The 115,343-nt window shown below is 37.4% G+C and carries 103 protein-coding genes and 1 pseudogene (2 of these 104 cut by a window edge); 65 read left to right on the top strand and 39 right to left on the bottom strand.

The features are described from left to right. Positions 1-94, bottom strand: partial view of a tRNA dihydrouridine synthase DusB gene (gene dusB, locus F0365_RS04675; RefSeq protein WP_169932630.1) — the start only. Its footprint begins 899 nt before the window's first position; only the first 94 of its 993 coding nucleotides appear in the window; it begins with the start codon at positions 92-94; its stop codon lies beyond the left edge, outside the window. A 65-nt stretch (positions 95-159) separates the two neighbouring features. Next, positions 160-1,209: a rhodanese-related sulfurtransferase gene (locus F0365_RS04670; RefSeq protein WP_169932629.1), complete on the bottom strand. Its 1,050-nt coding sequence runs from the start codon at positions 1,207-1,209 to the stop codon at positions 160-162. Positions 1,210-1,396: 187 nt separating this feature from the next. Between F0365_RS04670 and F0365_RS04665 the strand changes: the two genes are divergently transcribed. From F0365_RS04665 to F0365_RS04640, 6 genes are all read left to right on the top strand, one after another. Then, on the top strand, positions 1,397-2,824 hold the full coding sequence (locus tag F0365_RS04665) for a fibronectin type III domain-containing protein (protein WP_169932628.1): 1,428 nt from the start codon (positions 1,397-1,399) through the stop codon (positions 2,822-2,824). After that, a complete protein-coding gene (locus tag F0365_RS04660; protein ID WP_169932627.1) occupies positions 2,821-3,537 on the top strand; it encodes a T9SS type A sorting domain-containing protein in 717 nt (238 codons plus the stop codon). The genes F0365_RS04665 and F0365_RS04660 overlap by 4 nt, the downstream gene beginning before the upstream one ends. A gap of 186 nt (positions 3,538-3,723) precedes the next feature. Then, the gene (gene recA / locus F0365_RS04655) at positions 3,724-4,737 is read left to right on the top strand and encodes a recombinase RecA (protein WP_169932626.1); all 1,014 of its coding nucleotides are present in this window, start codon (positions 3,724-3,726) and stop codon (positions 4,735-4,737) included. A gap of 120 nt (positions 4,738-4,857) precedes the next feature. Then, the gene (locus F0365_RS04650) at positions 4,858-5,271 is read left to right on the top strand and encodes a hypothetical protein (RefSeq protein WP_169932625.1); all 414 of its coding nucleotides are present in this window, start codon (positions 4,858-4,860) and stop codon (positions 5,269-5,271) included. Positions 5,272-5,288: 17 nt separating this feature from the next. After that, complete coding sequence (locus tag F0365_RS04645) at positions 5,289-5,834, top strand: RNA polymerase sigma factor (protein ID WP_317169841.1); 546 nt, start codon at positions 5,289-5,291, stop codon at positions 5,832-5,834. Between the two features lie 2 nt (positions 5,835-5,836). Beyond that, positions 5,837-7,435 (top strand): outer membrane beta-barrel protein, encoded by a 1,599-nt coding sequence (locus F0365_RS04640; protein ID WP_169932623.1) that lies wholly within the window; start codon positions 5,837-5,839, stop codon positions 7,433-7,435. A gap of 146 nt (positions 7,436-7,581) precedes the next feature. Here F0365_RS04640 and F0365_RS04635 read toward each other — a convergent pair whose 3' ends face one another. Next, on the bottom strand, positions 7,582-8,316 hold the full coding sequence (locus F0365_RS04635) for a lysophospholipid acyltransferase family protein (protein WP_240961899.1): 735 nt from the start codon (positions 8,314-8,316) through the stop codon (positions 7,582-7,584). Between the two features lie 164 nt (positions 8,317-8,480). On the opposite strand from F0365_RS04635, the gene trpS reads away from it, so the two are divergent. After that, positions 8,481-9,449 carry a tryptophan--tRNA ligase gene (gene trpS / locus F0365_RS04630; RefSeq protein ID WP_169932622.1) on the top strand — a complete coding sequence of 323 codons (969 nt, stop codon included), beginning with the start codon at positions 8,481-8,483 and terminating at the stop codon, positions 9,447-9,449. A 380-nt stretch (positions 9,450-9,829) separates the two neighbouring features. Here trpS and F0365_RS04625 read toward each other — a convergent pair whose 3' ends face one another. The 4 genes from F0365_RS04625 to F0365_RS04610 all read right to left on the bottom strand — a co-directional run bounded on the left by F0365_RS04625 (position 9,830) and on the right by F0365_RS04610 (position 13,647). Further along, a complete protein-coding gene (locus tag F0365_RS04625) occupies positions 9,830-10,447 on the bottom strand; it encodes a deoxynucleoside kinase (protein ID WP_169932621.1) in 618 nt (205 codons plus the stop codon). A 2-nt stretch (positions 10,448-10,449) separates the two neighbouring features. After that, a complete protein-coding gene (locus F0365_RS04620) occupies positions 10,450-11,235 on the bottom strand; it encodes a hypothetical protein (RefSeq protein WP_169932620.1) in 786 nt (261 codons plus the stop codon). Positions 11,236-11,459: 224 nt separating this feature from the next. After that, positions 11,460-12,146, bottom strand: coding sequence for a response regulator transcription factor (locus F0365_RS04615; protein WP_169932619.1), 687 nt, complete (start codon positions 12,144-12,146; stop codon positions 11,460-11,462). After that, on the bottom strand, positions 12,139-13,647 hold the full coding sequence (locus F0365_RS04610; RefSeq protein ID WP_169932618.1) for a sensor histidine kinase: 1,509 nt from the start codon (positions 13,645-13,647) through the stop codon (positions 12,139-12,141). Before F0365_RS04610 ends, F0365_RS04615 begins: the two co-directional genes overlap by 8 nt. Before the next feature lie 118 nt (positions 13,648-13,765). Between F0365_RS04610 and F0365_RS04605 the strand changes: the two genes are divergently transcribed. The 5 genes from F0365_RS04605 (at position 13,766) to F0365_RS04585 (ending at position 22,785) form a co-directional block, all read left to right on the top strand. Beyond that, the gene (locus tag F0365_RS04605) at positions 13,766-14,632 is read left to right on the top strand and encodes a GLPGLI family protein (protein ID WP_169932617.1); all 867 of its coding nucleotides are present in this window, start codon (positions 13,766-13,768) and stop codon (positions 14,630-14,632) included. A 99-nt stretch (positions 14,633-14,731) separates the two neighbouring features. Beyond that, the gene (locus tag F0365_RS04600; protein ID WP_169932616.1) at positions 14,732-15,595 is read left to right on the top strand and encodes a GLPGLI family protein; all 864 of its coding nucleotides are present in this window, start codon (positions 14,732-14,734) and stop codon (positions 15,593-15,595) included. Between the two features lie 77 nt (positions 15,596-15,672). After that, entirely contained in the window at positions 15,673-18,378 is a 2,706-nt protein-coding gene (locus tag F0365_RS04595) for a carboxypeptidase-like regulatory domain-containing protein (protein WP_169932615.1), read from the top strand. 226 nt (positions 18,379-18,604) lie between these two features. After that, positions 18,605-21,517, top strand: a complete 2,913-nt coding sequence (locus tag F0365_RS04590) for a PEP/pyruvate-binding domain-containing protein (RefSeq protein ID WP_169932614.1) — start codon at positions 18,605-18,607, stop codon at positions 21,515-21,517. Beyond that, a complete protein-coding gene (locus F0365_RS04585; protein WP_240961893.1) occupies positions 21,514-22,785 on the top strand; it encodes a serine hydrolase in 1,272 nt (423 codons plus the stop codon). Before F0365_RS04590 ends, F0365_RS04585 begins: the two co-directional genes overlap by 4 nt. A gap of 54 nt (positions 22,786-22,839) precedes the next feature. Here F0365_RS04585 and F0365_RS04580 read toward each other — a convergent pair whose 3' ends face one another. Further along, the gene (locus F0365_RS04580; protein ID WP_169932613.1) at positions 22,840-25,659 is read right to left on the bottom strand and encodes an Npt1/Npt2 family nucleotide transporter; all 2,820 of its coding nucleotides are present in this window, start codon (positions 25,657-25,659) and stop codon (positions 22,840-22,842) included. After that, a complete protein-coding gene (locus F0365_RS04575; protein ID WP_169932612.1) occupies positions 25,631-26,581 on the bottom strand; it encodes a serine hydrolase in 951 nt (316 codons plus the stop codon). The genes F0365_RS04580 and F0365_RS04575 overlap by 29 nt, the downstream gene beginning before the upstream one ends. A gap of 172 nt (positions 26,582-26,753) precedes the next feature. On the opposite strand from F0365_RS04575, the gene hemW reads away from it, so the two are divergent. Both hemW and F0365_RS04565 read left to right on the top strand, forming a co-directional pair. Then, a complete protein-coding gene (gene hemW, locus F0365_RS04570; RefSeq protein ID WP_169932611.1) occupies positions 26,754-27,887 on the top strand; it encodes a radical SAM family heme chaperone HemW in 1,134 nt (377 codons plus the stop codon). A 120-nt stretch (positions 27,888-28,007) separates the two neighbouring features. Beyond that, positions 28,008-28,820: a DUF6624 domain-containing protein gene (locus tag F0365_RS04565; RefSeq protein ID WP_240961892.1), complete on the top strand. Its 813-nt coding sequence runs from the start codon at positions 28,008-28,010 to the stop codon at positions 28,818-28,820. 241 nt (positions 28,821-29,061) lie between these two features. Here F0365_RS04565 and F0365_RS04560 read toward each other — a convergent pair whose 3' ends face one another. The 3 genes from F0365_RS04560 to F0365_RS04550 are packed head-to-tail and all read right to left on the bottom strand — an operon-like array spanning position 29,062 to position 33,385. Continuing rightward, positions 29,062-30,528, bottom strand: coding sequence for an MBOAT family O-acyltransferase (locus F0365_RS04560; RefSeq protein ID WP_169932610.1), 1,467 nt, complete (start codon positions 30,526-30,528; stop codon positions 29,062-29,064). Then, entirely contained in the window at positions 30,525-31,901 is a 1,377-nt protein-coding gene (locus tag F0365_RS04555; RefSeq protein WP_169932609.1) for a LysM peptidoglycan-binding domain-containing protein, read from the bottom strand. Before F0365_RS04555 ends, F0365_RS04560 begins: the two co-directional genes overlap by 4 nt. After that, the gene (locus F0365_RS04550; protein WP_169932608.1) at positions 31,898-33,385 is read right to left on the bottom strand and encodes a hypothetical protein; all 1,488 of its coding nucleotides are present in this window, start codon (positions 33,383-33,385) and stop codon (positions 31,898-31,900) included. Before F0365_RS04550 ends, F0365_RS04555 begins: the two co-directional genes overlap by 4 nt. A 923-nt stretch (positions 33,386-34,308) precedes the next feature. Between F0365_RS04550 and F0365_RS04545 the strand changes: the two genes are divergently transcribed. The 17 genes from F0365_RS04545 (at position 34,309) to F0365_RS04465 (ending at position 56,076) form a co-directional block, all read left to right on the top strand. After that, positions 34,309-37,335, top strand: coding sequence for a SusC/RagA family TonB-linked outer membrane protein (locus F0365_RS04545; protein WP_169932607.1), 3,027 nt, complete (start codon positions 34,309-34,311; stop codon positions 37,333-37,335). A 12-nt stretch (positions 37,336-37,347) separates the two neighbouring features. After that, complete coding sequence (locus tag F0365_RS04540) at positions 37,348-38,805, top strand: RagB/SusD family nutrient uptake outer membrane protein (RefSeq protein ID WP_169932606.1); 1,458 nt, start codon at positions 37,348-37,350, stop codon at positions 38,803-38,805. Between the two features lie 11 nt (positions 38,806-38,816). After that, the gene (locus F0365_RS04535; RefSeq protein WP_169932605.1) at positions 38,817-40,373 is read left to right on the top strand and encodes a hypothetical protein; all 1,557 of its coding nucleotides are present in this window, start codon (positions 38,817-38,819) and stop codon (positions 40,371-40,373) included. 10 nt (positions 40,374-40,383) lie between these two features. Continuing rightward, on the top strand, positions 40,384-41,367 hold the full coding sequence (locus F0365_RS04530; RefSeq protein ID WP_169932604.1) for a PKD domain-containing protein: 984 nt from the start codon (positions 40,384-40,386) through the stop codon (positions 41,365-41,367). 363 nt (positions 41,368-41,730) lie between these two features. After that, on the top strand, positions 41,731-42,396 hold the full coding sequence (locus tag F0365_RS04525; RefSeq protein ID WP_169932603.1) for a succinate dehydrogenase cytochrome b subunit: 666 nt from the start codon (positions 41,731-41,733) through the stop codon (positions 42,394-42,396). A gap of 10 nt (positions 42,397-42,406) precedes the next feature. Next, a complete protein-coding gene (locus F0365_RS04520; RefSeq protein WP_169932602.1) occupies positions 42,407-44,410 on the top strand; it encodes a fumarate reductase/succinate dehydrogenase flavoprotein subunit in 2,004 nt (667 codons plus the stop codon). Between the two features lie 88 nt (positions 44,411-44,498). Beyond that, entirely contained in the window at positions 44,499-44,636 is a 138-nt protein-coding gene (locus F0365_RS16640) for a four helix bundle protein (protein WP_262889023.1), read from the top strand. A 191-nt stretch (positions 44,637-44,827) separates the two neighbouring features. Next, positions 44,828-45,574 carry a succinate dehydrogenase/fumarate reductase iron-sulfur subunit gene (locus tag F0365_RS04510; protein ID WP_169932601.1) on the top strand — a complete coding sequence of 249 codons (747 nt, stop codon included), beginning with the start codon at positions 44,828-44,830 and terminating at the stop codon, positions 45,572-45,574. A 116-nt stretch (positions 45,575-45,690) separates the two neighbouring features. Next, a complete protein-coding gene (locus F0365_RS04505) occupies positions 45,691-46,824 on the top strand; it encodes a methionine aminotransferase (RefSeq protein ID WP_169932600.1) in 1,134 nt (377 codons plus the stop codon). A 623-nt stretch (positions 46,825-47,447) separates the two neighbouring features. Next, entirely contained in the window at positions 47,448-47,942 is a 495-nt protein-coding gene (locus F0365_RS04500; RefSeq protein WP_169932599.1) for a hypothetical protein, read from the top strand. A 338-nt stretch (positions 47,943-48,280) separates the two neighbouring features. Beyond that, positions 48,281-49,747, top strand: a complete 1,467-nt coding sequence (locus F0365_RS04495) for a lipopolysaccharide biosynthesis protein (protein ID WP_169932598.1) — start codon at positions 48,281-48,283, stop codon at positions 49,745-49,747. Next, positions 49,744-50,178 carry a dUTP diphosphatase gene (dut, locus tag F0365_RS04490; RefSeq protein ID WP_169932597.1) on the top strand — a complete coding sequence of 145 codons (435 nt, stop codon included), beginning with the start codon at positions 49,744-49,746 and terminating at the stop codon, positions 50,176-50,178. Before F0365_RS04495 ends, dut begins: the two co-directional genes overlap by 4 nt. A 315-nt stretch (positions 50,179-50,493) precedes the next feature. After that, positions 50,494-51,651, top strand: a complete 1,158-nt coding sequence (locus F0365_RS04485; protein ID WP_169932596.1) for a tetratricopeptide repeat protein — start codon at positions 50,494-50,496, stop codon at positions 51,649-51,651. Between the two features lie 13 nt (positions 51,652-51,664). Further along, positions 51,665-52,681 (top strand): sugar phosphate nucleotidyltransferase, encoded by a 1,017-nt coding sequence (locus F0365_RS04480; protein ID WP_169932595.1) that lies wholly within the window; start codon positions 51,665-51,667, stop codon positions 52,679-52,681. A gap of 60 nt (positions 52,682-52,741) precedes the next feature. Beyond that, positions 52,742-54,115 (top strand): tetratricopeptide repeat protein, encoded by a 1,374-nt coding sequence (locus tag F0365_RS04475; RefSeq protein WP_169932594.1) that lies wholly within the window; start codon positions 52,742-52,744, stop codon positions 54,113-54,115. Beyond that, positions 54,115-54,870 (top strand): DUF4292 domain-containing protein, encoded by a 756-nt coding sequence (locus F0365_RS04470; RefSeq protein ID WP_169932593.1) that lies wholly within the window; start codon positions 54,115-54,117, stop codon positions 54,868-54,870. The genes F0365_RS04475 and F0365_RS04470 overlap by 1 nt, the downstream gene beginning before the upstream one ends. Continuing rightward, complete coding sequence (locus tag F0365_RS04465) at positions 54,871-56,076, top strand: murein hydrolase activator EnvC family protein (RefSeq protein WP_169932592.1); 1,206 nt, start codon at positions 54,871-54,873, stop codon at positions 56,074-56,076. Positions 56,077-56,516: 440 nt separating this feature from the next. On the opposite strand, the gene F0365_RS04460 is transcribed toward F0365_RS04465, so the two are convergent. Further along, entirely contained in the window at positions 56,517-57,026 is a 510-nt protein-coding gene (locus F0365_RS04460) for an acyl-CoA thioesterase (RefSeq protein WP_169932591.1), read from the bottom strand. 209 nt (positions 57,027-57,235) lie between these two features. On the opposite strand from F0365_RS04460, the gene F0365_RS04455 reads away from it, so the two are divergent. Next, the gene (locus tag F0365_RS04455; RefSeq protein WP_169932590.1) at positions 57,236-57,937 is read left to right on the top strand and encodes a hypothetical protein; all 702 of its coding nucleotides are present in this window, start codon (positions 57,236-57,238) and stop codon (positions 57,935-57,937) included. Positions 57,938-58,169: 232 nt separating this feature from the next. Here F0365_RS04455 and F0365_RS04450 read toward each other — a convergent pair whose 3' ends face one another. Both F0365_RS04450 and F0365_RS04445 read right to left on the bottom strand, forming a co-directional pair. Further along, entirely contained in the window at positions 58,170-59,711 is a 1,542-nt protein-coding gene (locus tag F0365_RS04450) for a ribonuclease E/G (RefSeq protein WP_169932589.1), read from the bottom strand. Between the two features lie 268 nt (positions 59,712-59,979). After that, positions 59,980-60,270 carry an HU family DNA-binding protein gene (locus tag F0365_RS04445; protein ID WP_169932588.1) on the bottom strand — a complete coding sequence of 97 codons (291 nt, stop codon included), beginning with the start codon at positions 60,268-60,270 and terminating at the stop codon, positions 59,980-59,982. Positions 60,271-60,401: 131 nt separating this feature from the next. Here F0365_RS04445 and mutY point away from each other — a divergent pair, with 131 nt between their 5' ends. From mutY to F0365_RS04415, 6 genes are all read left to right on the top strand, one after another. Continuing rightward, complete coding sequence (gene mutY, locus F0365_RS04440; protein ID WP_169932587.1) at positions 60,402-61,445, top strand: A/G-specific adenine glycosylase; 1,044 nt, start codon at positions 60,402-60,404, stop codon at positions 61,443-61,445. Between the two features lie 119 nt (positions 61,446-61,564). Next, positions 61,565-62,071, top strand: a complete 507-nt coding sequence (locus tag F0365_RS04435) for a single-stranded DNA-binding protein (protein ID WP_169932586.1) — start codon at positions 61,565-61,567, stop codon at positions 62,069-62,071. Positions 62,072-62,132: 61 nt separating this feature from the next. Further along, positions 62,133-63,434, top strand: coding sequence for a gliding motility-associated protein GldE (locus F0365_RS04430; RefSeq protein ID WP_169932585.1), 1,302 nt, complete (start codon positions 62,133-62,135; stop codon positions 63,432-63,434). Further along, positions 63,419-63,988 carry a gliding motility lipoprotein GldD gene (gene gldD / locus F0365_RS04425; protein WP_169932584.1) on the top strand — a complete coding sequence of 190 codons (570 nt, stop codon included), beginning with the start codon at positions 63,419-63,421 and terminating at the stop codon, positions 63,986-63,988. The genes F0365_RS04430 and gldD overlap by 16 nt, the downstream gene beginning before the upstream one ends. Positions 63,989-64,055: 67 nt before the next feature. After that, the gene (locus F0365_RS04420) at positions 64,056-64,595 is read left to right on the top strand and encodes a hypothetical protein (protein ID WP_169932583.1); all 540 of its coding nucleotides are present in this window, start codon (positions 64,056-64,058) and stop codon (positions 64,593-64,595) included. 86 nt (positions 64,596-64,681) lie between these two features. Continuing rightward, positions 64,682-65,581: a DMT family transporter gene (locus F0365_RS04415; RefSeq protein ID WP_169932582.1), complete on the top strand. Its 900-nt coding sequence runs from the start codon at positions 64,682-64,684 to the stop codon at positions 65,579-65,581. Here the strand turns inward: F0365_RS04415 and F0365_RS04410 are convergent. Next, positions 65,578-65,934 carry a hypothetical protein gene (locus F0365_RS04410; RefSeq protein ID WP_169932581.1) on the bottom strand — a complete coding sequence of 119 codons (357 nt, stop codon included), beginning with the start codon at positions 65,932-65,934 and terminating at the stop codon, positions 65,578-65,580. The two genes, F0365_RS04415 and F0365_RS04410, sit on opposite strands and share 4 nt — an antisense overlap. Before the next feature lie 343 nt (positions 65,935-66,277). Here F0365_RS04410 and rsmI point away from each other — a divergent pair, with 343 nt between their 5' ends. After that, on the top strand, positions 66,278-66,946 hold the full coding sequence (rsmI, locus tag F0365_RS04405; RefSeq protein ID WP_169932580.1) for a 16S rRNA (cytidine(1402)-2'-O)-methyltransferase: 669 nt from the start codon (positions 66,278-66,280) through the stop codon (positions 66,944-66,946). 473 nt (positions 66,947-67,419) lie between these two features. On the opposite strand, the gene F0365_RS04400 is transcribed toward rsmI, so the two are convergent. The 9 genes from F0365_RS04400 to F0365_RS04360 form a co-directional block, all read right to left on the bottom strand. Next, positions 67,420-68,181, bottom strand: coding sequence for an exodeoxyribonuclease III (locus F0365_RS04400; protein ID WP_169932579.1), 762 nt, complete (start codon positions 68,179-68,181; stop codon positions 67,420-67,422). A 156-nt stretch (positions 68,182-68,337) separates the two neighbouring features. Continuing rightward, on the bottom strand, positions 68,338-69,420 hold the full coding sequence (locus F0365_RS04395; protein ID WP_169932578.1) for an isoaspartyl peptidase/L-asparaginase family protein: 1,083 nt from the start codon (positions 69,418-69,420) through the stop codon (positions 68,338-68,340). A gap of 49 nt (positions 69,421-69,469) precedes the next feature. Next, positions 69,470-69,871 (bottom strand): alternative ribosome rescue aminoacyl-tRNA hydrolase ArfB, encoded by a 402-nt coding sequence (gene arfB, locus F0365_RS04390; RefSeq protein WP_169932577.1) that lies wholly within the window; start codon positions 69,869-69,871, stop codon positions 69,470-69,472. Then, positions 69,871-71,424, bottom strand: a complete 1,554-nt coding sequence (locus tag F0365_RS04385; RefSeq protein WP_169932576.1) for a DUF4301 family protein — start codon at positions 71,422-71,424, stop codon at positions 69,871-69,873. The genes arfB and F0365_RS04385 overlap by 1 nt, the downstream gene beginning before the upstream one ends. After that, on the bottom strand, positions 71,421-71,981 hold the full coding sequence (locus F0365_RS04380; protein WP_169932575.1) for an AAA family ATPase: 561 nt from the start codon (positions 71,979-71,981) through the stop codon (positions 71,421-71,423). Before F0365_RS04380 ends, F0365_RS04385 begins: the two co-directional genes overlap by 4 nt. Beyond that, positions 71,942-72,571: a nicotinamide riboside transporter PnuC gene (gene pnuC, locus F0365_RS04375; RefSeq protein WP_169932574.1), complete on the bottom strand. Its 630-nt coding sequence runs from the start codon at positions 72,569-72,571 to the stop codon at positions 71,942-71,944. Before pnuC ends, F0365_RS04380 begins: the two co-directional genes overlap by 40 nt. Then, positions 72,571-72,831, bottom strand: coding sequence for a hypothetical protein (locus F0365_RS04370; protein ID WP_169932573.1), 261 nt, complete (start codon positions 72,829-72,831; stop codon positions 72,571-72,573). Before F0365_RS04370 ends, pnuC begins: the two co-directional genes overlap by 1 nt. A 31-nt stretch (positions 72,832-72,862) precedes the next feature. After that, positions 72,863-73,594 carry a geranylgeranylglyceryl/heptaprenylglyceryl phosphate synthase gene (locus F0365_RS04365; RefSeq protein ID WP_169932572.1) on the bottom strand — a complete coding sequence of 244 codons (732 nt, stop codon included), beginning with the start codon at positions 73,592-73,594 and terminating at the stop codon, positions 72,863-72,865. After that, on the bottom strand, positions 73,587-74,222 hold the full coding sequence (locus F0365_RS04360) for a 4'-phosphopantetheinyl transferase family protein (protein ID WP_169932571.1): 636 nt from the start codon (positions 74,220-74,222) through the stop codon (positions 73,587-73,589). The genes F0365_RS04365 and F0365_RS04360 overlap by 8 nt, the downstream gene beginning before the upstream one ends. Positions 74,223-74,335: 113 nt before the next feature. Here F0365_RS04360 and ahcY point away from each other — a divergent pair, with 113 nt between their 5' ends. The 3 genes from ahcY (at position 74,336) to F0365_RS04345 (ending at position 76,497) form a co-directional block, all read left to right on the top strand. Next, on the top strand, positions 74,336-75,652 hold the full coding sequence (ahcY, locus tag F0365_RS04355) for an adenosylhomocysteinase (RefSeq protein WP_169932570.1): 1,317 nt from the start codon (positions 74,336-74,338) through the stop codon (positions 75,650-75,652). Between the two features lie 116 nt (positions 75,653-75,768). Continuing rightward, complete coding sequence (locus F0365_RS04350) at positions 75,769-75,987, top strand: hypothetical protein (RefSeq protein ID WP_169932569.1); 219 nt, start codon at positions 75,769-75,771, stop codon at positions 75,985-75,987. A gap of 153 nt (positions 75,988-76,140) precedes the next feature. Then, positions 76,141-76,497: a hypothetical protein gene (locus tag F0365_RS04345; protein ID WP_169932568.1), complete on the top strand. Its 357-nt coding sequence runs from the start codon at positions 76,141-76,143 to the stop codon at positions 76,495-76,497. Between the two features lie 196 nt (positions 76,498-76,693). Here the strand turns inward: F0365_RS04345 and rpmA are convergent, their stop codons facing one another. The 3 genes from rpmA to F0365_RS04330 all read right to left on the bottom strand — a co-directional run bounded on the left by rpmA (position 76,694) and on the right by F0365_RS04330 (position 78,304). Beyond that, the gene (gene rpmA / locus F0365_RS04340; protein WP_101012644.1) at positions 76,694-76,957 is read right to left on the bottom strand and encodes a 50S ribosomal protein L27; all 264 of its coding nucleotides are present in this window, start codon (positions 76,955-76,957) and stop codon (positions 76,694-76,696) included. Between the two features lie 49 nt (positions 76,958-77,006). Next, positions 77,007-77,738 carry a 50S ribosomal protein L21 gene (gene rplU / locus F0365_RS04335; RefSeq protein WP_169932567.1) on the bottom strand — a complete coding sequence of 244 codons (732 nt, stop codon included), beginning with the start codon at positions 77,736-77,738 and terminating at the stop codon, positions 77,007-77,009. A 95-nt stretch (positions 77,739-77,833) separates the two neighbouring features. Beyond that, positions 77,834-78,304, bottom strand: coding sequence for a DUF4199 domain-containing protein (locus F0365_RS04330; protein WP_240961890.1), 471 nt, complete (start codon positions 78,302-78,304; stop codon positions 77,834-77,836). Between the two features lie 172 nt (positions 78,305-78,476). On the opposite strand from F0365_RS04330, the gene F0365_RS04325 reads away from it, so the two are divergent. Together F0365_RS04325 and F0365_RS04320 are read left to right on the top strand one after the other, a co-directional pair. Further along, the gene (locus F0365_RS04325) at positions 78,477-80,198 is read left to right on the top strand and encodes an insulinase family protein (RefSeq protein ID WP_169932566.1); all 1,722 of its coding nucleotides are present in this window, start codon (positions 78,477-78,479) and stop codon (positions 80,196-80,198) included. Between the two features lie 8 nt (positions 80,199-80,206). Beyond that, positions 80,207-82,270 carry a M16 family metallopeptidase gene (locus F0365_RS04320; protein WP_169932565.1) on the top strand — a complete coding sequence of 688 codons (2,064 nt, stop codon included), beginning with the start codon at positions 80,207-80,209 and terminating at the stop codon, positions 82,268-82,270. A 113-nt stretch (positions 82,271-82,383) separates the two neighbouring features. Here F0365_RS04320 and F0365_RS04315 read toward each other — a convergent pair whose 3' ends face one another. The 4 genes from F0365_RS04315 to F0365_RS04300 all read right to left on the bottom strand — a co-directional run bounded on the left by F0365_RS04315 (position 82,384) and on the right by F0365_RS04300 (position 85,098). After that, on the bottom strand, positions 82,384-82,899 hold the full coding sequence (locus F0365_RS04315; protein WP_169932564.1) for a DinB family protein: 516 nt from the start codon (positions 82,897-82,899) through the stop codon (positions 82,384-82,386). A 70-nt stretch (positions 82,900-82,969) separates the two neighbouring features. Then, on the bottom strand, positions 82,970-83,779 hold the full coding sequence (locus F0365_RS04310; protein WP_169932563.1) for an undecaprenyl-diphosphate phosphatase: 810 nt from the start codon (positions 83,777-83,779) through the stop codon (positions 82,970-82,972). Next, on the bottom strand, positions 83,780-84,088 hold the full coding sequence (locus F0365_RS04305; protein ID WP_169932562.1) for a DUF3098 domain-containing protein: 309 nt from the start codon (positions 84,086-84,088) through the stop codon (positions 83,780-83,782). It lies immediately after the preceding gene. Positions 84,089-84,219: 131 nt separating this feature from the next. Beyond that, on the bottom strand, positions 84,220-85,098 hold the full coding sequence (locus F0365_RS04300) for a cell division protein FtsX (protein ID WP_169932561.1): 879 nt from the start codon (positions 85,096-85,098) through the stop codon (positions 84,220-84,222). 329 nt (positions 85,099-85,427) lie between these two features. Between F0365_RS04300 and F0365_RS16505 the strand changes: the two genes are divergently transcribed. The 16 genes from F0365_RS16505 (at position 85,428) to tsaB (ending at position 102,480) form a co-directional block, all read left to right on the top strand. Further along, entirely contained in the window at positions 85,428-89,060 is a 3,633-nt protein-coding gene (locus tag F0365_RS16505) for a leucine--tRNA ligase (protein ID WP_240961887.1), read from the top strand. Between the two features lie 328 nt (positions 89,061-89,388). Continuing rightward, entirely contained in the window at positions 89,389-90,282 is an 894-nt protein-coding gene (cyoE, locus tag F0365_RS04285; protein ID WP_169932560.1) for a heme o synthase, read from the top strand. A 2-nt stretch (positions 90,283-90,284) separates the two neighbouring features. Then, positions 90,285-90,875 carry a heme-copper oxidase subunit III gene (locus F0365_RS04280; RefSeq protein WP_240961885.1) on the top strand — a complete coding sequence of 197 codons (591 nt, stop codon included), beginning with the start codon at positions 90,285-90,287 and terminating at the stop codon, positions 90,873-90,875. A 36-nt stretch (positions 90,876-90,911) separates the two neighbouring features. Beyond that, on the top strand, positions 90,912-91,913 hold the full coding sequence (locus tag F0365_RS04275; RefSeq protein WP_169932559.1) for a cytochrome c oxidase subunit 3: 1,002 nt from the start codon (positions 90,912-90,914) through the stop codon (positions 91,911-91,913). A gap of 17 nt (positions 91,914-91,930) precedes the next feature. Further along, entirely contained in the window at positions 91,931-92,338 is a 408-nt protein-coding gene (locus F0365_RS04270) for a cytochrome C oxidase subunit IV family protein (RefSeq protein WP_169932558.1), read from the top strand. A gap of 84 nt (positions 92,339-92,422) precedes the next feature. After that, positions 92,423-93,121 carry a membrane or secreted protein gene (locus F0365_RS04265; protein WP_169932557.1) on the top strand — a complete coding sequence of 233 codons (699 nt, stop codon included), beginning with the start codon at positions 92,423-92,425 and terminating at the stop codon, positions 93,119-93,121. Further along, positions 93,114-93,824, top strand: coding sequence for an SCO family protein (locus F0365_RS04260; RefSeq protein WP_169932556.1), 711 nt, complete (start codon positions 93,114-93,116; stop codon positions 93,822-93,824). The genes F0365_RS04265 and F0365_RS04260 overlap by 8 nt, the downstream gene beginning before the upstream one ends. Positions 93,825-93,827: 3 nt before the next feature. Further along, positions 93,828-94,349 carry a DUF420 domain-containing protein gene (locus tag F0365_RS04255; protein WP_169932555.1) on the top strand — a complete coding sequence of 174 codons (522 nt, stop codon included), beginning with the start codon at positions 93,828-93,830 and terminating at the stop codon, positions 94,347-94,349. A gap of 9 nt (positions 94,350-94,358) precedes the next feature. Continuing rightward, a complete protein-coding gene (locus tag F0365_RS04250) occupies positions 94,359-94,589 on the top strand; it encodes a hypothetical protein (protein WP_169932554.1) in 231 nt (76 codons plus the stop codon). A 143-nt stretch (positions 94,590-94,732) separates the two neighbouring features. Next, positions 94,733-95,434 carry an ABC transporter ATP-binding protein gene (locus F0365_RS04245; protein ID WP_169932553.1) on the top strand — a complete coding sequence of 234 codons (702 nt, stop codon included), beginning with the start codon at positions 94,733-94,735 and terminating at the stop codon, positions 95,432-95,434. Continuing rightward, on the top strand, positions 95,427-96,674 hold the full coding sequence (locus F0365_RS04240; protein ID WP_169932552.1) for an ABC transporter permease: 1,248 nt from the start codon (positions 95,427-95,429) through the stop codon (positions 96,672-96,674). The genes F0365_RS04245 and F0365_RS04240 overlap by 8 nt, the downstream gene beginning before the upstream one ends. Position 96,675: 1 nt before the next feature. Beyond that, the gene (locus tag F0365_RS04235; protein ID WP_169932551.1) at positions 96,676-97,935 is read left to right on the top strand and encodes an ABC transporter permease; all 1,260 of its coding nucleotides are present in this window, start codon (positions 96,676-96,678) and stop codon (positions 97,933-97,935) included. 16 nt (positions 97,936-97,951) lie between these two features. Then, entirely contained in the window at positions 97,952-99,121 is a 1,170-nt protein-coding gene (locus F0365_RS04230) for an efflux RND transporter periplasmic adaptor subunit (protein WP_169932550.1), read from the top strand. Positions 99,122-99,173: 52 nt separating this feature from the next. Continuing rightward, on the top strand, positions 99,174-100,499 hold the full coding sequence (locus F0365_RS04225; RefSeq protein WP_169932549.1) for a TolC family protein: 1,326 nt from the start codon (positions 99,174-99,176) through the stop codon (positions 100,497-100,499). Positions 100,500-100,510: 11 nt separating this feature from the next. Next, complete coding sequence (locus F0365_RS04220; protein WP_169932548.1) at positions 100,511-101,797, top strand: efflux RND transporter periplasmic adaptor subunit; 1,287 nt, start codon at positions 100,511-100,513, stop codon at positions 101,795-101,797. Between the two features lie 2 nt (positions 101,798-101,799). After that, positions 101,800-102,480: a tRNA (adenosine(37)-N6)-threonylcarbamoyltransferase complex dimerization subunit type 1 TsaB gene (gene tsaB, locus F0365_RS04215; protein ID WP_169932547.1), complete on the top strand. Its 681-nt coding sequence runs from the start codon at positions 101,800-101,802 to the stop codon at positions 102,478-102,480. A gap of 8 nt (positions 102,481-102,488) precedes the next feature. Here the strand turns inward: tsaB and F0365_RS04210 are convergent, their stop codons facing one another. From F0365_RS04210 to F0365_RS04200, 3 genes are read right to left on the bottom strand one after another with little or no spacing between them, the layout of a single operon-like run. Beyond that, positions 102,489-103,184 (bottom strand): hypothetical protein, encoded by a 696-nt coding sequence (locus F0365_RS04210; RefSeq protein WP_169932546.1) that lies wholly within the window; start codon positions 103,182-103,184, stop codon positions 102,489-102,491. A 54-nt stretch (positions 103,185-103,238) separates the two neighbouring features. Continuing rightward, positions 103,239-103,439, bottom strand: coding sequence for a dodecin family protein (locus F0365_RS04205; RefSeq protein WP_169932545.1), 201 nt, complete (start codon positions 103,437-103,439; stop codon positions 103,239-103,241). 41 nt (positions 103,440-103,480) lie between these two features. Next, the gene (locus F0365_RS04200) at positions 103,481-104,392 is read right to left on the bottom strand and encodes a NifU family protein (RefSeq protein ID WP_169932544.1); all 912 of its coding nucleotides are present in this window, start codon (positions 104,390-104,392) and stop codon (positions 103,481-103,483) included. A gap of 353 nt (positions 104,393-104,745) precedes the next feature. On the opposite strand from F0365_RS04200, the gene F0365_RS04195 reads away from it, so the two are divergent. The 5 genes and pseudogenes from F0365_RS04195 (at position 104,746) to F0365_RS04175 (ending at position 111,860) form a co-directional block, all read left to right on the top strand. Further along, positions 104,746-105,747: a type IX secretion system membrane protein PorP/SprF gene (locus F0365_RS04195; RefSeq protein ID WP_169932543.1), complete on the top strand. Its 1,002-nt coding sequence runs from the start codon at positions 104,746-104,748 to the stop codon at positions 105,745-105,747. Between the two features lie 412 nt (positions 105,748-106,159). Next, on the top strand, positions 106,160-109,465 hold the full coding sequence (locus tag F0365_RS04190; protein WP_169932542.1) for a T9SS type B sorting domain-containing protein: 3,306 nt from the start codon (positions 106,160-106,162) through the stop codon (positions 109,463-109,465). 129 nt (positions 109,466-109,594) lie between these two features. Then, a complete protein-coding gene (locus tag F0365_RS04185) occupies positions 109,595-110,134 on the top strand; it encodes an RNA methyltransferase (protein ID WP_169932541.1) in 540 nt (179 codons plus the stop codon). A 137-nt stretch (positions 110,135-110,271) separates the two neighbouring features. Beyond that, positions 110,272-111,159 (top strand): annotated as a pseudogene (locus tag F0365_RS04180) (IS1595 family transposase). 101 nt (positions 111,160-111,260) lie between these two features. After that, positions 111,261-111,860 carry a T9SS type A sorting domain-containing protein gene (locus F0365_RS04175; protein WP_169932540.1) on the top strand — a complete coding sequence of 200 codons (600 nt, stop codon included), beginning with the start codon at positions 111,261-111,263 and terminating at the stop codon, positions 111,858-111,860. Positions 111,861-111,964: 104 nt separating this feature from the next. On the opposite strand, the gene F0365_RS04170 is transcribed toward F0365_RS04175, so the two are convergent. From F0365_RS04170 to F0365_RS04155, 4 genes are all read right to left on the bottom strand, one after another. Beyond that, positions 111,965-113,743 carry a MutS-related protein gene (locus F0365_RS04170; RefSeq protein WP_169932539.1) on the bottom strand — a complete coding sequence of 593 codons (1,779 nt, stop codon included), beginning with the start codon at positions 113,741-113,743 and terminating at the stop codon, positions 111,965-111,967. Positions 113,744-113,879: 136 nt separating this feature from the next. Then, positions 113,880-114,248, bottom strand: coding sequence for an MmcQ/YjbR family DNA-binding protein (locus F0365_RS04165; protein ID WP_169932538.1), 369 nt, complete (start codon positions 114,246-114,248; stop codon positions 113,880-113,882). Further along, entirely contained in the window at positions 114,248-114,868 is a 621-nt protein-coding gene (locus tag F0365_RS04160; protein WP_169932537.1) for a DUF4230 domain-containing protein, read from the bottom strand. The genes F0365_RS04165 and F0365_RS04160 overlap by 1 nt, the downstream gene beginning before the upstream one ends. 9 nt (positions 114,869-114,877) lie before the next feature. Next, a protein-coding gene (locus F0365_RS04155) for a cyclase family protein (RefSeq protein ID WP_169932536.1) crosses the window boundary here: on the bottom strand, positions 114,878-115,343 show its 3' portion. It continues 359 nt past the right edge of the window; only the last 466 of its 825 coding nucleotides appear in the window; its start codon lies beyond the right edge, outside the window; the stop codon is at positions 114,878-114,880.

Raw genomic sequence — 115,343 nt, 5'->3', positions numbered from 1 at the left:
TACACAACGCACGAAAAGGAGGATCACTTACATCTTCCATAGGAGCTAAGAGTAGTGGGAAATCGGGTAATTCTATGTTGCCTATTTTAACCATGTTGCAAAGGTAAGGGTGTTTTTGGTAAATGAATCGCGTATCTCGATTACGCTATAAATAAACTCTTATTCAGCTTTTGTGGAACGTCTTTTAAAATCCAACTTTTCAGAACGGCCTTTTTTAAATATATGATTGCTGTTATAGTGTCCAGCTCTTAAAGCTTTTTGCTCTTCAAAAGGCAGTTGTATAATATCGTTACATTCTTGACTACAGCAATTTTCAAACGCCTCTTTACAAGAGTCACATTGAATAAATAGCAAGTGGCAGCCATCATTAGAACAATTGGTATGGGCGTCACAAGATGCTCCACATTGATGACAGTTGGCGATGACTTCATCCCCTATTTTCTCAGCAAGACGTTGGTCAAAAACAAAGTTTTTACCTTTGAATTTGTTCTCTAGTTTTTGCTCGGTCACCTGTCTGTCGTATTCAATAATCCCACCTTCTAATTGATAAACATCTTTAAAGCCTTTGTGTTTGTAATAGGCACTGGCTTTTTCACAACGTATACCACCGGTACAATACATAACTAGTTTTTTACCTTCTTTATGATCTTTAAGTTGTTCTTCTATATAATCTAGACTGTCTCTAAAGGTATCTACATCTGGTGTCCAAGCGTTTTTAAAATGACCTATTTCAGATTCATAATGATTGCGCATATCAACTAAGACCGTATTTGGATCTTCAATGAGTTTATTAAATGCGCTAGCATCTACGTGTGTACCTATATCAGTCACATCAAATGAATCGTCTTCTAGACCGTCAGCAACGATTTTGTCGCGCACTTTTACTTTGAGTTTTAAGAAGCTTTCATTGTCTTGTTCTCGTGCAATATTGATGCGTACGTTTTTTAGAAAATCAATTCCGTCTAAGAAGGTTTTAAATTCTTCAAAGCGATCTCCAGGGATAGACAGTTGTGCATTGATTCCTTCTTGTGCAATATAAATTCTACCTAAGACATCCATAGGGTGCCAGTGAAGAAATAAATGATCTCTAAAAATTTGTTGATGATATATTTGATGGTACTGATAGAAAGAAATGGTGAGGCGTTCTTTTCCAGCCTGACGTATTAGAGCTCTTCTTTCTTCAGCACTTAATTTGTTGTACAGTTGCATGCTATAAACAGTTTATGTGTGGAACATTTTTACAAAGGTAGTGAGATTACTTATACCACAAGTACCTCTTTTGATCTGTTTAAAGTGCTGTTTAATCTATTATTTGATTACAAAATGAGAATATCTTTAGAATATTCTTATCTTTTTAGCCTGATATAAAATCAGTATTTAATCCAAAACTTTATTTATGAAACTAAAACTACTCTTAATCACTTTATTTACTTTTTCTATTGGTGTCTTTTCCAGTGGACAGTCTACTATTAACATTACTACCACCGGAGGTAGTTTTACATCAGAAAAATGGGTCAATATTACTGATATGGCTGACGGCGCTGGAACTCAAATTTGGGGTCAAGGCGACGGTACTTACGGTAATGCGCAAGGACTCATTAATCAAGATATCATGCTTGCACCCGGAACCTATTGGGTGAATTGCTATGACAGATTTGCTGATGGTTGGGACGGCACTACTATAGATGTTACTGCTTATGGAGCATCCATAGGTAATAATGGAGGTGTTTCCCCTGATGACGGTACAGATAACGATGCTGGTTCTGGTTGGGAAACTCCAGCAGATGAATTAGAAGCCTCTTTTATGATAGTAGTTCCTAGCCCACCTGCATGTCAAGTTGCTACTGGAATAACATCAAGCAATATTTTAGATACTTCTGCAGATTTTTCTTGGACAGCTTCTGCATCTGAAACAGGTGGCTATAATTGGGAGGTTGTTCCACAAGGAGATGCTCAAGGAGTAAATGTTGTTACAAGCGGTACAACTATATCTGGCGCTTCTACGGTATCAATTACAGGATTATCCTCAGGTACCTCTTATGATTTTTATATACAAACAGATTGTGGTACATCAGGAATGAGCACTTGGGCTGGACCAATTGTATTTAATACGGCAGTAGTAGCTTGTGGAAGTACTGTGTATGATACAGGTGGAGCCGCTGGTGACTATTCAAATAATGAATCTTATACAATTACTTACTTACCGGATACTGCTGCAAACGTAGTAACCTTAGACTTTACATTAGTTGACTTAGAGAATTGTTGTGACACATTAACTATATACGACGGTCTTGATAACACTGCTCCAATTTTAGAAGCAGATTTAGAAAGCATAGGAAGTTTTACGGCGATCAACACAGATGGTGCCATCACGATAGAATTCACTTCAGATGGATCTGTGGGTGGTGCTGGATGGGAAGCAAACTATACGTGTACACCTAGACCATCTTGTGTAAATGTTTCTGGAATAACAGTTGATTCTTCTACATCAGATACTGTGACGGTAAGTTGGACAGAGAATAATATTCCAGCAGGAACAGACTGGGAAGTTGTTGCAGTTGCAGCAGGTGATCCTGTTCCAGCAATAGGAACAAGTAATGCCACTGCTAGTCCATTTACAATTCCTTCTCTAATGGCAAATACTTCTTACGATGTATATGTAAGAGCAGATTGTAGCACCGCTTTTGTTGGACTTATGAGTGTTACAACAGATTGTGCTGTGGTTACTACTTATCCGTACACGACAGACTTTACTACAAATGTTCCTAACGCTTGTTGGGAGGAAGCAGGATCGGATCTGGAGAGATTGTTGACGGGCCTATGACAGTAGGTTCTTCAAATTGGAGGGCTGGTACTTCTTATGAGAACCTTGCAGGGACAGTAATTCCTAGTAATGCTGTGAACCTTTATACCAATTCTTTTCGGGAATGGTTAATTTCTGACGAGTACGATATGACAGGGACGGCAAATGATGTACTTTCTATAGAAGTTGCAGTAACTAATTGGAATTCTGCTACAGTGCCAGATGTCATGGGAAGCGATGATCAGGTAGATTTACTGATAACAACTGATGGTGGTACTACATGGACTTCCTTGATGACATGGACGGCAGCAAATCAGCCTGTTGTAACTGGTACAAGAGAGTTTATTGATTTAAGCTCCTATACGGGAACGGTACAATTTGCATTCTTTGCTAGTGATGGTACTGTAGATGACGGTGAAGATTATGACTTTCATGTAGGGATGTTTACCATTGACGGTACTGCTGGAAATGAAGATAACTTTGTAAGTTCTTTAAGTCTTTATCCCAATCCAGTAAGTGGAGACCAGGTAACTATAAGTACTGATGGTTCAAGCGCTTCTTCTATTGAAGTTGCCGTATTCAATACTTTAGGACAGCAAGTAATGACCAGGTCTTATGATCAAGTGAACCGCACGATCAATATTAATAATATCTCAAGTTTATCTAACGGGATGTATTTTGTGAAGATTTCTAGTGGCACTCAACAAGCCACATTGAAATTTATAAAGGAGTAAGTAAACTCCATTAGCATTATAGAAAAGGGAATCTCGTTAGGAGATTCCCTTTTTTTTATGTTCTGTAGTTAGATAATTGTTTCGCTTTCGCGAAAGCGAAACAAAAAATCAACATAGTTAATAATCTAAGCGGCATACTATTGTTTCTACTTTGACTAGATCGTATTTTTACGTAAAATAATTACAATGGCAGACGATAAAGAGAAAGAAGCAAAATTAAAAGCCCTTAAACTTACCCTTGACAAGCTAGACAAGGCATATGGTAAAGGAACAGTAATGAAATTGGGCGATAAGCAAGTGGTTGAGGTAGAGTCTATTTCTACTGGTTCACTCGCATTAAATGCGGCTCTAGGTGTAGGTGGGTATCCTCGTGGAAGAGTTGTTGAAATATACGGTCCTGAATCTTCAGGTAAAACTACCTTGACCTTACACGCCATTGCTGAAGCACAAAAAACGGGTGGGATTGCTGCATTTATTGATGCAGAGCATGCATTTGATCGTTTTTATGCTGAAAAACTAGGTGTCGATTTAGAAAACTTAATTATTTCTCAACCAGATAACGGAGAACAAGCATTAGAAATAGCAGATAATTTGATACGCTCTGGCGCAATAGATATCATTGTAATTGACTCGGTTGCAGCATTAACTCCTAAAAGCGAAATTGAAGGAGAAATGGGAGATAGTAAAATGGGGCTTCATGCTCGTTTAATGTCTCAAGCATGTAGAAAATTAACCAGTTCTATTTCTAAAACAAATTGTACGGTTATTTTTATCAACCAATTGCGTGAAAAGATAGGAGTGATGTTCGGTAATCCAGAGACAACTACTGGTGGTAATGCCTTAAAATTCTATGCATCGGTTAGGCTTGATATTAGAAGATCTACACAAATTAAAGATAGCGCAGGTGCCGTTTTAGGTAACAAAACTCGTGTTAAAGTTGTTAAGAATAAAGTAGCACCCCCTTTTAGAATGGCTGAGTTTGATATCATGTACGGTGAAGGGGTTTCTAAACTAGGAGAGATAATTGATTTAGGGGTGAACTATGAAATAATAAACAAAGCCGGTTCTTGGTTCTCTTATGAAGATACTAAATTAGGTCAAGGGCGAGATTCTGTTAAAACAATTCTTAAAGATAATCCAGACCTCGTAGAGGAGTTGGAAGCTAAAATCATGGCAGCCATAAAAGCAGTAAACGCTTAAATTTTACTGACTACTAACTTTTAAAACCGCTACCGTCTAACGCTAGCGGTTTTATTTTTTAATACATACGCAACCTTTTGCAAAAAGCTGCATCTTAAAGATATAATACTAAAAAAGAATATGAAATTTAAAATATTAATGATTTTTACTATTGTAGCGGTTATGCTAAACGGCTGTAGTATCGATGATGGAGATGCGCCAGTTGTTAACTACGAAGTAATTCCGGTGGTTAGCGTAGAATTACCACAAGCATTCACTTTTGGACAGATACATACGATTCCTGTACTGTTTGATTTTACAAATGACTGTCAACAGTTTGCAGGTTTTGAGGTGAGCTCTAATCTGAATGAGAGGGTTATTACTGTAGTAGCTTCTGCTACCAACCGTGATTGTGAAGAAGGATTAGTAAGAACACAAAGAGATCTAAGGTTTCTAGCAGCGAGTAATGGCACCTATGTATTTAAGTTTTTCAACGGTTTAGATGTAAATAATGAAGCAACTTATTTAGAATACACCATACCTGTTGAAGAATGATTGAACTTTAAATTGTGGTGTATAAAAGGATAATTACATTATGTCAAAAAAATGATCGTAAGGCTCAAAAGGAACTGTATCAAACAATTTCACCTAAGCTTTATGGTTCCTGTTTGCGCTATGCTCCTAATGAAGCAGAAGCTCAAGACATATTGCAAGACACTTTTATCATCATATTTAAAAAGATAGATCAGTTTAAATTTAAAGGTTCTTTTGAAGGATGGTGCAAGAGAATAGCTGTAAATACTGCATTGCAGCGGTATAGAGGTGTAAAAGTATACGATCTGGTAAATGAAGACCAATTAGAAGATTTAGAAGCGGTGGAGGTAGAAGAATCTGATGACGTGCCGCTTAAAAAATTATTATCCATGGTGCAAGAGTTACCAGAAAGGTATAGACTCGTATTTACTATGTATGTTATTGATGGATACAGTCACAATGAAATAGCAGAGATGATGAAAATTACGACAGGCACATCAAAATCTAATCTTGCACGAGCAAGAAAGCACCTGCAATTAATGGTTAAAACATGGCGAGAATCTCACAATTCCAATGCCAGCTAATTATGAGTAAAAAGAAAAACATAGACAGACTTTTTCAAGAAGAATTCAAAGACTTTGAGGTGCAACCGCCAGATATGGTTTGGGATGCTATTGAAAAAGATCTTGATAAAAACAAGGCAGGTAGAATTATTCCATTATGGTGGACAATAGGAGGGATTGCTGCGGGACTCGCGATCTTATTGACATCTTTGTACTTAGGTATAGATAATGAGATAACTAACACACAACAACCCTTTGTTAATTCTGAAAAGTCTAGAGTCACAAAGACAAATTCACAAAATTCTTTAAAAAACAATGAAGAGCATTCTAATGAAGGCGTAGGACCATATTTGAATGGAAGAACTAATGATACACAGTTAGCAGCTGAAGATTCAAAAATTCACTCCGAATCCTTGAATAATTTAAATGCGAATTCTAGTGCGAACACTGGAGCAAATCCTCTTTTAAAGGAGAGCGATTTGGCAACTTCTGCTGATGGATCTTCAGATGCTCCATATAATGCTAAGGAAAAACCAAAGCAGCTTTATACAAATTCACAGGGAACAAATAAAAAGCCTCTAGGAGTTAGTGCTTCAAAAGATGATTTTATTACAGCACCGATCAAAGAACAACAAGCTGGCATAGCCAACTCAAAGGATAGAACAAAGCCTTCTATAAAAGACCTTATGCCGGTGACTCATGACCCTAGAAAAGAGACTGTCTTAAATAATACATCTATGGATCTTGGTCCAGATAATGGTGTTGAGGATCATGTGATCGATAATGCCATTACAGCTGTAGATTCCACTAAAAAGAATTTACCAACTTTAGAAGATATTGCTGCTCAACAGAAAAAAGAAGACAGCATCAAGGAGAATGTTTTTAAAGGGAGATGGGCTGCCACTACCCAGGCAGGGCCAGTTTACTCTAACAGTTTAAGCGGTAGTTCGGTCAATAATGAGGTTAGTGATAATAGCAAAAACGCGGGTGTTCATCTAAGTTATGGGATTGGTTTAAGTTATGAAATATCACCTCGTTTAAGCCTTAGAACCGGAGTCAACCAGATCAATATGACTTATAATACACAAGACATCAATTATCAGGTTAATGTAAGTATAGCCTCTCGTGGTGAGCAGTTAGATCAAGTTTATAACGCTAGCTCTGTAAGTGACGCTTCACCTGGTAATAGCCCTGTGTTCAACGATACCTTTGGGACCGGTTTTGCCGCACAAGAATTGGTAAGCAATCAGTTTCAAGGAATCAAAGGAGAGATTTCTCAGCAACTAGGTTATATAGAAGTACCATTAGAATTACAGTACAATCTTATGAATAGAAAATTTAAAATAAGTGTTTTAGGTGGGGTCAGTGCTCTTTTCTTGACAGATAATGTGGTAGCCGTTCAAAATTCCAGTCAGCGATTAGAGTTAGGTGAGGATCGCAATTTTAATGACTTTAATCAGAGTGCTAATTTCGGATTTGGATTTGGATATGATTTTACAAGTCAATTAGGAGCTTTTATAGAGCCTACATTTAAATACCAGTTGAGTACATTAAGAACTAACGTTGCAGGCTTTAGACCCTATGCCATGGGTATTCAAAGCGGTGTTACGTACAGATTTTAAATTGCTGACTATTCATTGTACGTCAGTTAAGACTTCTCGTGAAAAAGGAAAAGTAGAATATTGAGGTTGGTTATTTTAAACTCAATTATTTGCAATGATGATGAAAAGCCGTTCCTGTGCCATGGAGCGGTTTTTCTGTTTTAAAGCTATAAGGGCCCTTTTTCTAAGGAGTGAAGAATGATGTTTCTAACGCTTTCGCGAAAGCGTGTCTTATCTCCAGCAACACTCATCCCTTTAGTTTCTATAGCCTTATGCGTCTGTGCTCTCATGATTCCGGGACTTCCTTTAAAAAAATGAAAAGGAAAACGCTTTTTATTATCAAACAAGGTGACTGGAAGAACTGGGATTTGATGCTCTATAGCGAGTCTAAAGGCACCATCCTTAAAGCTATCCAAAACTATATCGAGATCGTCAGAAACGCCACCTTCTGGAAAGATGCATATACTTACACCATCCTGCATACGCTTCCTGGCGCGCTCAAAAACCTCTTTACGACTTTTAGGATTGCTTCTATCGACAAGGATACAGGTGCGTTTATAGAAAAAACCAAAAACCGGAATTTTAGTCAGCTCTTTTTTTCCTACAAAAACAAAAGGATTCTTTGAGATCAACAACATCATCATAATATCACTCATGCTAGTATGGTTTGCTACTAGCATATAACTTTGATCCTTTATCATAGGTTCGGCACGTTTAATAGAAGGCCAAAATCCCATTCCATATAGAATGATAGCAGCCCAAAACCGAGCAACTTTAAAAAATAGGAGATAGGTTTTTTCTGAAATGGTTAGAACCAAAAGTAGCGGAAACAAAATAACAATAGGAATACCCATCAGTATGTAAAACCATACACGGTATAAAGACATTAATATGTTGCGCATCCATTTCAAGTTGTCAAAAATAGATGAATTTATCACTTAATAGACCGCTTATTTTAACGATCTCACTAAAAACGAAAGACTTCCAGACTTTTAAACGGGATTAATAGTCATTCCTTTGTTGAGAAGACAGATTACTAATTATCTTTGATCCTCAATTAAAAATAATGGCAAGAATACTTACTGGCGTTCAATCTACAGGTACACCTCACTTAGGAAATCTTCTAGGGGCTATTTTACCAGCGATAGAAATGTCCTCAGATGAAAAGAACGATTCCTTTCTTTTTATCGCAGACATGCATTCTCTAACACAAATTAAAGATGGAGAATTATTAAGAGAAAACACTTATTCTACGGCAGCCGCTTGGCTGGCATGTGGTCTAGATATCAGTAAAACAGTATTTTACAGACAGAGCGATATTCCGCAAGTAACAGAATTGAACTGGTACCTAGCTTGTTTTTATCCTTATCAAAGACTTACTCTTGCCCATAGTTTTAAAGATAAAGCAGACCGACTTGAAGATGTAAATGCAGGTCTATTCACCTATCCTATGTTGATGGCTGCAGATATTTTACTTTATGACGCAGAGATCGTTCCAGTGGGTAAGGATCAATTGCAACACGTAGAAATAACACGTGATGTTGCTGGGAGATTCAATAATAAAATGGGTACTACTTTTATAGAGCCTGAGGCCAAAATTCAAAAAGACGGACTTCTTGTTCCTGGAACCGATGGCGGCAAAATGAGCAAGTCTAGAGGAAACATCATTGATATTTTTCAATCAGATAAAAAGTTGCGCAAGCAGTGCATGTCTATAGAAACGGATAGTACACCTCTTGAAGAGCCTAAAAATACAGAAACCTGTAATGTCTTTGCACTCTACAAATTAATCGCACCAGAGCAAAAAATTCAGGAAATGCGCAATAACTACGCGGCTGGAAATTATGGTTACGGTCATGCAAAGCAGGCTCTATTTGAAGCGCTTTGTGAACGCTTTAGAGAGGCTAGAGAACGTTATGACTACTTAATGGACAACAGGCACGAATTAGATATGGCACTTGAAGAAGGAGCTTTTAAAGCGCGTCATATTGCAAAAGATGTGCTGAAACGGGTACGCTCCAAAGTTGGGTATTAAAAAGACATTTTAAATCACTGAATGGAGGAAACCCAGTAGCATCGCATCAAACCCTTTAGGTCAGCATCAATTTACTAGCTTGTTTTCCCTTCTTGTATTTGACGATATCGGCTATACGGAGAGAGAAGTACTATTTAATAGGTATACGAGTTAAATAAGGGTTTGCGGGTTTAAAAATTTGCACGATTTTATAAATAACAAAGCCTGTTCTAATCGTTTAGAACAGGCTTTGTTATGATGTAATTTTCAAAAGAGTTGATAAATCAAAAATCGCAATCTTTCAGGTATAGTGATTTCTTGCCTGTTATAAAATAAGAATGATTTCCCCAATGGAGAAATGTCTTACTTGTACTGAGGCTCTCGAAGTAAGCACAGTGGGGTTAAGCAAAAAGCCCTGTCATCTCTGCATCTATCTTATTGATAATCTCTCCTAAATCTTCAGGATTATTTACAAAATCAATATCGTCTACATCAATGATCAATAGGTTTCCCTTATTATAGCCATGAACCCAGCCTTCATAACGCTCGTTCAAACGGCTTAGGTAATCTATAGAAATGCTGTTTTCATAATCGCGACCTCGTTTGTGAATCTGGTTCACTAGGTTAGGAATAGAACTGCGCAAGTAGATCAACAAATCTGGAGCAGCAACTACTTTTTCCATAAGGTCAAAGAGCGAGCTGTAATTATCAAAATCACGCTGGGATAACAATCCCATCGCATGAAGGTTAGGAGCAAAAATGCTTGCGTCTTCATATATAGTTCGGTCTTGAATGATTTTTTTACCGCTTTCACGTATTTCTAAAATCTGACGGAAACGGCTGTTTAAGAAATAAACCTGAAGATTAAACGACCAGCGTTCCATATCTTGATAGAAATCTTCTAAATAAGGGTTCTCTAGAACATCCTCAAATTGAGGTGTCCATTTGTAATGTTTGGCAAGTAATTTAGTAAGCGTGGTTTTACCTGCGCCTATATTTCCAGCAACGGCTATATGCATGTTTAATTCTTAATGAGGTTGATGGTATAGACGTCTACACGTTTACCGGTCCAAATATAAAGTTTTCCATTCTTTAGATAAAGAGAATTCACTTCCTTTTCTGATATGCTTATGGTGGTAATCTCGCTTTCGCGAAAGCGGTACTCCTTATCCATCCTCATCACATTAACTTGATGATCCTTTAGAAGGACAAGCTTTTCAAAATCATAATCAAGCAATGAGCCATTTATAAAAGGTATAGTGGATGTCTTACTACCATAAGAATTATAGGTCTCTATGTGATTTTTACTCACCACATGGCAAAAATTGTAATCACTCAACAATTGAGAAACGTTATCTTTTAAAACAGCTGTACTAATAAGTGTCCTGTTATTGATGTAATCATAAAGTTCCAGCCTATTTTGATCCAGATCGTGAAGCCAGAGCCTTCGTTCGCCAGCAAGTCTGGCATGTTCAAAAATCCGAGAAGGAGTGAGTTCGTTTAATGAAATACGCTGTTTTTCATTTAGTCGATTGTCCAGTAATACAACCGTTTGAGTATCCTTATAAAATAACAATATGCTCAAAGGATTGATTAAATCCACTTCGGTAAGATCCCCTAGCTGTACATCATAAAACTGTTGCGTTTCTTTTCCTTTCTTCTTAATAAAAGCATCGTTTGTACCGTAATAAATCGCTTCAAAGTCGTCAACTCCATAAAAAGAGTCTGCAGTGAGGTCAAAGTCTTGATCGGTTTTTTGACCTTGTGCCATCAAGCAAATAAAAAATAAGAAAAACGTCCACTTCATAAATAGCAAATTACAACTATGTGATGGATATTTCTAGCAATTCATTTAAATGCATAGAACCGAGAATCAAGCAGTAGGTGTTAAAGGAAGTTTTTACTCGGATTACCATGGGTCATGAAAAAACAGCAATCATTTACTCCTTAGGGGATAGCTTATCTAAAAATACAGGCCGTCCTTGTGATAGCGTATAGATTTTGTATCAAGAACTGAAAACTGCATATGGTTTAAGGCGTTATTAATTTATAGCCGTAACCGCGTACATTAACTATTTCTAGTTGATCATCTAGTGCGAGTTTCTTCCGCAATTTTGTGATAAATACATCCATACTGCGGCCAGAGAAAAAGTCGTCATTACCCCATAATTTTTTAAGAATAAAGGTGCGGTCCAGCACTTTGTTTTTCTTTAAAACTAAATGGTAGAGTAAATGTGCCTCTCTATGAGTGAGTTTTGTCACCTCTTCTTTATATATAAGATGCTGCTTGGGGAAATTAAAGGAATAATCGCCCAACTCATAAATAGCAGCTGTTTTTTGAACTGTTTGCCTGCTGAGTAAACTCTCGATGCGCACAATGAGCTCTTCCATGGAAAAAGGCTTTTTAAGGTAGTCGTTACCACCTACGTGAAAACCTTCTAACACGTCTTCTGTTTGTGATTTTGCGGTTAGAAAAATGATGGGAATTTCCTCGTTTTCTACGCGTATTTTTTTAGCCAATTCAAAACCATCTAATTTTGGCATCATCACATCTAGGATAAGAATATCGGGTTGTTTTTCATGAAAAGCGTCGAGTGCAAGAGCGCCATTTACTTCATGTCGTACTTTAAAACCTCTGGTCTCTAGACTTTCTTTTACGATCATACCTAACGCAGGTTCATCTTCGGCAAGTATGATGTTTATGGTATCTTTATTCATAAGGCAAAGTGATTTTAAAAGAGGTTTGTGGTTGGACAGTTGCAGTAACGGTACCCTTGTGTTTTTCAATGATGGATTTTGTATAGAATAAACCTATACCAAATCCTTTTACATCATGACGGTTCCCTTTTCCTACTCGGTAGAATTTGTCAAAAATAAGCCGTACATCTTTAGAACTCAAGTTTCCCCCATCATCAGTAACTGTTATACTTAAGGAGCCTGATTGATCATGTAGCTTGACTTCGATCTGATCACCGCCGTATTTTATAGCGTTATCAATAAGATTGTTAATGGCATTTTCTAGATGAAAAGCATCGGCATTGATCAGCACTCCTTTGCTTTCTTCTGTAAAAGAGATTTTTTTAGAAGTTTGATTTTGGTGTTTCTGAATAATTATTTCAATCAATTCATTGATCTCTACACCGCTTTTTTGCAGCATTAATTCGTCACTGTCTAAAGTAGCTGCTTCAAGAATGCGTTCTACCATACCATTGAGTTTTACGAGTTGGTCGCGGCCCATACTTAAATAACGGTCTGTTTTATCGAGATCCCCACTAGCTGTGAAGTTTTGAACCCCTTCCAGAGCAGCACTAGCTGTTGCTATAGGTGTCTTGAACTCATGCGTAATGTTAGAAATAAGATCGTTTTTCATCTCTCCCAAGGCCTTTTGTTTTCTTATAATTTCTAATAAATAAAATAAGGAAAGTATCACAGTAGCAATTAATAAGGCACTGAGAATAATACCAGTTAAGTTGATTCTGTAAATAGTAGGAGAAAGATTAGAATAGGTAAGTAACAGCGCATCACCTTTTTGAATCAACTCAGAATTTGCTCTAAGAACATTGTTGTTTACTTCATCAACGAGAATATTATTCCGGTCAGCTGCTACAATGTCAAGTTCATATTTTAAATCAAGACCTTGTTTTTTAAGATTAGCAGAGACAAGACTATCCATGCGATTTAAATCCATTTTCTTCTCTCGGATACTTCTTACTACTTTAGCGGTAAGTGTTAACAAGGTTCGTTGTAAGTTCATTTGATCAGCAAAAAAACTTTCTACTTCAATAAAGTTGCCATCAGGTTTTTGAATTTCATAATTTGGGAAACTCCACAAATTTTTCATAGGCTCTAAAGCATTCAACGTTTCCATAGTAGCTCCTTGTGCAATTAATATTTCACTCATTTCACTAGGAACAATATTATCTAAATTAAATCCACGCTGGCCAGCGGCACGCCTCATACTATCAGTAGTTCTGAAAATTTTATCAAATTCTTGTGCGCGATTTGTTGTTTTTTTAATAATAATACCAACATTATTATCCTTGACTAGTAAGTCAAAGTAAATATCCACACTTTGATCCAGATTCATTTGTAAATCAGAAACCAGTTCTCTTTTGGACTCTTGGAAATTGTTGTAATTCCAATACAGCTGTATGGCTAAAGTAGCGGCGATGACCATACTTATCAGGACTAGAATAAAGTGATATTTTCTATCATTCATAATTCAAAGGTGCGCTATTCCCTCTTCAGTAGGAAGTCGGTTAACAAATATTAACGCAGCTTAATTTGTATAACTATAAAAATAGTTCATATTTGAGCGTTCTTAAAAACTATTTGACATGAAAAACTTTAATCTTAGTATGCTTCTTTTTGTTGTTCTCGCTTTTGCGAAAACGTATACCCTACAAGCGCAACAAGACTTCACTGGAATCGCTCATTATCAAAGTAAAATGACACTAGAAAAGCCAAAAGACAGTTCGAGCATGTCCAAAATGGATCCAGCTATGCGGGAAATGTTAAATGAAGCGATGAAAAAAGCTGGGGAGGCAGAATTCACTTTAAAGTTTTCTCGCACAGAGTCGCTTTATGAAAAAGTCCAAGAATTAGCAGCCCCTAAAAAACCTGCAAATGGCATGAGTATAGAAGTTTCATTCTCTGGAAACGGAGATACTTATGGAACCACATATAAAGATCTTAACGCACAAACCTTTTTAAGAGAAGATCAAATTCAAGGAAAGGAATTTCTTGTTACAGATAAAATTGAACCCTTAGCATGGAAAGTGACAGGTGAAACGAAAATGATAGGAAAGTACAATGTTATGAAAGCAACTTATACCTATCCTAAAAAAGAAAAAACCGAAAAGGAGAAGAAAGAAGAGGAAGAAAAAGAAACGGGTTTACTCGATATGGTTAAGGATAAAGATAAAGTAGTTACGGCCTGGTTTACGATGGATATTCCAATAAGTAATGGACCTGGAATCTATCAAGGTTTACCTGGTTTGATTCTGGAATTAAATGAAGGGAAAATCACTATTCTCTGTAATAAGATTGAGATGAATCCAGAGGAATTTGAAATTGAGAAGCCTAAAAAGGGTAAGGAAATTTCTTCAAAGGATTTTGATGACTTGCAAGAGAAAAAAAGTAAGGAGATGCAAGAGCGTTTTAAAAATAGCAGTAGTGGTGGCATTTTTTATCAAGGCAATTAGCCGTTTTGTTAAAATTATCACAACTTGAAACTATTCCAGTTTTACTCAGTCTTATCCAAGGGCTTGCTAATTGGAGTCTTCTTTAAAATCAAATCAAAGATGAAAAAATTAATTTTATTAACGCTTGCTATAGTTTTTACCGGCATTTTAAATGCTCAAGAATTTTATGGTGAGGCGACTTATATGTCTAAGACTAAAACAGATATGAGCTGGATGCCAGAAGGCCGTGAGATGTCTCCACAACAAAAAAAGCAGATTGAGGAGCGTATGAAGAAAATGGGTGAGAAGACTTATGTGTTGAAGTTCAACCGCAATGAATCTACTTACAAAGAAGAAAAACAACTTTCTGCACCTGGGCAAGGTGGTGGTTGGGGAAACTTTATGGGAACTTCTATGGGTGGAGAGAAATATAAAAACCTTAAAGAAGGCCAGTGGATCGAGCAACGCGATATGATGGGGAAAATGTTTTTAATAAAAGACAGCATTCCAAAATTAGAATGGAAAATCACAGGGGAAACTAGAATGATAGGTCAGTATCAAGCGATTAAGGCGGTAGCAAATAAAAAGAACAATGAACTGGACTGGTCTTCATTTAGAAGACGTAGAGGTGAAAGTGCAGAAGAGAAGAAAAAGGACAGCCTAGCACTTGCAAATGGTAATATAGAAGAGGTTTATGAACAAGATCCACAAGTAGAGATTATCGCTTGGTTCACACCTCAAATTCCCGTGCAACACGGCCCTGCAGAGTATTCAGGTCTTCCAGGATTAATTCTTGAAGTAAGTGCTGGAAATACCACATTGCTTTGTAGTAAGATCGTGGTCAACCCTGAAGATAAGGAGGAAATCAAACCTGCTACTAAAGGAAAAGAAACTACCGAAGAAGAATACAATACCCTATTCAAAGAGAAAATGAGAGAAATGTCAGAGCGATGGAGCCGCGGAAGAGGCGGTCGTGGAGAGTAATAGATTCTATTAAATAATAATGATATGCGAGAGTATGCTAACCACTGTTCTCGCATTTTTTAATCAAAAAAACTAAAATGAAAAAAATCGTACTTTTAACACTACTGGCTTGTTTTGCATTTTCCCTAGCTGGCGCCCAATCTGTTAAAATATCAGGTATTGTCGTAGATAGTACAGGGACACCTCTTCAAATGGCTAATGTGATTGCTTATCAAAAGGATAAGAATCTGGGGGCTTTTGGTATTACTAATGATGCTGGAAAATACCAATTACTCAATCTTAAAAAAGACAGTACTTACGTTCTTAAAGTATCTTTTCTAGGACTTAAAACCATAGTAGACACGGTGAAAAATATTCAAAATGACTTAATGAAAAATTATGTCATGTTAGAAGATGAAAACATGCTAGATGCAGTCAATATTGTCTACGATATGCCCGTATCTATTAAAGGTGATACTATTGTTTATAATGCAGATAGTTTTACAAACGGTACAGAAAGAAAGTTGGGAGATGTTCTGAGTAAACTTCCAGGAGTTGAGGTAAATGAAGATGGAGACATTCAGGTAGAAGGAAAAACAGTGGAAAGAGTCATGGTGGACGGAAAAGAATTCTTTGAAGGAGACTCCAGACTGGCCACAAAAAATATTCCTGCAGATGCTGTAGGTAAAATCGAGGTTTTAAAGAACTATAATAATGTAGGTCAGTTAAAAGGTCTTGGTAATGATGAAGATCGGATTGCGATTAACATTAGGTTAAAAGAAGGAAAGAAGAACTTCTGGTTTGGAGAAGTGACAGGTGCGATAGGTCAAGGAGATGATGCGGTAAGGTATCAGGCAAAACCTAAAGCCTTCTTTTATAGTCCAGATGTATCGATCAATATCCTGACCGATTTTAATAACCTAGGAATACAATCTTTTACATTTGCAGATTACCGCCGTTTTGTAGGTTTTAACAGAGGTAATACTCGTAGTAGCGGTTCTTCTATAGATATAGGAACAGGAGCTGGTGGGTTATTAAATTTACAAGCAAATCGCGCTAAGGAATTAGAAAGCAAATTTGGAGCATTTAATGGAGCTTGGACGGTTAGTAAGAAGTTAAGTCTTGACGGTTTTGCGATTTTCTCCAGTGTTGATACTGATCAAGAAACAATAGCTAGTAGAACATTTATAGAAACTGGTGTTTTAGAAAATACGGTAGACCGTTCCTTCCAGCGCAACCAGATAGGGATTTTTAAATTAGGTGCAGATTTCAAACCTAATGCAAATTTTTCTTTAGAATACAACGGACAGGTGAATTTAAGTGATGTGAGTCAAGTGAATGACTTTACGTCTTCACGAAGTGGATTTGTGGAAGACATCGATCAAAATGAATCTCAAAAACCAATTACCATAGACCAGTCGGTTAACGCGTATTATACACAAAGCGAGAAAAATATCTTTGCCTTTGAAGGCAGGTATGTAGATGCAGAAGAAGACCCTTTTTACAACGCCATTAGGGATAGAAGAGGTGTCACAGATCCAGAACCTTTTGATGGTGATTTAGGACTAACTACGGCAGACCCATATAACATCAACCAGCAAAAACTAGTCGAAAGCACAAAACTAGATGCCAAAGCGGACTACTGGCGCGTACTTAATAAAAAAAGCAACATCAACTTTACAGTAGGAACCTCTATAGTAAATCAAGATTACAACACTAACATCTTCCAGATTCTTAATGATGGCTCTCGCAACGACCTTACAGATCCAGCTCTAGGAAATGATGTAAATTATAAGTTTAGAGATCTTTATGGCGCGGTACATTATAAGTTTATTACAGGTAAGTTTACGATAACTCCAGGGGTTACCGCTCATTCTTATAAAGTGGAAGACCAGCAATTAGGAGCTACCAATGAGTTGAATTTTGAAGAAATTCTTCCAGATTTAAATGTGCGTTTTGCATTGAGATCTAGTGAAAACATTAATTTTGATTACCGTAGAACCGTTAGTTTTACAGATGTAGAAAACTATGCATTAGGAACTGTTTTTAACAATTACAACTCCTTGTTTGATGGTAATAACCAGCTGTCTGGCTCTACAAATGACCAGTACAGTTTGAACTATTTCAACTTCAATATGTTCAATTATACCAACATCAATGCAGGTCTTGTTTATACGAGACAGACAGATGCTATTCAAAGTAATATAAATATCGAAGACATCAACCAGCAAAGCAACTTGATCAACTCACCATTTGCAAACGAATCGGCCACAGGTTTTGGACGTTTTTCTAGAGAATTTGGTAAAATTAGAGCTAGTGTAAATGCAAATCTGAGTTGGAGTACTTTTAACAACATAATTAACGGTAATGCCAGAGAATCACAAAACATCAATCATGGTTATGGTGTAAGTGCAAGAAGTAATTATAAAGACGGAGTCAACTTTGATGTAGGTTATAATGTGGATTTTAATAATTCAGATAACGGTGGACTAATTAACGATGCAACCACACAAACTATTACTTTAAATTCCGACTGGCAAATCAATAAAGCCTGGTTCTTAGATATAAATTATGATTTGAATCTATTTAGAGCCTCAGGAGATGTCAGCAATAATTACGATTTCTTAGAAACGGCACTGTTTTATAATAAACCAGATTCTAAATGGGAATATAAAGTGGCCGCGACGAACCTTTTAAACACAGAAGCCTTGAACAGAAACAGCTTTGGCCAGATTGCAACCACCACTAGTTTTTATACCGTGCAACCTAGATATGTATATTTGCAAGTGAGGTATGATCTGTAAGGTATAAATTCCATTATCAAAAAAGCAGCTCTTGATTCAAGAGCTGCTTTTTTGTTGGAGCAAGCTGGGTCATAAAGCTTCTCTGTATGCTGGTAGACAAGGCATAAAAATAAAATACCCATACCCGTATTACAACTGGCGATAAGCTATAAACCCTATACGTAGTTCAGTTAATCCACTCTTAATAATAGAGTTAATTAATTTAAATTAATATACTTTTGATAGTATGTATAGAATATTGTTGTTTCTTGTTTTACTAACTAGCGCTACTAACGTAGCACAAGAATTTACTGATGCTCGGGTTAAAGAAATGATCCAGCAGTATCGAGAATTGGATCGTGGTCCCTACAAAAGTATCAACTGGTTTTGTCCAGACGGTACGGTTAGAGATTCAAAAGACCCATGCCCTGAGTCCATAGGAGAAGGAATGCAGCATGCCAGTTATAAATTTGAGGTAAAAGAACTTGCAAAACAACGCCATATCTTTTTTGGCGAAATTCTAGCCTCTAATGATGTATGGGATTTTTGGGACGGTACTAATAATCACAGTCGTTTAAAACAATATCAATTAGGTAAGTATTTAGAATCTGTCGATAACGGTTGGATTCAAGAGCGTTCTAGATTTTATCGTGGCGCAAGGCAAATTGAAGACGAAGAAGAGTGGGGTCGCAAATTCTATTACACCATCCTAGCAGATAATGATCTTATCGAAAGAGACTTCTTCTTGATTAGAGAAAGCCTGCGTGACCTGCCTCACGATGGAGATACCAATCTTGCACAAGATATACGCAGTTTGAGTAAAGTACTCGCAGAGCGTCATACTAAGTTTATGGATCTACGTATCAAGATACATGGAAATCCACAGGCGCAGGATGTGGAGTCGGTGAAGGAGTGGCTCGATAAAAATGAAGCAAAAATATCAGACACTTCTAAGAAGGATTTTAATAAACTCATGAGTGATATGCAGGAGTTTTTCCAACCAGTTTCTGTGAGTGATTTGCATAAAATGGTTGCAGACTGGAATAAAAACGATTATATAAGAACACAAGCAGAATGGTTTTCTAAGTTTTATGCAAATGAAAATGATCCTGCTATTATCGTTCCTGCAGCAGCAAATTTGATGTGTGATATAAGAACTAATATTAAAGATGACAAAAGAGGCACACGCCGCACCAATGCCTTAGAGTTGAGTTTAAGATTGGAAGAGTTGATTTTTCAACAAGCTGGAAGTTGGGAGCCCGTGGACCTTCAAGAACACCTCGATAAGATTTATTCTTTGAGTGAGGCATTAGCAAGCGCAGGATATGTAGAAATGTGGGAATGGAATGCGATCGAGCAAGAGTTATTTATTCCTAAAGGGAAAATTATAAAAGCCCATGAACTTTTAGATTTTATAAATACAGGTCGCAGTCAAGTAGAATGGGGTACAGGAATGGTACATTCCATCTACGGTGATGTGGTAGAAGAATACAGCAAATTTGAGCCTAAAGCTTACGGTTTTTATGACGACCGTATAAGAAGCTCCCTATTGTTACCATTAGGCGACGCTATAGGGAATTTAGGTGGTTTAGTTTCTAGACAAATAGGGCTTACCAGCGAGATTGCAGGAGTAGATAACGTCAGCTCTATCAGAGGTTTGAATCCTGGTTATACTAAAGGAAAGCTGGTCGTTGTGGCTGGAAATGCTGAAGGCATGCAGGTAGATCCTAACAAAATTTATATTTTTGATCACCCACCTAGTGATTTGAAACCCGTGTCCGGAATCGCAACAGTTTCTGAAGGGAATTTGGTTTCTCATGTGCAATTGTTAGCTCGCAATTTGGCAATTCCCAATGCGGCTATTTCTAGTGATAATTTGAATGACCTTAAAGACCTTGACGGTCAGGAGATTTTCTATGCAGTAAGTAATCAAGGTACCGTAGTTCTAAAGCCTGCATCAAATATGTCTGCTATAGAGAACGCGTTATTTAATAAGGCAAACAAGAAGGAAAAGAAAACCATTAGAATTCCCGAAGGAAAGTTAAAATTGGAGGGGAAGTTACCATTGGATATGGCCGCTGTAGGAAGTGCTGACAGTGGAATTCTTTGTGGTCCTAAAGCTGCAAATCTCGGTCAGTTGAAGCAACTATTTCCTGATAAGGTGGTGAATGGTATAGTGATTCCATTTGGGGTTTTTAAAGATCATATGAATCAACAAATGCCAGAAACTAGTTGCAGTTACTGGGATTTTTTGATGTCCGCTTTCGCGAAAGCGAAACAGCTAAAGGAAGAAGGAAAATCAGAACAAGAAATAGTAGATTACCAGCTGGAAGAATTAAAAACCTTAAGAGCAGCTATTGCGATAATGCCCTTTAAGAAGAGTTTTATCAGTGCGTTAGAAGACGATTTTAAAAGCATATTAGGCGATCAATTAGGTAATGTTCCTGTCTTTTTACGCAGTGATACCAATATGGAAGACTTGGAAGAGTTTACAGGGGCAGGACTTAACCTTACTGTTTTTAATGCGTTAGAAAGAGAAAAGGTCATCAATGGAATACGGGAGGTATGGGCAAGCCCATATACAGAACGCAGTTTTAAATGGAGACAGGTATACCTAGAAAATCCAGAAAATGTATACCCGTCTATTTTGATCATTCCTACTGTAGATGTGGATTACAGCGGTGTTTTGATTACTAAAGACTTTATCAAAAACGACCCTAACTCTATTACCGTAGCCATGAGTCGTGGTGCTGGTGGAGCCGTAGATGGTCAAAATGCAGAAACCTATCTCGTCGATCGAGAAGGCAATGGCTTATTGATGTCTCCAGCTCGTGAGAACAAACAACGCAAGCTTCCTAAAACTGGTGGGTCTGTAATGGAACAGGTAGATTTTAACAAGCCTATTCTATCTCAGGATGATCTAAAAACCATAAGAGAATTTGCCAAAACTGTTCATGAGGTAATGCCAGGTTCTAAGGACGGAAGTTATACAGGTGCTTGGGACATTGAATTAGGATTTAAAGACGGGAAACTATACTTATTTCAGATACGTCCTTTTGTAGAAAACAATCAGGCTGTAAATTCGGAATACCTGAATTCTATAGATGCAAATGTAAACGTCAACACTGAATTACTACTTCATAAACCCATTGCAAAGTGAAACATATAACTACTATAATAACGGTGCTGTTTACGGCCCTGTTCCTTATGGCATTTTATCCTATTGATGGGTATAATAAAACAGGAATCAAAAGATTAAAGAGGCTTGAAAAAACCTTGGATAGTACTATTACAGAGTATTATCTCAGAAAAGGCTCTTTCAAGAAGTATGACGAAATCAACCTATGGATGTGTGAAAAAACCATTCCTGTTGATAGCATAATGACCGTAGATAAAGAATTCCAACAAGAGATGTTGCGCCTTTTCCCTAGTCGTTCTGGTTATGGGATTACTGTTTTAGATATGACTGATATTGATCATATGCGATATGCAGCAATGAATGAAAACAGCGGTTTCCAGCCTGGAAGCGTAGGGAAAATTGTTGTAGCAACGGCCTTCTTTACAGAGTTGAGAAACCTATGTCCAGGAGACTTTAATGTGCGTACAGAGTTGATGAAAAATAAGGTGGTTAAATCTGGAAGATGGGGACTTTACGATCATCATACCATTCCTATTTATAATATAGAAAAAGACAGCTTTATTAAACGCACCGTAATTGCGAGCGATGAATTTACCCTATATGAATGGGTAGATCATATGTTAAGTGTAAGTAATAACGGAGCCGCAAGTATTGTTTGGAGAGAAGCTTTATTGATGCGCATCTTTGGAGATAAATATTTTACCCTAACACAAGATGAAGCAGACGCTTATTTGGAAAAGGCCAATAGAAGTGAGCTTACCAATATAGCTATAGATTTAGTCAACCAGCCATTAAGAGATTTAGGTATTACTCAAGACGAGTGGCGATTGGGTAGTTTTTTCACTAACGGTCCTGATAAGTACGTGGGTAGTAAAGGAGGCTCTATAGCAACGCCAAAAGGCTTGATGAAATACTTTATCAACTTAGAACAAGGCCTTGTTATAGATCAAGAATCAAGCTTAGAAATTAAGAGATTGCTCTACATGACAGATCGCAGGATACGTTATGGTGCGAGTCCGCAATTGAATGATGCTGCCCTTTATTTTAAATCAGGTAGTTTGTACAGTAATAATAAAGCTTTAGGGACTCCTTATGGAGAATACAAGGGGAACGTTTATAATTACATGAACAGCGTTTGTATTGTAGAACATCCTAATGGCACCAACTACATTGTTTGTTTAGAGAGTAATGTATTAAGCACTAACAGCGCTGGCGCGCACATGTACCTCGCCAGTGCTATAGATAAACAGATTAGAAAGAAATACGAGCTCACTGAAAAGAAGAAGTAATTTTAATACAATTTACACTTCAGAAGTGCCGCTGTTTAAATTGGGGTGGAATCACTAGGCACTTTTCTGTTGGTTATTTTTAAATTTTAAAGCCTCTAGTGCTGCTTCATTTATTTTATGAGAAGTCATATCAGAGGCTTCTATAAGCAGTTGATAGGAGTAATCTTCTTCAATCAATTTAAGCAATGCAATTGTTTTCAATTGGGTAGTTTGATCCTCTATATAAAGTAATGTCTTAAGACAGTCCTCTTGATTAAATAGCGCGATGTGTTTGTGATAATCACTCATTTCTTGCTGAGGTGAGCTAAAACCAGTCTCGAGAAGAGGCAGTAGTTGTGTTTTTAGATTCCTTCCTAATAGACCATCGAGGTATTCCATAGCTTGTAGTTGAGACTCCTTAGTCTCACTTAGAAGCCCTTTATAGGCTACAAAAACATCATCTGGATTGTAATATAGCGCCAGTAGGTGAAAGACTCTTTTTAGATTGAGTTCTAGGCATGCCTTTAGTTGCTGTATTAAGTGAGATCGTTCTGTTTTTTCAGCTAATGAGATGACTTTTTCTGGCTGCAATTTAGATCGCTCTATAATGCGCATGGAAAAATAACAACCCAATAAAGCTCGATATAACTTACATTCGTTGTAAACCATGATATGCAGCGTGCGTTGATTAATAGTATAATCTACTCCTTCTCTGCGCCAGCTGTAGAGCAGGCCAGCTGCTTTTGTTCTTATTTTAAAATTACCTCTTTGACTCATTTTAAACAGTGTGCGGTAGGCTTTTTCTGAATGTATTTTACTGACGATGACAGGTATCTGAGATCTTTGTTGATGGCTTAAGTTCTTATCGAGATACCTTTTGTACAAAGTCGGGATAATGGCATTTCCAAAACTAGAGATGGCTTTAATACAGTTTTCGCGATAAGCGATATGCTCTAATTCTTCATAAAGCACAGGTAAAAACTTTTCTCTAGCAGTCTCTCCAGCAGCAAGAAGCGCTGCGTTTTTAAGAATGGGGTTGGGATGTGTGAGGTAGCGTTCTATAATGCTGTGAAAGCGAGTCCTTTTTATATAACCCAATGTCTCAATCACCCGAGCAATTTCTGATATACTTAAATCGCTTTCCCGATTTTCAAGCTCATCTATAAACAACTGTATCCTAAGATGGAGGTTGTATTTAGAAGCTAAAGTAGGGTTGTCTTCAGATTCTCTTGCTAGGCACAATAATGCTGCTGTAGAAATAAACTCTTCATCATAATTCAAATACTGTTCAAAGAACTGATGTGAAACTTTATCTTGAGACAATAAATACCTCATGGTACTTACGATAAGATCATCATCTTTTAAATAGATAAAATCTTGTACTTTAATTTGAGGTTCTTTGGTAATGTAATTGAGGTTATCTATTACTGCGGCCTTCACCTTATTACTGGGGTGATCCAGTAAGTTAAGAACATCTTTTTTGATGGATTTATGGGCCACTTCTGGAAGTCTTTTAAGCATTTCAAGAATATCTTTTTCAGAGCCAGATTCAAAGATAATTTTCATGTTTTGACGTATGCGAGCTGACGATTTTTTAGAGCTCCCCAGGTTTTCACGTATCATAATACTCTCCTTAAAGGTTCCTAGATACGCATCTCTTACTTTAAAAGCGACGAATATCCATAAGAGCACAACGGCAATAGTAATTCCCGTGATATAAGTGTCAGATAGTTCTAGACCTTTGATCACAAAAATGAGCAGAAAACCAGCGATCCCAGTCGCAAGGCTATCCACTACCACATCAATAAAGGTTTTAGTTTTGTTCTTAATATGAGGTGGAATAGGTAAGGAAAGTAATTCTACAGCACTTTTATGAAGCGATTGTTTCAAACTTCCATCTAGACCTTTGATAATAATCACGATCCATAATTCTGGAAAAAATAACAAGCCTACACAAAGTAAAACGATTCCAGCGGGCAATGCGATAAGGCTAACACTGATATCTGTGTTTTCAAGTATCTTATTAGTCAGGAACAACTGTATCAATAAAGAAACAATATTAAACGTACTGAACCAAAACCCAAAAAAAGAAGCCAGTTCTTTTGGGTCTGTTATTTGAGCAGCTGCAATGTAACTGAACTGGTAATCCACCAACTTAGCAACCAGTACACCTAGACCTATTACGGCAGCGAGATAGGTGAGGTGTTTGGACTGATAGATGAGTTTTATAGAAGACTCTGAAGAAACAGTGGCTCTTTCTTTCCTTTTAAATTTACTTAAAGTCTGTACACGCGTTTTCCAGATGCGTTGAAAAACTATAGTACTCAGTGCAATAAGCAATCCAGCGATCATCATTAAAACTCCATTTCCTAGAAATCCGACAAGAACGGAAGTGAGGTACCCACCTATGATTCCACCAGCAATTCCACCAGCTCCTATAAAGCCAAAAAGCCTTTTTGCCTCTCTAACATTGAAAACCACATTTGCCATCACCCAAAATTGAGAAGTGGCTAATAAAGCAAACATTGCTACCATGGTGTAGAACAAATAGGCAAAGAATGGAGTAACCCAATTAAAGGCCACAATAAACCCCATGATTATAAAACCTAAAGAAAACAAGCCTAGGGTTGATCTTATAATATAGCGCAGTGGAAATCTCTCTAAAGACTTATTGTAGAGAAATGAGACCACCACAGCAGTAACTGCAATTATTATAAATGCAACAGATAAATTTTCAGCTCCTAATTGATATAAAAAAAGCGCATTTACTGTAGGTTTAACTATCAGTAATGCGCATATAATTAAAAATATATACAGCTGCATCATAAGGGAAATGGACTCTTCTCCATCCCTTATGTCAAAAAAATTATGAATCTGTTGTAATAGTGATTTCATTTTCTTCTAAATCAGGAGCTAAGGTAGCGCTTTGATCTAGTGCAATCTCTGCGGGCTTTACTAAATCTCTTATAATTTGCTCGCCTGCTGAATCTTCTACCATTGCTACGAGAATGTATTTTTTACCTCTTGCTTCATCCACTACCATTATAGAATCACAATGCCAGTTTTTCCAAGAGCCACTTTTACGGTAAAGTGTCGCCTCAGGGGCAATAACATCTAAGGTGTTGACAAATTTATGATGTAAACCAGGGTTTTTTAAGTACTTCAACATTTGTGCACTGCGCTTTTTATTGATGAGTTGTCCAGTGGCCAGTTGGTAGTAGAATTTTGCCACGGCATCAGTAGTAGCTGCATGGCTTAGTCCTCTAATAGGCTCTGGATTGCGCTTTCCTTGCGCGGCATATCTTTTTCCTACCCATAAGCCGCCACTTCCTTCTTTATCGTAAAAAGGGTTTTCTGGATTACACATCAAATCTTCAATACGTTGAAAGCCCACACGATCAATCATTCTAGTGGATGCAGCGTTATTTGATTTATTAATCATTAACCACATGTCATTTTGAACCTTTTTAGTAAGTCTAAGGTCTCCTTCTTCGATAGCATCAATCGCTGCATAAAGCACAGCAATTTTTGGCATACTGGCAGCATACATCATGTTATCACCGTTGATATTGGCGTATTTAATATTGTTTTCATCAGTCATGTCTACCAAGCTGACGGACATCCTTTTTTGCTGGATAAGATTTTTCCACTGAGCGTTTGCGTTGATTTGATCTTGAAGTGCGAGTTGTAAACCAGCATCTTGATAATTCACGACCTCAGGCTGAGGATTTGTAGTGTTTATTAACGGAGTTTTCTCGGTCGCAAAAGACACGCCTAGCGTCACAAAAGCAAGAAAAACTACTAGTTTAGTATACATAAATTTTATTAGGTTTTAAATTAATACGATGTCTACACGAACGGTGCCGAATATAGATTTATTGTATCATTTAACATCTTAAAAACCAACATTTAACACTTTCACCCTAAAAAAGAACATTTTATCGGAAGGGCCTTATTTTGCTAGTGTTTTAAGACTTACTTTTGCTGTAATGAGCGGTATTTATATACATATTCCATTTTGCAAACAGGCTTGTCATTATTGCGACTTCCATTTTAGCACTAATTTGAAGCACAAGACCAATATAATTGACGCTATTTGTGATGAGTTAAGCTTTCGCGAAAGCGAGTTTAAAAACACCACCGTGCAAACGATTTATTTTGGTGGTGGAACTCCTAGCGTGCTGGAAGTTAAAGAGATAGAAAAGATCATTCAAACTGTTTTTGATCACTATACCGTCGCAGCACATCCAGAAATTACCTTGGAGGCAAATCCTGATGATTTGACCGAAGAAAAACTCATTTCTTTTTCAAAAACACGCGTTAACCGTCTCTCTTTAGGAGTCCAAAGTTTTTTTGAAGAAGATCTCCAACTGATGAATCGTGCTCACAATGCTACAGAAGCTCACAAATGCATCGAGCAAGCAGTGACTTATTTCCCTAATATTTCTATAGATCTTATTTATGGAATTCCAGGTATGAGCAAGGAAAGATGGCGCGAGAATTTAAACAAAGCCATAGCTTTAAAAGTGCCGCATATTTCTAGTTATGCACTTACCGTAGAAGAAAATACAGTGCTTAAATCCTTTATAGAAAAAGGAATTGTAGCTCAAGTAGAAGATGAGGTGGCACAACAACATTTTGAGATACTGCTGGACGTCATGGAATTGAATCATTTTAAAAATTATGAATTCTCAAATTTTGGTAAGGAAGGTTTCTTCTCCCAAAACAACACTGCTTACTGGACCGGTAAAAGCTATATTGGGATAGGGCCAAGTGCACATAGCTTTGACGGTAAAAGACGTGGCTGGAATATCAATAATAATGTAAAGTACATGAAGTCCATTCAGGCAGGAGAGTTGCCTATGGAAACAGAAGAGTTGACTGTAGTAGACCAGTATAATGAATACATTATGACTGGTTTGCGAACTATTTACGGTGTTTCCCTCTTAAAAGTAAAAACAGATTACGGACTAAACTTTAAAGAATATCTTTTAAAACAAGCCGCAGGTTATTTAAAAGACCATTTGCTCTACCTAGATGGCGATACTTTGCTGGTTACCAGAAAAGGCAAGTTTCTCAGCGATGGGATTGCAAGCGAATTGTTTATGTTGAATTTGAGTTAGGTAGTTGTGAGCTATGCGCCTCGATATGTCTGTAGTCCTTTTTGTATTAGGATTTTCAATTTAATGCATACTTAGATACGTGCCAACCAACTAACTTTGTAAGAAATTAATTCACCTATCATGAGTAAATACATCATCCTACTCGCATCCATTTTCTTATTCCTATCCTGCAAGCAAAAAGAAAACCTCACACGCATCAACTATGAAGAGATGACAGATCTAGTGATGGCAAATGATTTTATTATGCCAGACGCTGTGCAGTATTACGACTTGCAAGGAAACCTTTTAAGTAAGGAGGAAAAAGAAGCGCTATCAAATGACTTGCCTTATGCTAATTGGTTCATCAATGATCAAAATGTGCTCATAAAAGTAGAGTTTCAAGATCCAGAAATTGCCCGTTTGGCACTTGCAAAGGAACCAGTTTTTAAAGACATTAATAAAGTCGATTGTAATAATTTGAATAGAATTCTGGAAAGAATATACGCTAGAGATCAAGATAATAGAGGAAATAACTTGATGGATGAAGAGTTGGATCTAAGCAATCTAGCCTCTGTAGAACAAATTGTGGAAAAATGTGGTATGCCCAGTAGAGCTGCAGCTGGAGAAAAAGGTATGAGTGCTATATGGTTAGTGATTCAACATGCGAGCGCAGAAAAAAGATCACAATACTTTCCGCAATTATTAGAAGCTTCAAAAAAAGGAGATTTAGAACGTCAGGATATTGCTTTGATGCAAGATAGAATGTTGATGGATGCGGGTAATCCGCAATTGTACGGTTCTCAAATCATGATGAATGAAGATGGATCTTATGATTTATACGAACTAAAAGATACCGCAACGGTAGATGCTAGAAGAGCTGTTATGGGAATGGGACCACTTTCAGAATATGTGAGCTATTGGGATTTGACCTTTGATGTGGTACAAGAGAAGTAAATTCTAGCTAGCATTTTACAAAACACACACACTCCTAGGGGCAGACTTAAGTACGTAACTATAAATGTTTAATACAGAAATAAAATCCATTTCCTAGATGCTGCACTTTGTATTAAGAGTCTATAAAATGGTATAAGTGCACAGATGAGTCCCTGCTGTGCGGAGCGTTTTAAAGTGAGTGTCAGCGTTTTTTAGTTTTTTAATCGCTAGATACCAACGAAGATTTTATTGGGGCTCAAGCCTAAAACTGAAAATAAATAAAAGGTTGCACCTCACTACTCGCCGTAGCGCTTATTACCCAGATGATAACAGCAAACAAAACCATTTTACCAACTAGCGGAATTTTATGAAATAATTCCAGTTGCTTGTCTTGTACTTTTTGAGGTATAAAATGCCACAGAAAACCTATCAATAAAACGATAGCTACATTTTGATAGCCAGTTAAAACCATCCACCACATTTGCGGACTCCATTCTATGGCACCTATATTAGATATCACGTTCATGGCATTGCTAAAGTCTGATGCTCTGAAGAAAATCCAACAAAAAGCTACAAAGTGAAACGTCAGTATTCCTGCGATAAGTTTTAAAGGAAAACTCCTGCTGGTTAATTTTGGGATGTTGAAGGCCTTTTCTACAGTAAGAACGCTTCCATGCATCGCTCCCCAAAGAATAAATTTCCAAGAGGCACCATGCCATAACCCACCTAGTAACATGGTCATAAAAAGGTTGAAATATGTGCGCATTTTACCCTTGCGATTACCGCCCATAGATATATAGAGGTAATCTCTTAACCAGCTCGAAAGAGAAATATGCCACCTGCGCCAGAATTCGGTAATGCTGGTACTTTTATAGGGTGTTCTAAAGTTGGGAGGTAATTTAAAACCCATCAAAAGTGCAAGACCTATAGCAATGTCGGAATAACCCGAGAAATCACAATAAATTTGTAGGGTATAGCCATAAACAGCCAGCAAGTTTTCAAAAGCGGAGTAATTATCTGGGAATTCAAAAACACGATCCACAAAGTTGACGCTGATGTAATCAGAGATGACTGCTTTTTTGAGTAGCCCACCCATAATAAGGAAAAGGGCATAGCTCAATTCTTTTTTAGAAAGTTGTAGCTTTTCATAAATCTGAGGTATAAAATCTTTTGCTCTTACAATAGGTCCCGCAACTAATTGTGGGAAAAAGGAAACAAAAAACATAAAATCCCATACGTTTCTAGCCGGTTCTAATTCTCTTCTATAAATGTCTATCGTATAGGACATGGTTTGAAAAGTGTAAAATGAGATACCTATAGGTAGAAAGATATTCCCAAAACTCAAATCGCCTGAAAACAGTGCGTTAAAGTTATCGGCAAGGAAGCCGGTGTATTTAAAGTAAGCGAGCAGGCCTAAGTTGATGATACAGGAAAGGATAAGCAGCCATTTTCTCTGGTCTTTATGATTGCTTTTGTAAATAAGCTCAGAGATGTAATAATCTACAAACGAAGAAAATATCAGCAATATAAAGTAGATCCCGCTACATTTATAATAGAAAAACAGGGAAAAGGCTATAACATACAAGATGCGCATTCTACGTGCATCAGTCATAAAAATATACAACAGATAAAAACCTAAAAACAGGTATAAAAACGCCTCACTATTGAATAGTAAGGGTCTTTGTGGATCATAACTTAACCAGTTCCATATGTCATTCCATTCCATCATTTTTTATAATCGGAATAGGAGTTAAAGAGGGACTCCACAAGCATTGAGGCTTGTAGCTGGTAGCCTTTTTCTAAGAAATGAATTTTATCACTCGAGGTTAAGTTGGCATCGTACCAATAAGGCATCGCGCTACTAGTTTTAGAAACCGAATGTAAGTCGTAGAATGCCCAAGAATTCAAGTTTGCAAAGACGCCCATTTCATAGGCATATGCTGTTGCGGTAGAATTGATTTGTTTGCGATTCTTCATTGATGGTGGAGGGCTGGTTAACAAAACACTTCCCGTCATGCCGCGTTGGATCATTTCGCGGTTGAATACGTCCATAGCAGATTTCAGTTTCTCTTCTGTATAGGTATCGTAAAAACTCTCGTTAGTTCCTAAAGAGATGATGATCAAGTCAGGATTTAATGCCGCTAGCTGATCAAAAAACCTAGGGAACTTATTAAAATCACTAAATTTTGAGCCATTGATGCCTATGCCGTGAAAGCTGATACCGCTCTTTTTAGTGCTTAACAATAGCCCATCAAGAACGTATTTTAATTTCTTTTGAGCAGGTCTTAAATAGAGCTGGTTCACTCCTGCAGGAATTTGGTAGACGATCCCATCCATAGAGGTAAGATCGCTAAAACTCGCAACAGACGCTATTTGATTTTGTGAGGTTCCCGTTGGTATTTGAAGGGTCTGTCCAGCGCGTAAATTCACGTTTTTCATTCCGTTTACTTGTTGTATTTTTTGAACAGAAGTATGGAATTGAGCTGCGATTTTACCTAGATAATCCCCAGAGGCTACTTTATAGGTTTTGTTTGTGTTGACTTGTTGGAGAAGGTCGCTCTTATCAGCAAGGCTCAGTTTAAAACGTTCGGGATGTGGTGAAACGATTTTGATTTCAGTTAAGCCCTCTAAGGATTCACTCAGATTGATTTGCATAAGAAAATCATTGTTTTTGGTCTCCAGGTTAATACCGCTCAGTCCTATATCATCACTACCATTACTTTTCACATTGCGCACTGCCTTCCAGTTGCCGTTTGCTTTAAATTTCACATCTACCGCGCCATTAGTACCAGCAACTCTATAAGGGAATACAAAACCTCGACCTGCATTACCGAATTTGCTTTGTAAGCCTTGTCTTATATATTGTGGAAAGTAAGGTCCTTGAACATGAGAGTCCCCTATTTGAACCACGGTTATTTGATTTCTATTCCCGTTTTCTAGCTCTTGGAGTTTTTGAAAAAAATCATTCAGCACTAAGGGATTCTTTAACTCCTGAAAACTGCGATCTATTAATAAGGGATTGATTTGTAAATCATCAATTTGTTGCCCTTGCGATGTTAACGTCAATAGACCGATCCATAAAAAAATATAAGCTTTGATCATGGTCTCCGTAGGTTTGTAATGCTGTCGTTTACAGTTTTTATCGCTAAGCTATCTGCCTTTTGTAGCAGGGCATTTTGTTGTGTTCTCGCTTTCGCGAAAGCGGAATAACCATCCATTAATTCTCCATAAATCATACGGCTGACTTTACGTGATCCTTGAGGGCTAAAATGAGTAAAATCTTTATTTGCCAGCTTTTTATCACTCCAAACAGGCATCGTATTCACGCCTCCCATCAAATGGAAAAGACTTATAAAACCGGTCTCCGTTTTTAAAGCATACTGTTGCTGGGAACGCAATAATTTCACGACACTGCTATCTGTTTTTACGATACCCTCATACTTTGTTCCTTTATCTGCAGTTCCTAAAATCAAAATATCAGCTTCTGGAAAAGCCTGTTTTAAATGATTCACTACTGTAGTCATGCGGCTGTAATACCAATTGTAATTCTTAGATTTTCTAGTGAGGACATTAGCGCCAAACTGAAGGATGATCAAGTCATAACTTAAGGTTTTATCAAACTTCTGCATTTGAGAAATATCCAATAAACTCAATGGCAATCCAGAATTACCACGATTAGAAAAACCGTCTACAGCTATTCCTGTAGGGTTTGAAAAATCGACACCATATATAGGAGTGTTCTGCGCATTGGAAAAATCCAATTCGATTTTGCGGAGGTTACTAGTGGATATAGATACTGAATTAAAGCTACTTGAACCGTTTAAAGGAATGAAAGTAGCACTACTGTCTTTTTCTTCGGTAACTTTAAGGATGGCATTTTCATTACCAGCTCCATAAAAAAGACGCGGCCTGTTGAGTCGGTAAGCATTTTTAATACCACTGGCGAGGTAGGTTACTTGTGCGGTGGAGTCTACTGGGAAGAAAACGGCACCATTTATTCCATAGGGAATGCTGTCTGCTCTTCCCTTCATAAAGTTTTCTTGCCTCCAGTTACCTTTTCCATGATGCTTTACAGAGTAACGGGATCGAGCACTTTCTGATTGTATAGGAACATAACCTACACCACGACCACCAAAGCGACTTTGCAAAGCACTTCTAAAATCTTGCACAATCAAATCGCCATCTATCATAGAGTCACCGTAATAAGCTATACGTACTTTAGCATTTTTAGATTGCTCTAGCTCGTAGAGCTTTTCAAAAAAACGAGTTAAGTGATTTATACCCGAATAACTCTTTAAAGGAATAGTTGTAGGAGTAGTAACGACGCCCGAAGAGTCTGCAGGATGCTCTAGGTTGAAATCGAAATCGGTTGTACTTATAAGACTAAGATAGGAGGTGTTTTTCACTGGCTTTACAATAGGCTGCTCTGAAATAGGATTTGTGGAGTTTACCGTCTTTAATATAGGTCTCACTATTCGATTAGAATCCTGAATGTTTATTGTAGGTTCCATAGCATTATCCAAGTCGTCCATTGCTTTGATCATAAGACTATCAACGACAATAGTAGTAGAGTTAGAATGTTCCACAAAAATTTTACTCGGTAAATAAGGTTTTGCGAAATAGAACAGAAGTCCACCAAGAGCGATGATGAAAAAAGCGAAGTAAAATTGTTTTTGTTCCTTAAAGTGCATTTAATACCAAATCTTAAATCAAATCTGTAGGAGAAATGAACGCTTTTGATAGGCGTTTTATTGGACGCAATTTAAGTGAATCCCTGAAAACTAAATAGTAAAGCACCTATAGTTTACGTGTTTCCCTTTATTATTACAGCATTATTTATTCAGTTTTGTGATTTGTGCTTTCGTACGATCAACTTCTGTTCTTAAATTTCAGATAGTGAATACTACAACGGTTCCTTAGAATTGTTTCCCCTTTGGTTCCGTTAAAAGAGTTCTTATAGTTGCAAAGAACGGTGTGAAAACATCAATTAGTTAGCAGCAGGTATAAGTTTAAACGATGTATTAGGAATGACTAGCTGGTCTTCTGTAAACTTGCAGCTGCTTAGATATAGGGTTATAGTAAAGAACACAAAATTATTCACTAAATTATTTCGCAGTATAATTGGTCTCCAATCAACTCATGAATGGGGGCAGTATTTGCATTTTAAGATTTACAGTCTTTATCCTTTTTAAAGCAAATGTTATGGAGAACCTCCGTTTAGACCTTTCTATCTATTCACATATAATAAAATAAAAATCTACTTTATGATTAGATCTCGCTATACATTACCACATCATATGATCAATTTCTATCAAATTTATGATATCAACATATGTTTAACCTACATTAAATGAAGAGATTAGAGTAATTATGTTAAAGTAGTACTATTGAAGTAGCGAATTTAATCACAAACTCGCTAATCTTTTTTACATTTGGTGTCTAACTTTAAGAGGACATTAACCTATAACGTTTTAGAACCTCTTTTAAATTATGAAATAAATAAATTTTCATGAATAAATTTACACTTTTACTATTTTACCTTGTCGCAGCTATCAGTTTTGCGCAAGAAGGTATCATCTCAGGAAAGGTTCTTGAACAATCCACAGGAGATGCTTTATTAGGAGCTACGGTTCAAAACCTAAACACCAATAAAGCCACCACTACAGATTTTGATGGCCTTTATACCATAGCTGCTTCGCCGGGTGATGTTCTTAAATTTTCTTATATAGGTACAGTAGCTCAAAAAATTACAGTCGCTAATAGTGGTACTATAAACGTAAGCTTACAGGAAGATATAGCTGCTCTTGAAGAAGTTGTAGTAATTGGATACGGTACTCAAGCAGTTAGAGAAGTCACAGGTGCAGTAAGTATTGTGGACAGTAAGGTTATCGAAAATCTTAAGCCTACTAGAGTTGAGCAAGCACTTCAAGGACAAGTTGCTGGAGTTAATGTTACCTCTTCATCAGGATCTCCTGGTGCAGGCTTAAATATTAGAATACGTGGTATTTCCACTAATGGTGATAACCGACCTTTAATATTAGTAGATGGAAACATTATTGAAGACTTGAGTGTTATCAATCCTGGTGACATTGAAAGCTTGTCTGTATTGAAAGATGCTACAGCTGGAATATATGGGGTTCGAGCTGCAAATGGGGTAATTATTATTACTACTAAGGGAGGTCGCAAAAATCAACCGTTAACTGTTGAATACAACTCTTGGGGTGGTTTTCAAGAAACTTCTAGAAGGCTTCCTACATTGAATTCACAACAATATGCATTGATTAAAAATGAAGCTTTTGCTAATAATGGTGAGGCTTTGCCTTTTACTGATATAACCAACCTTACGAACACCAATTATCAGGATGCTGTTTTTGATGATGCATTGATCTTAAATAATGATATTTCGATACGAGGAGGTACCGAAAAATCTACTTATGCTTTTGGAGTAGCGGTTTTAAGTCAGGATGGTATCGTAGGTAGCGATAAATCCGATTTTGACCGTTTTACTATGCGTGGTAACTTTGATCATAAATGGACTAAAAACCTCGAAATGAAAACAGGTTTCTTATATTCTTATACGAGTAATAAGAACATCAATGATGGTGGGCTAGGGTCTGTTCTTTTTAACGCGTTAAACATGGGTCCTAATATTCCTGTATTCGATCAAAGCGGTGAATTCTCACTAGCTGAAGGATTGGGTAATGAAGTTATTAATCCAGAAGCCCAATTGGCAAACACATTTAATAAAAATAAAGTAGGTAAAATCAGTGGGAACTTTGGATTGACCTATTCCTTTTTAGATCACTTTGAAGCTACAGCTCGTATACAGGCTAACTACTCTGAGGCTTACGGGAATAATTTTAATCCTAGAGCATTTTATGGTTCAGGAAAAGTATTCAACTTGACTGAAAATGTGTTTAGTACGTATGAGAACTTTTTCAGTGATTATACGTATGATGCGTTTGTAAAATATGACAATACATTTGCTGAGAAACACAATGTAGAGGTAATGCTAGGTATGAGTGCCTTTAGAACACGTGGTGACTTTAATGACTTGACTGGTTTTGGTAATGTAAGTAATGAGTATAATGAAGTAAGTATTGATGGAGCTGAGCGTGTTATCGATGGAGATCTTAATGGAGCTCGTCGTTTTGACCAGCGTTTACTTTCTCACTTTATAAGGGTTCAATATGATTATGAGGGTAAGTATTTGCTTTCAGCGGTTGTTAGACGTGATGGAAGTACCACATTTGGCCCTGAAAATAGGTTTGGTATTTTTCCGACGGGAAGTGTAGGTTGGATAGCTTCTGATGAAGATTTTTTAAAAGATAGTAAAACAATCGATTTCCTTAAAGTAAGGGCATCTGCTGGAATTATTGGAAATGACCGTATTCCTGCATTTGGATTCGTATCTCTACTTAACGGTGAAGGACAGTACGTTTTTAATGGACAAATTGCCAACGGAACCGCTATTGGAGCTTTGAGCAATCCAGAAATTAAGTGGGAAGAGCAGTTTACGACTAATGTAGGATTAGACATGAAATTCTTATCCTCTAAATTAAATGTGACCCTTGATTATTACAACCGAGAGACTAATGATTTATTGATTGCACCCGCAGTATCTGGAATATTAGGTTCTGGAGCACCTGGGTCTAGCGCACCATTTATAAATGGAGGTGATATACGCAATCGTGGTCTTGAATTCTCCATAGGTTATTCAGATCAGGTTACAGATGACTTTAGTTATAATGTGAGTTATAACGTGGCGACTCTTGAAAATGAAGTTCTTTCTGTAAACAATGAAAATGGATTTATTGAGGCCGGAGGTTTTGGCGTAGGACAGCCACCTATTACTAGGTTTCAAGAAGGATTTACCATTGGATATTTTTATGGTTATCAAACGGACGGAATATTTCAAAATGCTGCGGAAGTTGCAGCACATCCATCTCAAATCGCTTTAGGTGCTAATGCACAACCTGGTGATTTTAGATATAGAGATTTAAATAATGATGGTGTTATAGATACTGATGACCGTACAGAATTAGGTGATGCTTTGCCAGACTTCACTATGGGGATGAATTTGAGTTTCAATTATAAAAACTGGGATGTACAAACCTATTTATACGCTTCTATAGGTAATGAAATGGTACGTAATTATGAACGTAACCAGCCTTTAACTAACTTAACGACTAATGCATTAGGCCGTTGGACAGGTGAGGGATCAACCAATTCTGTGCCGCGAGTGACCACAGGAGCCACTGCAAATCAAGTGTTTTCAGACTTTTTTGTAGAAGACGCTTCCTTTTTAAGAGCTCAAAATATGCAGATTGGGTACACGTTAAACGATTCGGCCCTTGACAACTTCAAATTGAGTAAGCTAAGAGTTTATGCATCTGTAAATAATGCGTTCACTCTTACCAAGTATAGAGGTTATGATCCTAGTGCAAGTTCAGGAGATCCTTTATCAAGTGGTATAGATAATGGCTTTTATCCAGTGGCGAGGACCTTTTTAGTTGGAATAAACGCAAAATTTTAAAAAATAATCAAGATGAAAATTTATAAGATATATATGCTATTATTCGTCGCAGCCATAGGCTTTAATGCGTGTAGCGAGGATTATATAGACGTTACTAGTGAAGATGCTAATTCAGAAAATTTTTTTAACACGCAAGCCGATTATGAAAACGCATTAATTGCGGCTTATGACCTGCTACAGTCCAGTTATATTAATGTCATGTTGGGTGAGATAGCCTCAGATAATACTCTGGCTGGTGGCGAGAGCGCTACTGATGTTATAGGTATCCAACAAATAGACGATATGATTCACACGCCTGTAAATGCGCAATTAACAGATTTATGGAGGTGGATGTTTGCGGGTGTGAATAGAGCAAATTACATCATGGAATTTAAAGATAAAACGGACTTTCCCGATAAGCCAAGAGTACTAGGGGAAACACGTTTTCTTAGAGCTTACTATTATTTTGAATTGGTCAAATTTTTTGGGGATGTACCGTTAGTGGTAGATCAACGATTTTTATTTGGAGATCAGTTCGAAGTAGATCGCACTCCTAAAGCAGCTGTTTATGAACAGATTGAACGAGATTTGATGTTTGCAGTTGATAACTTAGAATACACTACTCCAGATGTAGGTCGTGCTACTAAAGGTAGTGCACAAGCCTTGTTAGGAAAGGTATACTTGTTTCAAGAGAAATATATAGAGGCTGCTGATGTGCTCGATGACCTAATCGGTTTTGGACCTTATAGCCTAGTTACCGATTATTCAACAATTTTTGAAAATGACAATGAAAACAATTCAGAGTCGGTTTTTGAAATTCAGTATTCAGATGCTGAGGGTGCTGGTTTTGGTTGTTTACAATGTAGTGAAGGAAATGTTGCAGTAGGATTTAATGGTATTAGAAATTATAACGGCCCTACTTTTGACTCCGGATTCAGTTTTAATGTCCCTACTCAAGAGGTGGTAGATCTATTTGATGCCGCTGATCCACGTAAAGACACGGCAATTTTAGATATAGACGCTTTCGCGGCAGCTAACAACGCTACATTTAGTGTAGGTTTTGAACATACAGGTTATTACAATAGAAAATATATTGCTCGACAAGGGGATTTGAATACTGGAGATGCTAATCTTACCAACCCTAATAACTACCGGGCCATAAGACTCGCAGATGTTTATTTGATGGCAGCAGAGGCTTATAACAGCGGAGGTCTAGGAGATGGACAGGCACAAACGTATCTCAACGAGGTACGAACTAGAGTTGGATTACCTGATGTGCTAACTTCAGGCACGGCCTTAACAGACGCTATATTTCTAGAACGCAGACTAGAGCTAGTTGGTGAAGGACACCATTTCTTTGATTTAGTAAGAACTGGTCGTGCAGCGGCAGAAATAGACGGTTTTGTAGCCGGCAAACATGAAATTTTCCCCATCCCACTAGAAGAGATTTTACTTGCTGGGAATCGATGGGAACAAAATCCTAATTATTAATACGATTTGAAATGAAAAACATTAAATTTTTATTAGTTGCTCTAATAGTTGCCAGTACGGCTCTGTGGAGTTGTGATAGTGATGACAGCAGAGATTTAAGTCTGGCACTAGAGGCTCCTAAGGACTTGGGTCTAATTTTTAACATTACTCAAGACAATTCTGGCCTTGTGACCATTTCACCTTCTGGTGTTGATGTGACAAGCTTTGAGGTCTTCTATGCAGACGGTACTGGTGAGTCCACGGTTTTGCCATTAGGAGAAAACGCACAACGCAATTATGCTGAAGGTACTTATCCTGTAAGAGTGGTTGCCACTAATTTAAGTGGTAAAACTACAGAGTTTACTAAAAACCTCGATGTATCCTTTAGAGCTCCAGAGAATCTGGTTGTTACTGTTACAGAAAGTGCAACATCTAACTTTGGTGTTTCAGTTAACGCTACAGCAGACTTTGAGACCGCTTTTGAAGTTACTTTTGGCGAGGATCCAGCATTAGCGGCTGTTGTTTTTATGGAAGGTGAGGAAGTTATTTACGATTATTCAAGTACTGGAACATATACCGTAACCGTTACTGCTTTGAGTGGTGGTGCTGCTATTACTGCAGTAACTGAAGTGGTTATGATTGAAGACCCGGTGATGTTACCATTGGACTTTGAGTCGTCTACTTTAAATTACAATTTAATCAACTTTGAATCTAACGTTGCTATCATCAATAATCCTGACGTTAGCGTAGATAATAATAGTACTAAAGTAGTCAGCATAGTAAAGACCGGGGCACAGACCTATGGAGGTGTTGTTGTGCCACTAGGCGGGCCTATAGACTTTTCAGGACCACAGAGCCTGAGAATGAAAACATGGTCACCAATGCCTATAGGAACAAAGGTTACCATTAAAATGGAAAATTCAGATGGTAGTATTGCATCGGTAGATTATGAAGCATTTACAACTAAGCTTGGTGAATGGGAAACGCTTTTCTTTGATACCACAGGTTTAGATACAACCCAGCCTTTTAGTCGTTTTGTAGTGTTTTTTGATTTAGGAGGTGCGCCTACTGCTGATGTGAATTACTTTGATGATATTGAGCTAGCTGATGGTCCTCCGATACTATTGCCTTTAACTTTTGAAGATGCTAACAGGATATATAATATAGGTACGAATAATGGAGCATTCTCCATAATTCCTAATCCTGTGCCAGATATGGTAAATAGTTCTGGTACGGTGATGCAGTTTGATCGACCTGCTACTGGGCCCAATAACTTTTCTTTGGTTGCCATAGTTATTGATCAACCGGTTGCATTTAGTGCAACAACTTCTTTCACTTTAAAAGTGTATTCTCCTAGAGCAGGTTTGCCGGTATGGTTAAAAATCGAAAGAGTAGGTAACGGTGGTTTATTTCAAGAAGTGACAAGTGTTACCACTACGGTTGCTAATGGTTGGGAAGAACTAACCTTCAACTCCTTTAGCGGCAGTACTACAGCCGACTTAAGGAATGTTGTGATATTCTTTGATCCGCTAGCGGCAACTGCTGCCCCAGAGACGATCTATATTGATGACTTAATAAAAACTAATTAAAAATATAGCAATGAAATATTATTATAAACTTTTAATAGTCTTGATTTTGGGAGTCCTATTCCAATCATGTCAAGATGACGACACCGAATTTGGTGCTGTGATTGCGCCTAGTAATTTGGTATTAAATTTTGATATTCAAGGTGAAACTGTAGCTGACCCTAACGGAGATGGAACTGGAATAGTAGTCTTTAATGCAATGTCAGATAATGCTCTTAATTATACTTATGACTTTGGTGATGGGCGCAATGGTTCTTCTTTTGATGGAACTATAGAGCACCGTTTTGTAGAATTGGGTGTGATAAGTTACAATGTTACGGTAACCGCTACTGGGACAGGCGGAGCTGCAACAACACAAACTGTCATAATAGATGTGTTAAGCACCTTTGATGATGCAGAGGCAAAAGACTTCTTAACAGGAGGAACTTCTAAAACATGGTATTGGTCAGTAACTGAAAATGGTCATTGGGGAGTAGGACCTACAAATTTGATAGGAGGACAGTCTCCGGATGCTTATTATACTCCAGCATTTTTCCCGGTTCCTGCATTTGGAAGGTATTGTAATGAGTTAACAGAATGTTTTTACGAGGATGAAATGACGTTTACAAAAGCCGGAAATAATGTTATTTATGAGTTGAATAATTTTGGAGGCACTTATTTTCACAATTCCTATCTAACTCAATTTGGTGGTCCATCGGCTCTTAATACGGCCAATGCCGATGAATGCTTGCCATTTACAGCTCCTGCTCCTGGTGTGGTTACTTTTCTTCCTACACTTGATACAGATGCTCCAGTGGATCAATCTAGAAAAACCACTATGTTATTAGCAAACGACAGTTTTATTAGCTGGTACGTAGGAAGTAGTGAGTATGAAATCTTAGAAATTACTGCAAATAGAATGGTACTGCGCACGGTACAAGCAAATGATCCAGCACTCGCCTGGTATCATACGCTTACGACGGATGTTCCAGTGAACCCCAACCCTAGTTGTATTTAGAATAGCAATAGTTAAACGATTATTAAGCCACTCTTATAAGGAGTGGCTTTTTTATGCTCGCTTTCGCGAAAACGATATATAATTATTGGTCCTCATAAGTCAGTAGCTCTTTAAGTATTCAAAGGCAGGTATGATTAGGAACGCATATTCTTCTCGATATAAAGGGTAAGCAAACAAAACAACAACATTTTCTTAACTCTTTTCTTGAAAGTAAAAGAGGTGATATGCTACTTAATAGAGGACTGTATGCATAAAAATTATTAAGACTGAATCCAAATAAGGCAAAGTAATAGGGCTTTTAACTATTACGATTGATATTGAGACGGCTGAAACTTATCTTTGCAGCAAATTAAAAAATTATACATGAGCGCATTAGTAAAATCATCGCTTGCTAGAAAGTGGGTAATGGCACTTTCAGGATTATTCTTAGTTATATTCTTAACACAGCATTTTGTAATTAACATTACTTCTGTTATTGCACCAGACACTTTTAATGAATGGTCTCATTTTATGGGATACAACGTATTAGTGCAATATATTGCTCAACCTATATTAATAGGGGGGTTGATAGTACACTTTATCATGGGTATCGTCTTAGATTATCAAAACAGAAAAGCACGTCCCATAAAATATGCTAAATTTTCGGGTAATTCAAACTCTACTTGGGTGTCTCGTAACATGATCATTACTGGTCTTGTGGTGCTTGCCTTTTTAGGATTACACATGTATGACTTTTGGGTTCACGAGATGGCTTACAAATATATTGAAAGTAATCCTGAAGATCCAACACGTTACCTGCCAGAGTTGAAAGAAAAATTTGAGCCGTTTTGGAGAACTGTCATATACGTTATCTCTTTTATTCTCTTGTCCATGCACTTATGGCACGGGTTTAACAGCTCTTTCCAGTCTATGGGAGCCAAAGCAGTTAATAAAGGTGATGGATTGAGAAAAGCAACTTACGCATGGTCAGTATTGATCCCTGCTGGGTTTATTTTCATCGCGTTGTACCACCATTTTACTCACTCATAATATATAAATTATGTCAGTATTAGATTCTAAAGTACCTAAAGGGCCCCTCGAAGAAAAGTGGGTCAATCATAAAAATCACATTAATCTGGTCAACCCAGCAAACAAACGTAACATAGATGTTATAGTTGTTGGAACTGGTTTGGCAGGTGGCTCTGCTGCAGCAACTCTTGCTGAACTAGGTTACAATGTAAAGACATTTTGTTATAATGATTCTCCGCGTCGCGCGCATTCCATTGCTGCACAAGGGGGAATTAATGCCGCTAAAAACTATCAAGGAGATGGAGATTCTAACTACCGTCTGTTTTATGATACCATAAAAGGTGGTGACTATAGATCTCGTGAAGCAAACGTTCACAGACTTGCTGAAGTCTCTTCTAACATTATTGACCAGTGCGTAGCACAAGGAGTTCCTTTTGCTCGTGAGTATGGAGGTTTGTTAGATAACCGTTCTTTTGGTGGTGTATTAGTTTCAAGAACTTTTTACGCTGCAGGTCAAACGGGACAGCAGTTATTGTTAGGAGCTTATTCGGCATTGAACAGACAGATCAACCGTGGTAAAGTAACTCCATTCAACCGTCATGAGATGTTAGATCTTGTAAAGGTGGACGGTAAAGCACGTGGTATTATTGCTCGTAACTTAGTTACAGGAGAGATAGAAAGACATGGAGCACATGCTGTAGTAATTGCTTCTGGTGGTTATGGAAATGTATTTTTCCTTTCTACAAACGCTATGGGTAGTAATGTAATGGCAGCATGGAGAGCACACCGACGTGGTGCTTATTTTGCAAACCCATGTTATACACAAATTCACCCAACTTGTATTCCAGTTAGTGGTGATCACCAATCTAAACTGACATTGATGTCAGAATCTTTGCGTAATGATGGACGTATTTGGGTTCCTAAAAACTTAGAAGACGCAAAAGCAATACGTGAAGGGAAGTTGAAAGGTGTCAACCTTAAAGAAGAAGATAGAGATTATTACCTAGAAAGAAGGTATCCAGCTTTTGGTAACTTGGTGCCACGCGATGTAGCATCCCGTGCTGCAAAAGAGCGTTGTGATGCCGGTTATGGTGTTAATAAAACAGGTAATGCTGTTTATCTAGATTTTGAAGCTTCCTTCTTCAGATATGGAAAAGTAGAAGCTTTAACAAGTGGTCATAAAGATGCTAGTAAAGAAGAGATGATTGCTTTAGGTAAAAAAGTTATAGAAAAAAAATACGGTAACTTATTTGACATGTACCGCAATATCGCAGACGAGAATCCATACGAAGTACCGATGAAGATTTTCCCTGCGGTCCATTACACCATGGGTGGATTATGGGTAGATTATAATTTACAAACCACAGTGCCTGGATGTTTTGCTGCTGGTGAAGCAAACTTCTCTGATCATGGTGCTAACCGTTTAGGAGCAAGTGCTTTGATGCAAGGTCTAGCTGATGGATATTTCGTTTTACCATACACCATTGGTGATTACCTGGCAGACGAAATCAGAACAGGTGCTATTTCTACAGAAACAGCCGAGTTTGATCAAGCAGAAAAAGACACTCGTGCGCGCATCGAGAAATTGATGAATGGTACAGGAACTCATTCTGTTGATTACTATCATAAGAAATTAGGTTTGATCATGTGGAACAAATGTGGGATGTCTCGTAATGCGACAGACCTACAAGCAGCCATGGATGAAATCGCTGAGTTGAGAGCAGATTTCTGGAAGAATGTAAAAGTTCCAGGAACGGCAGATACTAAAAACCAAGAGCTAGAGAAAGCTGGGCGTGTTGCCGATTTCCTTGAATTAGGGGAGTTGTTTGCAAAAGATGCATTAGATAGAAACGAAAGTTGTGGTGGTCATTTCCGTGAGGAATATCAAACTGCAGATGGTGAAGCATTGCGTGATGATGAAAACTATGCATACGTTAGTGCTTGGGAATACAATGAGAATCCGCGTGATGCTAAATTGCACAAAGAAGACTTGGTCTTTGAAAATGTGGAATTGAAGACTCGTAGTTATAAATAGAAATTAGTTAACTGATAATTGTTTGTATTTCGCTTTCGCGAAAGCGAAATACAATAAATAAACGAGTGAGATAAGAAGCTTTAAAGACTTGAATTGCTGGAAAAAAGGCAAAGAGATTAGAAATAAAGTTTCTGAATTACTTAAAACTTTTCCTAAACACGAAAGGTTTGATTTAGTTTCTCAAATGAGAAGGGCATCAAGATCAGATACATTGTGCACTTGTTGAAAAGTATATAAATAGTGATGTCGCAGATGTTTTAGAAAAAGATATTTACGACAATATAAAAATTTGAACGGCTATATTAAGTATTTAAAAAAAGCCAAAAGTTAATAACCGGTTGTTATGAGCTAGTCAGGGAACTTTTCACAGTTGACCATTAACTAACAATTAATAACCATTAACAAATTAATAAAAGTATGAAACTTACTTTAAAAATATGGAGACAGGCTGGTCCTGAAGCCAAAGGAAAAATGGTTACTTATCCTATTGATGGTATTGAAGGCGATATGTCTTTCCTTGAGATGATGGATATCTTAAACGAAGATTTGATCAATAAAGGAGAGGTTCCTGTAGAATTTGATCACGACTGTCGTGAAGGAATCTGTGGATCTTGTAACATGATGATTAATGGACAACCTCATGGGCCGCAAAAATTGACAACTACTTGTCAATTGCACATGAGAAAGTTTAATGATGGAGATAGCATCACTATTGAGCCATGGAGAGCAGCCGCTTTTCCAGTGATCAAAGATTTAATTGTCGATCGTTCTTCTTTTGATAGAATCCAGCAGTCTGGTGCTTATGTATCGGTTAACACTTCAGGTAATACTCAAGACGCAAACTCTATTCCGATTGAGAAAGCTAAAGCAGATGAAGCATTTCACTCAGCAACTTGTATAGGTTGTGGAGCTTGTGTTGCAGCTTGTAAAAACGCTAGTGCTATGTTATTTACCAGCGCAAAGGTTTCTCAATACGCTTTGTTACCACAAGGCGAAATTGAGGCTACTGACCGCGTGATGAACATGGTACGTCAAATGGATATTGAAGGTTTTGGTAACTGTACCAATACTGGGGCTTGTATGATCGAGTGTCCTAAAGGAATTAAATTAGAAAATATTGCACGTATGAATCGCGAGTATTTAAAAGCAGAAACTATAGGATAGTTTCTTAAAATAGAATTATAAGTATCCCACTTTAGTTGTACTGAAGTGGGATTTTTTATGCTGGAAAAGGTGCTTTTTCTTTCTTTTTATAAAAAATGATTTCGTAATTTACAAGTATGATTTCAAAGCTTCCCAAGGTCACAGAATCCATCTTTACTACTATGAGCAGGCTCTCGCACGAGCAAAACGCTCTTAATCTCTCTCAAGGATTTCCTAATTTCCCAGCAGATCCTATTTTAAAAGAGTTGTTAGTAAAGGCGATTCAAGACGATAAAAATCAATACGCTCCTATGGCAGGACTGATGTCAATACGCGCAGCGATTTCTAACATGACGCAACAACAACACAATGCTTTTTACCATCCAGAAAATGAAATTTGCTTGACTGCCGGGGCGACTCAAGGGATTTTCTCTGCGATACAAGCAATGGTGCATTCTGGCGATGAGGTAATGCTATTCACCCCAGCATATGATTGCTATGAACCGGCGATTCAACTCGCTGGCGGAAAAGCAATTCCTATAGCAATGACGCTGCCAGAATTTAGTATAGACTGGGAAGAAGTGCGTGATAAAATCACTTATAAAACCAAGATGATTCTAATCAATACGCCTCACAATCCCAGCGGTAATATGCTGACACATGAGGATATGCATGAGCTACAGCAAATAGTAGTGAATAATAACCTGTTGTTATTAAGCGATGAGGTCTATGAACATATTTCTTTTGACGGAAGAGCACACCTTAGTGCTGCGAGATACGATGGCCTGCGTGATCGCAGTTTTATAATGGGTAGTTTCGGAAAAACCTTTCATGTTACCGGATGGAAAATGGGGTTTTGTCTCGCTCCTAAACATTTAATGGAAGAATTTTATAAAGTACATCAGTACGTAGTGTATTGTGTAAATCATCCCGTACAAGATGCGATAGCTAATTATATTCAAGAACCTTATAGATATCGAGAATTAGGTGCTTTTTATCAGCGCAAACGCGATCTTTTCTTAAACCTTATAAAGGACAGCCGGTTTTCTTTTACACCTGCTCACGGTTCTTATTTTCAGTTGTTGGATTATAGTGCGATTACCGATGAACCTGATGTAGATTTTGCCAGAAGACTCACTATCGAACATAAAATAGCCAGTATACCAATTTCTGTTTTTATGAATGGAAAAGATCCTAAAATGTTGCGGTTTTGCTTTGCAAAGAAGGATGAAGAGATTATCGCCGCGGCTAAGATTTTGAATAGTTTGTAATGGTGTTTTCTAAAATATTCTCCCGAAGCTATCCTCTCTATCTACGGAGTCAATAAAAAGGGAGGTTTCAATTTCAGCATTCGATATTCCTTAATCGGTGTTCGATTTTCAAATTAGCTCTGCAACCTTTTCCCATGCCATATCTTCTATCGGCTCAGCTGAGATCGTCGGAGGTAATAAAAAGGGGAGGTTTCTCAACAGAACTTGAGCTTATCGAACTTGAAAAACAATCTTTAATGTATATCAAAATCAAAAAAAGAGAGCTTATGTTTCTGCACCTTTCAAGCTTGGGGAACAGAAATCCACATCATGTTTCTGCACCCTTTAGGCTTGAGGAACAGAAACCAATTTCTTGTTTCTGCACCCTTTAGGCTTGAGAAACAGAAACCTACACGATGTTTCTGCACCCTTTAAGCTTGGGTAAAGGAAAAATAAGTTAGATTTTTTTGCACACTAAGGCGCTGGAAAGAGTTTGTCGATGTTGTTGGTGAAAGCAAACCTGACAAAGAGTATCCCAAAACGCTATCTTCTCACCACTCTTTCAGTCCAGCGTTCTTGTTTCTTTAATAAGTACTACTTTTATCATTCGGCACAATCATTGAATTCATCAAACAAAATACCTTATGAAATACTTCACTCTATTTATAGCGATTATTTTAAGTTCTTGTAGTTCTCAAAAAATCTCCAAAACCTTGTCCAGTACCGATTTTAAAGTCGGCGAGCAGCCTTATTATGAAGAATGGACTGGTGGTGCGCCAGGTTCTGGAAGTGGCGTGACGCTGTATTTTCCCGCCTCGATAATAGAAGGACATCAGTTAGAATCGGTTTATTTCCGTGGTATGGAGAATAATGTAGCTAGCTTTACTTCAAATGACAAGCAAATGTTAGTCACCCGCTTTAGTTTTCCTAATACAGATAGGGACATGAGTTTGGATCCTAAAAATGAATACGGTAACGAAGCACCTCAAATGGAAGGATTGCCTATTAAATTACTCAAAGACGAAGCGGTAATTGCATTTGAAGTAGACGGAAAAACAAAACTCGTAAAGTTGGAAGGTATAACGCAAAAAGAAAGCATCGCTTTTCCTGGAGCACCACCACAAGGCGATGGTAATTAAATTTTGATAGAACTGATAAACAGATCATCTGATTGCTATCAAGAACACATGCTTTGGACTAGGTGAGGATTTCTCGCTCGATGATCACCACCTAGCTAACATGCTGTGGATTTTATGAAATTTACAACAGGGTGATGGCTCGTTTTCTAGAGCCTGAATACGATGATATCGGCTCATCCTAAAGTCGGAAAGTTAGATGAGATGCTGGTTGAAAACCAAAGAACTTTAATCATCTCGAAATTTAATTAAACCCTTACTTATTTCATTTTCCTAAAGTTAGAATTAATTCTAGCCTTAGGAAAATAATCCTACCTTTGAAATTCAAATAAGCCATCTTTTTGAGTTCCATAAAAAACCTTTTTAAAAACACCTTTATCTACGGTCTGGCGACTGTTTTGCCACGATTGCTTACGGTTTTATTAACTAAACTACTCACGGAGTACTTACCTGGAAAAGTAGAATTTGGAGAGGTTTCTATCATCTTTTCTTATATCATTTTTGCAAACGTCATCCTTACTTATGGTATGGAAACGGCTTTTTTTAGGTTTTATAACGATGCTTCTACTAAAGCCAAGACGTTAGGAACAGCACTTGTTTCCTTGCTGGCAACTACCCTTGTTTTTGGTTTGGCAGCCTATTTATTTATAGATCAAATAGAAGCGGCAACAGGCTTGTCTGCTCAATATTGGAAATGGGTCATTGCCGTAATCGTCTTTGATACTTTAATGGTCATTCCGTTTGCTTATATGCGAGCGCAAGGAAAATCGACTAAATATGCACTGATCAAATTGTTCAATGTGTTGATCACAGTAGGTATGACCTTATTGTTTTTTACGGTTTTACAAGATTTTCCTTCTATGGAAAGAGTACTTCCAGCAGATAGAATTGAGCTCTTTTTTATTGCTTTTCTCTCGGCAAGTTTTATCACGTTTTTAATAGTCATAAAACCCTATTTCACCAAATGGGAATTTGATGCAACACTTTGGAAAACCATGTTTTCCTACGGCTGGCCCATTCTTTTGGCTGGTTTTGCATTTGCGATTAATGAAACTGTAGACAAAATATTGCTTCAAAAATTGCTTCCGGTTGGGGAAGAAGAGGCAGAAGGAATTGTAGGCGTTTACACCGCAGGCTATCGACTTGCCGTAGGAATGACTTTGTACGCACAAGCCTTCAGACTAGGAGTAGAACCCTTCTTTTTTAGTCAGTCAGGAGATAAAAATGCTACACAACAATATGCATTGATTACTAAAGCCTTTGTCGCTTTTGGATCTGTGGCGTTGATGGCCTATGTGGTTTTGGTAGATTTCATAAAACCTTATATTGTTAAAGAGGGCTTCGAAACCGCTATGGAAGTCGTGCCACTTATTTTGATCGCTTATTTCTTCTCAGGGATTTATCAAACGCTTTCTGTATGGTATAAAATCCAGGATAAGACTCGGTATGGCGCCTACATTTCCATTACAGCAGCAGTACTTACCATTTTCGTGAATGTACTATTGATTCCGCATATAGGTTATATGGCGAGTGCTTATGCGACTTGTGCCGCTTATGCTTTGATGATGGTAGTTTCTTATCTCATTGGTAGAAAACATCTTGCCGTACCGTATGATCTTACAAATATTTTACTTTACTTGATCTTATCTATAAGTTTCTCATTGGTGTTTTTCTATTTTGTAAGAGAAGAATTAGGTATAGAAAGCTGGCAAACCTATCTTGTAGGAGCTTTAATGACGCTTGCAATGATAGCAGTAGTTAGCTTACGCGAAAGAGAAATAATTAACAAAATCCTCAAAAGAAAATGACCATTAAAATCATAAATAAATCGGCACACGCATTACCTCATTACGAAACCCAGGCAAGTGCAGGAATGGATTTACGAGCAAGTCTTAAAGCAGCCGTAACTTTACAACCGCTAGAACGAGCGATTATAAAAACAGGATTATTTATAGAACTTCCTATAGGAACAGAAGCTCAGGTAAGACCTAGAAGCGGTCTGGCTGCCAAAAAAGGGGTAACCGTCCTCAATGCACCCGGAACTATAGATGCAGATTACCGAGGAGAAATAGGAGTGATATTAGTAAACTTATCAAACGAGGCCTTTACCGTAGAAGATGGAGAACGCATCGCGCAGTTAGTCATCTCAAAACACGAGCGTGCAGACTGGCATAAAGTAGAAGAATTGAGCAGTACAGAAAGAGGAGCAGGTGGTTTTGGAAGTACAGGAGTGAAGTGAAATCGAACTTGAACTTAAAAAAGAATCAAGGGAAAAGAGATCTGTTGGGACACAGAACAAATTTCTGTCAAGCTTGGTCGCGACCTTTTTACTTATGAAAAAAGCTTGTTTTACATACCGTATTTCCGTAAATAAGACCAAAAAATGTCTGATCGAGTCTAACTCTAATACATAAAGCCCCAACAAAAAAGAAAGCTAATAACGATCATCAATTCTCAACTAAACTTGATTTGTGAAGAGACAATCGATAGTGTTGAAAACACTAATAAATTTAAATAGATAAAATAGAATGACTTGATTATAAAGATAATAACTATGAAAAACCTGCTAATTATTATACTATTGCTTTTATCTCTAGGCAGCTTTGCACAGGTAGAAGCTAAAAATAAAGTCATGTCTGCTGTGATCTGTGAATGTTTAGAAAATACGGAAGCAGCGTCCTTAAAAGAAAACTTTCAGGAAACCTATAAAGAATGTCTTAAGGGAGCAGTGCTAGCGGGAATGCTATCCCAAATCAATACTCAAAGGGATACCACTATTACCATAAATCCGGAGGCGGGTATAGAACGTATCGATCAGTCCGATATGGAAGCTACTATGTTATTGCTTCAAAAAAACTGTGATATCTATAATACGTATACAACAGCAATACTACCTTTAGACAGCCTAGTCCCAGATGTATCTAGCGAAGCATGTGAATGTGTAGGGAGAATCTCCACCAGTATTTCTCTAGAAGAAAAGAACCTGTTAATTAAGGAGTGCACTACAAATGCAATCGTTACGAGTATCTCTTCTAAGAAAGCAAATCTGAGCACGGTAGAACAAATGAAATCCTTTTATAAAATGGTTTCAGACCACCTGGTAGAAAATTGTGCTGCGATTGAAAAAGTGACTTTTTCTAATGATGAAGAGAAATTAAACTCGTATTCTACCAATGAGAAGGCTATGGAATTCTATTTAAAGGGAATTGACTTTATGGAAGCTAAGGACTACAAAAAAGCCATTAAACTCTATGAAAAGGCGGTGGATATAGATTCTAAATTTGTGTTTGCTTGGGATAATCTAGGAAGATCCTACAGATTGATCAATAAGTACGACAAGGCTATAGAGGCTTATAAAAAATCTTATGCAGTAGACTCTTTAAATCCTACTTCCTTAATGAATATGGCAGTAGCTTATAACTACAAGAAAGATTTTGAAAGCGCTATATTTTGGTATCAAAAACTCCTAGAAATTAATCCTAAGGATCCAGAAGGTCACTATGGACTGGCTTTGATCTTTATGAATCAAAAAAGGATAGAAGAATCATTGCAAAAAGCCATCGACGCAAGAGCACTTTATATAGAATCAGGTTCTCCTTATACAGCAGATGCAGAAAAGCTAATGCGGTATTTATACGATATGTTTGCAGAAGAAAATAAACAAGAACGTTTCAAAAAGATTTGTTCGGACAATAATATTAACTTAGACTAAGTAATATAAAAAGATGAAAATAATAGTACCTATGGCAGGTCGTGGTTCACGATTACGCCCACACTCACTTACCGTTCCTAAACCATTAATTCCTATTGCAAATCAGCCTATCGTTCACCGATTGGTAAAAGATATTGCGCGTATTCTTTCAGAACCACTAGAAGAAATTGCCTTTATACTGGGAGATCCAGCATTTTTTGGAGGTGATGTCGTAAAAAGTTTAGAAGAATTGGCAAATGGTCTAGGTGCAAAAGCCAGTATTTACAGACAGCTCCAACCATTAGGGACTGGTCACGCGATCATGTGTGCCGAGCCATCTCTTTCAGGACCAGCAGTAGTTGCGTATGCAGACACTCTAATCAGAGCTAGCTTTGACCTGGACCCAGCAGCAGATGCGGTGATCTGGACCAAACAAGTGGACCAACCCGAAGCTTATGGGGTTGTAAAACTAAACGACAAAGATGAAATAGTGGAACTGGTAGAAAAGCCAAAGCAATTTGTAAGCGATCAGGCCGTTATTGGGATCTATTATTTTAAAGAAATTGCAGACCTCAAAAAGGAACTACAGTTTGTGATCGATAACGAGATCATCAATGGTGGAGAATACCAGATCAATGATGGTATCAAAAGAATGATGGCCTCTGGAAACATTTTTAAAACGGGAACCGTGGACGAGTGGATGGATTGTGGCAACAAAAATGTTGCGATAGAGACCAACCAACGCATTATGACTTTTATGGAAAAGGATGGAAGTGAAGAAATCAACTCACAACCTACTTTACAGGATTCTAAAATCATTCAGCCTTGTGTGATTGATAGCAGCGTGGTGCTCAAAAACAGTACCGTAGGACCTCATGTATCTATAGGCGCAGGAACACGTATTGAAAACTGTACGATAACCAACTCTTTGATCCAGAAGAATTCCACCATTAAAAATGCTACCTTAGACGAGGCCATGATAGGCAGCCACGTAAAGTATGATGGAAAGTTTACTAAAATTAGTATAGGAGACTATTCTACTTTGGAATAACACCTCATTTAATGGGTCATTTTGAGACCTATTTGGTATAACTTTTGAAAAGAACGACACATGAACAGGTTATTTAAAACATACTCATTTATCGCGATGATTTTCTTGGGCAATTTGGTTTTTGCTCAGGAAGAAGTCTTTTCTGATGAAGTAAATGTGGATGACTTAGGAGATGTTTCTGACGATTTCAAAGATAATTTTTTCAATGCCCTCGCTGCAAAAGCCATAGGCAATCACGATAAGGCGATTCAATATTTGGAGGCCTGCGAGAAAATGGAACCAGAATCTGGAGCGGTGCAATTTGAATTGGGTAAAAACTATTTGATGAGTGATGCTTTCGCGAAAGCGGAACAGAAAATAACTCGTGCCATAGAAATAGCAGGTGAAACAGAATGGCTGTTGGAAACCTTATACGATGTCTACGACAAGCAAAAAGAGTACGATAAATCCTTAAATGTTTTAGAAAAGCTCGTAAAAATCAATGAGAATTACGAAGAGTTATTGCCCTATCAGTATGCGAGAGCGAGCAAAAATCAAGAAGCACTGGCCATCATAAATAAGCTCGATACGCGTCTAGGGGAAGAAGAACGACGCACTCAGTTAAAAGTACAGATACAAGAGCGCTTAGATACAAATGAAGCCAGAGACGGCAATATTGAAGATTTAGAAGCAGCGATTGCTTCAAATCCTAAACAAGAGAAAGCTTATATCAACCTGATCTACCTGTATAGCAAAAAAAATAATCCGGAGAAAGTTCAAGAGGTTGCAGAGGCACTGGAAAAAAACCTGCCCGAAAGTGATAAAGCACAATTGGCGCTTTACAAGATTTACTTGGAAAATGGTAAAACATCTAAAGGAATCAAAAGCATGCAAAAAGTCTTTGAGTCGGTGCAGTTTGACACAGAGACTAAAATCAATGTGCTCAACGATTACATACAGTCTGGTGGAGCAGATCTAGAGGATCAAGAGATTCAAAACGCCATAAACGACTTTGCAAATCAAGTAGAAGATGTAGCTGCTTTTAGTGCTTTGGGAGATTATTATTTGAGGAGAAAAGATGCTGTAAGAGCGGTATCCTTCTATGAAAAAGGACTGGAACTGGACGATAAGAACTACGATTTAGTTAAAAAAGTAGCGCTTTTAAGTATCGATATTAAAGATTATAACAAGGCTGTAGAAGTTATAGATCAAGCTTTGGAAGTTTTTCCCGCACAAGCCTTACTTTATTTATTAAGTGGCGTAGCACATAACCATCTTAATGAGCCAGATATAGCTATTAGTCAGCTGGAAACTGGATTGAGCTTTTTACTCGATGAGCCCAAGCTAGAAAGCGATATGTACCAGCAACTCGCATGGAGTTACGATCAAAAAAACGATACAACTAAAGCGGCAAAAATGCGTTCTAAAGTTAAAATGCTGTCTAAAAAAACCTAATGAAATACTTGAAGTTCCTTCCCATAGCCTTGTTATTATTGCTTGCAGGTTGCGCTAGTACACAACGAGCCGCAAATAATGCAACAGCAACGGCCAAAAAATCTAAGGTGGTAAAAGCCCATGAAGCGGCACGTACCGATTTTAAAACGATGAATTCGCGACTTTCTGTGAGTTATGACAATTCTAAAACTACCCGATCCTTCACGGTAAATTTACGTATGGAAAAGGGCAAACAAATATGGATGAGCGCTGGACTTTTTGGCATTACGGCCGCAAAGGTGTACATCACTCCAGATCGAGTTCAGTTGTACGAAAAGCTGAATAAAAGAGCTTTTGACGGCGACTTTAGTTTAATAAGCGACTTTTTAGGTGAAGAAATTACCTTTGAGCAGTTAGAAGATTTACTACTGGGACAGGCGGTGGAACCCTTAGAAAACAAGAATTTTACCATTGTAAACAATGAATATCAGTTTCAGCAGGTTGCAGTGATGACCAAGATGTTTAATTTGCGCCCTACAGATTTTAAAGTCTCTGAACAATCTATTTCTAAGCCTTCTGAAGGTAGTTTTTTAAAGGTGAATTATCCGGAGTATCAAATTGTGGATGGAAGGGTCATTCCCTCAGAAATCAAAATTGATGCCCATCAAGGCGACCGGATTTCTAAAGTAGAAATGGAATTAAAAAGTGTGGACTTTGATCAAGAGATGACTTTTCCGTTTAACATGCCGTCAGGCTATAGCCCATTCAAATTCTAGATGAAAAAGCATATTTATTTATTGCTGTTGTTTTTGTTGTGTTTTGCATTCGCGAAAGCGCAATCAGAAAAAGCCGTTCTAGAAGAACGCAAAGCCGAAATCCAAAGAGAGATCAATCAGTTCGATAGGTTATTGAAGAACGTCCGGAAAGAAGAAAAAACCATGGTATTACTCGTGGAAACTATTGATAAAAAAATCTCTCGTACGCAAGAGATCATTAATATTACCAATAAACAGGCTAACACGCTTACCAGGAATATCAAATCTAATGTGGTTCAAATCAAGAAACTGGAAGTGGAGATTAAAGCATTGAAAGCAGAATATGCCGAAATGATTGTAAAAGCCTATAAATCTAAAAACGATCAAAGTCGCTTGATGTTTTTACTGAGTTCTGAAGATTTTTTACAAGCTTATAAAAGAGTTCAATACCTTCAAACTTATGCTAATTATCGTAAAAAACAAGCCGATGAGATTTCGTTGAAGTCAACAGGGCTTGCTGATAAGAATAAAGAATTGGAAAGTGAGAAAGAGGAAAAAAGCCGTGTGTTGGCGCTCAATCAAAGACAGCGAGTAGCTCTTAAAACAGATAAAGTAGAGCAAGTAGACTTACTGGCCGTTGTTCAGGCAAATGAAAAGAAATACGCAGCTGACATCAAGGAGAAATCAAGAGAACGCAATAAAATAGATCTAGAATTAAGAGCTTTAATCGCTGCAGATATCAAAGCTTCTAATAAGGGGAAAACAGGAACTGTGGAAAACAAATTCTTCTTAACTCCAGAAGCTAAAATCCTAGCTAATAATTTTAAAAGCAACAAAGGAAAGTTGCCATGGCCAGTGGAAGAAGGATTTGTATCCAGACGTTATGGTAAACAGCCACATCCAGTAGTGAAGTCGCTCACCATAGACTCAAACGGGTTGAGGATGCAAAGTCCAGGCGGTGCCAAAGTGCGCGCTATTTTTGAAGGCGAAGTCATCCGTATTACTAAGAGTAAATACGGTATTCTAGCGGTTCACATACGACACGGTAATTACACTTCTATCTATGACAATTTGAAATTAGTAAGCGTAGAAAAAGGTGATACCGTCAACACTAAGGATATCATAGGAGAAATATTCACCTCCAACTCTGGAGAGACAGAACTGAAATTTGTCTTAATGCAGGACACAGAAACAATAGATCCAGCACAATGGATAGCAAGAAAGTAAGGATTAAGGATGGGAGATCAACGATTTCAGATTTGCTTACTATTGCGTAAATGAAAGAGTCCCGATGCTTGGTGGAGTTATAGTACAAGCCTTTTTATAATTATCGAGAGTCTATTCTCCTTTCCACTTTTTTGCATAGACACAAGAGCAAACAGCTCTCTGTTTAGACTTGCATTAGATGAGTTTTTTAGGAGAGGAATGCATCCTACAGATTTCATCGCAGCCTGAGCTAGGATAAAAGCAGGAGTCGTGGATACGGAGTCGACTCAATTAGGGTACCCTTGTTTCTTAAAAAGCAAAGCTCTGTAATGTCAGTTCGAGCTATAGTCGAGAATTTCTGCGCGGGAATGGGGTGCTACCAACTTTGATAAATTCAGTAAAACCTTATTCTTTGTCGGAGTACCCTAAAGGAGTTATAGGATTTTTATAAGACCTAATTTTTATTCAAAAAGTGCTTTCAATTCTGTAGCGTCTTTTGCTTTCATTTTTCCTGCAAGGACAAGACTCAGTTGCTTGCGTCTCAATGCCGCATCGTAACGTTGTTTTTCTATTTCAGTTTCTGGTGTTATAGGAGCGACTGTAATAGGTCTTCCAGTGTCATCTACGGCTACAAAGGTGTAGATGGCTTCATTTGCTTTGGTGCGCTCGCCGCTTTCGCGATCTTCTACCCACACGTCCATATAAACTTCCATCGAACTCTTAAATGCCCTGCTGACTTGTGCTTCTATAGTAACTACACTTCCCAGAGGCACCATTCTATTAAAGGCTACGTGATTTACAGATGCCGTTACCACAATACGTCTGGAATGTCTCCTTGCTGCGATACTTGCCGCTCGATCCATACGTGCCAATAACTCACCACCAAATAAATTATTCAGCGGATTTGTCTCACTAGGCAATACCATATCGGTAACCGTAGTAAATGATTGTGATGGTGTTTTAGGTTCCATAAAGAGCAATTTTTTGCAAAGGTACTCGCTATTAAAGAGTGTACTTGTTTATTTTAGAAAAGTTTGTTAGTATATTGATGTTCTTAAACCGCCCTTCTTCCATGGTACTATCTAAGAATGTTAATCGCTTTTTGTTTTTTGTTTTTTACTTAATTCTCTTTAATAGCTGTTCAACTTCACAAGTAAGGAACGATTACAAAATGCTCCATTTGAAAAATCACGTGGCTACCCTGAAAATTAAACAATTTAATGCAGTCCAAGAAAATGGAAAAATAGAAGCTCAAATCATCGAACAGGACGACAAATCAGTCGCTATAGCCATAGATACGTATTTCTGTTTTGATAAAGATGGAAAGACAATAGAGAAACAATGGTTTATGAATAGTGTCCTAGTTCGACGTTTTGAATATAAATACGATCAAGATTCTTTTTTAAAAACTAAAAAGGAATTCAATTCTAAGGGGGAACAAGATGTTACCACCTACTATTATTATCAATTTAATAATAAAGGTCATGTCATAGAGCAAAAAGCAGTGAGTGAGGAAACGGAAGAAGATGCTTATATCAAACTAAGTCGCTTTGAAAAAGGATTTAAAATTACAGAAGAGTACTATTACCCAGTAAACGATAGTCCAACAGAAAGAAAGGAGTTTGAATATGATCAACAAGGAAGAACTATAAAAGAGATTACTTATTATGATGACAGTGAGCTGGCCGAAATCAATACTAATCAATACAATGAAGCCGGTTACCTGATAAAAACCACCAATTTCTATAAGCAGGAAAAACTTACTGAGATTTCTGAGATGGAGTATCTCGAATTTGATACAAAGGGAAACTGTACCAAATTATTGATTAGAGTAAACCGCATTCCTCAAACGATTAGTAAAATGGAATACACCTATTATTAGAGGACATTTTTGTGCGGCTGTGTTTAGAATATAAAAGGCCCCTCTTTCTCGCACTAATTTAGCATCGAATTTTTCGTAAAATAATCGTAAAGCGAATAAAAGCAGTATTCTAAATTTGTTTGCGGGGTATGATAGTTCAAGCTTTATTTAGCGAAAGCGAAATTCTCAGAAAAGCCCACAAAAAAACGCCTACAGATCAAAGCCTGTAGGCGTTTTATAGTTAGTTAACTTTTTAAGTAAGATCGTTACCGTCTTTATCTTTGAAATTGTATTCTAGATAAGTATAGGCATCTCTAGGTACTACCTTGATCCATTTTTGGTGGTTCATAAACCACTTTGATCTGATAGAAGGATAACCTTTAGTTATAAAAGCCGCAATAAAAGGATGCGCATTCAGCGTTATCTTTTTTACACCAGCTTTAAGGTGTCGTTCTAATGTTTCGGTAATTTCCTGAATGACGAGAATTGGAGCTTGTATCTCTTGTCCGTTTCCGTCAGGATTTTCCTCACGAGTTTTTATATTTACTTCTTGCCTTACACGCTGTCTAGTGATCTGGATCAAACCAAATTTACTAGGAGGAAGGATCTTATGCTTTGCGCGGTCATCTGCCATTTCATCTCTTATGTGCTCATAGAGTTTCTTGCGATTCTCTGCTTTGCGCATGTCGATAAAGTCTACTACAATAATTCCACCCATATCTCTAAGCCTTAACTGGCGTGCAATCTCAGTTGCAGAGATCATGTTGGTTTCTAGTGCGGTATCTTCCTGGCTGTCAGCTTTATTAGATCTATTCCCAGAGTTGACATCTATAACATGCATAGCTTCTGTATGTTCTATAACAAGGTAAGCACCTTTGCTCATAGAAACAGTACGTCCAAATGATGTTTTGATTTGTCGTTCGATACCAAATTTTTCAAAAACAGAGGTTCTCGGGTTGTGGTACTTTACAATGGACTCTTTATGTGGGGCAATAGTTTTCAAATAGTTTTTAATTTCTTGAAACACCTCTTCATCATCAACGACAATGGAAGTGTACGTATCATTAAAAACATCTCTCATAAGGGAATTGGTACGACTTACTTCAGTCATAACCTTTGTCGGGAATGGTGCCTTGTGTATCTTATTACACATGGTATCCCATTTTTCAACAAGATTTTGTAAATCTTGGTCCAGCTCTGCTACGAGTTTACCTTTAGCAACTGTGCGCACAATAACGCCAAATCCTTCAGGTTTAATGCTTTTTACAAGTCTTTTTAATCTGCTTTTTTCTTCACGATCTTCTATCTTTTGGGATATAGAAATTCGGTCAGAAAATGGAACGAGAACAACATACCTACCTGGTAAAGAAAGCTCGGCACTTAGACGAGGACCTTTGGTTGATATAGGTTCTTTAACTACTTGAACAAGAATAGGTTGTGTAGGCGATACTGCATCTTCAATAGCACCGTGTTTTTCTATGTCTTTCTCAAATTTGATATCTTTAAGGGTAAAATTTTTGCGTCTACCGCTCAAAACTTGTTTGGTAAATTTAAGTTGGGTAAGGTATTTAACACCTAGGTCGTGATAGTGTAAAAAACCATCTTTTTCATAGCCTACATCTACAAACGTAGCGTTGAGGCCAGAAAGAACCTTGCGTGACTTTGCAATAAATATGTCACTTACCGCAAACTTAGTTTTTTCTTCATCTTTATGTAATTCGACTAGTCTACCATTTTTAGTAAGCGCATAATCGATTTTTGTAGCACTGGAACGGATAATAATTTCTTTATCCATAATTCCTGTAATGTTTATAACCTTACTTTTTCTAACGATTAGAAATAGTAAAGTATGTTTATAATTATATAGTACAAGCAATTTGCTGCTTGTACAAAAAACGAGTTATCATTTGTAACTCTATGTCAAAGAACTATTAAAATACAAAAAGTAGTCTAAGACTACTTTTTCTTTTTGTGACGATTAGCACGACGACGTTTTTTACGTTTGTGCGTTGCAACCTTATGTCTTTTTCTTTTTTTACCGCTTGGCATATCTCTTATATTTTTTACTTAACTTTTACGTTTGATTTTACTCCGTCCACAAATATCTTTGCAGGTTTGAATGCTGGTATATTGTGAGCAGGAATTTTAATAGTGGTGTTCTTTGAAATGTTTCGTCCAGTCTTTTCAGCTCTAGTCTTTACTATAAAGCTACCGAAACCGCGTAAATATACGTTTTCTCCAGTTTCAAGAGAGTCTTTCACTTCATTCATGAAAGATTCTACAGTTGCCTGCACATCAGTCTTCTCCATTCCCAGCTTGTCTGAAATTTTAGATACGATATCTGCTTTAGTCATTTGTTAGATTTAATTTAATTAGGGTTAAATTTAAATAGCGTGCAAATATACCCTAAAAAACTAAATATGAAATCCTTAACCGATTAAAATTTAAGAAGATATATATTGCGGGTCTCAAATTTACTCATTTTATGAACTTTTCCAGGCAACTTATTGATTGGTACGGAGTTAACAAAAGAACACTGCCCTGGAGAGATACAGAAAACCCCTACTTTATATGGTTAAGCGAGGTGATTTTACAGCAAACAAGGGTTCAACAAGGCCTTCCTTACTATCAAAGTTTTGTTAAAACCTACCCGACGGTAGAGAAACTCGCTGCTGCGCCTCAAGATGAAGTGCTTAAATTATGGCAAGGTTTAGGCTATTATTCCAGAGCTAGAAACTTACAAGCAGCTGCTGTACAAATAGTGGAGAACGATCTTAAATTTCCAGATAACTACAAGGATCTTTTAGCTCTAAAAGGAGTTGGCGACTATACCGCAGCAGCAATAGCAAGTTTCGCTTATAAAGAAGTCGTTCCCGTAGTGGATGGTAATGTGTATAGAGTACTATCCCGCTTGTATGGGGTGTCAACTCCTATAAATATTCCTTCAGGGGTAAAAGAATTTAAGGAACTTGCTACAAAACTGCTTAATCAAAATGATCCTGCAACACATAACCAAGCGATTATGGAGTTTGGAGCATTGCAATGCACTCCTAAAAAACCTGTTTGTAGCTCCTGTCCTTTTAAAATGGAATGTGTGGCTTTTCAAGAGGATAGAATAGGAGAGTTGCCTTTGAAATTAAAGAAAACCAAGGTGAAAAGCCTTTTTCATCATTATGTGGTCGTAGAAACTCCTACTGGGAAAACTATTATGCACCAGCGTGATAACAGTAGCATTTGGGCAGGGCTATTTGAGTTTCCTTATATAGAAGCAAATGGGGCTCTATTATCAAAGGAGGTTACTGATCATGATGTGTTTAAAGATATTGTGGGTAAGTCTCGCTTTCGCGAAAGCGCATACAACCAACAACCTATTATCCATAAACTATCTCATAGAAAGATTCACGCGTACTTCTGGATCGTGAAAGTGGAAGAAGAACTGGAAACTGCCGTTTTTGTAGAAGAAGCATTTGAAAAACCAGTTCATGTTCTAATGGATCGATTTATGAAAGAATTCTGGCAAAGGAACTAAAAGTATTTCGTAAATTAGACCTCCTAACGATCTAGCGATGTGGGCGTTTTTCATATCTTTGACGACTTTTTTAAACACCATAAAAAACACTATTTCTATAAATTCAATACAAACTAATTATGGCAGGTACCGTTAATAAAGTGATTCTAATAGGTCACACAGGAGATGAAGTGAAGATGAAATATTTTGAAGGTGGTAATTGCATAGGAAGGTTCCCTCTTGCTACTAACGAAGAATATGTAAACCGCAGCACAGGAGAACGGGTATCTAATACAGAATGGCATAATTGTGTCGTGAGAAACAAAGCTGCTGAAGTTTGTGAAAAGTACTTAAAAAAAGGAGATAAAGTATATATAGAAGGACGTATTAAAAACAGACAGTGGACTGGAGAAGATGGACAGCAACGTTACACAACAGAAATCCAAGTGCAAGAGTTTACATTTTTAACTCCTAAAAACGAAGCCTCCACACCTGTTGGGCCAGAACAAAGTGCTCCAGCGCAGCAAATGCAAAAACCTCAACAAGCTCCGGCTGCTTCAGAGCAAAAAGAAACAACGACTAATTCCTACAGCGAGCCACAATCCAGCAGCAGCAGTGTAAACGAAGACGATGATTTACCATTTTAACTTAAAAAGAATTAATTCACACTAATTGGATATTGACTCACCGCATTTTCTTAGCGTTTCAATGATTTCCAGCGGAGATCAATTGATGTATTTAATAATTTTTATTTTATTGCTTATTTGTAGCGCCCTAATAAGCGGGGCTGAAGTGGCGTTTTTTAGTCTTTCTAATACGGAATTAGATGATGAAAGTGAAGACTTTCCCAGACGTAGTATTGTTAAGAAGCTCCTTGATAGGCCTAAAAAACTCCTGGCAACTATATTAATTGCAAATAATGCGATCAACATCACGTCAGTATTGATATTTGGAATTCTCAGTGATACTTGGTTCAAAAATGTAAAGCCTATTGCTATCGATTTTGGCTTTCCATTTGACCTGGATATCAGGTTTGTTATTGAAGTCGTAGTGGTGACCTTTTTGATTTTGCTTTTTGGCGAGATTTTCCCAAAGGTTTACGCTAATCGTAACCCAAAAGGATTTGCCAGTTTTATGGCGATACCTGTTAATATACTAGATAAAATATTTAGCTTTATCAGCTTACCGATGCGTTATGTGACCTTGCAAATACAAGATCGTTTAGGAAGTAAGAAATCTAACATAACGGTTTCTCAACTATCACAAGCATTAGAACTTACTGACGGGAACGATACTACAGATGAAGAACAGCAGCTCCTTCAGGGAATTGTAAGTTTCGGTAATACGCATACAAAAAATGTAATGCGCAATCGTACAGATGTGTTTGCACTAGATGAAAGTCTGCCTTTTAAGGAAATTATCCCGCAAGTTATTGAGCATGGTTACTCGCGCATACCTTGCTATAACGAAAGCATTGATCAGATTACGGGAGTCTTGTACGTGAAAGATCTCCTACCTTATATAGATCGTAAAAATTATGAATGGAGAAAGTTGCTTAGGGAAGCCTATTTCGTTCCAGAAAATAAAAAGCTAGATGATCTCTTACAAGAATTTCAAGAGAAGAAAAAGCACATCGCTATAGTGGTGGATGAATATGGAGGTACTAGCGGTTTGATTTCGCTGGAGGATATTATAGAAGAGATCGTTGGAGACATCAGTGATGAATTTGATGAAGAAGATCTGATTTACTCAAAGCTGGACGATAAGAATTACGTTTTTGAGGGTAAAACACAATTAAAAGATTTCTATAGAGTTTTAGACCTAGAGGAAGAAGATATCGCAGTATTTGATGGTGGCAAAGGAGAATCTGAGACCCTTGCAGGGTTTTTACTAGAGCAAACCGGTCACTTTCCTAGAAAACTAGATCAAATAACTTTTCACAACATGACCTTTCTAGTAGAAGTCATGGATAAGAAACGCATTAAACAAATAAAATGTACACTAGCTTAAGAATTCTATTTGTATTGTTGATTTTCATTGGGATTTCCAGTTGTAATGATCAAAAGGTGTTACCCAAGCCTAGCGGTCAGTTGGCACTTGATTTTCCAAAAGGGAATTATGTGAATTCAGATCATGTAAATTGTCCCTTTTCTTTTGAAGTAAATGAATTTGCAAGAGTACTATCTAAAAGCGATTGTTCTATGAAGATCGAATATCCTGGCATGGATGCAACGGTATACCTCAACTACAGACCTATACAAAACAACCTCAGACAACTCCTCATCGACGGACAAAAATTATCCTACGAGCACAATCAAAAAGCAGATGTTATAGCAGACTTTCCCTTTGTTAACAGACTTAATAACACCTATGGGATGATGTATGAAATAGAAGGGGATGCTGCTTCTAACGCTCAATTTTATGTGACTGATAGTACCAAACATTTTCTTACCGCTTCCCTATATTTTTATACACAACCTAACTATGATTCTATTCTGCCAGCGGTAGACTATGTAAAAAGTGATATGGTAAAAATGATGGAAACCTTGAGGTGGAAAGAGTAAAATATTCTCTAGAGGGTATTTGGAGACTGTAAAATTTATCTTACATTTATTTTAAATTATAAATTATATGAAAAAAATTAAATTACTTACGTGCGTTTTTATTTCAGTATTAGCAACTGTTACTACATCTTGTAGTAATGATGACGATGCTGTTGATGATACTCCTATTGCAGTTGCTAATGAATTTACTTATGATGGTGCTACCTATGCACTGTCTCAGGGTTTTCTAGAGGATTATGGGGATAATGGAAATGGTTCTTATGATTTTGACATAACTTTACTTAGTGATGATTTTACATTAGATACTGTAAACCAATCAATCACAGGTACTGGAGAGGCAGTTTACTTAGACTTAAATTCAGATAATATGACCGACTTATCTGACGGGACTTATATTTTTGCAGCAAATAGAGATGCATTTACTCTAGTAGTAGCTGGTATATTTATAGATTACAATATAACTGCAGAAACTGGAACCCTAGTGGAAGCGACAGGCGGTGAGGTTATCTTGAGTAAATTAGGCACTACTTACACTATTAGTTTTGATCTTACTACAGCTGCAGGCGATATTACGGGTAGATATGAGGGTACATTAACAAGATTATAAGGCATTGAAATCACAAAAAAAGCTCAAGATGAAAATCTTGAGCTTTTTTTGTGATTAAAAAGTCCACCTTTGCGCCTTTAAAAATTATGGACAACTCTAAATTAAAGTACGTATACCTTGTCATTTTAAGCTTAATTTGGGGTTCCTCTTTTATCTTGATCAAGAAAGCATTAGGTGAAGAAAACGGTGAGCTGGTATTGCAACCTTTGCAATTAGGAGCTTTGCGCACCATGATTTCTGGGGCTATTCTTATTTCCATAGGTTGGAAATCATTTGCTGCAACAAGTAAAAAAGACTGGCCGTGGCTAGCGCTTTCAGGATTACTTGGTACCTTTTTCCCAGCTTTCTTATTTGCATATGCACAAACTGAAATCGATAGCGCTATAAGTGCCATCCTTAATTCTACCGTTCCATTAATTACGTTAGTTATGGGCGCAGTTATTTTTGGTATTTCTTTCTCGCGTAACCAATTGATAGGAGTTGTCATAGGTCTTGCAGGAGCAGTAGGCTTAGTTTTGGCGGGTATGGAAAGCCATCCAGAGCAAAACTATCTTTTTGCAGGGCTGATACTTATCGCTTGTTCCTGTTATGCTAGTAATGTAAATATTATTAAAAGATACCTTCAAAACATCAAACCTCTCGCTATTGCTACGGGAAACTTTGTCTTTATAGTACCTCTGGCAACTATCGTTTTCTTTAGTGCAGATGGTACTTCCATTGATTTAGAAAGTCCAGCGGTACAACAGAGCTTTATGTATATTATTACTTTGTGTATTTTTGGAACTGTAGCAGCTAAAGTTATGTTCAATAAATTAGTGCAAATGACCTCTCCAGTATTTGCAAGTTCAGTTACTTATTTAATGCCAGTGATAGGCTTGACATGGGGAATTCTAGACGGGGAGCTTTTTAATATCTGGCAAATTGCTTCTACTGGCGTAATTATTTTTGCGGTGGTATTAGTTACTAGGGAAAAGAAAAAGGCTTAATCAATTATTTCACTAACCATCATATAACTCACTATAGCTTCTTTCATCAACACAGATTGTTCTCCAGCTTTAAGTGATGGCAGTTTTTCTTTTACGATATAATGTGGCCATTTATCATCATCATAGTGAGAGAATTCATAGTAACCATATGGTTCTAATACTCGACATATAGCTATATGCATGAGCTGTAATTTTTCATCTTTTTTGAACTTGCGATGCAGTTGCCCCAATTCTTGTACACCTATTATAAATAGAATCGCATCAAGATCCATTTCATCTCCATCTGCAAAACGTGATTGAAAGAACGCTACGGTGCGCATCCATCTGTCTTTTAATTGCTCATCTCTACTCATAAGGCAAAGATACTTATAGAAAGCTGTTCAAGCCATAATATCTCTATTTTAATTCTGTTTTCAGGTACAATCAAATTGCCTTTAAAAAGCTATTTTTTAAATAATTTAGAAAGTGAAAAGCGTATGTATTCCTCCTTAATATACCCTTAATAGGGTATTTTGTAAACCATTTCTCTCGCTTAATTTTGAATCGCAGCTAAACAAATAGTTAGGGATGTTTATTTAGTTGAAATCCATCTAGCGTTTAAGCCTGATGGATTTATATTTTAGAGGTGTCGAGAGGGTCTTTTAAAGTGCTTTCTTCCGTGCTAACTTTTCTATCTTTGTAGAATAAATCACACTTATGAAACTCTACCTAGTTCCTACACCTATCGGTAATTTAAAAGACATGACCTATCGAGGAGTAGAAGTATTAAAAGAGGTAGATGTCATACTAGCAGAAGACACAAGAACCAGCGGTAAATTATTGCAACATTATGGGATCGCTACCCAAATGCTTTCTTATCACATGCACAACGAGCATAAAATAAGTGATCACATAGTAAAAAGAATTCAGGCGGGAGAAACCATGGCGCTAATTACAGATGCTGGTTCACCAGGAATAAGCGATCCAGGTTTTTTACTAACTCGTAAACTGCTAGAAAATGGAGTAGAGGTAGAATCCCTACCCGGTGCGACTGCTTTTGTTCCTGCACTTACCGTTTCCGGTATGCCCTGCGATAAATTTGTATTTGAAGGATTTCTACCAGTAAAAAAAGGAAGGCAAAAACGTCTTGAATTTCTTAAAGAAGAGACTAGAACTATTGTTTTCTACGAGTCTCCTCACAAACTATTAAGAACCTTAGCCGACTTCAAATTACACTACGGAGAAGAACGACAAGTTTCTATCTCTCGAGAGATTACCAAGATGTATGAAGAACATTTTAGAGGTACGGTAACAGAGGCTATCACTCATTTTGAGCTTAAAAAGCCCAGAGGTGAGTTTGTTGTTGTGCTGGAGGGCTTTTCTTGATTATTTCAATCTAATTTATTGTCGACAGTTCTTTTTCTAATCAAATTAAAGATGACGGTTTATCAATTCATTATCAGGTTCTGATGGTGTAGCTCTTACTTTTCTAAAATAAAAAAACAGGCTCGTTTGCAGTTGTGATAATTTTATATACTCTGTGTCATTCCATTTGATTTTTCCTTCTAAGTCTCTAGCGGCCTTTACTGATTGATCAAAACCGTCTTGAAAACCATTAAAGAGTTAGACAAATTTATTGATCGCCCGAACACTATTATTTACTGGCGCATCTGATGTTTTTAAATTCTAATTTGATATAAAATCCACTTTTCTCTTTGGTCATTTCGGTGGTATAAAACCTAGAATCAAGCAACTTGTCATTTTATAAAATCTGGCTGGAGAAGTTATGTAAAATAACGAAAGTGTTTATTCCAATTCTGCCAGGGAGCGGCTAGTATAATCTTTATGTTTTTAAATTCTCAATCAATCTCCACCATTACAGGACAGTGATCACTATGTACTGCCTCACTTAGGATTACAGATCTTTTAACACGTTCCTTTAAACTGTCGTTTACCATGTGGTAATCTAATCTCCAGCCTTTATTTCTTGCTCGAGAACCACCACGGTAACTCCACCAAGAATACTGGTCTGGCTGATCGTTAAAGATTCTAAACGTATCTATAAAACCGCTTGCAACAAATCGATCCATCCATTCTCGTTCTTCTGGCAAGAAACCGGACGTGTTTTTTAAACGTATCGGATCGTGAATATCAATGGCTTTGTGACAGATGTTATAATCGCCACAGATCAATACATTAGGACGTTCTTTTCTCAGTTCTTTAGAATACTCTAGAAATTGCTCCATATATTCAAATTTGAAGCTCAATCTAGCATCATTAGTTCCGCTAGGTAAGTACATGCTCATGACAGATACATCGCCAAAATCTGCTCTGATATTTCTTCCCTCATAATCCATAGTTTCTATACCAGTTCCATATTCCACATGATCTGGTTGGATCTTAGAGATAATGGCTGTTCCAGAATAGCCTTTTTTCTGTGCGCTGTAATAGTATTGGTACTTATATCCAGCAGCAGTAAAAGCTTCCTTATCTATTTGATCTTCTTGAGCTTTTATTTCTTGTAAACAAAGTACATCGGGATTTGCAGCAGTAAGCCATGCGATAAATTCTTTCTTCATCGCGGCTCTGATACCGTTGACGTTATAGGATATGATTTTCATTGGTGTTTTATTTCAATTTAGAATGAGCAGATTGAAGTCTGCTACTAGTAATTTATTTTGTCGCCTGCGAAGTTCTATTTATTTAGCCGGATCTATTCGGTTTTTTCTTGTCTAAGAATTTTGAATTTTCAAAATTCTGAATACTTCATTCCTCATTTACTCCTTATACATACCAACAGTAAGTGTTCCCTGATCGTCCATCATCGCTCGATACATCCCTGCTGTATTAAATTCCATGGAGATATTCCCCAAATGATCTAAAGCAATAATTCCCCCGGTTCCACCTAGATCGACCAGCTTTTTTTGGATCACTTCTTCTGTAGCTTCTTCAAGTGTTTTACCCCCATATTCCATTAATGCGCTGATGTCATAAGCGACTTGTGCTCTTATAAAGTACTCGCCATGTCCAGTACTGGAAACCCCACAGGTGTTGTTGTTGGCATAAGTACCGCTGCCTATAAGAGGAGAATCACCTATACGGCCGTATTTTTTATTGGTCATACCACCAGTGCTCGTTCCTGCAGCGATATTTCCATTTTTATCTAGAGCGACACAACCTACTGTCCCATATTTAGAGTCTTTAATAAACGGATCTTCCAGTTCTAAAAGCGCTGTTTTTTGGTCACCTTCCTTTTCTTTTGCTAGAACTCGCTGCAAGGATTGGTACCTATTCTCTGTAAAAAAGTAGCTGTTATCTACTATTTCTATGTTTTCATCGCTAAGTGATTTAGCAAACTCGTCTGCTCCTGTGCCGCTCAGTAAAACATGTTCTGAATCGGTCATTACTTTTCTAGCAAGGGAAATTGGATTTTTTACGGTGGTTACTCCAGCAATGGCACCAGCATTTAAGGTCTTTCCATCCATAAAACTGGCATCTAAAGAATTGATCCCATCATGCGTAAATACAGCGCCTTTACCCGAATTGAATAAAGGAGAATCTTCCATAATTCTTATGCTTGCTTCTACCGCGTCCATAGCATCGCCTCCATTTTTGAGGATCTCGTGTCCTGCTTTTATAGCTTCCGATAGCTTTTCATTGTATTGAATCTCTAACTCTGGAGTCATGTTCTCCCTCTTTATTGTACCAGCGCCTCCGTGAATAACTATAGCAAATTCGTTAGTTCTTGCTTCTTGTAATTCAGATGTTTTAGAATCACTTTGGTCTGTTGATGAAACCTCTGGTTGTTGATTACAGGAAATCAAAATAAGGGATAGAATAAGGTAGGCGTAATATTTCATGTTGAAAGGATTTGTGATTAATAAGACTTTGCGTTTGATTTTTTAAATACTATGGATGTTTAAAATTGCGATCTTTCTTTTTTTCGCTGTGTTTTTTCTTATCGTTGAGCCGTTTGCGTTTCACGGCCTTGGGAACGGTTCTCTTCTTCCGTACTTTAGGAACAACGCTTGCCTTAGAAAGTGTTGCAATTAGTTTTTTAAATGCCAGTTCTTTATTTTTTGCTTGACTTCTAGATTCTTGGCAGTTGATTTGCAGCACTCCTTCTGTGGTGAGTTGTTTTGATAATGCAGTTAGGATTCTTTCGTGTTCCGCTTTCGCGAAAGCGAGACTATTCAAAACATCAAAATACAATTGAATTTTTGTGGCAACCTTATTTACATGTTGCCCACCTGGACCACTGCTGGTAACAGCTTTATAAATAACTTCTTTATGTAACAGTTCTATATTCATCAGTCCAGTTGATGCGCAGATTTTAATAAATCAGTCACTGTTTTTACTGGATTAAAAGTAATGAGGGGCACCTCGACAAAAATGGTATTCCAATAAGCCATGCCTCCATTCCACAAACCAGGAAGCTCTTGAGCTTTAATTTCTTGTCCCTGACGGGATTTGTAGGTGATAAAGCCAGTGTCCTCATCGCAGTATTCAGAGAGATCATACTTTTCTCCTTTATGATTTCGTACGTTACAAATAAGATCTACTGGATTGAAATGTGTTGCTTCTTTGGCGATTTTTTTCTGTCTTGGATCGCTTTTGTTCATTTGTGCCGTTTCCACGATTTCGATAGACAGTTCACCACGCTGATTGTGTACCCAGAAAGGGCCACCGCCAGATTCTCCCTCGTTCTTTACCATACCGCAAACACGAAGTGGTCTGTCTAACTGATGGTAAAGATGTTCGAGCTGGTAATTGGTTTTATATTTGTAATAGTCTTTAGGCAGCACAGCAGTTAGCTCTTCAGTCAAGAATTTTTCAATTTCTTCCCTTGTGGAATCTTCCATATCATTTTTCTCTAAAATGTTTAAGTATTCAAAGGTTTTTGTTCTTAAGTGCAACAGGTATCCTGCGAGAAGTTTTTTGTAATGGGAGGTTTCTTTTTCCAAACTGGAGATCGTTACATTATCAATATTCTTGATAAAAATAAGGTCAGCATCGATCTGGTTAAGATTGTTGATCAGTGCTCCGTGTCCCGCCGGTCGGAAGAATAAAGTCCCATCTTCAAAGACGATAGGATTGTCCTTCAAGTCCACAGCTAGGGTGTCTGTGGCTGGTGATTGATAGGAGAAATCGATGTCAAATTTTGTTTTGGTCCTTTTTTCGATATTCTTTTTGATCTGATCAAACTCTGCCGTAAAGGCATCTTCAAAAGCAGGAGCAATGGTAAAATGTAATTTGGCTTTTCCATTACTGGAAGCGTATACAGATGCTTCAAAGAGATGTTCTTCAAAGGCTGTGGCACTGTAGTCTTCGTATTTGTGAAAAGGAACAAGTCCTTTAGGCATTGCAGCATAGTTAAAACCAGAAGGCGTAAGCACTTCTTTGACAAAAATAGTTTCTTTTTCTGTTTTTGATTTGTTAGACCAGTCGGAGTTTTTCTTTTTTATGGACTCCATTATTTCAGTATAAAACGGCAAATCACGTCTACCTACAAGAAAAGTAAACAGATCATTTGCTTTATTGTTATTGATATAACTATTGATGCTCTGTTTGTTCTGGTTGAAATTATTAAGAAATTCATGTAGAAATTTAAACATGCGTGTTGCGGCACCACTGGCAGGAACAAATTTGATAATGTCTAGTTGATCCCTAGTAGCCTCATAATTAAAGATTAAGGCATCGACATCTAATTGTTTAATGGGCACAATTCCGTCATTGACGGTGGCAGCACGATTCAAAATCACTCCTGGAAAGCCGTTTTTAAAACGATAGAGTTGTTTTTCAAGTGTTTCTTTTGAGATTCCTTTTTCCTGAAGTTGTCTTTCTTGTATGGCGGTTAGTTTCATTTGTCTTTTAGCTTTTTTATTGCGGTGATGGCATTTTTAAAACGCTCCTCTCCTGCGCCACTAATTATACTATATTTTTTCTGAAAGTCTAGGAGTCCATTTTCAAAACGCTCGAACATCTGTTTCCTGTCTTCTGGTCTATCCCTTAAATCGTCTGCAACCCATGGAATGTCTACATCTAGGAGTAAATATAAGTCATAATCACTTTTTCTTGCAGCTTCTTCTAGTTCTACTGGTGCTTTATCAAAATAAGCTAAAGAATATACATAGGTTTCTAGTGCATCTGTATCGCAAAAGAGATGATTGTTTGCAGTAGTTAACGCATCATTTTCAGCTTTTCTTTGTCCTACTGCTATGGGAACCAAATCTTCATATTCACAAGATTTACCTGTTTGATCAAATTTTTCCTGCAGGTAATCGCGAGCAAATTCATCTACTTTTATAGTTTCAAAATGTTCTGTAAGCTGACGAGCAAGGGTGCTTTTGCCAGTACTCTCCGGTCCATAAAGAACGATTTTTACGCCTTTAAAGGCTGTTTGTTGAGGTATTTTTTCCATTCTTGGTAACCTTTCCAGGCGATGATCGAGAGAAATATAAATAAAAGTCCGGTCATTCCATAACCTTTATAAAAATATAAGGGAACTGAAATTACGTTAGCTACCAGTAAAACTAGCCAGTATTCAATCTTGCGCAATGCCATTAACCACATACCAACAAAAGCAATGCTTGTGGTCAGTATGTCCAGATAGCTTATCCAATTTTCAAACCGTTCAAATTTCCAATAAATAAAGTAAACAAATATTCCAGAACCTATACATATCGCTGATGATTTTAACCAGTCTAAATGGTCTGTTGTAGAAATAGGAGTGACTTTTTTGTTTTCATCTTTTCTAGTCCAAACGTACCAACCGTAGATACTCATGACAAAATAATAAATGTTGATGATCATATCACCCAACAAGTTCCATTCATTCAATAAATAAACAAATATCCCGGTGCTGATGATCCCGTAAGGGAATACGAGAACATTGTTTTTTAAAGAATAAAGCACGCTGATGATACTTGCTACGATAGCAATCGCTTCTAGAAGTATGTGCGTTGAACTGTACTCGCTATACTGTCCAAAAATAAATTCTAAAACCTCCATTAAAAGAAAGGCTCGTAATCATGACGGTCTGTCTTTACTACTTTTATATAAAAAAGAACAGCTTTAGTCTTCTCCATACTAGAATTTATTTCTTTAGTAAGAAACTCCATCATGGGAACAAATTCTCCATAAATTTGGGTCGCCAGCGGATTCTCTATAACTGTAAATTCAGAGCTGCGCAAGGTTTTTATAAAATCGATAATGTGTTGCTCATAATCGTCTTGAAGTGGCGACATGGTAAGTTCTATGGATGCTTTCATTTTTATTTAGATTTTTTATAGCTGTACAAAACTAGCCATTCCAATTGATATTCTCTTCAATTGCCGTTCCTACTACCACCATTTTTGCTCCAGCTTTGTAAATCGCTTCTATCTGAGCAATAGTTCTCAATCCGCCTCCAACAATTAACGGAACATTTATTTGAGCACTTACCTCCCGCACGATCTCTGTTGCTACAGATTTCACAGCGCCACTTCCAGCCTCTAGGTAAACCAGCTGATTTCCCATTAATTGGGCTGCATAGGCATGGTTTACAATATTTTCAACGTTGTTTTGAGGCAAAGGCAATGTTTTTGAAACGCATTGTACAGCTGTCTCTTTACCACCATCGATCAACAGGTATCCTGTTGGAACAATCTCTAGATGTGTTTCTTTTAACCGCCTCGCCGCATCTACTTGATGTTCAATCAAAAATTCTGGATTACGCCCGGAGAGAAGACTTAGAAATAATAGTCCGTCGGCATTTTCAGAGAGTTGTTCTGGTGATCCAGGAAATATAACTACAGTTGTGTCGGTGTGTTTCTTCAGTTCTTTTACCCATTCATCAAAGCCCGTATTTTCCATGCTGCTACCACCTACAAAGAAGAAAAATTGATCGATTTGCAATTTTTCTTTTAGAGAAGAGATAGTTGATGGTATCGCTTTCGCGAAAGCGGCAACAGCATCCAACGGCATTTTTTCTGGATCAATCAATACGGCAAGACTGCGATTTGCTTGCTTTATACTTATAAGTAAATCAGGCATTGCGGGAAGGAATTACGTATGCGAGCATAAAGTTTTCTACCTCTTTAAAAAACACATCAAATTTTAGGTTGTCATCTTTAAAAACAAGGCGTGCCACCGTTTCCTCGCTTTCCATAGTAAAAGACGCTACGAGGCAATGCGCTTTAAAACCCAGGCCCTTATGACCGTAGAGTTTGTACATAGACTCCTTAGCTCCCCAAACCACCGTAAGCTCTTTTACAGGATCTTCTAAAGAAGCAATAAAATTTTCTTCATAGCCTATAAACTTAGGAGCAATGCGTTTTATCTTATCACGCTGCTTCTCGATGTCTATTCCTATAGGTACATCACTGATGATAATGGCCGTAAATTCAAAACTGTGGGTGATAGATATGTACTTGTCATCAGTTAGATGCGGTTTTCCATGCTCTGAATAATAAAGGTCTAGATCGCTGTAACCAGCCTGTTTTAATAAGTGTCTTATGCTCAAAAAACCACGCCTGTGAAGCTCTGAACTCATCGTAGACAGTCTATTCACAGAGTTTTCGGACAGCTCTATGTCTGCTCTCAGAAAAGCTTCGGGCTCGGTGATTTTCCAGATAAAAATCTTAGTGTTCTCGCGGTTGTTAATGGATTGAAAAATTGGCATGAAAATTGGCTGATTTTGCGTAAGTTTGCACCCGCAATTTAATAAATAAAAAAGGTATTTAAAATGGTGATTTCTAATACAATCAGCGACACAACTACCAAAACAATAAGTATATGAGCACTAAAACAGTTCCTTACGTACCCTATAAAGTAAAAGACATGTCTCTTGCAGAGTATGGACGTCTAGAAATAGAATTAGCCGAAGCAGAGATGCCTGGCTTGATGTCATTGAGAGAAGAATATAAAGATGAGCAGCCTCTTAAGGGTGCGCGTATCGCTGGATGTCTTCACATGACCATACAAACTGCTGTATTAATTGAAACGCTTGTAGCGTTAGGAGCAGATGTTACTTGGTCTTCTTGTAATATTTTTTCTACACAAGATCATGCTGCTGCTGCTATAGCTGCTGCAGGAATTCCTGTTTATGCCTGGAAAGGTATGAACGAAGAGGAATTTAATTGGTGTATCGAGCAAACGCTTTTCTTTGGTGAAGACCGCAAGCAATTGAACATGATCTTAGATGATGGTGGAGATTTGACCAACATGGTTTTTGACCAGTTCCCAGAATTGGCTAAAGGAATCAATGGGCTGTCTGAAGAGACAACTACTGGAGTACACAGATTATACGAACGTATGAAGAATGGAACACTGGTGATGCCAGCCATTAACGTAAATGATTCTGTAACTAAATCTAAATTTGATAACAAATACGGTTGTCGCGAGAGTGCAGTAGATGCGGTACGTCGTGCTACGGATACCATGCTTGCCGGTAAGCGTATTGTCGTTTGTGGTTATGGAGACGTAGGAAAAGGAACAGCTTCTTCGTTTAAAGGTGCTGGATCTATCGTAACCGTTACTGAAATTGACCCTATTTGTGCCTTACAAGCGGTAATGGATGGTTTTGAAGTAAAGAAACTAGAGAATGTAGTAGGAAATGCAGATATCGTTATTACCACTACTGGTAATAAAGACATCATACGTGGTGAACACTTTAAGTCGATGAGGGATAAAGTAATCGTATGTAACATAGGTCATTTTGACAATGAGATAGATGTAGCTTTCCTTAACAATAACTACGGAAACACTAAAGTAGAGATAAAGCCACAGGTAGATAAGTATACGATTGATGGTAAAGACATCATACTTCTTGCTGAAGGTCGTCTTGTTAACTTAGGTTGTGCAACAGGTCACCCTAGTTTTGTGATGAGTAATTCATTCACAAATCAAACGCTAGCTCAAATGGAACTTTGGAACAATAGAGACGCTTATGAAAATGAGGTGTATATGTTGCCGAAGCATTTAGATGAAAAAGTAGCAGCGCTTCACTTAGAAAGAATGGGAGCCGAACTTACAGAACTAAAGAAAGATCAAGCAGATTATATAGGTGTTAAGGTTGAAGGACCCTTCAAGCCAGAATATTACAGATATTAAGAATTCCTTAAAATTCGTGTTATTTGTTAGGATATATGATAAAATAGATTAACTTTTGACACGTAAGTGAATCTTATAGTTACGCTTTCGCGAAAGCGAAATTAAATGAAACAAAAATGGATATAATAAAAGACGCAAATGAATGGCTAGGCTCATCGATGAGTAATATGTCGACGAGCGACAGAGTGCATTCATCGAGAAAAGCTAAAGAGCTTATTCTTGGCATCAACGAAGTTTACAAAGAAACTAAAGACGAAGAATTAATGGATCTTATGAAATTGCTTACTGCAAAGAAGCAAAAGATTGAGAAGCGTCTAAAAGGAATTAGAACATAAGGTTCTAACATAATTAATAGTAATCCCGAGGATATGTCAATGGCATGTTATCGGGATTTTTTATGCTATACGGGGTCATCATTTCATTTTAGAATAAAGAAACTTTATCTTCGTTATTGTACAACCAGTGCCACCTAAAACAACATTATTAACATGAAGCAGTTCTTTGTAGTTCTTTTTATTGCAGTATGCATCACTTCTTGCAGTACAGATTTCTCAAAAAGGGAAGTGGTAACAGGGCATCTCAACGGCTTTATACAAGGAGGTAATGCTGCCGGCGTTTACGGCAAAGCAGGTCTTAAAATCACAGGAGATTCCATTAAAATGAAAGACTGGCCTATCTCTAGGTTGGTGAACAGTCTCAATACTCTAAGAGATACGTCTATAGTTGATCAGACAGGGTTTGCTGATGTATATACCATTCAAATAGCAAACATTGGTGAGCTGGACGAAGGTGCGTTCTGTGACTCCTTAATAGTAGAATTGGGAAGAGCTGGATTAGCTAAGTGAGTGCGGTGTAAAGTCACCTAGCATTTGCTGCAAATCTTGTACAACTTTTCTTATATACGCAGACCTTCAACTTAAGGAAGAGATAAATAGGAGTAAGTTGACGTATAGAACTTGCTCTTTTTTAAATGGATTCCAATAAAAAATCCCAAACCGAGTCAATCGATTTGGGATTTTATATGTTAAAAAGAAATATTCCTTAAGCTTCAGCTACAGGAACTATAGATACATAGGATCTATCGTTTCTTTTCTTAGTAAACTTCACGAGTCCGTCTACTCTTGCGTGTAATGTGAAGTCCTTACCAGCATATACGTTTTCACCTGGGTGGTGAGTCATACCTCGCTGACGGATTAAGATGTTACCAGCTATTGCAGCCTGTCCACCAAAAATCTTAACACCTAGGCGTTTTGATTCTGATTCTCTTCCGTTTTTCGAACTACCTACTCCTTTTTTATGAGCCATGATAATTTATTTAATTGTTCCTGTCCTTATGGTTAGGAAAGATTATACTTTATTTTTTTTTAAGCAATGCTTTCGCCTGTTTTACCCATTCTTCAGATTCTATCTTCTCACGGGTAATACCATCAACAGCACTCAACTCTTCACGGTCAGCGGCTTTAAGCTTGCTGATCTGTTCATAAGTATAAATACCTAATTCGTTCAGGCGCTTTTCATAAGCTGGTCCTATGCCGTTGATCAGTTTAAGATCTTCAGCCTCTGCTTTGGTAGCAGTACCTATGTTATGAAGCACTTTGTCGATATTGATTTTAAGATCGTTGTCTTCAGAGCGGTGTTCTGCACGTGTTACTAGGTTTTCACTTACTTCTACTTCTTTTTGTGCTACTTTACCCTTAGAAGCTTTTTTAGTAGTTGCTTTCTTGTCCGTAGCTTTTTCAGTTTTCGTGGAAGTGGAAGAAGACTTCTTACCACCGCTTACAGAAATGCTTGAAATCTGGATCTGGGACAAATATTGCCTGTGACCATTTTTCTTACGGTATCCTTTTCTACGTTTTTTCTTAAAAACGATTACTTTGTCACCTTTAAGATGACCCAGAACTTTTGCTTCAGCAAATGCTCCTTCTATAGCTGGGGCGCCGAGTGTGATGTTGTCACCATTTCCTAAAAGAAGAACTTTGTCAATGTTAATTGACGCACCTTCATCCTCTTGTAAACGATGTACAAACAACTTTTGATCTTTCTCGATCTTGAATTGTTGCCCTGCTATCTCTACGATTGCGTACATAATTGTTGATTAATGTGATTAATTTCGGGCTGCAAATATACCCCTATTAGCTTAACTACCAAAGTTATCAATAAATTATAAGATAATATTTTAGATTACTGGTTGAGTGGCTTTTGTTGTCTTCTTGTTTTTTTGGTGTTCCAAGACTTCTGATAGATGGGTAAAATGAGGAATGGCATTACTATGGAAGTGGCAAATCCAGATAAGAGAATAAATAATAATAAGGCAAATTCTATTCCTTCTCCGGCTGTTGTGATTTGTTTTTTTAATTCTTGAGCCAATTCTAGATCTATTTCAAAAAGATAAATCGCCATGAATACTGTAAATATTAATGTAGCAACAAAGCCTGATTTGATTCCAGATACAAATCCTTCAAAATATTTAAACTCTTCTTTATTCTTGTGTGTATCACGAATAACAAAGAATATTCCAATACCAACAATAACAGCATTGAAGAAGCTTAAATAACTTTGTGCTGCAAAACCAAGTGTGTTGATGATAAGGAAATAAACAATGAGTGCTAAACCCATGAATAAGGAGTACTTTGTTGTATGTGTATTTTTCATAAAATATTTAATTCTTTTAAAGTTCGGTTAATTAGATATAAATTACTGCTATTTTGATTATAATTTAACGGATTTATTCATTTATGCATTATTTTCGGTAAGTCTTGGAACTTTATGTAACATTTTATATGGATAAGACACTAACGTTATAAGTAAACATAAAAACTATCAAATGAAAAAAATTATTTTAAGTCTTGCGGTCGCTTTTGCAATGGCAGCAGGTTTTGCTCAAGAGGTAAAATATACCGAGTATGATCTAGATAATGGGCTTCACGTTATTTTACATCAAGAAAACGGAGCACCAGTTGTTACTACCGGTGTTATGTATCAAGTAGGTGCAAAAGATGAAGAGCCAGGGAGAACTGGTTTTGCTCACTTTTTTGAACACCTTCTTTTTGAAGGTACAGAGAATATAGAAAGAGGTAAATGGTTTGATATTGTATCTGCAAATGGTGGAAGTAATAATGCAAACACCACTCAAGACCGCACCTATTATTATGAAACCTTTCCTTCTAATAACTTAGAAATAGGATTGTGGATGGAAAGTGAACGTATGTTGCACCCTAAGATAGAACAAGTAGGGGTGGATACTCAAAACGAAGTAGTAAAAGAAGAAAAGCGACAGCGTATTGATAATGCCCCTTATGGAGCTATAGTTTACAGAACAGGTATAGATAAGCATTTATTTAAAAAACACCCATATGGACAGAGCGTTATAGGTTCTATGGAAGATTTAAATGCTGCCGAGCTGTCAGAATTTCAGTCTTTCAATGACAAATACTACAATCCTAACAATGCTACTCTAGTAGTTGCTGGTGATATAGATATCAATAAGACCAAGAAAATGATCGAAGATTATTTTGGTCCTATCGAGAATAAAGCACCTAGAAATATGCGCACAGTAATCGTTGAAGAGCCTATTACTTCTACTCGTTATGCCACAGAATACGACGCAAATATTCAGATTCCTGTTAAAATATTTTCTTATGTGACTCCTAAGAGTGTAGAAAGAGATGCTTATGTTATCGATTATATTTCTGCTGTTCTTACTGGAGGAGCAAGTTCTAGAATGCAAAAAAGAATGGTAGATGAAGAGCAAATAGCACTTCAAGTATTGGCTTTTGGTCAGTCTAACCAAGATTATGGTACCTATACTATGGGAGCTCTTGCTAAAGGTGAGGTAGCACTTAGCAAACTAGCTGAGGTGATGGATGAAGAAATCGTAAAACTTCAAACAGAACTTATTTCTGAAAGAGAATATCAAAAACTTCAAAATCAGTTTGAAGCTCAATACGTGAGTTCAAATTCGCGCGTAGAAGGAATTGCAGCTTCATTAGCACGTTACAATATGTTGATGGGAGATACAAGTCTGATCAATAAAGAGCTGGATGTATACAGAAGCATTACTCGTGAGGATATCAAAAGAGTAGCAAACCAATATTTGATGCCTAACCAAAGATTAGAGTTAGATTACTTAGCAGGAACGGCGCCTACAGAAGAAGAAATGAAGGAAGCGGTGGAAGATGTAATAGTGGTTGATAACAAACTACAGATTAATAAAATCTACTTTGATAACGACAAAGCAGCCATTACTGCTAGCGCTAGTAAAGAATTGGATCGCATTGTAAAAATGATGAATAAAAATGAGTCTATGGAAATTCTTGCAGAAACCTACACAGACACAAAAGGAAGTGATGCTTACAACAAAACATTATCTCAGAAACGTGCTGATGCGGTAAGAGGATACCTACTTGCAAAGGGAGTCGACGCTAACCGAGTTAAAGCCTTAGGTCGTGGAGAAGAAAATCCAGTAATTGATTGTGAAAGCAAAGACTGTTCTGATGAAGAATACGAGCAATCAAGAAGAACCGAATTTACCATCACCAAAAAATAATTATCAAAATGAAAAAGCAACTTATATTTTTAATGGTACTGTTCCTTACTGGAGCTACTGCCATTGCACAAATAGATAGATCGGTAATACCTACTTCAGGTCCTACTCCGGAGATCAACTTAGGTAAACCATACACCTTTGAATTAAAGAATGGCCTTCAAGTTCTTGTAGTAACTGATAAAAAGTTACCAACCCTTAACATGAACCTAGACTTGAACAATCCTCCTGTTTTTGAAGGAGATAAAGCTGGTGTTCAATCTTTAACTGGTTCTTTAATCGGAAAAGGTTCTACAGAAACTTCTAAAGAAGAATTCAATGAAAAAGTAGACTTTTTAGGAGCTAATATTTTTGTAGGAGTAGGTGGTGGTTTCGCCGGAGGTCTTTCAAAATACAAAAACGAAATCTTTGACCTTTTTGCTGAGGCAGCTTTCAAACCTAATTTCACTCAAAAGGAATTGGATTTTGAAAAGTCTCAAGCTATTGAAGGATTAAAATCAGGGGAGAACAGTGCTGCTGCGATTGCTGATAAAGTACGAGGCGCCTTGGTTTACGGTAAAGATCACCCAGCTGGAGAGTTTTCTACAGAAGAAACCATCAATAGTGTAACTCTAGAGGACGTTAAGAAATTTTATGCTGATTACTTTAAGCCATCTAACGGTTACTTAGTGATTACAGGAGATATCGAGGAGAAGGAAGCAAAGAAACTGGTAAAGAAATACTTTGGAGATTGGGAAAAAGGAACTGCCCCAGAGCCGGTTCTTACTGAACTAGCTGATGTAAGCGAAACTCAAATCAACTTGATTGATGTGCCTAATGCAGTACAAACAGAGCTTGCTATACTGAGCCTTTCTGAATTAAAGATGAGCGACCCAGATTATTATGCTGTTCTTGTAGCTAACTATGTTTTTGGTGGTTCTTTCGGTTCTTACTTAAACATGAATTTGCGTGAAGAAAATGGATATACTTATGGAGCGCGTTCTAATATAGGAACGGGCAGAAACTACAAAGGAACCTTCTCGGCAAGTGCAAAGGTGCGTAATGAAGTAACAGATAGCGCCGTTGTAGAGACCTTTAAAGAATTGAATAGAATAAGAGATGAATATGTAGAAGATGAAATGCTTGCTACAGCAAAGGCAAAATACCTAGGTAATTTCATCATGCAATCTGAAGATAAAGCAGTTGTTGCTAGTCGTTCTATTACTATTGAAAAGAATGATTTAGATAAAGACTTCTACAAAAACTTTATTGCAAACATTGATAAAGTAACTAAGGAAGATGTAAAGCGTGTGGCAAATAAGTATTTAAGCCCAGATAACTTACGTATTGTGCTAGTAGGAAAAGCAGGAGATATCCTTGAGCCATTAGAAAAAATGACTTTGAACGGTAAAACAGTGCCTATTAAATTTTACGATAAAGATGCAAATGAGACAGAACGTCCATCTACAATTGAGATCCCGGCTGGATTAACCGCACAAACGGTAATGGATGACTATATCAAAGCATTAGGAGGTAAAGAAGCTGTATCAGCTTTGAGCTCTACTTCTTATTTTGCTGTTTATACAGCGCCTATGGGAGAGTTGATTCTTGACGTAAAACGCGCTAAAGGAAATAAGTGGAACCAAACTATTAAAATGGGAGGTAACACTCTGGTAAAACAAACCTATGCAGACGGTAAAGCAATGGTAAGCAGTAATGGCGGTAGTCAAGAGCTTACAGGAGAAGATGCACAGCCAGCGGTAGAAGATGCTATGTATTTCCCTGAATTGTATACTCCAGAAAAAGCAACTTTAGCTGGTGCTGAGATGATGGGTGGTAACCAAGTCTATGTCATCAAATGGTCAGACAGTAAAAAGACTTTTTACGATGTAAAAACAGGACTCATGGTAGGTCAAGAGTCTAAGGTAAAAGCACAAGGTCAGGAAGTAAGTACTATGATTCAGTACAGCGACTATGAAGAAACTAGCGGTGTAAAATTCCCGATGACCATCACACAACAAATGATGGGTAGAGACCTTGCATTCAAAGTCCAAAAAGTAGAAGTGAACACGGTTAAAGCCGCAGACTTCGAATAATACTTAGGAATCCAAGTGTGTTCCGCTTTCGCGAAAGCGGTATTAACACACATCATATAATAACTAAAAAGGCTTCTAGAAATAGAAGTCTTTTTTATGTGATAAAGTTAAGGTCACCAACCGCTATAACGTGGAGGAGTCACTTCTTTAAGGTTGAGATAAACGAGTAATTGGCCACGGTGATGTGTCACATGATCTTGAAGTAAATTTAAGATCTGTAATTTTGATTTGGGACCCGCAAAGAATCGAACGTTTTCCTTTAAATCTGTTTCTGAGCAGGCCTCTATATCTCTGTAAGCAGTATCAAAAGTGTTGCGCAGTAACTCTATAATTTTTGCTTTATTCAGCTCAGTATGATCCTGCTTATCTCCACTTTCTTCAGATTTTGAGAAATAGGATTGATCGATCCAGTTGATGTTGTCTCGAATATGAAGCATCTGTTCCTTAAAAGATCTTTGCCTCTTGGTAGGTTTAAAGTCGTAATGCTCCTCTGGCATCGCTTCAGCTACAGCGATGAGGTAATCACGGGAATTGTTCCATTTCTCCAGGAATGCGCCTTTAAATGTAGGTTGTTGTGCTATGGAAATAGAGCTTATACATAAACAGAGGAGTAGAAGTGATTTTTGCATGCCAGATGTTTTAAGAGTTAAAGCTAACAAAAAATCAGCCGTCTTATTTGTAAAAATTAGGATACAGATTCTAAGAATTCATCACCCCAGCAACAATCGCTATAACTCCTACCGCAAAACAGTAGTAGGAAAAATAATGAAGCTTTGCTTTGCGCACCAGTGATATCATCCAAGTACAGGCCAATAAGCCAACGATAAATGCAGCAAAAAAACCTACAATTAATGGCGTAGCAGACACGGACTCGATCACCGTATCTCCCTTAACAACATCCAATAGATCCTTTGCAATTTTTCCAAAAATAAGGGGAACGACCATTAGGAAGGAGAAACGAGCTGCTTTGGTACGGTCATTTCCTAAAAGTACAGAGGTAGAAATAGTGGCACCGCTTCTAGAGATTCCCGGTAGCATAGCAATGGCTTGAGACACTCCTATGATTATCGCATCTTTCCAGCTGACACCTTTTTCAGTTCTTTTGGCGCGACCAGCGAGAAACAATAATAATCCTGTAATGATCAACATAAAACCTACGAGAATAATCTGGCCTTCAAATAGTTTTTCCAATTCCTTTTCAAAAAGCAATCCTACAATAACGGCAGGAACCATAGACAGGACAATTTTAGAAGCAAACTGAGTTTCTTCATTCCATTTAAAGGAAAAAAAGCCTTTAAATAGTGCTATAATATCTTTTCTAAAAACGATAATCGTACTCAATGCGGTAGCAAAATGAACCACTACGGTAAAGAGCAAATTTTCTTCTTTATTACCTATATCAGTTCCTAGAATTGCTTTTCCTAGCTCAATATGTCCACTGGAAGAAACAGGTAAAAACTCTGTTAGTCCTTGAATAACTCCTAATACAAATGCGTCAAAAGTTTCCATTTACTTTTTATCTGGGTTCAATAGTATCGCATACATCTCAATCCCAAAGCCAGCCAAAACAAGCATAGGAGCCAGTCTTATACGTCTCCATGAAAAAATAGCCTCGTTAAAAACAGCAGGATCTTCTGAGCCTCCACCAGCCATAAGGGCAAAGCCTAATGCGATCACCACCAAACCGATAATCATCCATAAATAATTTTTCTTTTTAAAAATAAATTCAAAACTAGGTTGGACATTGTCTTCTACTACTGGTTGCTCTTCGCTGCGAGCAGCTTTAGATTTCGATTCTTTATTACTTCCTTTTTTCATTGTAATATTTTTTAAAGCTTTTGCTCCAATCCTAAAGGGGGAACTAACAATTCTTTATATTTTTAAATTATACCAAGAGCAGTATATACTCCATGATCTATAATCTTTTTAATTCATCAAGGCAGCCGTCGTTAATAGTACAACTGATCTGTTTTCAGATTTAAATAACGAGTAGTAGCAAAAAAAGTACTGATCAAACTTATTAATATTCCGAAAACTAAAACGCCTATAAATAATATCGCAAGCATTTGATAGTTCTTGAGTATTTCTAATTCTGGTACAAAACCGTCGGCATAATAAACAACTACGGCTAGTAATCCTAAGGCTAGTAGTGCTGCAACTAGTCCTAGCTTAATGCTGGTTAGGATAAAAGGTTTGCGTATAAAACCTTTGGTTGCACCTACCATTTGCATGGTTTTTATGGTAAATCGCTTGGCATAAACGCTCAACCTTATGGAGCTGTTGATGAGTAAAAAGGCAATAAGAATAAAAATTCCAGAAACAATCAGCATCCAAAAAGAGATGCGTTTTACGTTTTCGTTGAGTAAAGAAACCAGTGGTTTATCATAACTCACTTCTTGAACATAATTCTTTGCCGCTAGATCATCTGCGATTTGCTGTATTTCTGTTGCGGTAACAAATTTTGCGTTCAATCGCACGTCTATAGAATTAGGAATCGGATTAAACCCATCTAGTTTAGCAACAAAATCTTCTCCCAGATCTTCTTTAGTGCGTTGAGCACCTTCTTCACTACTTACAAAAACAGCGTTTTTAGTATAATCGGCCATTTGTAGCGTTTTCTCGAGTTGGCGCATTTCTACTTCCTTAGCGGTATCTTTAAAATAGATAGACATAGGCACTTGTTCCCGGAAGTAATCGGCTAGTTTCTGGCTATTGAGTAAGAAAAAGCCTTGGAGACCCAGCATAAAAAGAACTAAAAATAAACTGATCACCACCCAAAAATAGGAGCTGAACAAACGACGCTTTTGATAACTGGACGGTGATGACATAAATTTTACAACTACGTGAATTGATTTACAAAAATAACAAAGTAACACACCTAGAACGAGTTCCAGACATATATTTTAATTCACAAACGTATCACTATACTTTTTAGTCTGCTTTTGGTTTAAAAAGCAGTGAGAAATGACTGTATAGGGGACTTATTGAAATACCGCATCTGGCTTTTTGACTTTTGGCTGAGCCTTGATCCACTTATTATTAATGGACAGGTAGCTTATATAAGGAACTTTCCAAAAGCCTTTTCCTGTACTACAAGCATATTAACAACCACAAATAGCCTGCGCTTTAGTATTTTTGCGCCTTAGAAGAAGAAACTATGTTACTCTACGATCACAAAGCAATAGAAGCAAAATGGCAAAAGCATTGGGCGATTCATAAGACATTTAAAGCAATCAATAATTCAGATAAGCCTAAATTTTATGCACTTGATATGTTTCCTTACCCTAGTGGTGCTGGGTTACATGTGGGTCATCCATTGGGTTATATCGCTAGTGATATCGTGTCCAGGTACAAGCGTCATACTGGTTTTAATGTCTTGCATCCCATGGGTTATGACAGTTTTGGGTTGCCTGCAGAGCAGTATGCAATTCAAACCGGTCAACATCCTGCCGAAACCACAAGAACTAACATTGAAGGAGGAATAGATAAATCTGGAAATAAGATCGCTGGTTACCGCCGTCAGATGGACCGCATTGGTTTTAGCTTTGATTGGGATCGAGAAGTAAGAACTTCGTCGCCAGATTATTATAAATACACTCAGGAGATTTTTATCTTGCTTTTTGACAGTTGGTATGATAAAGACGCCGATAAAGCTAGGTTGATAAGTGAGTTGGAATCTCGCTTTCGCGAAAGCGGAACCAACAACATTAACGCTGCTACAGACGAGGATTTGAGAGAGTTCACAGCTGCAGAGTGGCATGCGTTTACGGATAAAGAGCAACAAGAGCTATTACTCGATTACCGATTAACTTTTCTTGCCAATACAGAAGTCAACTGGTGTCCAGCACTGGGAACCGTACTGGCAAATGACGAAATTGTCAATGGTGTTTCTGAACGTGGCGGGCATCCTGTGGTGCGCAAAAAAATGCGACAGTGGATGATGCGCATCAGTGCCTTTGCAGAACGTTTATTGAACGATCTAGACGGACTGGACTGGTCAGAATCCATTAAAGAAATACAACGCAACTGGATAGGTAGATCTGTCGGTGCAATGGTTGACTTCAAGTTAGAAGCTGAGCACAATCCGTCTTTCTCTCTTTTGAAGAGGACCGAGGAGAGGCTAAAAATTTCCGTTTTCACCACCCGACCAGATACCATATATGGAGTAACCTTTATGACACTAGCACCAGAACATGAACTAGTGGATGTTATTACAACACCTGCACAAAAACAGGCGATAGAAACTTATAAAAAAGCAACAGCAGCACGTTCAGAAAGAGAACGCATGGCAGATGTGAAGACCATAAGTGGTGTATTTACCGGTGCTTATGCAACCCACCCATTAAGTGGAGAGGTGGTACCCGTCTGGATAGGAGATTACGTACTGGCAGGTTATGGAACTGGAGCAGTAATGGCGGTTCCCTGTGGAGATGAGCGCGACCATGCGTTTGCCAACTATTTTGCTGGTCAAGAAGGAATGCCTGTGATCAAAAATATTTTTGACGGTATAGATATTGCCGAAGAAGCCTACACACCTAAAGATAAAACACCTATTTGTAACAGTGATTTCTTAAACGGAATGAGTTATACATCTGGGGCCATGGCTGCGGCGATTGAAAAATTGGAAGAAATAGGGGCTGGAAAAGGCAAGACCAATTACCGATTGCGCGACGCCGTATTCTCTAGACAGCGGTATTGGGGCGAGCCTTTCCCAGTGTATTATAAAGACGGATTACCACAAATGATAGACCGCAAGCACTTGCCTATTGTTTTACCAGAAGTGGATGAATATTTACCAACGGAAGATGGAGCGCCGCCCTTGGGTCGTGCACAAAAATGGTTTTGGGATGAGAAGAATAATTGTGTGGTAGCCAACCCATCCCTAACCCTTCCCGAAGGGAAGGGAATTTCAGAAAAAACAAGTTTTTCTGAAGGCAGAAGCAAAGTCCTTCCCTCAGGTAAGGATTTAAGAAGGGAGAGCAATGCAGCTCCACGTTATTTTACGGCAAAACCAGAAATCGCATCCACTTTATTACAGCTTGCACAAGAAATGCGTAAAAATCCAACCGAAGCAGAAGCTGTGCTTTGGAAAGAGTTAAAAGGTAAAAAGACAGGTTTTAAATTTAGACAACAGCATCCTATTGATGAATTTATTCCAGATTTTGTATGTCTTTCACGTAAGTTGATTGTTGAGCTGGATGGTAAGTATCACGATTTTCAAGTCGATAAAGATGACCAACGAACTTTAAAATTGGAGCAAAAATTTGGATATAAAGTCATCAGATTTACAAATGAAGAGGTAATAAATGACACAAAAGGTGTTGTTTTGAAAATCTCAGAAGTAATAAAACAAAGACCAGAGTTCTTTAAAAATGAAGATGAAGTCCTTCCCTCAGGGAAGGATTTAGGATGGGATCAACATATATTCCCACTAGAACTCAACACCATGCCCGGCTGGGCAGGAAGTTCTTGGTACATGTTTAGGTACATGGATGCAAACAATGAAAACGAGATGTTTTCAAAAGAAGCACAAGAATACTGGGAAAACGTAGATCTATATATAGGAGGAAGCGAGCACGCGACCGGACACTTGTTGTACAGCAGGTTTTGGGTAAAGTTGCTGCATGACCTAGGAAAAGTTACGGTAAAAGAGCCGTTTAAAAAGATGATCAATCAAGGGATGATCCTTGGTGTAGGTAATTTTGTGGTTCAACTAAGTTTAGCTCGTATAGCCTTTACTTCAAAATCCGCCTATGATTCAGATCAACTTGACTATTTTGAAACTCTAGCTGTAAAGCTGCCAAAAATATTTATCAGTTATAAAAAATTTGCTGATACAAATTTTTACGTTCCAACTATCGAAGAATTGATCAATGATTATGACTTTCAAGAATTAAGCAGTTTCATCAGTGAAATAAATGAAGATCTAATTCATCCTAGCCTTTTAACGCTTACAAATAATGAAGTTAGAGTCGATGTTTCTGTAGTAGATGATTTTGAATTAAATAAAGGTGATTTTTCAAACAAATATCCAGAATTCCAGAATGCACTTTTTATTGATGAAAAAAATGGAACATTTAGAGTTTCGGGAGAAGTAGAAAAAATGTCTAAGTCTAAATACAATGTTGTAAGTCCAGATGATATCTGCAATCAGTACGGAGCAGACACCTTGAGGTTGTACGAGATGTTTTTAGGCCCGTTAGAGCAGGCCAAGCCATGGAATACAGCAGGAATTACGGGTGTTTATGGGTTTATAAAGAAACTTTGGAAGTTGTATCACAACGATGCTGGTTTTTCTGTAAGCGATGATAAAGCTTCTCCAGGCAGTAGGAAGACCTTGCATAAAGCCATCAAGAAAACTCAAGAAGATATTGAGAACTTCTCTTTTAATACGAGTGTGAGTAGTTTTATGATTGCTGTTAACGAATTGACGACTCAAAAATGCAACAGTCGTGAAGTATTAGAACCACTTGCTATTTTAGTATCACCATATGCACCGCATATCGCCGAGGAATTATGGTCTTTATTGGGTCATAAAGAGTCTATTAGTGAAGCCCCTTTCCCGATTTTTGATGAAAAGTATTTGGTAGAGAGCAGCAAGACCTATCCGATCTCGTTCAATGGCAAGATGAAGTTTACGCTGGATTTGCCAGTAGCCATTTCTAAAGACGAGTTGGAGAAATTGGTGCTCGCTAATGAGAAAGTGCAGGAGCAATTAGAAGGGAAGACGATGATTAAATCTATAGTGGTGCCAGGTAAAATTGTGAATTTCGTTATTAAACCCAACTGATAATTCTTTATCAATTTTAATAGAATCTGCAATCTAGCACAATGAGGCCCTTTCCTTTGGAAAAATTTTAGAATAGGCTTGGTAAGATTGTAGATTTTGTTGCGGGATAATTTGTTTAGGATTTTAATAAAATCAAAGAGAGTCTTAAGAGCTCTCTTTTTTTGTTTGTGGACTTGCTGTCACCTTTTGACCCAGTGCTATATCAACCGCAGCAAAACATTTATCTGTCTTAACAAAACTATAAATAAACTATAGGTACGAAAGCTTTTTAAAACCTTTGCAACAAAGTAGTTGTGAGGTATCTTTGCACTCCCTTAAAAACAGCTTTTTGACTGAAGTAACTACATTAGAAAAATCACCCAGTGTATTTAAAAACTACATCGAGATAACCAAACCAAGATTGTCTGTTGTTGTTGTTTTTTCATCTGCTGCAGGTTACTTTTTAGGCGCCACGACTTATGACTGGTGGACTGTTTTATTGCTTTGTGTAGGAGGTTATTTTCTAGTAGGATCTTCCAACGTTTTTAATCAGATCATTGAAAAAGATCTGGACGCCTTGATGAAACGCACTCAAAATAGACCTCTACCTACAGGAAGAGTATCTGTACAAAACGCATGGATTTATGGACTGCTCATGGCATTGAGCGGTATTTACATGTTGTATCTGATCAATTTTGCAACAGCATTTTTTGGGGCATTGAGTATTTTACTTTACGCGGCAGTTTATACGCCTTTAAAGACCAGAACGCCTTTGTGTGTTTTTGTAGGAGCCTTTCCAGGAGCGATTCCTTATATGTTGGGTTGGGTTGCTGCTAGCGGTAACTTTGGTATTGAGCCAGGAACCTTATTTATGCTGCAGTTTTTCTGGCAATTTCCTCACTTCTGGGCGATAGGATGGATGCTAGAAGACGACTATAAAGCAGGAGGGTTTAAAATGCTTCCTACAGGCTCGGCAGATAAAGGGACGGCGATACAAATTATTTTGTATACCATCTGGACGGTCATGGTTTCTCTAGTGCCGGTATTTGGTGTAACAGGAGATTTGTATATCACTGTTTGGAGTGCTGTACTAGTTGGCTTACTTGGGGCCTGGTTCCTTTATTATGCGGTAAAGCTCTTTAAGGAGCGCAGCAATGCTGTAGCTAAAAAATTAATGTTGGTTAGTGTGAGCTACATCACACTCATCCAAATCATATACGTAGTAGATAAATTTTTAAGATAACAATGACAGATATAACGCAATTACCTATCAAGGAAAAAATCGCAAGATCTAAAAAACAGATGATGTGGTTTGCGATCATGAGTTTAATGATGATGTTTGCCGGCTTAACAAGTGCTTACATTATCAGTAGCAGCCGCAGAGATTGGGTAGAAGTTAACCTTCCTACAGAGTTTTATTACAGCACAGGAGTAATTTTGTTGAGTTCGCTGACTCTTTTTCTCGCAAAGAAAAGTTTAAAAAGCAACAACCTTTCAGGAGCTTCGTTATTAACTTTTCTGACCTTTTTATTGGGAACCACCTTTGTAGTGATGCAATTTATGGCTTTTGGTTCTTTAACTGACGCAGGTATTTTCTTTACAGGAAAGGGAAGTAGCGTAGCAGGTTCTTTTATCTACATAATGGTGATGGCTCATTTGGCGCACATCTTAGCTGGACTTATCTCGTTGACAATCATTTCTTTTAAGGCCGTTACAAAAAAATATTCTAAAGATAATATGTTAGGTTTTGAACTGGGAGCTACTTTCTGGCATTTTGTAGATGTGTTATGGATTTTTCTTCTTCTGTTTTTAGTTTTTGCTAAAGATATTTTTTAACCTATTTTTGCAATAACTTACAACTAATCTAAAGTTATGGATTCAACAGTAGTATCTACGGGTACCGAAGAAGACAAATGGGGTGGAGGCACGAAGCCACTCAATGTCAGTTATGGAAAAATGATGATGTGGTTTTTCATCCTTTCGGATGCTCTTACCTTCACAGGTTTTCTGGCTGCTTACGGTTTTTCGAGATTTAAATTTATTGAAGAATGGCCTCTTGCAGATGAGGTGTTCAATCACTTCCCATTCCTACATGGGACTGACGCACCTATGTTCTACGTAGCGCTGATGACCTTTATACTTATAGGATCTTCTGTTACTATGGTGCTTGCCGTAGACGCAGGGCACCAAATGAAACAAAAAAAGGTGGCTTTTTACATGCTGCTTACCGTTATCGGCGGTATGATATTCGTGGGCTCACAAGCCTGGGAGTGGAAAAATTTTATTTCTGGTGAATACGGTGCAGTAACAACTAAAGGAGGAAAAATCCTTCAGTTTTTAGATGTTGAAACTGGTAAAAGAGTAGCACTTGAAGACTTTGCAGAAGTAGGTCCAAGAGATGCAGCGCCTTACGGCAACAGTCAAGGAGTCTGGTTTGAATCTTCTGGTGAATACAACGCTACCTATACTTTTGAAGAAGTTAAGAAGGGCTTTGAAGCAAACCCTAATGTGACCATTAGAACGCAACAGTTGATCTTAAACGAAGAAACTGGTGGAAGTGAAAAGCTTGTTCTATCTAGAGCAGATGCTTTAGTAAAACTTAATAAAGATGGCGTAGGTGTTGTAGAAGGAGCAAACCTCACAGAAAATGAATACGGAGCGCCGCTTTTTGCAGATTTCTTTTTCTTTATTACAGGTTTTCACGGTTTTCACGTTTTCTCAGGTGTGATGTTTAACTTACTTGTTTTCTTCAATGTTCTTTTAGGAACATATGAAAGAAGAGGTAGTTATGAAATGGTAGAGAAAGTAGGTCTTTATTGGCACTTTGTAGATTTAGTTTGGGTATTTGTATTTACATTCTTTTACCTCGTATAATTTTTTAAGATATTAAAATGGCAGATCACGCAGCACATACTGACGGACACGCAGCACATAAATTAGAGATCTTTAGAGGTCTTGTAAAGTTCAAATCAAACACACAAAAGATATGGGGAGTCCTCATATTTCTTTCTTTGGTAACGATTGTTGAAGTAGCTTTGGGTTATATCAAACCTGACCTACTTAATGCAACCTTTCTAAAGCTTAAGATTCTCAACTGGATATTCATTATCCTAACTCTAGTGAAAGCCTATTACATCACATGGGACTTCATGCACATGCGTGATGAGACCAGTGGTTTAAGAAGAGCGGTAGTATGGACAGCAGTATTCCTTATTATTTACTTAATAGCCATATTACTGGTAGAAGGGGAGTACATATACGAAGTGTATAGAGACGCTGCTGTAAGTTCAGACTTTTAATGACGACTACAATATCATATAAAAATGGACGGTTCTTCCGTCTTTTTTTATACCTCATTTTGAAATAATTCATCACTTCAGACTATGTCAGATCTTCCCAAAGCAGAAGGAATCAAAAAAACCAGTAGAGCAGCTATTGTAAGTGTATTGCTTATTCTTTTTGCACTACCACTACTTACTTATCTGTTTTTTTTAAATGGAGAACACCATTTTAAAACGTTACCAATAGTTACAGAAAATGTATCGGAGTTATCGGCCTTTAAAAACATAGAAGGGAATAGTATTCGATTGAAGGATAGTGTTTCAATTATTACTTTTTTAGGGAGTCATCCTTATGACCGCATAGGTTACGTGTCTAATATCAATGAAAAGATCTATAAAGATTTTCATCAATTTGACGGGTATCAAATGATCAGTATTTTGCCAGAGGAAGGTGTAAAGGATATCGAAGAAATCAAAGCTCAAATGGCTGAAACAACAGATCTTGCCGACTGGCATTTTCTGGTAGGTAGTGATGAAGCTATCAAAAACCTGTTCTATTCTTTCAAGTCTAATTTGACACTCAACAATGATCTTTCATCAGAACATGCATTTGTGGTAGATAAAAAATTAAATTTAAGGGGTCGTACAGATGATGAAGAGCTCGGAATGGTTTACGGTTACGACACTTATTTGATAGCAAACCTCAATAAAAGGATGATGGACGATATGCGAGTGCTACTAGCAGAGTATAGATTTGCATTTAAGAAAAATAGAGACGAAAAAATTCAAAAAGATGAATAAGAAAAAAGACACTCCGTATTATATAGGTCTTGGGGTTATCATTATTATTTTTGGATACTTTGCAGTAACAAACGTTATTCATTATATCAATAAAGATAAAGTCGTGGACAGCAATCGTTCAGAAGATCGCTTACCTGTGGCAGATAAGTTTTTGAAGAAATTTAATAAAGTACCTGATTTTCAATTTGTCAATCAAAAAGGAGATACAATTACTAATAAAGACTTGTTAGGCAAAGTGTATGTCATCGATTTCTTTTTTACTACTTGTCCGACCATTTGTACTCCTATGAGCATGAATATGTCTAAGGTCAGTGAAGCTCTTAAATCTCAAAATGATTTCAGAACTATTTCCATTACTATAGATCCAGATCATGACACTCCAGAAGTTTTAAAGGAGTATGCAAAGAAATACGATGCTAATAGCAACTGGGATTTTCTTACTGGAGATAAAGACGCTACTTATAAATTAAGTCGGGAAGGATTTAACGCTTATGTAGGTGAGAGTGACAATGAAAACATACGTTTTGAGCACAGCGGTAATTTTGCTCTGGTAGATAGAAACGGTTACATACGCTCCCGCAAGGTGAGAATTGATGATCAAAATGAAAATTGGATCTACCATTATAACGGTGTTCAAGAGAATGAAATTCCAGATCAAATTAAGGAGATTATTGAAGATGCAGAAACACTTTTAAATAAGTAAGATATGTTAGAAAAAAGAGGTCCCGCAATTATTATAGTCATTTCTGTGTTAGTGCCATTAGTGGTTATCCTATTAATGTTTATGCCAGTGCGATATAACTTTTTAGGGGTTGAATCTGGACAACTTCCCTTACTTCACGCTGTGATTAACGGGATGACAGCCGTCTTATTAATCACAGGTTATTTATTGATTAAAAAACAAAACCGTATTGCACATAGATGGGTGATGACAACAGCCTTTGTTTTAAGCGCTTTTTTTTTAGTAAGTTATGTGATTTCAAAAATAAGTAACGAACCTATTTCTTATCCCGTTGATGCTCCATTGAGATACTTGTATCTTTTTATTCTAGTGAGCCACATAGTTCTCTGTGCTATCATTTTGCCATTGGTACTATACACCATGTATTTTGCTTGGAATAAAAAATTTGAAAAACATAAAAAAATTGCTGGTTGGACATTCCCTATTTGGTTATATATAGCAATTTCTGGTGTTTTAGTGTATGTTTTTATGCAGCCCTACTACTAATATTTAAGTATGAAAAAGTTATTTGTATTATTGATTGTCTTTAGTTTTCCCGCTTTCGCGAAAGCGCAATGCGCCATGTGTCGTGCCGTTATAGAAAGTTCTGGAGATACCGCAGCAGCGGAAGGTCTGAACAATGGGATCACCTATTTAATGGCCTTTCCATACCTGCTAGGAGGAGCTATAATCTACCTGATCTACAGAAGTACTCAAAAAAACGCACCAGAGGTAGAAGGCTCCTAGTTGCTTTTCAAAAGTCGCTAATTTATTTAAAAAATACCACTAGTTATGAATTAACATTTATTTGTAAAAATTAATGTAACAAGTGCGGAAATTTGTGGTCTTGTTAAGTGGGTCTGTTGAATCAGGCCTGATAAACACAAACCATGATTGAAATAACTGATTTACATAAGTCCTACAAGACGGGAAATTCGTCTCTGCATGTCTTAAAGGGCATCAATTTTTCTGTTAAAGAAGGAGAGTTGGTTTCCATTATGGGTTCTTCTGGTTCTGGAAAATCTACGTTTCTAAATATTTTAGGAATGCTGGATGAAGCAGATAGCGGTTCCTACACCCTAGATAACACTCCTATAAAAAATCTGAATGAAAAAATTGCAGCTCAATACCGCAATAAGTTTCTAGGTTTTATTTTTCAGTCGTTTAACTTGATCAATTACAAGTCAGCTATAGATAATGTGGCGCTACCACTTTATTACCAAAAGGTAGGTCGCAAAGAACGCGATGAAAAAGCGATGCATTATTTAGAAAAAGTAGGTCTTGCAGATTGGGCTACTCATTTACCTAATCAATTATCGGGTGGGCAGAAACAACGTGTGGCCATAGCAAGAGCACTAGCTAGTGATCCTAAAGTCCTATTAGCCGATGAACCTACTGGAGCACTAGATACCAAAACTTCTTACGAGGTAATGGAGCTTATACAGGGTATTAATGAAGAAGGAAGGACTATACTAGTCGTAACTCACGAGCCAGACATTGCACAAATGACAAAGCGCATCGTGAATCTTAAAGATGGTAGGATCATAGATGATACTTTGGTAGATCAAGTAAAAGCTTCATCATATGTTTAATATAGAGCGATGGGAAGAGATCTTTGAAACTATACGTAAGAACAAACTTCGCACATTTTTAACGAGCTTATCAGTTGCTTCTGGAATCTTTATTTTAGTGATTCTTTTAGGTGTTTCATCGGGAATAGCAAATGGTGTTAGAGAGCAGTTCTCAAGTGACGCTACCAACCGTATTCAAATAAGTACTCGAACCACTACTAAAGAATTTAAAGGTCTTAATCCAGGTCGAAGACTTCAAATGACTAATGCAGATTATAAAAGTCTCAATTCTAAGTACGAAGATCAAATAGAATATAAAACAAGTCTTTACAGAACTTGGGGGGGACAGATCAATTATAAAGATAAAGAAGGAAGTTACCGAATAGAGGGTGTTTTTCCAGATCAACAATTTATAGAAAATGCAGCCTTGTCACATGGTCGTTTTATAAGTCCATCTGATATAGAAGAATCTCGTAAAGTAGCGCTTATAGGCTATCAAATGAAAGAAGATTTGTTTCCTGATAGCGACCCTATAGGAAAAATCATACTTGTAAATAGCAATATTAATTTTACCGTCGTAGGTGTTTACACAGATCCAGGCGGAACTAGAGAAGAGTCTAGGTTATTTATTCCAATTACAACAGCACAGAAGGTTTTTAATCAAGGTGAAAATATCAATCGCATCGCCTATACGGTTAATATGGGAAGAAATTTTGATGAGACAGCAAAGTTAAGTGCACAAATGACTCAATCTATAGAACAAGATTTGAGAACAAGATTTGTAGTAGCTCCAGATGATAGAGTTGCCATAAGGGTAGAGGATACCTTAGAACAAGCAAAGCCATTTTTTGATTTAATAGACGTCATCAAAGCAGTGTTTTGGTTTATAGGCCTAGGAACCATTATCGCTGGAGTAGTAGGGGTGGGTAATATCATGCTTATTGTTGTCAAAGAACGTACTAAAGAAATAGGAATTAGAAAAGCATTAGGGGCATTGCCTAGTGAGATCATTATGATGATTTTACAAGAATCCATATTTATTACTAGTATTGCGGGACTGATAGGTCTTTTTTTAGGCGTAGGACTTCTTGAAATAGCAGCTCCTTATATTCAAAATGATTTCATTAACAACCCTACAGTTGACTTTACCACTGCGATTACCACAGTAATAATTCTTGTAGTATCTGGAGCAATCGCAGGATTTATACCTGCAAGACGAGCAGCAAATATCAAACCTATTGAAGCACTAAGAGACGAGTAATATGTTTAACAGAGATAGATGGAATGAAATATTAGAGGCGCTCAATGCAAATAGATTGAGGACCTTACTAACAGCGTTTGGAGTTTTTTGGGGGATTTTTATCCTAGTTGCATTACTCGCTCTTACTAATGGATTGAGAACAGGTGTTAGTGTTCAATTTGCAAATAGAGCGACCAACACGATGTACATTTGGGGACAAAGTACTTCTATTCCTTATAAAGGAATGAATAAAGGTCGCAGAATACAATTTAAACTAGCCGATGTAGAAGCTCTTAAACAAAAATTACCTGCTTTAAAATATGTGTCTCCTAGACAACAATTAGGTGGTTATCGAGGGGCAAACAACGTTACTCGTAATGAAAAAACTGGCGCTTTTCAGGTAAATGGGGATTATCCAGAATACATCAACCAACAATACATGGATATCCTAAAAGGGAGGTGGTTGAGCTATTCTGATATTCAGAAAGAAATGAAAAGTGCCGTAATAGGTGTAGACGTTGTAAAATCACTATATGATATAGGTGAAGAACCTATAGGTACTTATATCACACTTCAAGGGGTCAACTTTAAGGTAGTAGGTGTTTTTGATAATCCTAATACCAATGGAGATAGCGAGGAAGAAGCAAATACTATCTTTATTCCTTTTACCACTTTTGGAAAAGCTTTTAACTCTGCCGATGAGGTAAGATGGATGACACTAACCGCCTATGATGGTATTAGTATCACGTCGATTAAAGAGCAGGTTATAGATATTATGAAGGAGCAACATAGTGTTCATCCTACTGATAGTAGAGCTATAGGAAATAATGATGTTGCTGAGGAATTTGCAAAGTTTAATGGCCTGTTCAATATACTTGCCTTTGTAGGCTACTTTGTCGGGGCGTTAGTACTGCTGTCAGGGGGAATAGGAATCAGTAATATCATGCTAATTGTAGTTAAAGAACGCACTAATGAAATAGGGGTGCGCCGTGCGCTAGGAGCAACTCCGTGGGACATAAAAGCGCAAATTCTTCAAGAATCAATAGTGCTAACCTTGGTTTCTGGTCTCGCTGGAATTGCCTTTGCAGCAGGACTAATTTGGGTAATGAATTATGTATTGGACCAAAGCGGTCCTATGGATAATTTTGCCAATCCATCAGTAAATATTATTGTCATCATCATCGCATTAATCATATTAACCTTTTCAGGATTACTCGCTGGATTTATACCAGCATCACGAGCAACTACTATGAAACCAGTAGATGCATTAAGAACAGAATAACAACTAAGCAATCATAATGAAACGTACAGGAACCGTCATCACACTTATTATAATTTTGCTGCTCGCATCAGCAGGGATTTATTACATCTGGCAAAAAGATCGAGAAGATCCTATTACCTACACCACAGAGCAACCTACCAAGGAAACTATTATCAAAGAGACCGTGGCAACGGGTAGCATTGTGCCTAAAGAGGAGGTTAGTATCAAACCTAATATCTCGGGTGTTATTGATAAAATCCATGTCGAGGCAGGTGATTTTGTTAAAGCAGGAGACCTTATTGCAGATATTAAAGTAGTCCCTAATGTGTCCTCTTTGACTAGTGCTAAAAATAATATCGCAGGAGCTAGAACATCTGTAGAAACCGCAAAATTAGCGCTGGATAATCAAAAGGCTATTTATAACAGACAGAAATCCCTTTTTGATAAAGGAGTGATTTCTGCAAACGATTTTGACTTAGCTCAAAATGCTTATAACAACGCTTTACAACGTTACAAGCAAGAGCAGGTAAATTTAAGGGGTTCACAGCAAAACTATGATATCATAAGAACTGGAACTACCGCGGGCTTGGGAGACTATGCGCAGACATCCATACGGGCAACAGTTTCTGGAATGGTACTGGACGTTCCTGTAAAAGAAGGAAATCAAGTTATTGAGTCCAATAACTTTAATGAAGGTACCTCCATCGCTATTATCGCAGATGTCAATAAAATGATCTTTGAAGGAAAAGTGGATGAAAGTGAAGTAGGGAAAATTAAAGAAGGTCTTGCGCTAGAAATTACCGTAGGCGCTTTTGATAATAAAAAGTTTGACGCTATTTTAGATTATGTAGCTCCAAAAGGAATTGCAGAGAATGGAGCTATTCAATTTGCTATTAAAGGAACTCTTAAAGCGGCACAAGATTCTACTTTTATAAGAGCAGGATTGAGCGCAAATGCCAGTATTATTCTCGATAGAAGAGATGACGTATGGAGTATCAAAGAGGCACTAGTACAGTATGATCCAGAGACTAAAAAGCCTTTTGTAGAAGTTGAAACTGGCGATCAACAATTTGAACGTCGTGATATAGAATTGGGATTGAGTAACGGTATCGATGTGGAAGTGCTTTCTGGAGTAAAAAAAGGCGATAACATCAAAGTTTGGAACGCCTTAAAAATCCCTGCAGGACGTGGCGGGTTCGGAGGTTAATTTTTTTTGTAACAAATCACATATTAGATCTACATATAGACATAATCATATTATGAAGAAGTTAATAATTTTCAGTATTGTTCTTTTTAGTTTTGCTTTCGCGAAAGCGCAACAGAATAACGGGTGGACTTTACAAGAGTGTATCCAACAAGCTTTAGACAAGAATATCTCCATAAATAATGGAGAATTAGATAAAGAGGTTGCGGTAATAGAAAAAAGAGATGCATTAGGTAATTTTTTACCTTCGTTAAACTTATCTGCAAGAAGAACCGTATCTCAGGGTTTCCAATTTAATCCAGTTTCTGGTTTTGAAAATAATAAAAGGACCAACTTATCTGGTGGAGCAAACTCTGGTGTGACCTTCTTCGACGGCTTGAGAAGTTTTAGACAGTATAAACGCGCAAATCTTTCTGCTGAGGCAGCAGACTATAGATTGCAAAATTTAATTGATAATACAGCACTTAACGTAGCCAATACTTTTTTGAATGTACTTTTCAATAGGGAAAACCTACAAGTTTTATTAAAACAGCATGAAGTTACTAACTCGCAAATCGAGCAAACTCAAAATCTAGTCGAAGCAGGATCTTTACCTAGAGGCGATTTATTGGAAATCCAAGCTACTTATGAGAGTGAAAATCAACAAATAATTACCTCACAGAATAGTCTTGCTATTTCAAAACTAAATTTAGCTCAACTACTCATGGTGGAAGATTATGAGAATTTTGATGTGGCAGAAGTAGATTATTCGTTACCAGTCACTAGTATTTTAGATAAGGAAGTAGAACTAGTCGTAAACAATGCTTTGGATACGCGTAGTGAGATCAAGATAGCCGAAATAAATAAAAAGCTTTCTACCCAAGACCTTTTAATCGCTAGATCAGGTTATTCTCCTACGGTAACTGGTTTTCTTAATTATAATACTAATGCCCAAGAAGATACGGAACTTGCAATTACAGATCAGTTATATCTCCTAGATGGGATCTCTTATGGGATCTCTCTTAATGTTCCTGTATTTAATGGGTTTAACACACGAAATCAAGTAGAACGTGCAAAAATTAATTTAGAACGTGCAAATTTTGCAGAACAACAAGCCAAATTAGATTTAGAGGCGCTAGTTTATAGAGCTTACACAGATGCTGAAGGTTCTAAAGTAGCTTATGCAAGTGCCTTAAAAACACTCGAAGCTAGAAGAATAGCCTTTGAATACTCCCAAGAAAGATATAACGTAGGACTGCTCAACGCCTTTGATTTTGAACAAAGTAGGCAACAAGTGGTAAGTGCAGAAAATCAAGTGATCCAGTCAAAATACCAGTACATATTTAATTTAAAAGTATTGGAACTGTATTTCGGTATACCAGTTAACGAATTAAGGTTATAAATCAATCAATCATGAAGAAAGCAATAATTATTATAGTAATACTAATAGCTGTTGCTGTACTAGGCTATTTTGGGTATAAAATGGTTGCTGCTAATAGCGACGAAGGCATATTAGTAGAGGTGATGGAAGTCACCACGATGGATGTTACAGAAACGGTGAGTGCCACAGGAAAAATCAAACCAGAAGTAGAGGTTAGCATATCTCCAGAAGTGCCAGGTGAGATTATTGAATTACCTATAAGAGAAGGCCAAGCGGTTCAGAAAGGAGACCTTCTTGCTAAAATCAACCCAGATTTATTACAATCTAGCGTAAACAGATCGAGAGCTGGACTTGCTAATACTAAAGCGGGTTTTGAACAAGCAAAAGCAAGTCTTGTAGAGGCAAAAGCAAATTACCAACGCGCTTCTCAACTCTTTGAAAAAGGAGTGATCTCGCAATCAGAATTTGATGCTTCTACTGCTGCTTATCAAAGAGCAAAAGCTGCAGAACGTTCTGCTTATTTTTCAGTTCGAAGTGCAGGAGCTACTGTAAATGAAGCTACAGATAATTTAGGTCGTACCAGTATTTTTGCTCCTATGACAGGAACAATTTCCTTGCTTGCAGTCGAGTTAGGAGAGCGAGTGGTCGGAACTCAACAAATGGCAGGAACAGAATTGCTGCGTGTTGCAGACCTTTCTCAAATGGAAGTTGAGGTAGATGTGAATGAGAATGATATCGTTAAGATAGAAGTTGGTGATAAAGCCATTGTTGAAGTAGATGCGTACTTAAAAAGAAAATTTCAAGGAGTAGTAACCGAAATTGCCAACACCGCTACTGGAGCGCTAAGTGCAGATCAAGTGACTAACTTTAAAGTAAAAGTAAGAATCTTACCAGATAGCTATAAAAAACTTTTAGAAGGTAAAAGTGAAAACTACAGCCCTTTTAAACCTGGAATGACCGCAACGGTAGATATCATTACAAGAGAAAAGAAAGATGTGATTGCAGTTCCCATAAGCTCTATCGTTATTAAAAACGATACTATAGAAAGTAAAAACAACTCTAGAGAACTATCTACAAGCGATCAAAAGTTGGAATGTGTTTATCTGGAACAAAACGGTAAAGCCAAATTAAGAGTGGTCACTACAGGTATCCAAGATGATAAAAATATAGTGGTACTCACTGGCCTTGAAAAAGGAGAAAAAGTAATTACTGGACCTTATAGAACAGTTACAAAGACTTTGAAATCAGGAAAAGCGGTAAGTACAAAAACAGATAAAGACGCTAGATCAACCTCTTCTGAAGAAGACAAAGAAGCTTAGTCATGTCTTTAATTTTATGTATAGAAACAACCTCTACGAACTGTTCTGTAGCTCTGGCAACAGAGAATGGAGCTTTTCAAAATAACTACGGAATTCTCAATTGTCTGGACGTACTAGAAGATAACAGTGACGGGTATAGTCATGGAGAACGTTTGCATCTTTATATAGAGGAGATTCTGTCGCGCAATAACTTCTCCACCAAAGATCTTAATGCTATTGCTGTAAGTGAAGGGCCAGGTTCTTATACCGGATTGCGTATAGGAGTCGCCTCGGTTAAAGGATTGTGTTATGCTCTTGATATCCCCATGATTGCCATAAGTACACTAGAATCTTTGAGCAAGCAAAATACCTCCTCTGGTATTACAGTCCCTATGTTAGATGCGCGAAGAATGGAAGTGTATGCTGCCGTTTTTGAAGATGAAGAAATAGTTCAAGAAGTGTCTGCGGTAGTATTAGAAAAAGAAAGTTTTTCTCGCTTTCGCGAAAGCGGAAAACTAACATTTATAGGTACTGGAATAGAAAAATTTAGAGAGCTGATTCAAGAAGAACAGCATACGTACATTACCTCAAACCCTACCGCAACAACTTTGTGCGACCTTGCTTTAGAAAAGCATAAAAAAAGCGACATTGTAGATGTCGCTTATTTCGAGCCTTTTTACCTTAAAGAATTTAAGGCGGGATAAAGGGATTATTATAAAGTCATATACTTGTTAAGCAAGGCAATCAAGCCTTTGTAATCGTCGTTAAACTTAATCTTATTTTCTTTGATGTAAGTTTTTAATACAGACTGAGTAGACTTAGGAAAGGCTTTTACACTGTGCTTTTTGTGATTTTCAATTTCGATAGCATCTTTATTATCGAGGAAGTACATCTTTTCACTGCTTTTAATTTGCGATTTTTGGGAAGAATTATAAGAGTTTCTTCGTTCTACTTCATAAATAATTTTCTTATGCTGAACTAACAAGAGTCTATCTTCATCAAATGTCTTAGCGATTTCATAATATCCGGTAGGTAAATTTCCTAGGTGGAGATACTGGTATGTTTTTCCCCGTAGTTGAATAAGAATGTTATCTTCCTTAGGCAACATTTTCAAAGTCTCTACATCATTAGTATCACTAAATTCTATGCGCTGTTCTAAAACATTATACCTCATGAAGAAAACTTGAGCATCACCACCATTTAAAATCAGTGTACCTAGTTCAAGAGTTTCCTCTAGAAAAGGACTACCAGTATAATTACCTCGATTGTTTTTTACATTTGTGGATAGCTTTTTATAGAAATTAGTCTCTAGAGTATTGCCATTATCTCGATAAAAGGAAAAGTCACGTTGAGCAAACACTGAGGAACAAATAAATATGGATAAAAATATAAGTGTATAATTTTTCATAAAGAGTTGATTTATGGAAGAATTGATAATTCGTCTAATATCTTGCCAAAGAAATTACTTTACCTCAAAAGTGATTTTTACGTTGACACGATATTCAGAAATCTTACCCTCTTTCACTTGAGCACTTTGCTCATTGATGTAAACTGATCGTATATTTTGTACACTTTTAGAAGCATGCTCAACAGCTTTTTTAGTTGCATCTTCCCAGCTGCTCTCGCTGTTTGCTAGTACTTCTATTACTTTTAAAACCGCCATGATTGTATTGTTATAAATATGAGGAATAAAAGATACAATTTTTAACCGTTCAAGGCAACTACTCGTTCTATCTTACCAGGAATCATCTCTTTAAGCATGGTTTCAATGCCATTGCGTAAGGTCATTGTAGAAGAAGGGCAACCGCTGCAGGCTCCTTGGAGAATAACACGTACTTCACCATTACTTTCTTCATAACCCTCAAAAACAATGTTACCACCGTCGCTGGCGACCGCTGGTTTGATGTATTCGTCTAGAATTTCAACTATTTTTTTAGAAATATCGTCTAGATTCTCAAATTTAGGTAAGTCCACAGACTCTCCTTTTTCCTTAACAATCGCGGCGCTTTCATGCTTTGTTTCCCCTATTGAAGAACCGCTTTCTAAAGACTCTCTTATAAAGGAACGCACTTCATGGGTTACTTCATCCCATGATATAACGTCGTGTTTTTGAATAGATATATAGTTTTCATCTACATATAGTTCTTTAATAAAAGGGAAGGTATACAGATTTCTGGCGAGTGTGTCAACCTCTGTATCATTGATGCTTTTAAACTCTTTACTGTTTACAGTAAGTTTTTTATTGGCCACAAACTTCATGGCATTAGGATTGGGTGTTGCTTCAGCGTAAACAGTTACCGGCACTTTCTTTTTCTCTTCGTCCGTTTTTACTAGGAGTTCTCCGCTATTTAGGTAGTTTTCTATTTGTTCTGAAACTTCGGTTTGTACATCTTCCCAAGAAACAATATCATAACGTTCTATTGCTATAAAATTTTGTGCGATATAAACCGTTTTCACAAAAGGCAGATAAAACAACTGCTGCGCAAGAGGAGAAGACTTTGCGTCATCTATGTTTTTAAACTCGTAACTGTGATTTTTTACTAGAAAATGATTGCTTTCAAATTTAATGATTGCTTCATTACTCGTAGGAACTACTTTAATTTGATGATTTTCCATGGTTATTAGAATATGTTACAAAGATAAGCCTAGCAAGGATGATATATCATGATACATGCCATTGATAATTACTATAAATGGTATTCATTAATCGATAACAGGACTGGTTTTGAATTAAATCTATTATTAACCCATAGGAGCCTCAACATAATTCGTATTAATCCATATCCTATACCAAAAATTTATATATTTGAAACCTTTGGTATTCTTTAACGGTGTACCGAAATAAAGCTTGGTTTTTAAAATGCGCCCAAACAATTTATTTTGTTTCATTTTATTACATCAATCAAAGAAACACAATTGATAAAACATTTTTAAGGCTTTTTGCGTTAAGAAGTTACATAAACCTAAACATGAAGAAACTATTCATTTTATTAGCTGTCGTTTTTAGTGGCCAGCTAACCATTGCACAAGAAGGTGTTCCAGTTTATTTAGATTACTTAATGGATAATTATTATCTACTCCACCCTTCTATGGCAGGAGCAGCAGCTTGTGGTAAAGTTAGAGGTACGGTGAGGCAGCAGTGGTTTGATCAAGCAGACGCCCCAAACCTGCAAACACTAAGTTTTAACACTGGTGTAGGGGAGAATAGCGGTATAGGAGCCATATTATTCAACGATAAAAACGGTTACCACTCACAGACGGGTGCTTATCTTTCCTATGCCTATCACCTGCAAGTAGGTGGTGGCTTTGAAGATTTAAACCGCCTTTCTTTTGGTATGAACGTGGGTATGGTGCAAAGCAGGCTTGATGAGTCTGACTTTGATCTGACTGATTTTGATCCTATCATTACAGGAGTTCTTAGAAGTGATTCTTACTTTAATGTAGATATAGGAATGTCTTATTTCTACAAAGAATTCTACGCACATTTTACAGTTAAGAATGCTATTTTTCAAAACCGTGAGATCTATTCAGAAGGTTTTGAAAGTGCTAACCAACGTCGTTACATAGCCACATTGGGATATCTATTTGCTCCACGTAATAACGACTGGCAATTTGAGCCATCTGTGTTATACCAGCGTACGGATCGCACAGCAGAGCAGTTTATGGATGTCAACGCAAAAGCTTATTACGATCTAAATGACGATAGCGTCCTGTACATGGGACTTTCTTATCGTCAGAGTTTTGATGGAGCTGAGTATCTTGATGGAGATAACGTACAAGAGCAAAATTTGTCGCTTCTGTCTCCTATTTTTGGAATCAAGTATAAGGAATTTACTTTTGGTTATAATTACAGTTACCAGTTCGGTGATATACAATTTGCAAATGGTGGCTTCCATCAGATTACATTAGGGATTGACTTTTTGTGTAAAAAAGACAGATGGAGTTGTAACTGTCCTGCGGTAAACTTGTAGAAGCCAACTTAAAATATCTTTTAAAAGGACAGCTTTATAGTTGTCCTTTTTATTTTACCGCTTTTTAGCCATGCTTGCCGGCAGGCAGGAACGTCTTGTCAGAATTATCATTTCAAACCTTATAGATTACTTAGATAGGTAAGGTTTACTTATTATATTTGATACTCGACTAAATTCCTTAAGGAAGAATGAGATAGCCTGACTAAAGAAGCTTTTAAAGAAACTAATCAACCACCATTGATTATCGGTTGGTTAATGTGCATAGTTAAATGCCCCTAGATTGTGTGGGGGTTTTATTTGGTAAAATGTTTGATAAATGAAGTAAGGCCCATAAAGGTTTTACTTAACATGATGAAATTAAAAAAAGAATGATCGAAAAAAGGTCAAACAGCAAATGAATATTTTTAAATAGATGAAAGCGCAATTCAGGAGTAAGTATATACTAGGTTTTTTTGCTTTGATGCTTGGGCAAATAGGTTTGACACAGATAACTACTGATAATACTACTTTTACCGTAGATCAGCTTATTGATGGTGTCTTGTTTGAAGGTGGATGTACGCCTATTACAAATATTCAATCCCGAACTGGTGTTGGAGTAAATGGAAATGGAATTGCTTATTTTCAAGGTAATGGGTCATCATTTCCTTTAAATGATGGTATCATTTTATCAACGGGTAATGCATTAAATGCTAATGGACCTAATTCATTTGGTGACCGAAGTGATAATCTTTTTTCTGGAAACGATAATGATTTGGAAAGTGTTATGGCGGCCGCTGGATCTCCTTTAATTTCAGTAGACGCCACATGGATTTCTTTTGATTTTGTGCCTACTGCAAGTTTTATATCTTTCGATTACCTTTTTGCCAGTGAAGAATATAATGGGAATTTTGAATGTCAATTTGCAGATGCATTTGCCTTTATTTTGACCGATAGTGTGACTGGAGCGGTTACCAATCTGGCAACTATTCCAGGGAGTAATTTGCCCGTTCAAGTGATCACAGTGCGAGATCCACCACCAGCAGTTTGTGCCCCTGTGAATCCCAATTTCTTTGAACAATATAATTTAGGTAATAACGGATTTGGAGAACCTAACCTCGGATTTGCAGCGGCTACAAGCCCTATTGAATTTAATGGGCAGACTACAGTCTTAACAGCCACAAGTGTTGTCGTTCCCAATCGCAGTTATAATATTAAACTGGTGATTGCTGACGCTAGTGACTCTGAATATGACTCTGCTGTATTTATTGAAGGAGGTAGTTTTGATATAAGTGTAGATTTAGGTGGAAGTAGAATCATTAGTCGTGGTAACCCGCTTTGTTTTGGTGATGTTTATACTTTAGATGCATCATTGTCATTGTTGCCAGGGACTACTATTTCTTATATCTGGAAAGAATCGGGAATTGTTATTCCCGGACAAACTGGAGCTACTCTGGATGTTACAGAAGATGGTTTTTACACCGTTGAAATTACGTTTTCTAATGGTTGTATTGCAAATTCAAGTGTGCGTATAGAATTTGTGGACTTGCCAGATGCTAGTCCGCCAGATGCGATTTCTTGTGATCCTAGTGGAATAGGTTCTTTTGATTTAACTATTATACAAAGCGTTTTGCTAGATTCATTGAATGTAGCAGACTATACAGTTACTTTTTATGAGTCTCAAATGGATGCTCAAAATGGGACAAATGCAGTGCCTACTGCCTCTAATTACCAAGGTGTTAGTAATCCACAAACCTTATTTGTGAGTGTAGAAGATAATCTCTTTGGCTGTGAGGTTATTTACCCATTTCAATTGATAGTAGATGATGTGTTTGCAGCGCCAGTGCAGGATATTGTAGGTTGTGACGACGATACTGATGGAATTACTACAGTAACATTGGCAGATTTTGATTCTTTAGTAGGACCAGGGTACACACCAGGAACTGTAACTATAAGCTATTATGCCACACAGGCCGATGCCGATGCCGATATAAATCCACTCGGCCCAACGTTTACAAATACCATTTCACCAGAAACAATTTATGCGAGAGTAGTAGCTACAAATGATACCGGCTGTTTTGATACGACTAGTATCAACATAGTAGTTAATGTGGAACCCGAAGCTGCTCAATCGATTAGTGACTTGATATTATGTGAAGATGATACTACAGGCGATGGAACAGCTACTTTTGATCTTACTCTAGTAGAAAATGATATTATGGGAACACAAGATTTTACAGGTATAAGCATAAGTTATTACACCTCGCAAAGCAATGCTGATAATGCTACTGCAGTTATTTTGAATCCCTCAGCTTATAGCAATACAGCTAACCCAGAGACCATTTTTGTAAGACTAGAGGATAACAATACAGGTTGTTTTAATACGGCTCCTGCATTTGATATCATTGTAAATGATGCACCTGTAATTACGCCGCCCCTCGTATATGATTTATGTGATGATGCTACAATTGATGGATTTACCGAATTTGACTTAGCGTCTAGAAACAATGAAATCACAGGAGGCGCGTCTGGCGTGACCCCATTTTATTATGGGACACCATCAGATGCTGTTAGTAGAATGAATGAGCTGAGCAGTCTTTATATAAACACTGTCAATCCACAAACAGTTTTTGTAATTGTTGAGGATAATTTAACAGGCTGTGTGAGTTCAACAACGCTTAATTTAGAAGTGAAAGAGGCCCCTCAAGCGGTCAGGCCACCTTCTATTATATCCTGTGATGATAGTAATACAGGAGATTTAACAGAAGCCTTTAACCTTACAGTTAATGAAGCTGACATTCTAAACGGGCAAACCACAGGTATCACTGTTACTTATCATAATTCGCAAGCCGATGCTGATAACGGCAATAATGACATAAGTAATCCAACCAGCTTTGATAATACGACTACACCACAAACGATTTATGTAAGAGTGGAAAATAGTACAGGCTGTTTTAACACTACAAGCTTAGATATTATTGTCAATGAAGTTCCCGTACCTCAATTGTTTGATTTGTATTATTTATGCCTCAATAATGCTGGCGGCATTTTAAATACTGCCGACTCTCCACCTCTTTTAGACACAGGTCTTAATCCTATAGGTTGGAGTTTTACTTGGGAATTAGACGGCAACATTATAAATGGAGAAAGCAGTGCTGCATTGACAGCGACATCAGTAGGTGTTTATACAGTCACTGCTACTAACCAAGTAACTGGCTGTAATAGTTCGCAAACTGCGGAGGTTCGAGAACTAGGCCCTCCAGATGATTTTGGAGCGCAAGTAACCACTCGATTTTTTGATGAAAGGCAAAGAATAGAGGCATTTGCTACCGGACCTGCATCTCAGTATATATTTAGACTTGATGATGGACCATGGCAGTATAATGGAAGTTTTAACGATGTATCATCAGGACCACATATAGTAGTAATTCAGGATTTAGAAGGTTGTGCAAGTGTAGAAATCCCGTTGAACGTTGTCGGATATCCACTATATTTTACACCTAATAATGATGGTTATCACGATACTTGGAATATTATAGGCCTCAATGAAGTACCGAGTGCGACTATTTATATTTTTGACCGTCATGGAAAATTATTAAAGCAAGTCGATCCAACAGGAATAGGGTGGGACGGGACTTATAATGGGCAGCCATTAGCATCTTCAGATTATTGGTTTAAAGTAGAATATGAAGAGAACGGAACTCCTAAAAGTTTTGGTGGGCACTTTGCTTTAAAGAGATGATCTATACTTTGTGGAGGCACTATATTTAATAGGTTGTTTAGGGACGCTTTCGCGAAAGCGAAACAAACACCATCCTCCCAACTCCGTAAAATAATGTAGAATGAAATAACATCTTCATACATTTGTGACATGAGAAAACTCCTAAACGAAGAACTGGACCGCCTGACTACCGAAGGTTTTAAAGAAAGTGATAAAACACCATTAGTCATTGTGCTGGATAATGTTCGGAGTTTAAATAATATAGGTTCCATTTTCCGTAGTGCAGATGCGTATCGTGTCGAGAAAATCTATTTATGCGGTATTACCGCACAACCACCACACAAAGACATTAGAAAAACGGCACTAGGCGCCACAGAAACTATAAATTGGGAATACGCAGAGCACACGATTGATGTAGTAAACAAACTCCATATACAAGGCTATACGACTTGTGCAATAGAACAAGCAGAGCGTTCTCAAAACCTGTATAATTTTACACCAGGAAAGGGTCAGAAAGTAGCCATCGTTTTAGGTAACGAGGTAAAAGGCGTCCAGCAAGAAGTGGTAGACTCGTGTAAAGAAGTCATAGAATTAGACCAGTTTGGTACCAAACATAGTTTAAACATCTCTGTTTGTGCAGGGATTGTGATCTACGATCTGTTTAATAAGATTAGTTTGTTGAGAGGATAGTTTTATATCTATAAAAGTATTGATTAAATACACTATCAACATGGGTATAAATACCCATGTTGATAGTGTATGCAAATTAAAAATAATTGAGTTAGTCATATAGTTTCCATATCTTGTTATCATTAATAACACGGGTTATGGAAGTATTTAAAGGTCAAAATATACTGAGTTTTGTTAAAGAACTGCCAGATGATGATGCTTGTAAAGCATATTTAGCAAAAATAAAATGGCAGGATGGTTTTACATGTACAAAATGTGGTCACACTAAGGGCTGTGAAAAATCTGGTTATAGATATCATTGTTACAGTTGCAATCACGTTGAAAGCGCCACGGCAAATACCTTGTTTCATAAGGTTAAATTTGGTTTGCAAAAGGCATTCTGCGTTGTGTTTGAAAGGAGTACTAGTACCAAGAGTGTTTCCAGTGTTCAAATGGGAAAGCGATTTGATATCCGTCAAGGTACCGCTTGGTATTTCATGCAGAAAGTTAAAAAGGCAATGAAAAGCAGTTAAAAATATCCTCTAACCGAAATAGTTCATGTAGATGAATTTACCGTAGGGGGAAAAGAACAAGGCAAGCAAGGTAGAAGTTACGATTCAAAAAAGAAAAAAGCAGTGATAGCGGTAGAACTGAGCGCCGAACATAAAATCAAAAGAGTTTATGTGAAGTCTATAGATGATTACTCAGCTAAATCACTAACTCCAATATTTGAAGAACATATAGATCCCTCTGCAAAAATAGTTACCGATAAATGGAGAGGTTATGCTCCACTTAAAAAGAATTATGATATAGAGCAGAAGCTAAGTAATAACGGAAGTAATTTTAAAGAACTACATGTTGTAATTATGCAGTTAAAATCTTGGTTGAGAGCAATACCTACCCATGTTAGTAAATGGCATGTGCAAAGCTACTTTGACGAATTCTGTTTTAGAATTAATCGATCTCAATCCAAACAGAGCATATTCCATAAAACAATAGAAAGAATGGTAATAGCTAAACCAATTTATCATAAAGATATAAAATAGATGCTAAGTGTGTAACTCAAAAATTAAATTCAAACGGTACGCTACAATGGGGATCTAATGCATTTTACTCCACCAGAGGTATTTCCACAGGATACGCTCTTGTGGTCAATGGTTATGAGGGAGCTATGGGTGGTTCTATGGGCAATGCGAATAATTGGGATGGTGTTAGTTTTAATAGACCCTTACTTAGCAACGCACAAGACCCAGTCGTGGTTTGTTTTAATAAGAATACAGGTAGTGTTATTGCTATAGAAGATGTAGAAAGACCTTTTGGTTTTAATGATGAGGTCACTGCTCTTGCTGTAGATAATTTTGGTAATTATATAGTAGGTGGATATGTGACGAGTTCGCTTTTTAACAATGATCCTAACGTTCCTGTAATTACCAATTCTGGTGGGGACAGTGATTTCTGGTTTGCGCGACTTGCCAAAACAGATTGCAATGGCGTGCCATTAAGCAATGATAGTTTTGAAAAATCAAAAGCAAGTATTTCTCCTAATCCAGCACAGGGTAGGGTGCAGGTTAACGGTGATGAGAATTTTAGTTCCTATTCTATTTATAATATAGCTTGGCAAGAAGTGCTTTCAGGAAATTTATCTAGCGATCAACAACTGAATATTTCTACCTTATCTTTAGGAATGTATTTTTTGAATTTGCAAAGTGATGTTTCAAATCACATATTAAAATTGATAAAGGAATAATAGGTTGTTTTAAAATTAAAAACATATTTTTCACTAACTCACTAACTCACTAACTCACTAACTCACTAACTCACTAACTCACTAACTCACTAACTCACTAATCCCTAATTATCCACTATCCCCATTTTCCTCAATAAGAAACTCGCGTTCATATTAGTAGCGACGCCATCTTTGAATTTGTAATCAAATGTCAGCTCGTCATTAGTAATGTCGGCATCAAAAAAGTAGTTGGAAATACTGTTGTATTCATCAGCCACTTCGGTAAGACTCAGATCGTGTGTAGCAATGATTCCTGTCGCATGTTTTCTGGAGAGCTTCTCCATCAGTTTACGAGAACCGTTAGCTTTATCCTGGCTGTTTGTTCCCTTAAGAATTTCATCAAGAACTATAAAATACCGATCGGTTTCTATTTTATCTACCATGTATTTGAGACGTTTTAACTCGCTAAAAAAGTAGGACTCATCATCAGTTAACGAGTCGCTAGTTCTCATGCTTGTAATCAGTTTTATAGGACTATAAGTGACTTCTTGTGCGCAAACCGGTAAACCTGCGTTAGACAGCACTATTTTCATGGATATGGTCCTTAAAAACGTACTTTTCCCAGCCATGTTAGCCCCAGTAATGATAAAGAACTCACCAGAAGAAATGTCGATGTCATTTCCTATAGACTTTTTAGGGTCCAATAATGGATGATGTGCTTGGGTAGCTTTTAACTGGAAACTTCCTTCTACAATAGTAGGATAGCTATAATTAGGATGGTTGTAGGCAAAATTACCTAGCGAGCTCATCGCATCAACTTTTGCTGCAGCTTGTAACCAGTGCTCCATATGCAAGGCATTTTCTTGTAACCACTGTTCAATGGTATACACTTGCTTTAAATCCCAAAGACCTAAACCGTTTGCAAGCACACCAAAAAGCATGTTATTTCTTTGATCCAGCCTTCCTATTGTTCGGGCCAGCTTGTGAAAACGTTCTGAAGCTGGAGCGCCATCAGTCGTGATTTGTGATTTTAATTCAACGAGCAATTCACTCTCAAAATTCTCTTGTTCAATAGCTAAAACCAACTGACTGTACTGACTAAAAAACAATTCGAGACTGCTGATGTTGGCAGAAAAAGCAGTGATTCTTTTTATATATTGCCCGGTAATCCCTAAGCCGACAAAAAAGACAGCAGATGGAATGTAACCAGAAACCAAATCATAGAAATAAAGTGCAAAGGTTGCTATACTCAATGCCAGCCACAACCAGCATAACCAAGAGAATACTTTGGGTACAAAAGCTTCGTAGTTTTTAACCCAACGCAACATGGATTTAGGATCGCGATCTTGATCGAGCAAAGTGGCTGTTGCCCAAAACTCTTGTCTGAAGTCAACTTTACCCGCCAGCTCTTTTACCGCTTCTTGTTTTTTTTCAATGTCGTTGATGTCATTGCTATTGAGTTTTTGCGCAAGCGAGATCACACCATCTTTAGTAACACTCCTATTTAAGTACTGGAATATAGAGCCTGTTCCAAAAAGATCAATATCACGATTGTACTCATGGTCATCGGCCAGAAATTCTTTACCAGACCGGAAACCTTGATAATCTCGATCTAAAATTTGTAATTCCTTAGCATTAATATCCCTTAAGCCGATTTGAAAATCACGTTTGCGTTTGAGGTTTTCATGTCTAGAAACTAGAAAAAGAAATATCCCAAAAAATACAAATCCAGTTAGAATGGCGTATTGCCAATAATCAAAAAGGAAGTAGATAGCTGCCGCACCAGCAATAAATACCAGAAACCTAATCGTACTCGAAAGTCGCAATTGATTTTGTAATCGATTGCTGGAATCGGTGAATTGAGCAATACGCTCGTTATAAAAGGAGTGGAGTTTTGATTCCAAGAGTTTTTTTTTATTTGTTATTGGATGTAGCATTTTAAAATGCCTGTTGAGCGAGTTGGATAGTCACCATTCTATAATTAAATCTATTCAAGTCTATAAAATACCATTTTAGGGATCTCGGGTTTATCGTCTTTTCTTAGAGGTTTTTTAAAATTTCTTTATCCTTACGCGTCAGCTTGGAGACGACAAGATCGTAACTGTGATTGATCCAATGTTGTAATTTTTCTCGGGGCATATCTCGATCTGTATAAATGGTATTCCAATGTTTTTTATTAGAATGAAAACCACCAATTACGGTTCCATCGTATTGCTCTCGGAGTTCTATAGCTTTTTCTGGGTTGCATTTTAAATTAATGGTTTTTTCTCCACGTTCCCACTTTTCAAGCCCTGCGAGACAAAACATTTTATTCATCACCTTAAAAACCAAAGTCACTTCATCAAAAGGGAACTCTTCTGTCACTCCTTTTTTTGAAAGGCAATAATCTCTAAGTTCGTCTATTTCCATTAAGAATCCAGCTTTTTACTTTCTAAAGTTTCATGGAGAATTAAGTCGTTGTAGTCAAGGGTCCATCCTATAGTAGCAGCAAGTCCTTCCATCATTTTAATAGCTTGTATAGCTTCTTTTTTGGCCTGATCCATAAGGCCGCTTTCAGGAATCTTATCAATAATGTGTTGCTTGGCATTGCGCGTTACTTCGGTAAGGTCGTCACTGGTAAAGTCGTTGGTCCATCCTTCAGACTTATCGTAATAGCTAAAGTCTGTTGCTATACTTAGAATTTGTGGCTGCGGGAAATTTTTAAGATGTATAGTCTTCTTTTCTGGATCGCTATCCATTTCGATTTTAGTCAGGTCAAAACCTATAGGAGCTTTTGCTTTGATCAAAATAATCGCCTTCTTTTTACCTAAGAGAAAGTTAGCAATCTTGTTTTTTACATTTTTGTAATGGTAGATTTCAGAAAAATCTCCTTCCACTGTTATGAATTTGCATACCGAGCGTATCTTTTCCATAAGAACCACACTTTGCTCGCGAGTATTCTCTTTTTTACCGCCTTTAAAAAACAGTTTGAATATGAAAAATGATGCGACGGCTCCTAATGCCAGTCCCAGAAAAAATAATACATCCATAAAACAAATTTACAATATCTCGTACAGAATAGGTCGTGAAGGTGCAGCATCATTTTCTATAGGAGCTACTTGAAGGTCCATCATATAGAGACCGTCTTTTATGTGGTCAGGAACATAAATCAGTTCTGTAATGGTGGCGTCAAGTCGGTGCTCCCCCTTATAATTCCAGAATTCTTTATGAGCCAGTAGTGCACCATTGTCTTTCTCTTTATCTACGCTCGGTAGGTCTATTAGAAGGTGTTGAATACCGCTTTCGCGAAAGCGAAACATCAATCCAGCATCTACATACGGCGGATTGCTGTTGGAATAATTCTTAGTTTTCTTATTCTCAAGATTAGGCATCGTACGCAAGATCACAGCATTTATTCCAGCTTTTAAAGGGGCAGTAACGGATTCATTAATCACCAGATCGCCATTTAATTCTTGTGGAGTGATACTTATCAATTGGGCTTTAAAAAAAGTGTTGTCCAGCGCA

Source organism: Nonlabens sp. Ci31 (assembly GCF_012974865.1).
Classification (GTDB): Bacteria; Bacteroidota; Bacteroidia; order Flavobacteriales; family Flavobacteriaceae; genus Nonlabens.
Note: the sequence above shows the minus strand (reverse complement) of the source record. Positions and strands in the feature narration are given on the sequence as shown.

Coding starts and splice junctions, on each gene's coding strand:
- F0365_RS04670 (WP_169932629.1), bottom strand. CDS start 1,209: ATGCAACTGTACAACAAATTAAGTGCTGAAGAAAGAAGAGCTCTAATA.
- F0365_RS04665 (WP_169932628.1), top strand. CDS start 1,397: ATGAAACTAAAACTACTCTTAATCACTTTATTTACTTTTTCTATTGGT.
- F0365_RS04660 (WP_169932627.1), top strand. CDS start 2,821: ATGACAGTAGGTTCTTCAAATTGGAGGGCTGGTACTTCTTATGAGAAC.
- recA (WP_169932626.1), top strand. CDS start 3,724: ATGGCAGACGATAAAGAGAAAGAAGCAAAATTAAAAGCCCTTAAACTT.
- F0365_RS04650 (WP_169932625.1), top strand. CDS start 4,858: ATGAAATTTAAAATATTAATGATTTTTACTATTGTAGCGGTTATGCTA.
- F0365_RS04640 (WP_169932623.1), top strand. CDS start 5,837: ATGAGTAAAAAGAAAAACATAGACAGACTTTTTCAAGAAGAATTCAAA.
- F0365_RS04635 (WP_240961899.1), bottom strand. CDS start 8,316: ATGCGCAACATATTAATGTCTTTATACCGTGTATGGTTTTACATACTG.
- trpS (WP_169932622.1), top strand. CDS start 8,481: ATGGCAAGAATACTTACTGGCGTTCAATCTACAGGTACACCTCACTTA.
- F0365_RS04625 (WP_169932621.1), bottom strand. CDS start 10,447: ATGCATATAGCCGTTGCTGGAAATATAGGCGCAGGTAAAACCACGCTT.
- F0365_RS04620 (WP_169932620.1), bottom strand. CDS start 11,235: ATGAAGTGGACGTTTTTCTTATTTTTTATTTGCTTGATGGCACAAGGT.
- F0365_RS04615 (WP_169932619.1), bottom strand. CDS start 12,146: ATGAATAAAGATACCATAAACATCATACTTGCCGAAGATGAACCTGCG.
- F0365_RS04610 (WP_169932618.1), bottom strand. CDS start 13,647: ATGAATGATAGAAAATATCACTTTATTCTAGTCCTGATAAGTATGGTC.
- F0365_RS04605 (WP_169932617.1), top strand. CDS start 13,766: ATGAAAAACTTTAATCTTAGTATGCTTCTTTTTGTTGTTCTCGCTTTT.
- F0365_RS04600 (WP_169932616.1), top strand. CDS start 14,732: ATGAAAAAATTAATTTTATTAACGCTTGCTATAGTTTTTACCGGCATT.
- F0365_RS04595 (WP_169932615.1), top strand. CDS start 15,673: ATGAAAAAAATCGTACTTTTAACACTACTGGCTTGTTTTGCATTTTCC.
- F0365_RS04590 (WP_169932614.1), top strand. CDS start 18,605: ATGTATAGAATATTGTTGTTTCTTGTTTTACTAACTAGCGCTACTAAC.
- F0365_RS04580 (WP_169932613.1), bottom strand. CDS start 25,659: ATGAAATCACTATTACAACAGATTCATAATTTTTTTGACATAAGGGAT.
- F0365_RS04575 (WP_169932612.1), bottom strand. CDS start 26,581: ATGTATACTAAACTAGTAGTTTTTCTTGCTTTTGTGACGCTAGGCGTG.
- hemW (WP_169932611.1), top strand. CDS start 26,754: ATGAGCGGTATTTATATACATATTCCATTTTGCAAACAGGCTTGTCAT.
- F0365_RS04565 (WP_240961892.1), top strand. CDS start 28,008: ATGAGTAAATACATCATCCTACTCGCATCCATTTTCTTATTCCTATCC.
- F0365_RS04560 (WP_169932610.1), bottom strand. CDS start 30,528: ATGATGGAATGGAATGACATATGGAACTGGTTAAGTTATGATCCACAA.
- F0365_RS04555 (WP_169932609.1), bottom strand. CDS start 31,901: ATGATCAAAGCTTATATTTTTTTATGGATCGGTCTATTGACGTTAACA.
- F0365_RS04545 (WP_169932607.1), top strand. CDS start 34,309: ATGAATAAATTTACACTTTTACTATTTTACCTTGTCGCAGCTATCAGT.
- F0365_RS04540 (WP_169932606.1), top strand. CDS start 37,348: ATGAAAATTTATAAGATATATATGCTATTATTCGTCGCAGCCATAGGC.
- F0365_RS04535 (WP_169932605.1), top strand. CDS start 38,817: ATGAAAAACATTAAATTTTTATTAGTTGCTCTAATAGTTGCCAGTACG.
- F0365_RS04530 (WP_169932604.1), top strand. CDS start 40,384: ATGAAATATTATTATAAACTTTTAATAGTCTTGATTTTGGGAGTCCTA.
- F0365_RS04525 (WP_169932603.1), top strand. CDS start 41,731: ATGAGCGCATTAGTAAAATCATCGCTTGCTAGAAAGTGGGTAATGGCA.
- F0365_RS04520 (WP_169932602.1), top strand. CDS start 42,407: ATGTCAGTATTAGATTCTAAAGTACCTAAAGGGCCCCTCGAAGAAAAG.
- F0365_RS04510 (WP_169932601.1), top strand. CDS start 44,828: ATGAAACTTACTTTAAAAATATGGAGACAGGCTGGTCCTGAAGCCAAA.
- F0365_RS04505 (WP_169932600.1), top strand. CDS start 45,691: ATGATTTCAAAGCTTCCCAAGGTCACAGAATCCATCTTTACTACTATG.
- F0365_RS04500 (WP_169932599.1), top strand. CDS start 47,448: ATGAAATACTTCACTCTATTTATAGCGATTATTTTAAGTTCTTGTAGT.
- dut (WP_169932597.1), top strand. CDS start 49,744: ATGACCATTAAAATCATAAATAAATCGGCACACGCATTACCTCATTAC.
- F0365_RS04485 (WP_169932596.1), top strand. CDS start 50,494: ATGAAAAACCTGCTAATTATTATACTATTGCTTTTATCTCTAGGCAGC.
- F0365_RS04480 (WP_169932595.1), top strand. CDS start 51,665: ATGAAAATAATAGTACCTATGGCAGGTCGTGGTTCACGATTACGCCCA.
- F0365_RS04475 (WP_169932594.1), top strand. CDS start 52,742: ATGAACAGGTTATTTAAAACATACTCATTTATCGCGATGATTTTCTTG.
- F0365_RS04470 (WP_169932593.1), top strand. CDS start 54,115: ATGAAATACTTGAAGTTCCTTCCCATAGCCTTGTTATTATTGCTTGCA.
- F0365_RS04465 (WP_169932592.1), top strand. CDS start 54,871: ATGAAAAAGCATATTTATTTATTGCTGTTGTTTTTGTTGTGTTTTGCA.
- F0365_RS04460 (WP_169932591.1), bottom strand. CDS start 57,026: ATGGAACCTAAAACACCATCACAATCATTTACTACGGTTACCGATATG.
- F0365_RS04450 (WP_169932589.1), bottom strand. CDS start 59,711: ATGGATAAAGAAATTATTATCCGTTCCAGTGCTACAAAAATCGATTAT.
- F0365_RS04445 (WP_169932588.1), bottom strand. CDS start 60,270: ATGACTAAAGCAGATATCGTATCTAAAATTTCAGACAAGCTGGGAATG.
- mutY (WP_169932587.1), top strand. CDS start 60,402: ATGAACTTTTCCAGGCAACTTATTGATTGGTACGGAGTTAACAAAAGA.
- F0365_RS04435 (WP_169932586.1), top strand. CDS start 61,565: ATGGCAGGTACCGTTAATAAAGTGATTCTAATAGGTCACACAGGAGAT.
- F0365_RS04430 (WP_169932585.1), top strand. CDS start 62,133: ATGATTTCCAGCGGAGATCAATTGATGTATTTAATAATTTTTATTTTA.
- gldD (WP_169932584.1), top strand. CDS start 63,419: ATGTACACTAGCTTAAGAATTCTATTTGTATTGTTGATTTTCATTGGG.
- F0365_RS04420 (WP_169932583.1), top strand. CDS start 64,056: ATGAAAAAAATTAAATTACTTACGTGCGTTTTTATTTCAGTATTAGCA.
- F0365_RS04415 (WP_169932582.1), top strand. CDS start 64,682: ATGGACAACTCTAAATTAAAGTACGTATACCTTGTCATTTTAAGCTTA.
- F0365_RS04410 (WP_169932581.1), bottom strand. CDS start 65,934: ATGAGTAGAGATGAGCAATTAAAAGACAGATGGATGCGCACCGTAGCG.
- rsmI (WP_169932580.1), top strand. CDS start 66,278: ATGAAACTCTACCTAGTTCCTACACCTATCGGTAATTTAAAAGACATG.
- F0365_RS04400 (WP_169932579.1), bottom strand. CDS start 68,181: ATGAAAATCATATCCTATAACGTCAACGGTATCAGAGCCGCGATGAAG.
- F0365_RS04395 (WP_169932578.1), bottom strand. CDS start 69,420: ATGAAATATTACGCCTACCTTATTCTATCCCTTATTTTGATTTCCTGT.
- arfB (WP_169932577.1), bottom strand. CDS start 69,871: ATGAATATAGAACTGTTACATAAAGAAGTTATTTATAAAGCTGTTACC.
- F0365_RS04385 (WP_169932576.1), bottom strand. CDS start 71,424: ATGAAACTAACCGCCATACAAGAAAGACAACTTCAGGAAAAAGGAATC.
- F0365_RS04380 (WP_169932575.1), bottom strand. CDS start 71,981: ATGGAAAAAATACCTCAACAAACAGCCTTTAAAGGCGTAAAAATCGTT.
- pnuC (WP_169932574.1), bottom strand. CDS start 72,571: ATGGAGGTTTTAGAATTTATTTTTGGACAGTATAGCGAGTACAGTTCA.
- F0365_RS04370 (WP_169932573.1), bottom strand. CDS start 72,831: ATGAAAGCATCCATAGAACTTACCATGTCGCCACTTCAAGACGATTAT.
- F0365_RS04365 (WP_169932572.1), bottom strand. CDS start 73,594: ATGCCTGATTTACTTATAAGTATAAAGCAAGCAAATCGCAGTCTTGCC.
- F0365_RS04360 (WP_169932571.1), bottom strand. CDS start 74,222: ATGCCAATTTTTCAATCCATTAACAACCGCGAGAACACTAAGATTTTT.
- ahcY (WP_169932570.1), top strand. CDS start 74,336: ATGAGCACTAAAACAGTTCCTTACGTACCCTATAAAGTAAAAGACATG.
- F0365_RS04350 (WP_169932569.1), top strand. CDS start 75,769: ATGGATATAATAAAAGACGCAAATGAATGGCTAGGCTCATCGATGAGT.
- F0365_RS04345 (WP_169932568.1), top strand. CDS start 76,141: ATGAAGCAGTTCTTTGTAGTTCTTTTTATTGCAGTATGCATCACTTCT.
- rpmA (WP_101012644.1), bottom strand. CDS start 76,957: ATGGCTCATAAAAAAGGAGTAGGTAGTTCGAAAAACGGAAGAGAATCA.
- rplU (WP_169932567.1), bottom strand. CDS start 77,738: ATGTACGCAATCGTAGAGATAGCAGGGCAACAATTCAAGATCGAGAAA.
- F0365_RS04330 (WP_240961890.1), bottom strand. CDS start 78,304: ATGAAAAATACACATACAACAAAGTACTCCTTATTCATGGGTTTAGCA.
- F0365_RS04325 (WP_169932566.1), top strand. CDS start 78,477: ATGAAAAAAATTATTTTAAGTCTTGCGGTCGCTTTTGCAATGGCAGCA.
- F0365_RS04320 (WP_169932565.1), top strand. CDS start 80,207: ATGAAAAAGCAACTTATATTTTTAATGGTACTGTTCCTTACTGGAGCT.
- F0365_RS04315 (WP_169932564.1), bottom strand. CDS start 82,899: ATGCAAAAATCACTTCTACTCCTCTGTTTATGTATAAGCTCTATTTCC.
- F0365_RS04310 (WP_169932563.1), bottom strand. CDS start 83,779: ATGGAAACTTTTGACGCATTTGTATTAGGAGTTATTCAAGGACTAACA.
- F0365_RS04305 (WP_169932562.1), bottom strand. CDS start 84,088: ATGAAAAAAGGAAGTAATAAAGAATCGAAATCTAAAGCTGCTCGCAGC.
- F0365_RS04300 (WP_169932561.1), bottom strand. CDS start 85,098: ATGTCATCACCGTCCAGTTATCAAAAGCGTCGTTTGTTCAGCTCCTAT.
- F0365_RS16505 (WP_240961887.1), top strand. CDS start 85,428: ATGTTACTCTACGATCACAAAGCAATAGAAGCAAAATGGCAAAAGCAT.
- F0365_RS04280 (WP_240961885.1), top strand. CDS start 90,285: ATGACAGATATAACGCAATTACCTATCAAGGAAAAAATCGCAAGATCT.
- F0365_RS04275 (WP_169932559.1), top strand. CDS start 90,912: ATGGATTCAACAGTAGTATCTACGGGTACCGAAGAAGACAAATGGGGT.
- F0365_RS04270 (WP_169932558.1), top strand. CDS start 91,931: ATGGCAGATCACGCAGCACATACTGACGGACACGCAGCACATAAATTA.
- F0365_RS04265 (WP_169932557.1), top strand. CDS start 92,423: ATGTCAGATCTTCCCAAAGCAGAAGGAATCAAAAAAACCAGTAGAGCA.
- F0365_RS04260 (WP_169932556.1), top strand. CDS start 93,114: ATGAATAAGAAAAAAGACACTCCGTATTATATAGGTCTTGGGGTTATC.
- F0365_RS04255 (WP_169932555.1), top strand. CDS start 93,828: ATGTTAGAAAAAAGAGGTCCCGCAATTATTATAGTCATTTCTGTGTTA.
- F0365_RS04250 (WP_169932554.1), top strand. CDS start 94,359: ATGAAAAAGTTATTTGTATTATTGATTGTCTTTAGTTTTCCCGCTTTC.
- F0365_RS04245 (WP_169932553.1), top strand. CDS start 94,733: ATGATTGAAATAACTGATTTACATAAGTCCTACAAGACGGGAAATTCG.
- F0365_RS04240 (WP_169932552.1), top strand. CDS start 95,427: ATGTTTAATATAGAGCGATGGGAAGAGATCTTTGAAACTATACGTAAG.
- F0365_RS04235 (WP_169932551.1), top strand. CDS start 96,676: ATGTTTAACAGAGATAGATGGAATGAAATATTAGAGGCGCTCAATGCA.
- F0365_RS04230 (WP_169932550.1), top strand. CDS start 97,952: ATGAAACGTACAGGAACCGTCATCACACTTATTATAATTTTGCTGCTC.
- F0365_RS04225 (WP_169932549.1), top strand. CDS start 99,174: ATGAAGAAGTTAATAATTTTCAGTATTGTTCTTTTTAGTTTTGCTTTC.
- F0365_RS04220 (WP_169932548.1), top strand. CDS start 100,511: ATGAAGAAAGCAATAATTATTATAGTAATACTAATAGCTGTTGCTGTA.
- tsaB (WP_169932547.1), top strand. CDS start 101,800: ATGTCTTTAATTTTATGTATAGAAACAACCTCTACGAACTGTTCTGTA.
- F0365_RS04210 (WP_169932546.1), bottom strand. CDS start 103,184: ATGAAAAATTATACACTTATATTTTTATCCATATTTATTTGTTCCTCA.
- F0365_RS04205 (WP_169932545.1), bottom strand. CDS start 103,439: ATGGCGGTTTTAAAAGTAATAGAAGTACTAGCAAACAGCGAGAGCAGC.
- F0365_RS04200 (WP_169932544.1), bottom strand. CDS start 104,392: ATGGAAAATCATCAAATTAAAGTAGTTCCTACGAGTAATGAAGCAATC.
- F0365_RS04195 (WP_169932543.1), top strand. CDS start 104,746: ATGAAGAAACTATTCATTTTATTAGCTGTCGTTTTTAGTGGCCAGCTA.
- F0365_RS04190 (WP_169932542.1), top strand. CDS start 106,160: ATGAAAGCGCAATTCAGGAGTAAGTATATACTAGGTTTTTTTGCTTTG.
- F0365_RS04185 (WP_169932541.1), top strand. CDS start 109,595: ATGAGAAAACTCCTAAACGAAGAACTGGACCGCCTGACTACCGAAGGT.
- F0365_RS04165 (WP_169932538.1), bottom strand. CDS start 114,248: ATGGAAATAGACGAACTTAGAGATTATTGCCTTTCAAAAAAAGGAGTG.
- F0365_RS04160 (WP_169932537.1), bottom strand. CDS start 114,868: ATGGATGTATTATTTTTTCTGGGACTGGCATTAGGAGCCGTCGCATCA.